We start from the raw sequence: 115,343 nt of genomic DNA, 5'->3' as shown, positions 1-115,343 counted from the left end.
AGGCTGAGGCCAAAAATAAGCAACAAAAAACTCAATGGGTTGATAAACAGAATAAATTCCTGTGTTAGATTGTCGATTTTAATATGAAAACTGGTTTTGTAAACAGCATACGTTTTCAGCCACATCAATAAAATGGCAATCAGCATAAATGAAATCTTCGAAAAAAACGTTTTTCGCATTTCAACCTCCTATGCAGCACGCTCAAAAAATCAGTCTATTCCCAACATTCTCATTAACACATCAAATTAAATCTTAACCTGAGCACAACAAAAAATCAATTTGATTTACACAATTTTAACAATTTTGATGTTTCAGCCATTCATTTTTAGCGATCCAAGCGCCTCCGATAACGCCGGCATCATTTCCAAGTGCTGCGATTGAAATATCAGCAGCTTGGGCAGCCCGCGGAAACGCGCATTTGCGGAATGTTTTCTCAACTTTTGATCTCAGCAGTTCTCCGGCTCTCGATACGCCGCCGCCAAGAACGATTTTGGATGGATTAAGCGAGCTTGCCAAATTTCCGAGCACCAAACCAAGGTGCTTGGCTACATAATCAACCACCTCAAGGGCAATTTCATCATTTTCACCCGCCGCTTCAAACACATCCCGCGCTGACAATTGTTCGGTTGCTTGTAAACGTGTCGTCTTTTTAGCATTTGCTATTTTTTCTTTTGCAATTCTTACAATTCCGGTTGCTGACGCAATTGTTTCGATACAGCCCGTTTTGCCGCAGTTGCAGGGCGCTCCGCCTTCAGGGATGCTGCAAATATGGCCGATTTCTCCGCCGGCGCCATTTATGCCATGTACAATTTCACCATTTGCAATGATGCCTCCGCCAACTCCTGTGCCAAGCGTCACGAGAATGACGTCTTTTGCGCCATCACCCGCTCCCTTCCACATTTCCCCGAGCGCAGCAATATTCGCGTCATTTTCTATAACAGCTGGGATGCCGGTTTCTGTCTCCAGATGGTTTTTCAAAGCATAATTTTTCCACCCTAGATTTACTGTTTCATAAACAACTCCTGACGAAATATCTACAGGGCCTGGTGCACCCATTCCGATGTATTTGATGATGTGCTTCGGTTTTTGCAGCTCATCCAGCTTGCTGTCGATTGTTTTTGCAATTGTGACAGTAATCGTGTCGCCAGTTTTATCAGTCGGAACTTCCCACTTATGCTGAATTTCACCATATTGATTAATAAAAGCGAGTTTAATCGTCGTTCCTCCCAGGTCAATGCCCGCAAACCATATCTCGTCCATTTTTATCACCTTAGCCTTTATAGAAATCTCTTCCGTTTTTTGTTTGTTCCAATTCTTTTCGAAGGACAGCTGCCGCTCTGGCCCACTGCTCCTTTTCAATCATGTGGTTCATGTATAATTCCTTTAATTCATCCAGCATAAACTCAATTTCAAGCTCTCTGTCTCCAAAATAAACAATGTGGCCAAACGTTTTTAACAGCTGTTGCACATCATAAAATGTATTCATTTTCCTCACCATTTCTTGAACTTAACTATCATAAGCGTATTCATAAGGAAGCGGTCAGTCAAGAAGAAAACGCTGACAAAAAAGCCAGCCTCCTTTCCATATTCCACCTTTATGATTCTTTATTGTTTTCAATTTGTTGCTGTAGCTCCTTGTAGCGCTGCTCCTTCGGCTCCAATTTTAAAGCCAGCCTGATGGCCTTTTCTGCTTGTGCAAGCTCATTTTTTTCCGCATACAATAAGGCTAAATTGTAATAGGGAGCATGGTCTTTAGGTTCTTTTTTCACTGCTCGTTCCAAAAGGGAAACCGCCTGATCATATTCGCCGATTTGAATATCAGATACAGCAAGAATTTTCAAAAGATCGGCAGAGGCATCTTTTTGCTCTGCTTCTCCGTTCAGCAATTCTGTTACTTCTTCATACTTTCCTTCCTGATACAGCTCGCTTGCCTGCTGAATCAGCGCTGACTCCTGGTGTGAAGGTGAAGGCGAATGCAATCCGTAATATAAAAAACCGGCAGCCAAAGCAATCAGCAAAACCGCTGACAACACTCTTTTTCCAAAGGCTCTGGCTTTGGGCAACCCCAATGCCGCTGCAGCGAAAAAGCCGCCAATCAAGCCGCCGATATGTCCTGAATTATCAATATTTGAAACTGCAAAACCAAAGCCCAGATTGATGATAATAATGACAATAATATTGGTTCCTATGGTTCTTAAAAACATTTTTCGATTAGATAAAGCAACATACAGTAATGCACCTAAGCATCCGAATATGGCTCCTGATGCCCCTGCCGAAGGATACGGGCTGAACACAAAACTCGCAATCGAACCCGTAATGCCAGCAGCCAGATAAATCAGCAAAAATCTCCCCGATCCATACATCCGCTCAACCGCTGTACCAACCGACCATAAAGCCAGCGTATTAAAAGCTAAATGCGCTATGCCGATGTGAAGCACGATCGGTGTCAGAAGCCGCCACCATTCTCCTTGTGCAATCAGGCTGTTTTCTTTTGCTCCAAAAGCGACCAGCGTCTCCGTATTTGTGCTGCCCCCGTTTATTTCGAGCAAGAAAAACATTAGGATCTGAAGCGCAATAAATAAATATGTAAAAATCGGTTTTCCATTTTGAAAAACCGCCGCTTCAGTTTTTCTCTGTTCTTCTTGTTTCAGCACTAGCGAAAGGAAGCGTTCTCGCGCCATTTGCACGTCTTCAAACGAAGCGTGTTCCTCTCTACAATTTTCTGTACGAAATGATGGAAAAACCGCTTGAAGATCATCTCGAAGCATCGTTCCTCTAACGATCGCCGGCTCAACTGACACAGTTCCCTTCTCAAACGTTTTTTTTGCAATCTCTTCCCAGTCATCAACAGGGGCTTCCGTTGAAAAAAACACATTCAGCAGCTTCATCCTTCGTCTGCCCAATTGATGTCTGACTCGTTCTACTCGTTCGGCCTGCTCTTCGATGTCTCTAACCATTTCTTGACGGAAATCAAGATCGTGCTTATAAAGACGAACTAGATCATGAGAGGACTTGTCCGGAGCTTCCAGCCATATCTCATCTGACTCACCGGCTTGTATGACGCCATACCCGCTATTCACCAGGTGCGCCGCAATTTTCCAATATGTATACTCCAGCAAAAACATGTTTACCGCTCCAATAGTTTTTTTTCATTATAACAGCTGGCGCTCCGAAACGCCTACTGAAAGCAAAAAATCCCGTTTTTCACGGGATTTTAGAAAGCTTGCTGTATAAACTTATTGCGGATAAATGGAATTCTTAAAAACAAATGGATAAAAGACCGCCTGATTCCTGGCTGGCTGAGTACAGTATTCATAAGACGGTAGCGATTTTGATAAAACATGACGGCAGAAACCGCGAAAATGGCATAAATCAAAAGTTTTTTCATGATATCCCTCCTGCCAATAGGGTTTGTTATTCTACCTTATTTATTCTCGAATAAGGGACAGGAAAGTTATGAAAAACAAGAAATAATCCGATCCTCTGTTATCAGCTTTTGTACCGGGATGTCATGTGGCAGACTGGGTACGTGCGCATACAACTGGCACTCCAAAAGCAATGAGACTGTCTTCCCTTCATATTCACTTAAATAGCGATCATAATAGCCGCCTCCAAAGCCGACCCTAAACCCGTTAACATCAAAACAAACACCTGGAACGATCATCAAGTCAATTTGTGATGGGTTTACTACTTTTGTTTTTTCAATTACCGGCTCGAGCAGTCCGGCGTAAACGGTTTCGAGCTGATCATCAGTCTGATATGTGCGAAATTGCATTTTCTTCGTGTCCGGATGGCATTTTGGGATGCAAACTTGTTTCCCTTCTTCCCAAGCCTGCTCAATGACAGGACGCGTCGGTATCTCTAATCCTCTGGAAATAGTGACGGCAATGGTGCCGGCATTTTGCCACTCCGGCAGAGAAAACAAGTACTTATACATACGTTCCGTTTTTTGAAGAATATCTTCATTTGATAAAGCAGACAGTGCCTCCAGCGTCTTTTTTCTTAATTGTGATTTCATCTCTCATCCCCCTCGGAATAGAAAAAAAGCCAGAACCTTTTTCAAAGCTCTGGCTTTTTTCTTACACCTCAAACAGCAAAGCTGTTATTTTGTTTCACGGTGTAACGTAGATTTTTTATCACGTGGGCAATATTTTTTAAATTCAACGCGGTCTGGATTGTTGCGTTTGTTCTTTTTAGAAATATAGTTACGCTCACCACATTCAGTGCAAGCCAAAGTAATATTAACGCGCATTATTTTCCCTCCAAACTAAAATCATTTACTTATTCAGACTTATATATAATACCACTATAATGGACGGAATGCTAGGCTGTTTTTCAATGAATTGCTGAATTATTGAAGATACGCTCATAAAGCTGCAAATATGATGACGTAATGAGTCGGGGGTGGTGGAGCTTGAACACTTGTTGTCTGCCAGCTTCTTTTATCCGGCGGGCTTTTCCCCGGTCTTTTAAAAAACTGTCCAGCAGATCAGCCGCTTCCTGTACGAGCGTAAAATTAGCGATGATTGCCGTTTTGTCATGAACGGCATAATCACAAAAACCACCCGACTGAGAAACGACAGTCAGCACACCTTGTTCCATGCTTTCTTGCGCGGCAAGCCCAAACGGTTCATAAGAACTAGGGAAAACAGCCATTTCACAGTGAGACAGTAACGTTCTGATGTCTTTCCTATTGAGAAACGGCAGAAACATGACACGATCCTTCAGGTTATATGCCGCAGCCAATTTCTCATAGGAGGACAGAGACGGCCCCTCCCCAGCCAGCACTAGATAGAGGTCAGGCTGACGCTGCTTCAAGATGGCAAATACCTTTAACAGCTGCGAAAATCCTTTTTCCGGAACGAACCTTCCATATGAAAAGAGGAATCTTCTATTTATGCTTCTTTGGATTTTCCCCTTCTCTTCCTCCATAGATGCAGGGCTTGGGATAACGGTTATTTTTTTATGTGCTGCCTTATTAAGAGACCGCTTCATAAATGTGCTTAATACGATCAATGCATCAGCGGATTCTATAAGGAGCCGTTCGGTCTTGAGCCTGTATGGGTGTGGGGCTTCTCGGCACACCTTCTTCCTTTCTCTTTCAAGACCGTGGATTGTCGCAGTAAGCGGAAGGCCAAGCCGTTGTTTCAAATACTGGGCGGCAGGGGCTGTTGTGTCATCATGAGCATGAATCAGATCAAAGCGTTCATTGTGTGATAACACATGGCGAACCATTGTAAAGTTAGCATCAGCTATGTAATCTTCAAACTTCGCATACGAAAACAACTGCCCGCTCGGAGTATAAACCGTAATGTTGATATGAGGCTTTAAATAGGAAATGAGGCGGTTTAAATGGTCACCGAGCCCGCTTTTCGGCTCATCGGGATGTTCGGGTGAAAGCATGAGAATGTTCACCGTTCTTTTTCCCCTCTCCCATAACAGGTGTATGCAGAAAATTGCGCCTCCCAACTGGTGTGCGCTTCTTCAATCTGAAAACTGTTTATATGACGAATCCCATTTTCATCAAGATAGATGTCGTCTGTACCGGCAAGCTTGAGAGAGACATTCATTGAATTCACAATTCTGTATTCAGCCCGATATACAGCATCACCAGCCGCCTGTCTAATCGTCCATTCGCCTTTATCATACGTTGTGCGTTTTGTCCTGACAGCTTCAATGTCTTTTCTTTTGATGACAATGCGCAATTCTTTTATCATATCCTGCGTTTTTTCGAAAAGGACCGCTTCAGCCAGCCGCATTGTTTCTTCTGAGATTTCCCAGCTTACGGTCAAGGTGTGGGCGTTTTGAATGATTATGTCGAATGTGTCCCTAAAAAAGGAAAGCTTATGTCGTATATTATAGGGAAATGGGTGTTTATCCATGGACTCCTAACATTCTCCTTTCCAATCGTTCACTTCGTGTTCCTATTAAACCATTACATAAAGAAGAAGCAAAGAAAGATTTCTCGACAAAATCTCGTTTTTTTCGCGAATTCCTTTAGAAACTATTGGTTTTATGGTATAAAAAAGAAGGATAAAAAAAGAATAGAAGGTGATGAAACGTGGAAATTGCTATTATTGCGTTGTTTATCGTCAGTATAGCGCTAATTGCATTCTCATATTCTCAAAGAGACCCGATGAAAGATGTAGAACAGGAGCTCGAAACACTGCAGCTTTCTGCGATGCAGGAAATTTACAAGCTCAAAAAGAAAATGACAGTGCTTGAGGAAGAATTACTGGAAACAAACCTTGTCATTCGCAAATCAAAGCAGAACGACATCAATCAAAAAATCGCTAAACAAATACTTTCTAAATATAATAACGGTATGTCAGCTGAAGCGATTGCTAAAGCTGAGCATGTATCAGTGGAAGACGTGAATACGATTATCAAAGATAATGAGAAGGTGCTCGTATGACAAAACGGGGCATTCAGGCATTTGCTGGCGGCATCATTTTAGCGACAGCCGTTCTTGCAGCTGTTTTTTATCTGACTGACGAAGACCAGGCCGCTGCTGTAAAAGATAATAAAACAGTAACTGAACAAGACGTGAACAATTACCTTGATTCTAAAAAAATGGTTTCTGTGAACCGTGATGAATATCAAAAACTTCTTGATTCAAAAGAGAAATCGTTGACCGATGACGGCAGCTCAGACACGAAAACAGACAAAGTCAAAACGTACAAGCTCAAAATTAAAGACGGCATGAGCACGGCGGATGTATCTGCTATTCTTGAAAAAGAGGGCATTATCTCCTCGGCTCAAGACTTTAATGACTACGTCATTGATGCCGGCTACCACAAAGAAATTCGTGCCGGCGAGTTTAAAGTAAAATCAGACATGAGTTTCAAAAAAATCGTAAAAACGTTAACACGATAAAAAAACAGGCTGACTCAGCCTGTTTTTTTCATCCAAACTTTCCTGAAATGTAATCGAGCGTTCTTTGGTCCTTCGGGTTAGAGAACATTTTATTCGTATTGTCGCATTCAACAAGCTCGCCCATGTAGAAAAAGGCGGTTTGATCAGAAACCCTTGCTGCCTGCTGCATGTTATGCGTGACAATGACAATTGTATATTTATTTTTCAGCTCTAGAATGAGTTCTTCAATTTTTCTCGTTGAGATTGGATCTAGTGCAGATGTCGGTTCATCCATCAGCAAAATATCAGGATTGGTCGCAAGTGCTCTGGCGATGCAAAGACGCTGCTGCTGGCCCCCTGACAGCGAAAGAGCGGACGTATGCAATCGATCCTTCACCTCATCCCATAACGCCACGTCTTTTAATGACTTTTCCACAATTTCCTGAAGCTTCTTCTTATTTTTGGTGCCGTGGACTCTCGGTCCGTAAGCCACATTATCAAAAATAGATTGCGGAAACGGATTCCCTTTTTGGAATACCATGCCGATATTTTTTCGCAAATCCACGATGTCCACTTTATCCTTTAAAATGTTGCTGCCATTATAGTTCAGCTCACCTGCAAGCTTTACATTCGGCGTCATTTGAATCATTAAATTCAATGTCTTGATAAAGGTCGATTTCCCGCATCCGGATGGTCCGATAATCGCCGTAACCTCATTTTCATAAATGCTCAAATTGATATTTTTTAAAGCATGATGCTGCCCATACCATAAGTTCATTCCATTGACTTGATATACTTCCTGTTTCATTACAGCTTCGGTAGCAATACTCATTGCCGCCCTCCTATCCGAATTTCCCGTTAATATAATCCTCTGTCTTTTGCTTTTTCGGACTCGTGAAAATCTGTTCGGTCTGTCCGTATTCTACAAGCTCGCCGTTTAAAAAGAATGCCGTCCGGTCAGAAACCCGCAGAGCCTGCTGCATATTGTGCGTGACAATAATAATTGAGTATTCTCTTTTCAATCCTGTAATTAATTCCTCTATTTTTGCATTTGAAATCGGATCAAGCGCTGAAGCTGGTTCATCAAGCAGAAGAACAGCCGGTTTCATCGCAAGCGTTCTCGCGATGCATAAACGCTGCTGCTGGCCGCCGGATAACGAGAGTGCGGATGAATGTAAACGATCCTTCACCTCATCCCAGAGGGCCGCTTTTGTTAAACTTTCTTCCACAATTTCATCTAAAACAGCTTTATTCCGCTCTCCGGCATATTTCAATGCATGTGTGATATTCGCATAGATCGATTTCGGAAATGGATTTGGTTTTTGAAAAACCATTCCGATTTCTCTTCTCAAGCTGACAACGTTAATATTGCCGCCCAATATATTTAATCCTTCATAAAGGATTTCACCTTCCGCTCTTGCAGATGGAATTAAATCGTTCATTCGGTTAATATTTCTCAAAAAAGTGGATTTTCCGCATCCCGACGGCCCAATTAAAGCAGTCACCGCATTTTTTTCAATATCCATGTTTACATGATGAACGGCTTGTTTATTTCCGTAAAAAATAGACAGATCTTTGACCTCAAGCACGTGGTTCTGCTTCGGAACAATAACAGCACGCTCAGGTTTTTCTTTTACCATTTGTTCAGACATGTTTTTCGCCTCTTTCCGTTCTAATTTGCCGTAAGCTTTTTGTAGATCATCGTGCCAAGCCATCTCGCCGCGAGATTAAACACAAGAACAGAAATCACCAGCACGGCAGAACCACCGTTGGCAATCGCTTCAGCATCCGGAATCATTCCTTGTGTATTGACGTTCCAAATGTGGACCGCAAGTGTTTCAGCGGGCCTGAAAATATTAAGCGGTGATGTTTCCGAAAACGGGTTCCACTCCGTAAAATTAAGACGCGGTGTTGTCAGGCCTGCCGTAAATAATAATGCGGCCGCTTCCCCGAACACCCTTCCTGACGCTAAAATTGCTCCTGTGATAATAGAAGGAATCGCACTTGGAATTAAAACCGTTTTTACGGTATGCCAGCGTGATACACCTAAAGCGAGAGAGGCTTCCTTCAGATCTTTAGGGACTGAACGGATCGCGTCTTCTGTCACACGCACCATGACAGGAAGGTTAAAAACAGTTAACGCAAGCGCCCCGCCTATGATCGTATATCCCCAGCCTGTTAAGTTGACAAACATCAATAATCCAAACATCCCAATGACAATAGACGGAAGAGATGAAAGCACCTCTATACATGTTCTGATGAAGTCAGTTACTTTGTTATTAGGCGCGTATTCAGCCATGAAGACTCCGCCGCCCACACCGAGCGGGATTGTAATCAGCATTGTAATAAACAAAATATAAAAGGAGTTAAACAGCTGATCTCGTATGCCTCCTCCAGCTGCAATGGCGCTCGACTTTGTTGTAATAAATTGAAAACTGAGCTGAGAAACACCGTTTATAATAATATAGGAAAACAAACCTACTAAAATGGCAGCGATAATGGCTGCACACAAACCAAACATTCCGGTCGCCAGTTTATCTGTTATTTTGCGGTTCATTACACTTTCCTCCTAGATGACAAGTAGCGAATAAGCAGGATGAACAAGAATGACATCACCAGAAGCACAAGCCCCATTGACCACAGCGTATTGTTTTCAACACTTCCGTATGTGGTGTGGCCCATATTCAGCGTGATGATCGTTGTCAGCGTTCCCGCAGTGTCAAACAGGCTTTCCGGCAATACTCTTGTATTTCCAATGACCATCTGAACAGCCAAAGCTTCACCGAACGCCCGAGCCATGCCTAACACAACAGCTGTCATCAATGTTGGAAAAGCAGCAGGCACAAGTACTTTTCTGATCGTCTGCCATCTTGTGGCACCAAGCGCGTAAGAACCCTCTCGTAAACTCTTCGGAAGAGAAGCCATTGCATCAGCAGAAATCGATGTGATCGTCGGCAGAATCATGACGGAAAGGACAATCGTTCCCGCCAATAAACTGTGCCCTGTTCCGCTCGATTTGAACTGGGCGATAAACGGCACCAATACTGTAAGACCTATGAATCCATAAACAACAGATGGAATACCGACTAAAAGCTCAATCACCGGCTGCAGCACTTTCTTTCCCCAATTCGGGGCAATCTCTGTCATAAAAATCGCACCTGCAATGCCAAGCGGCGCAGCGATTAGAGCAGAAAGAATCGTTACTGCAAATGAGCCAAAAATAAATGGCAGCACTCCGTATTTCGGATCACTATCTGTAGGATTCCAATTTAAGCTCGTTAAGAATTCAATTGGGCTTACACCATTTACAAGAAAAGATTGCAGCCCCTTCACGCCGAGGAAAATGGTAATCGCAACAGATGCCGCAATCATAATCAGTGCACAAGCTGTGACTATCATTCTTCCCCGAACTTCATCCAATTGCCGATTTTGCCTAGAGCTGATTAAGCGCTCGCTCACAGACATATTTTCTCTATTGTTTATCATTGTTTTACACTCCTATGAATGTGTTAAGAGGAGAAACGGTTGTCCCCGCACTCCTCTTTTTATTAAGATCAGCTTTGCTTCCCGTTGGCATCACGTGTCACTTTCATATCAGTAACTGGAATGTAGCCTTGGTCAGTAACAATGCTTTTTTGAATGTCTTCACTCTTTAGATAATCAAGAAATTCTTTAGCTAAACCTGTCGCTTCACCTTTTGTATAAGAATGCTGATAAGCCCAGATCGGATACTCGCCAGTTGTGACATTTTTCGCTTCAGGTTTTACACCATCAATTGATAGAGCAGTTACTTTGTCATCTGTTAAATATGAGAATGCAAGATATCCAATCGCTCCAGGAGTATCAGCAATAATTTTTTTCACCGTGTTGGAGGAATCTTCAGTAATGCCTTCTGCAGGTTCTTCTCCGTCAAGCGCATATTTCACAAATGTAGCACGTGTGCCAGAAGAATCAGGACGGTTTACAAGTGTAATCTTTTGGTCTTTGCCGCCGAGCTCTTTCCAGTTTTTAATTTTGCCAGTGAAGATTTTTTTCAATTCATCTTTTGAAATATCCTTCACACCAGCATCAGGGTTTACAGCTGCTGCCATACCAACTACAGCGACTTGATGATCGACAAGCGCTTTTGCATCGATGCCTTCTTTTTCTTCAGCAAAAACGTCTGAATTCCCGATCTGAACAGCTCCTTCAGAGACTTGAGAAAGCCCTGTTCCAGAACCGCCAGCTTGTACCTGTATATCAGCATCAGGGTTTTCTTCCATAAATTTTTCCGCGGCTGCAAGTACTAGTGGCTGCATTGCCGATGAACCAGAAATGGTTAAAGAACCTGATGCCTTTTCTTCTCCTTTTGCAGAATCGCTATTCGATTTTTTACTTTCTCCTGCATTTCCGCATGCAGCTGCAATCATCATAAATGCAGCCATCAGAAGCATAAGCACCAATTTGTTTTTTTTCATTTCCTGAATTCCCCCTGCGTATAATGTGTAATTTGTCCTACACGTATAGAGTAAAGGTTCTATGTAAAAAGGGTTTGAACCGAATGTTAAGGTTTTGTAAATCAGTGCGTTTTTTTGTATAAAAAAAAACGCCCACATCATGTGAGCGTTTCTTTTTAGTTATCAGAAGACGTTGTGTTTTCTGCATTTTCTTCAATTTTGTCTTTATTCTTTTGCTGAGTATCTTCTTTGTCCTGCTTCGATTTCAGCTCAAAATATTTATCCATTACTTCCCTGCCGATTTCGTTTGTAATGGTATATTTAGCGCTGTAATCAATATAAGCCCAAGGGACTACTACAGAGATCGCAATCTCAGGATTATCAGCCGGTGCATAGGCAACAAGTGTCGTATTATAAGTCGATGTTCCTGTTTTTGATTTATCAGGTCCATCATAGAACGATTGTGCTGTTCCTGTTTTACCGGCAGGCTGATATGACGCTGAAGCAAATTGGCTGGCAGCTGTCCCTTTTGTCATCACCCGTCTGAATCCGGCCTGAACCTCTTTAATATATTCACTCTTCATGTCGATTTTATTCAGCACTTCCGGCTGAACGGATTGTACGACAGCACCGATTCCTTTTTCAGGATTAGGATCCCTGACTTCTTTCACAAGCTGAGGTTTTAAGCGATACCCGCCGTTTGCAATCGTTGATACGTATTGCGCCAGTTCCAGCGGTGTATATGTGTCGTATTGGCCGATTGCATAGTCAAGCAAGAATCCCGTCAATCTGTCTGTTCCTTTATAGCCTGTCATTTCATTCGGAAGATCAATTCCAGTTTTGACACCTAATCCAAATTGGCTGAAATAATTACGGAACGTATCAAAGGCCGTCGTATCAATCGGTAAAGCTTGGTGCGGTTTATATTCACCTTTTCCGAGCGCGATCGCTGTTTTAAACATAAATACGTTAGAAGACTGCTCTAAGGCTCTTTGAATATTGACCGGTCCTAAATTAGTCCATGACTTTTTACCGCGTTTATCCTGACCAATATATAAAGGTTCATCTTGAAAAACAGTATTCAGATTGATAGCTCCGGTTTGAAGGCCTGTCAAGACTGTTGCGCCTTTGACTGCTGAACCCATGGCGTAAGATGACGTCATTGTACCTAAAGCGTAATCATCAATTTTATATTTCCCATTTTCTTGTTTAATCTGCTTGCCCGCCATTGAAAGCACTTCACCGTTTCTTGGGTCCATCATGACAACGAATGCCCGGTCTAACAATTGCGTGCTTGGTCTTGCTTTAGCAGATTTGAGGTTCTTCTCAATGATTTTTTCCACTTCTTTTTGCAAATCAATGTCAATCGTAAGGACGAGATCTTTACCGGCTTTGCCTTCAGATACCGTTTTTGTTCCCGTGACATTGCCGTTTGAATCTGTGATATTTTCGACTTTGGCTTTTTGGCCCTGCAGAAGGCTTTCGTATTGGTATTCCAGATAACTTTTTCCGACCCTGTCATTTCGGCTGTAGCCAAGCGACAGATAATGGTCGAGCAAGTTGGACGGCAATCCTTCATTAGAGCTGGACACACTTCCGAGCACTGAGCGAAGAAGGTTTTTATACGGATATTCACGTTCCCAATCGGACGTGACATCAACACCTGGCAGTTCGTCTAAATGTTCACTTACCACTGCCATTTCCTTCGCTGATACATCTTCGTTTTTGATATATTGAGGGGTCAATGCATAGCCCGAATCCATCTGTCTTTTGATAGCGAGGATCTGCATATCTTTATCCGTCAATTCATTCAGCTGCTTATCAGTAATCCGTTTTAGCTGAAGCTGGTATAAATCGTCATCGGATATTTTTTTGTCTTCAACCTGCTGTCTTTCTTTAGAGCTAATGAGCTTTTTCGCTTCTTTCGGTCTAGTCAAAATCCAATAATCTTTTTTATCCCGTTCTGTTACTTTTTTTGTATCGACTTTGATCATGTCAGACAGCTTTTTTGCGATCTTTAAGCGCTGTTCTTGCGTGGTCGATTTAGATCTCGTGTATGTGATTGCATTTAAAGCTTTATTTGTCACAATGGCATTAAAGTTTCGATCATAAATTTTCCCGCGCGGTACCGCTGAGCTGACTTCACTTTGTTCCTGCTTATTCGCTTGGTTTTTGTAATCATCGCCTTGCACGATCTGCTTGATGCCCAGTTCCACAATAATCCAGGTAAATATAACAAAGGCAGCTAAAAATAAAATATTCAGCCGGATCGGAAGCGACTTCTTTTTCTCTTTATGATTTTGCTTTTTTGGTTTATTTCTCCTCATAACATCACCTTTTCTATTTACAGAAAGAAAAGACACTCAAGTAAGAGTGCCAGTTTTCATTTTAAAGGTTTTTTCGACTTTTTTCTACAGATAACCCCTTTTTGGCAAAAAAATTATCTCTCGCCTTTTAACAGGGTCGGTTCTGTTACCCGTTTTTGGCCATCTTCTTCCATGGTTTCATTTTCCCCTTCTTTCTCCTTAAAACGGATATCCTTGACAAAGTAATAAATCAAAGGATGTCCTATACCCAATATCGCAAGTGACAAAGGAATTCCCACATCCTCTTTCAGAAGGGCCACAATCAGGAGAAAGCACAAAATGGAAACAATTCTGCCGGCGTTCAAGAACATTTCTCTAAGCACGATATATTCAATTCTTGCTTTTCTGGCATGCCTCGCCCGCCCTATCACATCATATGTAAGTGATACATATGGCACAAGCAACAGAGGATAGCCGATGGCAATAAAAACGCCGTACGTTAATAATGTCGAAAAGCTCATATGAAACAGAATCAAAAACAGCGCGCCATACAAAATAAGTCCGCCCAGCAAAATCGATTTTTTTCTCGCCTTTTTCTTAATCAGCCTGGATGCAAAGTAGTAGGCAAAGAAGGAAACAGCTGAATTGACAAGACCGAATGTACCGAGAGCAAGTTCGCTGTTTGTCTCAATAAATACAAACACACTGATTAAAAAGACAAAAATCCCTTCTCTCAAACCCTGAAAAAAATGCGCATTCGTGATTCTCCGCCAATTCATATTGCTATGGCGCTCTCCAAATACTTTGCTCAGCATAAAACGGCCCTTTGATTCTCTCCGTTTTAAGAAAAAGCTCATCACGACAGCCAGGGCAAATAAACTGAGGGAGAGACTGAAAATCACTGTATAACCCGTATTATTTTCAAGCCTTGAGATCACGAATCCGGCTACAATCGGGCCGATCATTCCTGCAGAGGAAGACAGAATGCCCATAAACCCGTTGAAAAAGTCTCGTGTATCCGGCTCTGTTATTTCAAAGGTCAGTACGTTAAACGCTAGCCAATAAAAGCCATAGCCAACTCCGAGCACCGCGCCGATTAGCACGAGACGGCTGGCCGCCGTTTCTCCGGCTAAAAGCACACTTAAATAAAAGGCAGCTAAAAAAATGACGCCGAACCTTAAAATGAATACCCTGTCTATTTTTTTGGCTAACCGTCCAGCCAAATAAAAGGTTATCGGCTGCATTGTCACAATGGATAAATTATATATCGCCAAATCAATAAATTTCCCTGACTGCTTCCAAAGATACACATTAACAAATGTATTGGACAGTGCAATTCCCAGCGAGTAAAGCCCGCCAATGGTCAGCAGAAAGAGTAACCCTTTGTTTACGTCTACATCGCCTATCACTTTTTTTAGTTTGCTCATTACTGACTCCCCTTTACTATCCCTTAGTCTGTCTCACTCAAACCGAGATATGTAAAAAGAAGACATAAAAAAACAAGGTCCCATAATGAGGACCTTGTTTGTGCCATTATTTTGCTTCGCTGTATAGACGAGCCACTTCGTCCCAGTTTACAACATTCCAGAAAGCTGAAATGTAATCAGGACGGCGGTTTTGATAGTTAAGGTAGTAAGCATGCTCCCAAACGTCAAGACCTAAGATAGGCGTTTTGCCTTCTGAAAGCGGAGAATCTTGGTTTGGCGTGCTTGTGATTTCAAGTTTACCGTTGTTCACAACAAGCCATGCCCAGCCAGAACCGAAGCGTCCAGCTGCTGCTGCTGCGAATTGCTCTTTGAATTTGTCAAAGCTTCCAAATACACTGTTGATCTCTTCAGCAAGCGCGCCAGTCGGTTCGCCTCCGCCGTTTGGAGATAAAAGTGTCCAGAATAATTTGTGGTTCGCGTGTCCGCCGCCGTTGTTGCGGACTGCAGTGCGGATGTTTTCAGGAACAGAATCAAGATCAGCAACAAGCTCTTCAACTGATTTGTTGGCAAGAGCAGTGTTTCCTTCAACCGCTTTGTTTAAATTTGTCACGTATGTGTTGTGGTGTTTCGTATGGTGAATAGTCATAGTTTCCTTGTCGATATGCGGTTCTAAAGCATCGTACGCATAAGGTAATTCTGGAAGTTCGTAAGCCATGATAATTCCTCCTTAGTATATATGTACTGAAATGCCGCTTCACAGCGAGCCTTTCTTCATTCAATGTAACAAAAGAATGCTTTGTAATCAATGAAAAAGCTCACGATTTGGCTCATTTCAGCGGACATATTTCACTTTAACCGATAATCGGTCCCATTAAACCTGCCGCCAGCATTTCTTATAGGACCGTCCATAAAAAGTATCCGATCATCAAAAGCTGTATGATGCCCTTTGCAATAACCCCTGTTAAAAAACCAATGAGTGAGCCGAGGCCAATTTTAAACGCTGACTTTAAGTCCTTCTGATGGACGATAAGTTCTGCGCAAACAGCCCCGATAAACGGCCCCAATATGATCCCTGCAACCGGAATGACAAAAGGCCCGATTAATAAACCGATCGTGCTTCCCCATATGGCAGCTTTGCTTCCTCCGAACCTTTTTACTCCAAGCAGATTCGACACGTAATCTGCTGCGAATAATACTGCGGCAAAAACTGCCTCAACAAGCCAGAACATATAAGAATACGGACTGAATGAAAATAAAAATCCGTACAATACAAATCCGGCAACAATAAATACTACGCTCGGAATAACAGGATACACCAGCCCGATAAAGGCAATGATAAAAACCGCTGCAATCAACAGCCAATACAACATATCCATAGCTTCCATCCTCCCATTTTACTCTGTCTTCTTCATGTCTTCCTTGTATTCACACGCATGCAACGATACAATAAGCAACATATATTAGTTTAGCTAGGAAGTGAAGATAGTGAATGTGTTTCAGCTTTTCATTAAAAGTACATACTCTCCCCGTGATATTGCAAAAACAAGATTTCAAGGAATCGGAAAAGCGATTCTTTATGTATTTTTGCTCTCTGTCCTGTTTGCAATCCCTACCGCTTATTATGTAAGTACAGGGACCGTAAAATCAATGAACGGCTTTAAAACTGTTTTAAACAAAGATTTCCCTGATTTCACAATTTCAAACGGCAAACTTCAAACGGATGAGAAAAAAGCCACGGAATCTCAAGCGAATGGTTTCGTTATCGTGTTCGATCCGACAGACTCCTATGGCACTGAACAAATTGAAGCAAAGCAAAACGCGATCGGCATCCTTCAGAACAAATTTGTTTTGGCCATTGACGGACAAGCCCAAGAAATGTCTTACTCAATGATGCCGTCAGAGTTACAGAAAAAAGATGTCATTGCAGGGTTAAACCAAAATAAAGCGATGATTGTAACTGTTCTCTCAGCTCTTATTTTTCTCGTAACAGCAGCGGGAAAATTTATTGAAGTATCGTTTTTAGCGCTTATCGGGTTAATCATTAAGAATTCGCAGAAAAAACATTTATCCTATCATCAGCTCTGGAAGCTTTCTGCTTATTCCATCACCCTTTCAACTGTATTCTTTACAATCATGCGGGCATTAGAAGCAACCGTACCAAGTGAATTTTTACTAAACTGGTTTGTCAATTTTGTCATCCTGTTTCTCGTTTTAAAAGAGATTCCGTCCAAAAAAGCTGCTGTATAAACCGAGGCTGCATTCGCAGTCTCTTTTCTTTTGTCATGAATCGAAATGGACAAGCATACTATGATATAAAATTTCGTATGCGGGAGGAAAAGCGATGAAGCGTCTCACCTTAGTATGCAGCATTGTTTTTATACTTTTTATTCTTTTTTATGACCTTAAAATTGGAACAATACCCATTCAGGACCTCCCTGTCTATAAAGCATCAGCAAAAACGGCTGCACAAGAACCGGCTTATAAAACGGTGAAGGTAAAGCCGGGTGATACGGTTATGTCGATAGTCGGATCAGCAGGTTCTCCGGATGACATTGTAAAGGATTTTGAAGCACTGAATCCAAATGTGAAAGCCAATGACATTCAAGCGGGAACAGCGTATAAATTCCCGGTCTACCCTTAATTTAACGTTAATTTCTTGTCAGTTCGGCGAAGACACTGTTACAATGTAATTTGTAAAATAAATTCACATAAACCATACTAGAATTGTTATATCTAGAAGCGGCAACTACAATTAAGGAGCGATTGCAAGTGAGTGAAATCACACATCGTACAAAAACGCGTCCCGTCAAAGTGGGACCTTTAACAATAGGCGGCAACAATGAAGTTGTCATCCAAAGCATGACAACAACAAAAACACATGATGTAGAAGCAACGGTTGCGGAAATTAACCGTTTGGCTGAAGCCGGATGCCAAATCGTTCGGGTAGCATGTCCGGATGAACGGGCAGCAAACGCCATTGCGGATATTAAAAAGCGCATTTCCATTCCTCTCGTTGTTGACATACATTTCGATTATAAACTTGCGTTGAAAGCCATTGAAGGCGGCGCAGATAAAATCCGAATCAACCCCGGCAACATCGGCCGGCGCGAAAAAGTTGAAGCGGTTGTTAAAGCGGCCAAAGACAAAGGCATTCCGATCAGAATCGGAGTAAACGCCGGTTCATTGGAAAAACGAATTTTAGAAAAATACGGTTATCCGACTGCCGATGGAATGGTAGAAAGCGCACTTCATCACATTAAAATTCTTGAGGATCTTGATTTTCACGATATTATTGTCAGCATGAAGGCCTCTGACGTGAACCTTGCAATCGAGGCTTATGAAAAAGCGGCGAAAGCGTTTGACTACCCGCTTCACCTCGGGATCACCGAGTCAGGAACGCTGTTTGCCGGCACAGTAAAGAGCGCAGCAGGACTCGGCGCCATTTTAAGCAAAGGCATCGGGAACACCATGCGCATTTCACTAAGCGCAGACCCTGTAGAAGAGGTAAAAGTAGCAAGGGAGCTTCTGAAATCTTTCGGCTTAGCCTCCAATGCTGCCACGCTCATCTCATGTCCGACTTGCGGCCGTATTGAGATTGATCTAATCAGCATTGCCAATGAAGTGGAAGAGTATATTTCTAAGATAAAAGCGCCGATTAAAGTTGCTGTTCTCGGCTGCGCTGTAAACGGACCTGGTGAAGCGAGAGAAGCTGATATCGGAATCGCCGGCGCACGCGGTGAAGGACTGCTGTTCCGGAAAGGGAAAATTGTCCGTAAGGTTCCAGAGGAAACGATGGTAGAAGAACTCAAAAAAGAAATTGACATTCTTGCTGAGGAACACTACGCAAAACTTGAAGCTGAAAAAGCAAAATTAAAAGAAGAAACACAAAAAGCTTGACGGGAACCCGTCAAGCTTTTTTGTGTTAGAAAAATGGAATAATAAATATTCCAAGCACTAATGAAACGACACCGATACCCATTGCCCAGGCTCCAAGGCCTTGAGCACCTCTTCTTCTTGCGATATAGCCGACAATAATACCGGCAGCTCCCAATAAAACAGGCAGTACAAACAATGAAATGATGGACAAGGCTAAAGCGATGTACCCTATTCCCCGTCCTTCATTGACATTGCCGCCGCTGCGATCATTGTCTTGGTCATTGCTGCGGTCAGCAGCACGATAAGGCTCTGCGATTTCAGCAGCTGTTTCCTCAAAAAAACCGTCATTGTCGCGGGTAATATTTGTTCCTTCAGATCCATGATCAACATAGTAACTGTTGTTATCACGCTTTTCGTAATCGTTTGCCACCTTCAATTCCCCCTTCTGTTTTATTAAAGGAGCTTTTATAGTTTGATCCATTTTGCCTGATTCATGTTTGCTAAACTTTTCTGTTAATGTCAATTGTTTATGTTACACTTGAAGGGATGAAACTGAAGGAGTGTGGGCATGTTACGCTTAGGAATAGATATTGACGGCACAATCACGGCTCAGGATACATTCGTCCCTTATTTGAACCGTTCGTTTAATCTTTCCATTTCATTAAACGATATGACGGATTATGATTTAACAAAGCTGTTAAACATTACCCAGGAAGAATTTTGGGATTGGATGAATCAAAATGAAGCGATCATATATAAGGAAGCATTGCTTGCACAGCATGCGAAACAGTCACTTGATCTTCTCAAAGAGGAGCACAAGCTTATTTATATTACAGCGAGACGGACTCATTTAACTGATATTACCTATGAATGGTTTGACAGACAAAACATTCATTATGACCACATCGAACTCGTTGGCGGTCATCACAAAGTTGAAGCGGTCAAGAATCATAACATCGACCTGTTTTTTGAGGATCATCACGGGAACGCCATGATGATTGCGAAAGAAGCCGGGATACCGGTGATTTTGTTCAATTCCCCTTATAATCAGCTTCCGATTGATTCAAACATCATCAGAGTAAACAACTGGCTAGAAGCCGTTCAATGGATGAACAACAACAAGCATCACTTAATACGCGTCAATAACTGAAAAAGGAGCCCAAACCGGGCCCCTTTTTCATATATACGCATTTTACGCAGTAGTGTTTTCTTGGTTTTCCGCTGTACAATCAGGGCATGTGCCATAAATCTCAAATTTATGCCCGCTGACCTGATAGCCATCCAAATCATCACAAAGCTTGTCCATCGGACATGATTCAATTTCCTTTGTTTTGCCGCAGGCAAGACAAATAAAATGATGGTGGTGATGGGTGAATGAACACTTAAATCGGAAGAGCTTTTCACCGGACAGCTCAGTTGTTTCCAAAATCCCAAGTTCTTCATATAAAGAAAGATTTCTGTAGATTGTATCAAAGCTTAAGCCTGGATAATCATCATTCAGTGCAGACAGTACGTTTTTAGCGGTAAGATATCTGTCTGAATCAGCAAAAAGCTGCAGCATATCCTCCCGTTTGTTTGTATATTTATATCCGTTTTCTTTTAGTAGGTTCAGCGCTTCTTGTACGTTCATGAAGGGTCCCCCTTTTCGCTTTGCTTAAGAACGTATCACATGTATGAAAAAGAAAATGGCAGCTGTCTGTCCAGCAAGCCATTTTCTTTACTGCAGATAAAATTATACCCATAAAATGAATAAAAGTAAATGAAAGCCTAGTGGATTGCGTTTTTGAATTTTCCGCCTCTCGTTTCATGAGTATTCATAATTGTTATGAATGCATTTTGATCAACTTCAAACACGATCGATTTGAGCTTTGTCACTTCCAGCCTTGTGACAACCGCGTAAATTACGTCTTTTTCTTCGTCCGTATATCCGCCTTTCCCCTTCAGCTTCGTTGTGCCCCGACCGAGACGGTGCAAAATCGCGTCGGAAATCTCATCATACTGCTCAGACACAATAATGACAGCTTTTGTTTCATCAAGCCCTTGGATCACGGCATCAATCGTTTTCATCGCAATATAATAAGTCATGAATGAGTACATCGCTTGCTCAGGACCGAACACAAAAACTGCCCAAATGAAAATGAACACATTGATGAACATAACGAACTCACCTACTGAAAACGGGAGTTTTTTGGTCAGCAAAATACCGAGAATTTCTGTACCATCCATTGAACCTCCGTTTCGAATAACAAGCCCGACGCCAAAGCCGAGTAAAAGACCTCCGAACACAGTAGCCAAAATAGGCTGGGTTGTAATGGCTTCTACATGGTGAAGTGAGGATTCAATAACGGCAAGCCCGACAATCCCTATAAACGTAGAGACTAGAAAGGTCTTACCGATATATTTATATCCGAAGATCATAAAAGGAATATTTAATATGACAACGAAAAAAGCGAAATTCAGAAAGGGGTTTGACATAAAGAGGTGGTCTAAAATAAGTGATACACCGATAATCCCGCCATCAATAAAATCATTGGGGATTAAAAATAATTCAATACTTACAGCCGCAGATGCAGCTCCTACCAGAATCATAAAGACCCTGAAAATAAAATGGGTAAATGTTTCTTTCTTATGTTGTTTTGTTGGGGTCATAAAATCTCCTTTCCTGCAATAACTATTTTAAATACATTATAAATCTATTTTACCATTAAACACTGACACATTTTACTGATTTGCCCATACATTAAGTCTGGAGGTGGATTGACCGATGATTTTATTTCAAAGAATTATTTTACAGCGGCTTAATCAGGCTACTGCTGATGATTTGCTGAAGTACTCAAAACAATACGGAATCAGCTTAACAAGATCGCAGGCCGTTGAAGTAGCGAACCTGTTATACGGGAAAAATGTAAACATCTTTAATGAGAGTGAACGAATGCGGCTGCTGAAACAAGTAGAGACGATTACATCGAAAGAAACAGCTCAAACAGTTAATGAACTATTCAAACAATTTACAAGCTAAAAAATGGGGGTGTTATCCCCCATTTTTTATTGCTGTAAAATCTTTTCGAGCAATGTATCATCAAATTGTTTTTCTTTCAGCATTTCAATCTCAAAACGGTATGGCGGTTTTTTGTTCTTTTTATCTTCACCGACGTATGGTGTTTCAAGAATTTTTGGAATGTCTTTTAACTGCTCATGGTGAACAACATATTGCAGTGCGTCAAAACCTATTTCACCAAAGCCAATATTTTCATGGCGGTCTTTTCTCGCACCTTTGACATTTTTGCTGTCATTGATATGAAGCACTTTAATACGGTCAATGCCAATGATTTTATCGAACTCATTTAGCACTCCGTCAAAGTCTTCGACAATGTTATACCCGGCATCATGTGTATGGCACGTGTCAAAGCACACTGACAACTGCTCATTGTGTGTAACGCCTTCGATAATCTGCGCAAGCTCCTCAAAGCTTCTGCCGCATTCTGATCCTTTTCCAGCCATTGTTTCTAATGCAATCTGGACATTTTGATTCGGATCAATCACTTCATTTAAGCCTTCAATAATTTTTTTGATGCCGGCTTCAGCTCCTGCCCCTACGTGAGCGCCAGGATGAAGGACAATTTGCTTCGCTCCGATGGCCGCTGTCCGTTCAATTTCTGAACGAAGAAAATCAACACCCAGCTCAAAAGTGGACGGATTTGTCGTGTTGCCAATATTAATAATATAAGGCGCGTGTACGATAATCTCGTCAATGCCATTTTCTTGCATATGTGCCCGGCCTGCTTCTATATTTAAGTCTTCAATTTTCTTTCGGCGCGTATTTTGCGGTGCGCCTGTATAGATCATAAACGTATTCGCCCCATAAGAGACTGCTTCCTGGCTTGCAGCCAGAAGCATATGTTTTCCGCTCATAGAGACGTGTGAGCCTATTCTCAGCAACAGGTTCCCCTACTTTCTTTTCTTAGATTGGTTTCTTCTCTGTTTTTTCTTGATTTTCTCCATCTCATAGCTCATTTTCTTTTTATACCCAGGCTTAACCTTCTTCGGCTTTTTCACGAGACGATGAGCAATTTCATCCGCTTCATTCGGCGTTTTTTTACGCTTTTTGCGGCGCTGACGGTCATCGCCTTTTTTCCATTCGCCCTTTTCAAGCTCTAAGTAATCAAATTCGATGCCCATTTTTTCAAGTCTTACTAATGCATCCTCATCAGTAAGCTCATAAATGGTCATCGCTTGTCCTGATGAGCCGGCACGAGCCGTTCTGCCCACACGGTGAACATAGAAATCGAGATCATCCGGCAGCTCATAGTTGATAACATGGCTGACACCTTTAATATCAATACCTCTTGCGGCAAGGTCAGTTGCAATGATATATGTGAATTCCAAATCATTGATCTGCTTCATGACTTTTTTCCGCTCACGTGGTGTTAATCCGCCGTGCAGCAAGCCGATTTTCATGCCTTTGCCAGTCAGATACTGGGCAATATGATCAGCCGTATTTTTCGTGTTGGCAAACACAATCCCCAGGTATGGATTCAGATGCGACATGATGTCAAAAAGGAGCTTGTCCTTGTCACGATGTTTCGAAGGAATGAGGATATGCTCGATTTTCGCAGCAGTCACCTGTTTTGGCTCCACATGGGCGTATTTCGGATTTTCCATGTATTTCTTCAAGAATGGTTTCAGCTTTTCCGGTATGGTCGCTGAGAACACAAGCATTTGCAGATCCTCAGGCATGCGGGAACCGATGTAATCTACATCTGCAAGAAATCCCATGTCCAGCATTAAATCCGCTTCATCAATAACAAGAGATTCCGCTTTATGAACACTTAACGCCTGTTCTTTGATTAAGTCAGCAATCCGTCCGGGTGTACCGACAACTAGATGCGGCTGTATTTTCAATTTATCAATTGATTTTTGTTTATCAGTGCCTCCGATAAAACATTTCGAGCGAATCTGACTGCCTTCCTCACCCTGCGTGATTTTAAGCGCTTCCTGATAAATCTGGTTGGCTAGCTCTCTTGTCGGAGCCGTAATGACTACCTGAACGACATCCTTAGCAGGATCGATTTTGTTTAATAAAGGCAGTAAATAAGCGTGAGTCTTTCCGGTACCCGTCTGAGACTGGCCGATGACGCTTTCTTTTTTTAACACTGCAGGAATCAGCCTTTTCTGGATATCAGTCGGTTCGTAAAAACCAAGGCGATGTACTGCATCTATAATAAATGGTTTCAATTCATAAAGTTCAAATTTCGTTTCTTTCATTTTTCCCAGCTCCTTAAAGCGGCACATTATGTGTCCATCATCACATTATACCCGATTTTGCTTAAAAACACCACGTTTGCAAGGCGTTTGTTTTATTCAGTTATGTAAAGCAAATACCGCAGCCCATGCATATTCTAATAGCAGAGAGAGCTGAAAGGAGGTACAAGTATGTTTTCACCGCAGCAGCCAATGAGAAATTACCCACAGCCCGGACCGCCCCGCCCCATGCCAAATCAGCGAATGATGGGCAGAAGACCGCCTAATATGCGAGGACCTTCATTTGGAGCACAGCAGCAAGGTTTTCAGCAAGCCGGACAATTTCTTCCTCAGGCAAATGCCGGAGCGAGAAATGGTGCAGGTGCAGGCGGAGGCTTAAAAGGAATGCTGTCAAGGTTCCTACCCGGCGGAGGAGGCGCTGGCAGTGCCGGAGTTCCAGGAGTTCCAGGAGCAGGTGCCGCAGCGAGCGGAGGTGCTGGCCTGCAAGGCATTCAAAATATCGCCAATCCTGCATCATTATCCAGTATGCTTGGAAATGTGCAAAAAGTACTCGGCATGGCGCAGCAAGTCACCCCTATGATCCAGCAGTACGGCCCATTAGTCCGAAATCTGCCAGCAATGATGAAGCTGTACAGCCAATTAAGTAAAAGTGATGATACTGAAACAGAGGCCAATGAGGAAAGTGAAAAACAATCCGTTTCAGAAGAATCATCAGAAAAAGAAAAAGAGACTGAAACAAAAACCTCAGATGGGAACAAAAAATCAAAACCAAAAAGTTCTTCTCTCCCAAAAAAATCTAAAACAACTGACAATAAAGAACAAGAATCAAAAACATCTGCCTCGAAGAAAAAGGAAGCTGCCTCTCCTGCTCCGAAAAGAACATCAGGCAGTTCAAAACCGAGATTATATATTTAACATTCTTTGATATCTGAAGTGAGATTGGCTATAATGAGATCAGAAGAATGCAAGAATAGAGCCGTTTGATTACGGCTTTTTATATTGCCTTTACTCACTTCAGTATTGGAGGACAACCGAAAATGGACGTAATTAAAATTTCACCGCGCGGCTATTGCTATGGTGTTGTTGATGCTATGGTCATTGCCAAAAATGCGTCACTAGATAAAAGCTTGCCAAGACCCATCTATATACTCGGGATGATTGTTCATAATAAACACGTCACTGATGCGTTTGAAGAGGAAGGGATTTTTACATTGGACGGCTCTAACCGTCTGGACATCTTAAAGCAGGTTGACAAAGGAACTGTCATTTTCACTGCGCACGGTGTTTCTCCCGAAGTCAGAAGAATCGCAGAAGAAAAAGGGTTAGTCGCAATTGATGCTACATGTCCGGATGTGACGAAAACTCATAATCTAATCTTAGAGATGAAAGAAAAAGGATATCACGTAATCTATATCGGCAAAAAAGGGCATCCAGAGCCTGAGGGAGCCGTTGGCGTAGCGCCGGAGATCGTTCACTTAGTTGAAACAGAAGAAGATGTAAAGAACCTTGATATCCAAGCAGAGAAGTTAATCGTGACGAATCAAACAACAATGTCTCAATGGGATGTCCACGACATTATGGAGCTTGTCAAAGAAAAATACCCTCATGTCGAATATCACCAAGAGATTTGCCTCGCTACTCAAGTGCGGCAGGAAGCTGTATCAGAGCAGGCAAAAAAAGCGGACTTAACAATCGTTGTCGGAGACCCGAAAAGCAACAATTCAAATAGGCTTGCTCAAGTGTCAGAGGAAATAGCCGGGACAAAAGCATACCGGATCGGCGACTTAAGCGAATTGAAGCTCGAATGGCTGAAAGGCGTTAATACCGTTGCAGTTACAGCGGGAGCTTCAACACCGACGCCGATCACAAAAGAAGTCATTCGCTTTTTAGAGCAGTTTGATCACGAAGATCCATCAACTTGGACAACTGAACATAATATACCGCTCAAAAAAATACTTCCAAAAGTAAAAGCAAAAAACTGAGGCTGTAAAAGCCTCAGTTTTTTTATAGAAATGTAAATGGATTTGTATCTGTTTCAGAAACAAAGATATTCACGTCAAACTTTTTATCATTACACATTGATGTCAGCTTTCTCGTGACGCCTTCTTTCATGATTTTTTCCGCATAGTGTCCCGGATCAACCACATTTAGGCCAAGCATCATCGCATCATGGGCCACATGGAAGTATAAATCTCCTGTGACGTAAACATCGGCTCCCTTTCGTTTTGCATGATGAATATACTTGTTTCCATCTCCCCCAAGAACAGCTACCTTTTTCACCATGCTGTCAGCATCCCCCACCATTCTGACACCATTGACGTCAAGCTTGTCTTTCACAAATAAAGCGAATTCCTTGAGCGTCATCTCATTTTTAAGGGTTCCGACACGGCCGAGTCCTTTTTCGGCGGGAGTCTGTTCAACAGGATAGATATCGTAAGCAACTTCTTCATATGGATGGCTTTTTATCATTGCATTGATAACAGCCTTTTCGACGCTTTTAGGAAATACAGTCTCAAGCCTTACTTCATGAACAAGCTCAAGCTCTCCCACTTCACCGATAAAAGGCTTAGCTCCGTCTAATGGCTTAAAGCTGCCGATTCCTTCAGATGAAAACGCGCAATGGCTGTATTCACCGATATGGCCGGCCCCCGCATTTCCGAGCGCGGCTCTGACCTGCTCTTCATATTCCTTCGGCACGTAAACTGCCAGCTTTTTCAGAGGATCCGTATAAGTAGGTGCCAGCACTTCCGTCTCACTCAGCTCTAATGCTTCAGCAAGCAAATCATTCACGCCGCCGTCCGCAACGTCTAAATTTGTATGAGCTGCATAAACAGCAATATCATGCTTCAAACACTTTTCAATTAACCTTCCGGCAGGCTGATCTGTTGAAATATGCTTTAGCGGCCGGAAAATAGGAGGATGGTGTGCAATAATCAAGTCAACCTCTTTTTCAATCGCTTCATCGATAACGCTCTCTAACACATCAAGTGTAACCATCACATTTTTAATTGGTTTGTTTAAAGTGCCGATTTGCAGGCCGATTTTATCTCCTTCAACCGCATAGGCTTTCGGGGAAAATTGTTCAAACAGCTGGATGATCTGCTGCCCATTTACACTTTTAGCCATGATCGATTACCTCCTTTAACAGCTCCATTCGATCGGCGAGCTCCTTTAATTTTTGTTTGTTTTGCTCTGTATCTGCCGCTTGGCTGATCTGTTCATAGATGCTTTGAGTGTGCTGAAGCTCTTGTGTCCACTTTTTCAAAAAGACAGCATTTTTTTCTTTTGCCAAGAAAGGGCCGACGAGCATCCCGGCTGATAAAGAAATACCGTCATAAGCCGCATCCCTGTCTCCCTCTTCTGCTACCAGCACCTCATAGCACTTTCCGTCCTCTTCAAGGATTACCTCATCTATCAGCGCATATCCTTCTTTATAAAGCCACTCCCTGATATGAACAGCATGAATATTCGGCTGTAAAATGAGCCGTTCCTTCCCCGTTAATTTGTCTTTGCCCGCTTCTAAAATGTGAGCGATCAAAGCCCCGCCCATTCCGGCAATCGTAATGGCATCAGCTTCACCTTTTTTAATCACTTCCAGTCCGTCTCCCTGCCTTACAGAAATGTGCGAGTTTAAGCCTGATTTTTCAACCTGCCGCTTTGCAGACAAAAACGGGCCGTCTGTTATTTCTCCGGCAATCGCTCCGCTGGCTTTATGATTCAGCACCGCATAACAAGGAAGGTATGCGTGATCAGAGCCGATATCGGCCATCACCGCTCCATTCGGTATGTACTCCGCTACTGTTTGCAATCGTTTAGATAATTTTAATTCGTTCACTTGTCATCACAACTTTTCTCAATCATTTTTTCCTTTACTATCATATAAAAAATCAGCCCGGAATCCAAGCTGAAGCAAATGATTTTGAAATTATTTCTTTTGATGCGGGTCTGCACGCGGCAGTCAAAAATAAAAGGCTGTCGAGAACATCTCGGCGGCCTGTGAATGTATAAAGAGAAAAATAGTTCTTTTATTTAATTTTTGATACCCACTCTGCCATATCATCCAGCTTATCGGCCGGAACAAGACCGGAAGGCATTCCATTACCGCCTTTTTCGATCTTTGTTTTAATTTCAGCGACATCTTTCTTATCCCCTACACCTTTTAAGCTAGGACCCGAAACACCTTCATAATTTTCACCGTGGCATGCGATGCAGTTTGCCTTGTAAATTTCTTCTGGTGAAGCGTTTGCATCTTTCTTTTCAGCAGATTTGCTTTCTCCTCCGCTCGCAATCTCCCGAGAGTCATCAAGTCCTTTTACTGATAAAAAGAAAGTTAGACCAATTCCTAAAACAGCGATCAGCAAAAATGGAATAAGCGGGTTCCATTTCATTTCCCTTCCCCCTTTTTGATCCTTCCCCCTATGTAAACACTTCTAATTCTAACTTATTTTTACAAAAAGTAAATGGATTGCTATACAAAAGTTTTTTATTCACACTTTATACAAAATTGAATAGAAACATGCCTAAATCTCTAATATCCTTTTTATTCTATTGTATAATGTATTGTATACGCTTACAATAGAAAATATGGAATTAGATTTTGAAATTTTTCACCACAATGTTCATTTGCAAATGACATCATTTTTCAGTAAAATAAAGGCATATTATCCATATATCTTTTTAAAAAAAGAAGAACGGATCTTCAAGACCCGTTCCATCTTATTCGAGGAAATCTTTCAAACGTTTACTTCTGCTAGGATGTCTTAGTTTCCGCAACGCTTTGGCTTCGATTTGTCGAATACGCTCTCTCGTTACTCCAAATACTTTGCCGACCTCTTCTAATGTTCTTGTACGGCCGTCATCAAGACCGAATCGAAGACGCAATACATTTTCTTCACGATCAGTTAACGTATCAAGCACATCTTCCAGCTGCTCTTTCAATAGCTCGTATGCAGCGTGGTCAGAAGGTGAAGTTGCTTCTTGATCTTCAATGAAATCACCAAGGTGCGAGTCATCCTCTTCACCGATCGGTGTTTCCAGAGATACCGGCTCTTGAGCAATCTTTAAGATTTCGCGTACTTTTTCAGGCGTTAAATCCATATCTTCCGCAATTTCTTCAGGTGTTGGTTCTCTGCCTAAGTCTTGCAGTAATTGACGCTGCACACGGATTAATTTATTAATGGTTTCAACCATATGAACGGGAATCCGGATCGTTCTCGCCTGATCGGCAATGGCGCGTGTAATCGCCTGTCTGATCCACCACGTAGCATACGTACTGAATTTATAACCTTTGCGATAATCAAATTTTTCAACGGCTTTCATCAGGCCCATGTTTCCTTCCTGGATCAGATCAAGGAACAGCATACCGCGTCCGACATAACGTTTTGCGATACTGACAACAAGCCGCAGGTTCGCTTCAGCCAATCTGCGTTTAGATTCTTCGTCACCTTCTTCAATCTTTTGAGCGTAGGCGATTTCTTCTTTTGCAGAAAGAAGGTTAACCCGACCGATTTCCTTTAAATACATACGAACTGGGTCATTGATTTTAACGCCAGGCGGTACACTTAGGTCATTAAGGTCAAATTCTTCTTCGGCTTTGGCAAGCTGCTGAATATTAGGATCTTCTGTTTCTTCATTCTCACTAATTAATTCAACACCTTGTTCACCTAAAAATTCATAATACTCATCCATTTGGTCTGATTCAATTTCAAAGCTGGACATACGCTCAGCAATTTCTTCATATGTCAAAACGCCACGTTTTTTACCAGACTCTGTTAATTGCTCTTTTACTTGGTCGAATGTTAATTCTGTCTCGTGGGTTTGTTTATCAGCCATTATGGATCCCTCCTTCCAAAGCTTGCAACGAATTCTATAAGCGGTATGATTCTTATTCGGTCCATTCAGGCGTTTTCTATGTGAACTGCCTTTAACAATGTGCGAATAATGAAATGACAATTCATGATGAGGTTAAGCGATCTATTTGCTCCTCCGCAAGGAATCATTGCCAATAAATGCTCCTCATCAGTTCTCCAGTTATTTTAAAGATCGGTTCAATGTAACGATTTCTTGAGCCAGAGAAGCAGCTCTTAAAAAATCTTTTTGCCTTTCGGCTTCGGCTCTTTCCGCCTCTTTTTCTTTTATCATTGACCAATTTCTTTGATTCAACACTTTTTTTACATAATCTGATAACTCGGCTTCGCTAAGCTCTTGATTAACCTGAAGCATTAATATATCAGACAAGAGCTGGCTTATATGATCATCCGTCACCCTGGCCATCAGATGCTGAGGCGTCAGCTCGGCTCCCTCTTCATAAAAAGCATAAAGATAGGCGGCTAATGCCCGGTGCTCATCAATATTAAATTGAAACCCTACCCGGTCAATCACTTTTTTGATGACGCTCCGATCTCGAAGCATGTGAGCGAGTAACAGCCTTTCTGCATTTTCATATGCCGGACGCAAACGTTTTTGCCTTGCTTTTGTCGTCAGATGCGCTCGCCGCGTTTTTGTTTCACCGCTATTGTCAGCAGGTTTGTTTTGCTTGCTGAAAACAGACAGCTGCTCAGTTAAAGACTCCTGTGAAAGCGAAAACTCTGAAGCAAGCTGCTTTACATAGACTTCCTGCTCTAGAGACCCTGAAAGCGTGCTGATTTCTTTCAGTACGTCTTTAATGTAAGCCAGGCGGTCGCCTTCATCGGACAGGTTCTTTCCTTTTCGGAAATATTGCATTTTGAACGCCATTACGGTGACACTGGCGTCAATAATGTCGTTTTTAAATTTTTCCCCGCCGAATTTTTTGATGTAATCATCAGGGTCCAATCCGTCAGGAATCATTGCAACTCTGACTTTGCAGCCTTTTTTTTGCAGAAGCTCCGAAGCTTTTAGGGTGGCTTCATAACCGGCTTTATCAGAGTCATAGCAAAGAATGATTTCTTCGACGTTTCTTCTCAGGATCTTGACATGATCATCTGTAAGAGACGTTCCCATCGTGGCTATGCTTTCTTTTACACCCGAGCTTACAGCCGATATGACATCAGCAAACCCTTCAAATAAGACTGCTCTTTCCTGCTTTCTGATATGAAGGCGGGCCTTATAAAAATTGTAAAGCAGTTTACTTTTATGAAAGAGCGGGGTTTCAGGACTGTTCATATACTTAGGCTGCTGACTGCCAAGAGCCCTGCCCGAGAAAGCAACAACAGCCCCGTGATGATCATGGATCGGAAACATGACACGGTTTCTGAAGCGGTCGAAATATCCGCTTCCGTCTTCGCGTCTGATCAGGAGACCCGCTTTTTCCATTTGTGCCTCACTAAATCCCCTCTTTACAAGGAATTTCGTGATAAAGTCCCAAGAATCAAGAGCATAGCCAATCTGAAATTCATCAATCAGCTCTTTCGTAAAGCCCCTAGAAAGCAGATAATCCAGTGCCTCTTGACCTTCTTTTGTATTTATTAACAAATGATGGTAAAATTTCTTCAGGAGCTCATGTGCCTCAGCCATTTTTTGTTCTCCAGAAGACTCTGGCCGGGCTCCGGAATGGACTGTTATATCATCTGGAAAATCAATTTGGTATTTGTCAGCAAGGTGAGAAACCGACTCGGCAAATGAGTAGCCTTCCATCTGCCTTAAAAAAGAGAAAACATTGCCGCCCGCTCCGCAGCCAAAGCAATGAAAAATCTGTTTGTCGGGCGATACGGAAAACGAAGGTGTGCTTTCTCCATGAAAAGGACAGAGTCCAAAGTAGTTTCGGCCTTGCTTCTTTAATTGAACATAATCACCTATGACTTCAACGATATCTGCCGACTTTTGCACCTGATCCACAATTTCATCTGGTATCCGATTTCCCATCTTATAACACTCCGTCGTACATTATTCGATGCTTTAGTGCAAAATCCCTTCATCGTTCGACAGGATTTTTTGCAGCAGTGTAATAAATCGTTCTCGATCTTCTTTATTCAATTTTTTAGGCCCTTTGGCATATACGCCTTTTCTTCTTTGTTTGCCGGAAAAATGACGGCCCTCTAGAGCAAAATCAATCGTGTCTTCTTTGTAAAGACGACCTCTTTCCGACATAACGGAGACATTTCTGTTCAACAGCAGAGATGCTAATCCGATGTCCTGCGTCACAACAATATCTCCCGGTTTCACGTGATTTGCGATATATAAATCAGCAGCTTCTTTATGAGGATCAACATACTTCCATTTTTCTTCATTGCTTCTGGAAAGCTGATAATGTTCAAATGAAGCGACAAAAAGAACTTGAACTTCATACTCGGATGCTGTTTGTAAAATTTCATCTTTTACCGGACAAGCATCAGCATCGACAAAAATCGTCTTTTCTTGTTCATTAAGAAGAGTAATTCTCCATCCCTCCATTAAACTCCTGCATAAAAGCAAGCAAAATCGCACATCCTTTATTATTGTGGATGTATATGAATTTGTCGAAAAATTTCCGGGAGAAATTCTTGACATCTTACCCATAATAGTTTATTCGTATCACACGATCCTTAAACCTAAAATTAATCATTTTATCACAATTTTTTATTATAATACAAACTTCACAAAGATGCTATTGTTTTTCATTATTCCCTTTTGGCACAGCCAAAAACCCAGGATAGAGCGTCCTGAGTTATATGTTTTTTGTTTTGAGATGATGGATAATATTTGCTGTTTCCTCAACCGCTTTATTTGAAACATCAACAACCTGGCAGCCGATCCGATCCACAATCTTTTCGAAATACTCGAGTTCCTCTTTGATTCTGTTGATATTTGCATAAATCGCTTTATCATTAAGCCCGAGTGATTTTAAACGTTCTTTTCTGATATGATTCAGTTTATCAGGGCTAATCTTTAAACCGATGCATTTTTTCGGATCAACGTTAAAGAGTTCTTCCGGCGGATCAACCTCCGGTACAATCGGAACATTGGCAACCTTCAGGCGTTTGTGTGCGAGATATTGAGACAGCGGTGTTTTAGACGTTCTTGACACGCCGATCAAAACGATATCAGCTTTTAAAATTCCTCTTGGATCACGTCCATCATCGTATTTAACTGCAAACTCGATGGCCTCCACTTTTTTGAAATAATCTTCATCAAGCTGGCGCACCCGCCCCGGTTCGTATTTCGCTGTTAAACCGTAGGCTGTTTCCATTTTATCAATCAACGGGCCGATAATATCATAATATAAAACATTTGCTTTTTCCGCTTCGGCTATCAAATATTCTCTGATTTCCGGCACCACGAGTGTAAAACAGATAATGCCGCCGTCTGCCTTTGCAAGTGAAATCACTTCATTGATAGTGCCTATATCTTCAACATAAGGAATTCTTCTTACATGAGTATCATCCGCTGATCCGTTAAATTGGCTGAGTGCTGCTTTTACTACCAATTCAGCCGTTTCACCGACGGAATCCGATACAACATAGATGATGCGGTTATTCATATTATCCCCCCGTTAGTTTGCAATCTTATAGGATTTCATTTTCAGATAAACTGACAAGTATTTTGGTCATATTTGTTTTTGTCACTCTGCCGATCACTTCAAAGCCTTTATCGGTGTCTTTGATGACAGGAAGTGCATCAATTTGTTTTTCTATTAAGTGCTTTGCAATGTCCATCACATAATCCTCGCGTCTGCACACCGTAATGTTCGGCATCCTTGTCATGATGATGTGAACAGGGACCGATGTAAGCTCCTGCTGGCCAATGCTCGCTCTGAGCAAGTCTTTTCGTGAAAGCACCCCGACTAAAACAGCATCGCGGTCCACCACAAACAGAGTACCTACATCTTCTAAAAACATGGTGCAAATCGCATCGTACACAGAAACGTTTTCGTGAATCACTACGGGGATAGATTGAAAGTCTTTCACCTGAAGCTTTTTGAGTTTATCCGCCAAAAGCTGCGTGCCGGTTTTTCCCGTATAGAAATAACCGACTCTCGGGCGCGCCTCGAGGAATCCTGACATGGTGAGTATGGCTAAATCCGGGCGCAATGTCGCCCTGGTTAGGTTCAGCTTTTCTGCAATATGCTCCCCTGTAATCGGCCCGTTTTCTTTTACAATCTGCAAAATATGTTCTTGCCGTTTATTTAGTTCGATCGTACTCACCACCTTTTCACTTCATAGCTATGTAAAGAAATAATAATCCATATTATAACGTAAATATCTTGTAATCAAACAAAAAACTTATAAATGGGGAAAAGACGATTACCGATCACACAGCAACCGCCTTTTCTCTCTTTATTTTACAATAAGGGCATTCATATTCGCAAAGGACTTGATCTCATCCGCCAAGCTTACCATTTGCGCTAAACGATTTGCCTTTAATGACTCATTATCCGCTATAACCATTGTATGATCGAAGTAAGCATCGATCGGTTCTTTTAAGGCTGCAAGTGAAGCAAGCGCCGCCTCATAATCTTTTTTGCTGAAGTTTTCCTGCAGATTTTGCTTCGCTGTTTGGTAGGCATCAAACAGTTTTGCTTCGTATTCATTTTCAAACAGATCAGGCTGAATGTCTCCGCGGACTCCTTTTTTGCTGATAGAGATCACTCGGCCTAACGCTTCGGCTGTTTCCTTAAAGCCAGGTGCACCAAGCTTTTGCTCCAGTACTTGTGCTTTATGCAGCGCAGAGTACGGCTCAAGCTCAGAGCTTTCCAGCACGGCGTCAATGACGTCATGTCTGATTTGTTCAGCATTCAAGACATATTTCAAGCGCTGAGTGAAGAAATCCAGCAGTTCATTTTCTTTATCGGTTTGAACGAAAGTAAGCAGCTCTTCAAATGAAATTCCCCAGTTGCGGTCAAGAAGAATCGCAACAATACCGCTTGCTTGGCGGCGCAGTCCGTAAGGGTCCTGGGAACCGGTCGGAATTACGCCGATAGAGAAGAATGAAGCGATTGTGTCAAGCTTATCCGCCATTGCTACAACAGCTCCGGTGAAAGTAGAAGGCGTTTCTCCGCCCGCTGATCTAGGCATATAATGTTCATTAACTGCCGCCGCCACAGCTTCATCTTCGCCAAGCATTCTCGCATACTTTTCGCCCATAATTCCTTGAAGTTCAGGGAATTCATATATCATATGCGTCACAAGGTCGAATTTAGAAATTTCAGCAGCCCGCTTCACATGTTTTAATGTATCTTCATCAGCCTGAAGACGAACGGCAAGTTTCTCTGCGATTGATGTGACTCTTCTAACCTTATCAGCAAGAGAACCAAGCTCTTCATGGAAAACGATATTTTCAAGCTTCTTCACATTTGCATCAATGTTTAGTTTCTGATCTTCTTTGTAGAAGAATGAAGCATCAGATAAACGTGCGCGCAGCACTTTTTCATTGCCTCGGGCCACATTTTCAATCGCGTGGCTGTTGCCGTTTCGGACTGTGATAAAGTGAGGCAGCAGGTCACCGTTTTTGTCTTTGACAGGGAAGTAGCGCTGATGCTCTTTCATTGTCGTGACAAGCACTTCTTCAGGAATTGACAGAAACTCGGATTCAAATGAACCGTAAAGAGCTGTCGGGTATTCTACCAAATGATTCACTTCATCAAGAAGGTCTTCGTCAACTGGAATGCTCCAATTGTTTTCAGCAGCCATTGCTTCCAGCTGAGATTGAATCATTTGCTTTCGGACGCTAGGATCAGCAATAACATGCTGTCCTTTGAGCTGCTCTTCATAAGCTGAAGGTGATTCAATTGACACTTCATGTCCGAGGAAACGATGTCCCTGTGTTGTCCGTCCAGACTCAACGTTTGTGATCGAAAATGGAATGACATCCTGTCCAAATAATGCGACAATCCATTTGATCGGTCGGATATAACGCAAATCTTCATTTCCCCAGCGCATGTTTTTCGGGAAATGCAAGCTTGTAATTAAACCGCTCAGTTCCGGCAGAAGCGACTTCGTTTCTTGGCCGGCTTGGAATTTTTGCACGAATACATACTCTATGCCTTTTACTTCTTTAATGTACAGGTCTTCCACATTCGCGCCTTGGCCTTTTGAAAAGCCGATTGCCGCTTTTGTCCAGTTCCCGTCCGCATCAAGGGCAATTTTTTTCGCAGGCCCTTTTGCTTCTTCTTTTATATCATCCTGCTTTTCTGCGACATCCTTAACGAACACAGCAAGACGTCTCGGTGTATTGAAGAGTTTCACTTCACCGTGAGTAATATTTTTTTCTTTAAGCCAGCCTGTCAGCTTGTCGCCAAGCTGAACCATGCTTTCATTCAAAAAGCGCGCCGGCATTTCCTCTAATCCGATCTCTAAAAGTAAATCCTGTTTACTCATGAGAAGAACCCTCCCCTTTAAGCATTGGGAACCCTAGTTTTTCTCGTTCCTCATAGTAGGTTTTTGCTACTTTTCTAGCTAAATTCCGCACTCTTGCGATATAGCCCGTCCGCTCGGTAACAGAGATCGCACCTTTGGCATCAAGCAGGTTGAAAGTGTGCGAGCATTTCAGCACATAGTCATATGCTGGATGAACAAGTCCGTTGTCCATTTGCTTGATCGCTTCTTTTTCATATGTGCTGAACAATTGGAACAGCATATCGACGTCTGATGTTTCAAACGTATAAACAGAATGCTCATATTCAGCCATCATGAATAAATCTTTTACTGTAAACCCTGACGTCCATTCCAAGTCAAACACGTTTTCTTTATCCTGGATATAAGACGCGAGACGCTCAATTCCATACGTAATCTCTACAGAAACGGGTTTACACTCTAATCCCCCGACCTGCTGGAAATACGTAAATTGTGTGATTTCCATTCCGTCAAGCCAAACTTCCCAGCCTAGACCCGCGCAGCCTAAAGACGGATTCTCCCAGTTGTCTTCAACAAAGCGAATATCGTGCTCAAGCGGATCAATTCCAAGAGCACGCAAGGAATCCAAATACAGCTCTTGAATGTTATCAGGTGACGGTTTAATAATGACCTGGAACTGATGATGCTGATACAGTCTGTTCGGGTTCTCCCCGTAGCGGCCGTCTGCAGGACGTCTGGAAGGCTCTACATAAGCCACTTTCCACGGCTCAGGGCCGATACTGCGCAAAAATGTATACGGGCTCATCGTGCCGGCTCCTTTTTCTACATCGTAAGCCTGCATAAGCACACAGCCCTGACTGGACCAATGCTTTTGCAAGGTTAGAATCATGTCTTGAATATTCATTTCAAGCACCTCCACTTTTCTTTCATAAGTTGACTGCGGCAGCAACCAAAAAACTCCCGTCTCTATGCTTGCCAGCCGCAAACATAGGGACGAGAGTTCTCCCGCGGTTCCACCCTAGTTGCTGAGAACCAAATCCCAGCCTCTTTTTTTAAAATTGCTCAAGAATGCCTTTCGTTGCGTGCTCATCCTTAGCTTACACCGCCCTAAGGTCGCTTTCATGAGGTAAACGCAAGTACTTCTTTCTCTCACTGCAACATATTTTATAATAAATGATCATATAAAAAGATGGACCAAATGTCAACTTTTGTTTTCACCCATAAGATGTTTCATACTTTCCATTTGATCTAAAAAGCGCTTTGATTTTAAATACAATCCCGAATATTCTTCGTAATATAAATCAATCACTTGCTTTAATTCAGCTTTTGTTTCCTCTTTTAAGGACACATTGCCGAGCCTCGACAGATCAAAATAGTAAAAGAGTCTTAACAGCCTTGCCGTTTGCGGTTTAATCGGTATCCTGTAAGGATCTTTTTCAAAACAGCGGTGGCATATAAAACCATTATCACGAACAGAGAAATGAAAGGTTCCGTCTTGGCTTTTACAATGAACACAATGATTTAGCTCAGGATACAGGCCCATGACACCGAGCATCTTCATTTGAACAATGAAGGTGATAACATCCGGATCTGTTCCTTCATTCAGCTGTTTTAATGATTCTAATATGAATTCAAATAAATAAGGGTTTGGCTTTTTTTCTTCAGTACCTCTGTCGACTAACTCAGCAATATAGGCAGCATATGCTGTTAAAAACAAGTCTTCCCTGATGCCTCTCATGCTGAGGATCATTTCCCCCTGCTGAAGCGTTCCGAGGCCCGATGTTTTTTGCATTAAGAAAGAACCATACAAAAAGGGCTGGCTGACTGCTGATAAACGGCTGTTCGGTTTTTTGGCGCCTCGTGCCATAACACCTATTTTTCCGTGTTCTCTTGTCAGTAATGTTACGATTTTATTCGTCTCTCCGTAATCATTTGTGCGAAGAACGATTCCTTCACATTTTGTCAGCATTTCCGCACCTTCCTCAAGCAGGAGCGGCCAAGAGGTTTATAAAATTGGATAATCAAATCGGGCTAGCTCATCTTCTAGTTCTTCGGGTCTTTCCATGTTCTCTTTTTCCAGTTCTTTAAAAAGAAGATACGTATCAACATTTCCTGTTTGAGAAAATACGTTCCAGGTAAAATTCAACACAAGAAACCCACCTTTCTGTAGTTAAACTAGCTTACCTAAACTCCAAATTCTTACCTTTATCTTGACCAGATGTCCTCCATTTCATGTTAAACAAAATTTGCTAATGTATCCCTGTTCCTGTGAGATAATGACACACACGGGAAGAGATTAATATTCGTCCTCTTTAAAGCCAAAATCGCGAAGCTGGGACATTTTATTACGCCAGTCCTTCTGCACTTTCACCCACAATTCAAGGTAGACACGGGAGCCCAATAGTGCTTCAATATCTGCTCTCGCTCTTTTTCCAACCTCTTTTAGAAGGCTTCCTTTTTTACCGATCACGATGCCTTTCTGAGAATCCCGCTCGACCACAATCGTTGCCGCTACGTGCACAGAACCGTTGTCCTGCCCTTTGATGGATTCGATGGCCACCGCAATGCTGTGCGGGATTTCTTCTCTCGTCAAATGCAGCACCTTTTCCCTGATTAATTCAGAAATGATAAATCGCTCAGGGTGGTCAGTTACCTGGTCACTCGGATAGAATTGCGGCCCTTCCGGCAAATACGCTTCAATCTGAGCGAGCAAGGTTTCGATGTTATTTCCTTCTAAAGCAGAAATCGGAACAATTTCCTTAAAAGGATAACGTTTGCGGTATTCGTCAATTAGCAGAAGCAATTGGTCGGGATGAATTTTATCGATTTTGTTTACGATTAAGAATACAGGCGTAGACATCGTCTGCAATTTCTCAATGATGAATTCGTCGCCCTTCCCGTAGCCTTCCTCAGCATTGATCATAAACAAGATCAAATCGACTTCTTTTAATGTATTTTGCGCCACTTTCATCATAAAGTCCCCAAGCTTATGCTTAGGTTTATGAATCCCTGGTGTGTCAATAAAAATGGTTTGTGATGTGCCTGTCGTCAGTACTCCTTGCACCTTGTTTCTCGTCGTTTGGGGCTTATCGCTCATGATCGCGATTTTTTGTCCAATGACTCTGTTCAAAAATGTAGATTTTCCTACGTTTGGTCTTCCAATAATGGATACAAATCCTGATTTAAAGCTTTCGTTCGTCATGTAAATCCTCCGATGAAAATGCGCCTGGCAATAATTCTTCCACAGTCATTTCTTTTATTTGTCCTTGTAAATTAGTCAGTACGACAATAACGTCTTTTGTGCAAAGCTCAGAAATCACCTGGCGGCAGGCTCCGCACGGAGATACTGGTCCAGGGGTGTCAGCCGCAACGGCCAGCATCTGAAACTCTGTATCCCCTTCAGAAACAGCTTTAAATAAAGCGGTACGCTCGGCGCAATTGCACATGCTGTATGCCGCGTTCTCAATATTGCAGCCTCTGTACACTTTTCCATCCTTGGTAAGAAGAGCGGCTCCTACTTGGAATTTGGAATACGGCGCATATGCCATATCACGCGCTTTTAAAGCTTCTGTTATTAATTCTTGTCTGTTCATGTGTACATTCCTCTCTTACCTATAATGGTACCGCTATCACTTTATATTTTACATAATCGCGCGCTTTTTTTCACGCCCATTTCTAAAAATGTAAAATAAATGTAAGAATTTTCAGCCATTACAGCTTTGGCAAAAAAATAAGTAAACCAATGATACACGAAATCACGGCAAAAACGCAAACAGCCCCGGCGGCAGCGTCCTTAGCCGCTTTAGCAAGAGGGTGATGTTTGTCAGTTATTAAATCAACCGTATGTTCAATGGCTGTATTTAAAAGCTCAAGCGAAAACATACCGCCAATCAAAAGGAATATAATCATCCACTCAATCATGCTGAGCTCTACAAGGAAGCCGCAAATGAGAACAGCGCAGGCGGCTGCGGCATGAAATTGGAAATTCCGCTCCGTCCGCGCTGTTTCCCATATGCCCCGGCCTGCATGCACGAAGCTTTTGAAGAACCGCTTCAGCTCATTTCTATGATCTTTTGAGTCCATAAGCGTCCAGCAATTCCTTTTGCTTAGTAAACATCTCCTCTTCTTCCTCTTTCGTCATATGGTCATATCCTAAAAGGTGCAGAAATCCGTGTACAGCTAGAAATCCGAGCTCTCTTTTAAAAGAATGATTATACTCCTCTGCCTGCTCTCTTGTGCGATCGGCACTGATGATAATATCGCCTAAAACCGGAGGCATTTCGGCGCCCACGATTTCGATCTCGCCTTCTCCCTCTTCTTCAAGAGCAAATGAGATGACATCTGTCGGAGCATCCTTTCCCCGGTATTCTTTGTTAATCTGATGTATGTCATCATTGGAAACAATCGTGACAGAAACTTCAGCCTGATCCTGAACGCCTTCACGCTCAGCGGCAAATTGAAGCAGATTTTCTACTTCTTTGAGCATCTCTTCTGAGACGCTTCCCGTTTCATCAACGATATCAATCAGTAAACTCATCTATTTCACCTTCTTAGTAGCCTCCGGATATTCAATCCGGGAGTGGAAAATTCCTTTTAATGTTGCACAGAGCGTTTTTGCGATTGTATCCAGCTCTTTAAATGTCAAATCGCATTCACTGAACTGTCCGTCCTGAAGCTTATCGGATATAATACCCCGGACAAGCTTTTCAATTCGTTCAGGATTTGGATTGTGCATGGATCTGACGGCCGCTTCAACACTGTCGGCCACTGATATAATTGCGGCTTCCTTTGACTGCGGCTTCGGCCCCGGATAACGGAACTCTTCCTCTGTAATCTGGTCGCCTTTTTCCTTCGCTTTATAGTAAAAAAACTTTAAAAGCGAGGTTCCATGATGCTGCTCAGCAATATCGACAAGCTCTTTCGGAAATTTATAGCTTCTCAGCATATTCGCACCGTCTGTCGTATGCGAGATAATAATATTTTTACTCAACTGAGGTGACAGCTTGTCATGCGGATTGTCAATATTCATTTGGTTTTCAATAAAATATTGCGGGCGCTTTGTTTTTCCGAGATCGTGATAATATGCGCCGACTCTTGCAAGCAAACCATTAGCCCCAACCGCTTCACAGGCTGCCTCTGATAAATTGGCAACCATTACACTGTGATGATATGTACCTGGTGTTTCTGTCAGTATTTTGCGCAAAAGCGGATGGTTAGGATTAGACAGCTCAAGCAGCCTCATTGTGGATAAAATGCCAAAGCCCGTCTCAAAAAACGGCATCAAGCCGATGATCAGTACAGACGAAGCAAATCCTGACACAACCCCCATCAGCATTAATGTTCCGATTTCAAGACCCGACAGTGCAGTGTTTTGGATCAATAATAAAGAAAGAACGACAACCATATTGATAAACGCTACGAAAAGCCCGGTCTGCAAAATCTTTGATCTGGCATTGTGCTTTCCTAAAAATAATACACCTGAAATGCCGCTGATCAAATAATAAATCCCTATGACATAATTGAATGTTCCTGTCACACCCTGATTAAACATCATACTTCCGCAAATCGCAAGAATGATACTTCCCAAAATGGCAATGCGTTCATTCATCAGCAGTTTGATTAAGATGGCGCCGGCCGCAATGGGGACCAGATAGCCGATATTATTATACTCCATCTTCTGAAACAAACTGACAACCTCCATGATCACAAGCAAAAGTGTTGTGATAATCGAGAATAACAGAATGGATTGATTTTTAAACTTCAGATTTTGTTTCTGTTTTTCAAAATAATATACAAGTGTTGCAATGAAAAGTCCGATCATAATCAATAGCCCGCTGATCGGTTTAAAGAGATTTGAGTTATTTAATAACCCGGTCAGCTCAAGTTTCCTGTACACTTCCCGATCAATGAGGTCATTTTCTTCCACGAGCACTTGCCCCTGTTTGATTTGAACCTGCTGGACATTATCTGAGGCTTCCTGCCGTTTTGCCTCTGTTGCTTTCGGATCGAAGACGTAATTCGGAATAATAGCAAAACGTCCGATTTCTGTCGCGGCTCCCAAGTATTTAGACGGAATAGAATTGCTCTTTAGCTCTTTTTCTACCTTATCCTTTGCATCAGATAGTTTATCCGAAGGGATTTCACTGCTCATCACCGTATTTACTGCGGTAATGACCGTATCTCTGACAAAAGAAAAGTCTTCACTGTCTGCTTTCAGCAATGTCTTGATGGAATCCTCCGATATAGAATCATTCACATCTGATGTCAATTTGTCCTTTACAGATTTGACCATTGATTTTTCCGATGGTGATTTACTGCCTTCTTCCGATGATTTTTTCACTTCACTAATACTGTCGAATATTGATGACACAAGGTCAATCCGATTATCTGTGTATTCTTTTTTTAATGTATATTGATCTTCAACCGCGTCTTCAGCGGCTTGCTTTTTTTCCTCTGTGGCTTTTTGATCTTCCACGGTTGCCGGAGCGTAAATGGTCTTGTCGCTGACTGAAAACAGGTCTAAATCAAGTGTTTCCGGCTTAACATGTACAAAGAGCAAAGCAAACATAATGGCAGCCAGCAGAAGATACAGCAGTACATGCATGGAGCGGGCATTTTTAAAATTGCTCCATTTTTTTGAGCTGCTTTTGGTCTTAGCCTTCTTTTTCAACACAAGAACCTCCTCTTGAAACATCAAGCCCACAAGCAATCATAAAAATGACCCGATAACGCGCGATCGGGTCATTCAGCATTAATTTTGCTTATCGTATGCTTCAATAATTTTCGCAACAAGCGGATGTCTGACCACGTCTGTCTGGTCCAGCTCAATCATAGAAATGCCGTCTATTCCTTTTAGCATCTCCTTCGCTACTGCAAGTCCCGATTTGACGCCTTTCGGCAGATCAATTTGGCTAACGTCACCTGTAATGATCATTTTAGAGCCAAAACCCAGTCTCGTCAAAAACATTTTCATTTGAGCAGGCGTGGTATTCTGTGCTTCATCAAGTATAACATAAGCATCATCGAGCGTCCGTCCCCTCATATATGCGAGCGGAGCAATTTCAATGATGCCTCTTTCCATCAGACGTTCTGTATGATCTGCCCCAAGCACATCATGGAGAGCGTCATACAGCGGGCGCAAATAAGGATCTACTTTTTCTTTTAGGTCACCTGGGAGAAAACCGAGGCTTTCACCGGCTTCCACAGCAGGTCTTGTTAAAATGATTTTTTTGATATGTCCGTTTTTTAAAGCATGGACTGCTTTTACGACAGCCAGGTACGTTTTCCCGGTTCCCGCCGGACCAATGCCGAATACAAGGTCATTCCGCTTCATAGCGGCCACGTATTCCCGCTGTCCCATTGTTTTTACACGGATTGATTTGCCTTTTGCGTTTTTTGTAATTTCTTCTTCATACATGCTTTCAAAGTATTCAAGTTCATTCTTCTTTGCCATTTTGATGGCGTAAATCACATCACGTTCAGAGATCTCTATCCCCTTGCGAATTAAAGCGAGGAGCGATCCCAGCAGCCTGTCTGCAATCTGAAACGATTCATCATCGCCTGAAACATAAATCGTCTCGCCGCGCGTAATGATATTTACATTCAGATCTTTCTCCATCAATTTCAAAAAAGAATCTTGGTTCCCGAAGAGTGAAAGCGCCTCGTCCGGGTTTTTCAGTTTTTGATTCATCGCAAGTAAATGTTCTGTCATTCTTCAGTCTCCCTGACAATAGGTGTGGTTTGAACGATATCTTCTATAACTTGGTAGAGAATAATCAACTTTACTTTACCATTCTCAACAGTCTGGTGCAAAACTTTTTCACTTTTCACCTCGCCGTTTTCGCCTATTTTATCCTCTACATCCTGTTTACCCAATTTAATGCCTTCTTGAACTGCTTCTTCTTTCGTATATTTTCGCAAAGCCTCTTCACTTTCTCTCGTTTGCTCTTTGACATAGGATACAGGGAGCTTAAATCCGAGAAAATGAAGCGAATGCTTTTCTTGTTCTGTTTTTGGATGCTTCAATTCCTCTTTTTTAAACGTCATCCCCCAGATCGGGATTGCCAAAGAACCAAAAGAAAGCTTGTGCTTTGTCCTTACTTTGCCCGTATAGACGTTAAATAATGTTTCAAGCGGGACTGTCACTTCTGATCTATACCAGGTTTCTCCGTAAATTTCTGCTTTTGAGGCGACTTCCTGCTGATGGTCTTCGCTGCCGATCAGTCCCGAAACAAGCAGCTGCCCCTTTTCAACATGATCGTGTATGGCGGCCATGGGCTGTCCTTTTTGCACAAACATTCTCGTAATGGTTGCTTTCTTTTTGGCGACAATATTGCGCGGGCTAACATACTTTTCTTTTTCGGGCTCATTTTTCTCCACAACTTTCATGTGAATGGTCGTCCCCTTCAGATCAACTCCGACCCAAGTGATATTGTCTATTCCATTGGTTAATGATTTCTGTATTTTTTCGGGCGACATCATTAAAAACTGCAGACGGCCCTTTTTGACGCCGATTTCATTAAGATGCTGCCTCATTTGATGTTCTGTTTCAGGCTTAGCGCCTGTCACATCAATTTTCCACACCATATTGGACAGCAAAAACAAGAGGATGAAAAAAATCGCAAAACCGATCGTAAACCCTATATTCAGCTTTGATTTCAGCAACAGGAAGGGAAATCCCTTCCGATTGATAAATCGGGCTTTACATTTAAATTTACTTCTCACCCGCCGAAAGGCATGTACATCCTGAAGCTGTATATATAACGATACGGCTTCTTTCTTTTTTTTGACATGAAAGACCGGAATCCCCTGTCTTGTGCATTCATTAAGGAGCCGCTCAATCCCTCTTCCCGTCAATTCAAGCTGGACCTTACCCGAAAAAAAAGACAGCCATTTATTTTTCACAACATTTCCCCCTCGGCTTTATGACTCAACATATCGAACGACATCAATCGTACCCTCCAAAAGTATCTCTTCCGGAAGAATCGCCTTGATGACAAAATTTTTACCAGATATGATGCACTGGCCCTGCTTCAGCATCAGCCTCACTTCATTCTCACTGAAAAGCAAAAGGCCTCTGTGGTTTTCTATGTAGATATGAAGTCTGCCAACCATTGTAATCCTCGGCAGATCCATCATAACGTCCGGGGGAATTTCCAATGCTCTTGTCAGCCAAGCTTTCATACGATTCTTTCTTTGCCCCATACAAAAAGAACCCCCTTTCATCTCATATGTATGATTTGAAAGGAGGTTCTAACACTTTAATTTTTACGGGCCGAGCGCATCGTGCGGTGAGGTTTTTTCGCCCGTGGAGGCCCGAACACCTCTCCTAGAACGATCCCCTGTACGACGGTGTCTTTATTCACCTGAAGCATTTTTTGTTTTGTGTATACTGTTTTTTGTTTGGCAGCAGCAAGATCTCGTTCCAGCCCTTTCAGGTTTCTTGCTGTTTCCCTGCGTCTTTCTTCCGCTTCCCGTCTTGCCTGTTCCATACGGTTAGGGATAGGTGCAGGGGCATCTTCTTTTGACTGCTTCTTTTGAGGAGAAGCAGATTGCACGTGTTGAGGTTTTTTTCTTTTTTGGCTGTTTTGCTTTTCTTCTTTGCTCTTTTTGCCGAAAATCGCAGAAATGATTCCGATGATCGCTGCAATAATAAGCGGATTGGTCAGTAAATCTTCCATCAGCGTTCTCCCTTCTTAGAGAGATTATGATTTGCGGTCTTCATCCGAAGGGTCTTTCGTCAGCTTGCCGAATGAATCACGCATTTCTGTGTCAGCATCGATGTTCTTGATATTCATGTAATCCATGACGCCAATATTCCCTTCACGCAAAGCTTCTGCCATCGCAAGCGGCACTTCCGCCTCGGCTTCTACCACTTTCGCGCGCATTTCTTCTACGCGGGCACGCATTTCCTGTTCTTGAGCGACAGCCATCGCACGTCGTTCTTCCGCTTTTGCCTGCGCGATATTTTTATCAGCCTCGGCCTGATCGGTTTGTAAAATTGCACCGATGTTTTTGCCGATATCTACATCTGCAATATCAATTGAGAGAATTTCAAACGCAGTTCCTGAGTCCAATCCTTTTCCAAGGACTGTCTGAGAAATCATGTCAGGGTTTTCAAGCACTTTTTTATGATTATCAGATGAACCGATTGTAGAAACGATCCCCTCACCTACACGAGCTACAATGGTTTCTTCCCCTGCTCCCCCGACGAGGCGCTCGATATTCGCTCTTACTGTGATTCTTGCTTTCGCTTTGACTTCAATCCCGTCCATTGCGACACCTGCAATGAACGGTGTTTCAATCACCTTAGGATTAACGCTCATTTGAACAGCTTCCAACACGTCCCGGCCTGCAAGATCAATGGCAGCACAGCGCTCGAATGTGAGTTCAATGTTAGCTCGCTGAGCGGCGATAAGCGCGTTGACGACTCTGTCAACATTACCTCCAGCCAGATAGTGGCTTTCAAGCTGGTTTGTTCCAACATTAAGTCCCGCTTTATGCGCTTTAATCAGCGGGTTAACAACCCGATTCGGAATGACGCGGCGAAGCCTCATCCCAACTAGAGTGAAAATGCTGATTTTCACTCCGGCTGCCAAAGCTGAAATCCAAAGCATTACAGGCACAAATGTAAAAAATACTGCCAAAACAATGATCGCTACTGCGACAATTGCCAGAATCATAAGTGTTGACGGATCCATATAACTTCTCCTCGTTTCTATTTAAATTTCTCTCACGACAATGCGTGAGCCTTCTACTTTAATCACTTTTACTTTTTTATCTTTTTCTGTAAACGATCCCTCCGAAACAACGTCAAGGCGTTCATCATCAATAATTACGGTACCGGAAGGACGCAGCGGTGTAAAGGTTATACCCACTTTTCCCATTAAGTCCGTTCGCGTTTGATTTGAAACGTAGCCGCTCTCCGTATTTGTAGAATCATTTAATATCAATTTCTTAAAGAATTTCATACGTTTTCCCAACACCCTTGTCAGTAAAATAAACGCTGTAATCGAAACAGCTGAGGCGATCAAGAGAGAAACCGCCATGACAGTGAAGCTCCCCGCAGCTAAAAACAGGCTCGCAATAATCGCTCCCAAGCCCAGTAATCCAATGATTCCTCCGGGAAGAAAAATCTCAAGCAGAATGAGAATCACCCCTGCTATAAAGAGGAGAACCGTCTCATACCCGGCAAGACCGGCTGCAAGATGCCCGTAAAAGAACAGCAATAACGCAATGAGTCCAGCCGTTCCAGGGAGGCCGACACCCGGGGAAAAAAGCTCCACCGTCAGACCTAAAAAAGCGATTGTCAGCAGAATAGGGACAATGACCGGATTCGTCAGCCATCTTGCTGTCTTTTCCGCAAAGCTCTCCTTTGCGTAGCTGATCTGCGCCTTTTCGAGCCCAAGCTTCTTTACGAGCGTGGACAAATTGTCAGCAGTGCCTTCTGAATAGCCTACCTCAATTGCCTTGTCTGCGTTAAGTGTCAACAGATCTCCCTTAGGCGCGCCGACTTCCTTGGCATCTATATCCGGGTCAGCCATTGCGAGCGCATATTTTGGATCGCGGTTATTTTTCACTGCGGCATCTTCCATCTCTGCCAGCCAAAGTGATTGAGCTTTTTGGTCAGCGGCATTGCCTTGGCCATCAACAATCGCGGCGGCTCCCATTTTTCCGCCAGGCGCCATATAAATGTGATCTGCTTGAAGTGCAATATATGCACCAGCAGACAACGCGCGTTTGTTGACATATGCAGTTACGGGGATCTCGCTATCGGTTATCAAATCGGCCATATCAATAGCAGATTTGACCAATCCCCCCGGGGTATTGATATCAAGAATAATATGGTCTGCATGTGCATCCTTTGCGTCTTGTAACGAACGGGACAAAAACGAGACGAGACCCTGTTCGACATTTTTTTCAACCGGAATCACATAAACAGTTTGTTTTTCTGCTTTAGCGTTCAGCTGTACGCCTAATAAAGAAAGCAAAAATATACCCAAAAGAGCAGCACGGAATCCTTTGATTTGAAGCAAGGGCGGTGTATCCCTCCTTCCTTTTATAATAAGTGCCTTCTCTTCATACGTAACAAATGTATCAAAGGTTTCATTTTTTTATGTATAAAAAAAGACATCTCTCTTAGAAAGATGTCCTTTTCTTTGCCATTTAAGACAGTTGACTGCTCACAAGCTTATTAATTAAACTTCCGTCAGCTTTACCTTTTACTTTAGGCATAATTGCCCCCATCACTTTGCCCATGTCCGCTTTTGAGCTCGCACCGACCTCCGCGATGGTTTCATTTACGATTGTACGCAGCTCTTCTTCTGACAGCTGCTCAGGTAAATAAACTTCTAAAATGTCCAGCTCTTTTTGAACTTTATCTACTAAATCTAAACGATTAGCGTTTGAAAATTCCTGGAGGGAGTCTTTACGTTGCTTAAGTTCACGAGAAAGGACAGTGAGTTCCTCATCCTCGGTCAAACTGTCTTTCTTAAGCTTAATTGCTTCATTTTGAAGTGAAGCCTTAACCATTCGAACGACAGTCAGTTTGTCTTTCTCACGGTTTTTCATATACAGCTTCATATCCTGGTTGAGACGCTCAAGAAGACTCATAAATCCACCCTCTTTTAGAATTTGCGTTTTCTAGCAGCTTCAGACTTTTTCTTGCGCTTTACGCTAGGTTTTTCATAAAATTCACGCTTTCTTGCTTCTTGCAAAGTACCTGTCTTTGATACACTGCGTTTGAAGCGACGAAGAGCATCTTCAAGCGATTCGTTTTTTCTAACGACCGTTTTTGACATTCTCTTTCCCTCCCTCCGAATACACCAATCGACTACCTTTAAGTTACACATATAAACATGTACTTTGACATTATAATATAAGCCATCAGTCAGGTCAACTAAGTGAGTTCACTTTTCCGTCATGAGTGCGACTGCCTGTCTATATAATGATAGAAAGGGGTTGGTGAATAGGATGTTAATTCTGATTAGCTTTACTGCTCTTATATTATTCTTTCTCACAGGCATGAACATGCTTCGAAAAGGCTTAATTTCTATGGCGTACTCAAAAATTGAAGATCGTTTGCTTTTATTTACAGACCATCCATTAAAAGCGTTTCTTATCAGCATTGTATTTACGGGGATACTTCAGAGCAGTTCAGCCTTTATGGTCATTGTCATCGGCTTTGTTAGTGCGGGTGTGCTTTCTTTTAAGCGGACGATACCGATGATTCTCGGAACAAACGTTGGGTCTACCTTTACAACTGAATTTATTGCTATCAAAATGGATATTTTGATTTGGGTTCTTTTAATAGGAGGTTTATTGTTTTTTCTGACTGGCAGGTATCCTTTGAAACAGCTGGGAACAAGCTTCCTCGGACTGGGCATCATCTTCTTTTGCATCAGCGGATTCAGCCACCTTGCCGGGCCGCTGACGAAGCTGAAAACGGGAGCCGACGTTCTATACCATGTTAACGATTCAAACTGGTCCGCTTTGCTCATCGGCATGGTGTTAACTGCCATCATTCACTCCAGTTCTGTCTGTATCGGCATTTTGATGAGTTTTATGAATGAAGGGATTATCGGACTGACACAGGCGATGAGCGTCGTACTCGGATCCAATATCGGGACATGCATTACAGCTGTCATGGCTGCTGTATCCGGTGGATATGCGGCGAAACAGACAGCGTATGCGCATGTGGTATTTAACGTGCTAGGGGTGGCTCTAGTATTGCCTTTTCTGACCGCAGCGACCGGCTTTGTAGAGCAGTTATCACCCGATCCTGCCCAAAGGATTGCTCATTTCAGCCTTTTATTTAATGTAGTAACAGCTCTTTTATTTCTTCCGCTTACAAACTTGTTTTACCGCTTGATTCACCTTCTTATCCCGGCTAAATAAAAAACCGGTACATTTTAATGCACCGATTTTTTAGGTTAAGAAGACAAACGCATGTGTTCAGTTATTTCATCCTCAACCACACGGACAAACTGTCCTTCGTTGTAAGGATAACCTGCTTTTAGGATTTTGACTTTTACGATTTTGCCGATCATATCTTCCGTACCTTTGAAAACAACCTTCATATAATTGTCTGTGTAACCGACAAACATATTTTCTTCTTCTGTTTCCTTAAACGCTTCCTCAGGGATAATCTCAAGCACTTCATTTTCATACTGAGAAGCGTATTCTTTTGCAAGCTGGTCAGAAAGAGCAATCAGGCGGTGCACACGTTCGTTTTTCACGTTTTCATCCACTTGGTCTTCCATTCGCGCAGCTGGTGTTCCTGTACGTTTACTGTAAGGGAAAACATGCAGTTCAGAGAATTTATGTTCTTTAATAAAGTTATAGGTTTCCATAAATTCTTCTTCTGTTTCTCCAGGGAATCCGACGATGACATCAGAAGTAACAGCTAAGCCTGGCAGTGCTTTTTTCAATTTATTTAAACGGTCTGCAAAGAATTCCATTGTATATTTGCGTCTCATTCGTTTAAGCACTGTGTTTGATCCGGATTGGATAGGAATATGCAAATGATTCACTATCTTATCTGAGCGGTCTAAGACCTCGATCACTTCGTCAGTGATTTGGCTGGCTTCGATTGAAGAAATTCTGATCCGTTTCACGCCTTCCACACGGGTGTCTAATTCGCTCAAAAGCTTCGCGAAGTTGTAATCTTTCATATCTTCGCCATAGCCGCCTGTATGAATACCCGTAAGAACAATTTCCTTATATCCGGCATCAACAAGCTGCTGCGCTTGTTTAATGACTTCTTCAGGATCGCGGGAGCGGAGCAGGCCGCGCGCCCACGGAATGATACAGAATGTGCAGAAATTATTGCAGCCCTCCTGTATTTTTAATGACGCTCTTGTGCGATCCGTGAAAGCAGGCACATCAAGCTCTTCATATACTCTTGCTTTCATGATGTTGCTGACGCCATTAATCGGCTGGCGTTCTTCTCGGTATTGGTCAATGTAGCCAAGCATTTTTTCACGGTCCTGTGTTCCAACTACAATGTCGACACCGGGGATCGCCATAATCTCAGCAGGTGAGGTTTGCGCGTAGCAGCCTGTGACACAGATGACACCGTCAGGATTTTGACGAATGGCGCGTCTGATCACTTGGCGGCTTTTTTTATCTCCCGTATTTGTAACCGTACATGTATTAATGACATATACATCAGCTGTTTGTTCAAAGTCTCTTCTTTCATAGCCCGCTTCTTTGAAAAGCTGCCAGATTGCTTCTGTTTCATAATGGTTGACTTTACAGCCAAGCGTATGGAAAGCAACAGTTGCCATTACTGATCACCTCTTAATAACTCTGTTTGATAAGAAATCGCGCTCAACGCGTATAGCGGAGCGGTTTCTGTCCTTAAAATTCTCGGTCCAAGGCCGCACGTCACACCGTCTTGCTTTGTGAGCCGTTCAACCTCCGCTTCTGTTAAACCGCCTTCTGGACCAAATACGATCAATAGAGATGATCCTTTCGGAAGGCTGCTTACAATCGCGCTGAATGCGCTTATTTCCCCTTGCTTCGATGACTCCTCGTATGCAACGACACATTTATCGAAATCCTGCATCCTTTGAAGAAGCTGCTGAAAAGAATGGACATCCATCACTCGCGGCACTTCGTTACGGTACGATTGCTCAGCCGCTTCCTTTGCAATTTTCGTCCATCTTTCCCGCTTTTTCTTTGCCTTTTTGTCATCCAGCTTGACAACAGAACGCGCGGCTTGGAAAGGAATAAAGGCATGAGCTCCGAGCTCAGTCCCCTTTTGGATAATCCATTCAAGCTTATCTCCTTTCGGAAGGCCGCTCGCAATATAGACCTTTATCGGAAGCTCTCTGTTTTCATTCGTCCATTCTATCACAAGGCAGGACACTTTATCTTTGGAAACAGATTGAAGTTCACATTTTGCCTCGAAGCCGTCTTGAGAGCAGCAGATAATCTGATCTCCCTCATTCATTCTCATCACGTTCACAATATGATGAACATCTTCGCCGGTAATCGAAAAAGCCGGCGCTTCCTCTATTTGCTGCTTCGTGAGCTCGATAAAATATCGTTGCATACGCTGTGACACCTACTAACTGTTATTTTTTCGCAATAATGCTGACCCAATCTTCCATTGAAAGGATTTCTACAATGGTAAAGCCAGCTTGTTCCAGTGCTTCTTTTACTTCTTGTTTTTTATGCCCGATGATTCCTGACGTAATAAAGTGGCCGCCTTCTTTTAACAGGCTGTACGCTTGTGAAGTAAAGCGAAGAATGACTTCAGCCAAAATGTTGGCCACAATCACATCATGTTCCCCTTCAATCCCGTCTAACAAATTGTTTTGCTTCACTTGAGCAATATCGCTGACTTTGTTCAGCTTGAGATTAAGGCGTGCACTTTCTACAGCCACGGGATCAAGATCGTAGGCATGAACCGATTCAGCCTCAAGCATTGCAGCCGCAATACTTAAAATTCCTGAACCAGTGCCGACATCAATCACCTTATCACCCTTTTGCACAAAGCGTTCAAGCGCCTGAATGCAGAGTACGGTTGTCGGATGTGTCCCTGTGCCGAAAGCCATTCCCGGGTCCATTTCAATAATCAGTTCATCAGTATGGACCGGCGTATATTCCTCCCACGTCGGCACAATTGTAAACTTTTCAGAAATTTTCACAGGATGATAATACTTTTTCCAGGCAGTCGCCCACTCTTCTTCATTTACTTCAGAAATAGTGATCTGGTTTCTACCCAAATCAATATTGTAAAGAAGGAGATTATTAATCGTTTCTTTAATGCCGTCTACAGTTTCGCCCAGAAAACTGTTAACCGGCAGATATGCTTTGACAATGACACCCTCATCTGGGTAATCATTGGGGTCGAGCTGGTAGATTTCCCCGTACACATTCTCACGTTCTTTAATTAAATCAAGCGGGTCCTCTATCACAACCCCACTTGCACCAGCTTCATGCAATATATTTGAGATAGGTTCGACCGCTTCATGTGTTGTGTGAATGCTTAATTCGGACCATTTCAAAACTACCAACTCCTCATCCAATAATTAATCGCCTTTAAACGCGCGTTTTACCTTGTCAAAGAAACTCATTTCCTGTTCGTCAGGCAGGTTTCCGCTGACTTCGGCAAATTCGCGGATAATGTCTTTTTGTTTATCAGTCAGATTTGTCGGCGTAACGACGCGGACGACGATATGCTGGTCACCCTGTCCATAGCCTCTGACATTTTGAACGCCTTTGCCTCTTAATCTAAATTTCGTTCCTGTTTGTGTACCGGCCGGAATTTTCAATTTCACTTTTCCATGCAGCGTCGGCACTTCTACCTCATCTCCAAGAGCAGCCTGAGCAAACGTTAACGGCATTTCACAGTAAATATCATCGCCGTCACGCTCGAAGAACTCGTGTGCGCGTACATGGAACACGACAAATAAATCCCCGGCAGGGCCGCCGTTTATTCCTGGTTCACCCTGTCCCGAGAGACGAAGCTGCTGCCCGTCATCTACACCGGCTGGAATTGTCACATTGATTTTCTTGCGTTTTTTGATTTTTCCTTTGCCGCCGCAGTCCGCACATTTGTTTTTAATGATTTTGCCTGTACCTTCACAGTGGTGGCAGACCCGTCTGTTAACGACTTTTCCAAACGGTGTATTTTGCTCTACGTTTAACTGGCCGGAGCCTCCGCAGTGGGAGCATGTTTCTGGATTTGTTCCAGGTTTCGCACCTGAGCCTTTACATGTCTCGCACGTTTCCTCGCGGGGAATTTCGATGGTTGTTTCTTTACCGAAAGCCGCATCCTCAAACGACAGGGTCATCGTATACTGTAAATCAGCACCCTGGCGCGGAGCATTTGGATCTCTCCGTCTTGTGCCTCCGCCGAAAATACTTGAGAAAATATCATCGAAACCAAAACCGCCGAAATCGCCGCCGCCAAAACCTCCGCCGCCGAAGCCTTGGTTAGGGTCAGTGTGACCAAATTGATCGTAATGCGCACGTTTTTGGTCATCTGACAGCGTTTCGTACGCTTCTTTTACCTCTTTAAATTTTTCATCTGATCCGGCTTCTTTGTTAATATCAGGATGATATTTTTTTGACAGCTTCCGATAAGCTTTTTTAATTTCATCCTTTGAAGCGCTCTTACTTACTCCCAGCACTTCATAGTAATCACGCTTACTCATCTCGCTTCACTCTCCCGAATTTCTCACATAAATTAGATTGTATCATTTTGAATTATGATTTTTCAATTCCTTTTATCCCGGGCAAGAAAAAAAGTCAAAGCCAAGAGATGCCTGACTTTGACTTTCTAATCATTGAATCAGATTATGAAATGTGTTCTTTCGGTCAGCTCCGGAAGCGGGGCTGACACTAAAAAGAACTTATTTTTTGTTTTGGTCGTCGTTTACTTCTTCGTATTCAGCGTCGACAACGTTGTCATCCGCTTTGCCTTCAGCGTTTGCTCCGCCTTGAGCTTGCTGTGCTTTAGCAGCTTCTTCATAAAGCTTCATAGAAAGCTCTTGAACGATTGTTTGAAGCTCATCTTTTTTCGCTTTGATCTCTTCAAATTCGTTTTTCTCAATTGCTGCTTTTAAAGCGTCTTTGGCATCGTTGGCTTTTTTCACTTGTTCTTCATCCACTTTGCCTTCAAGATCTTTTAATGTTTTCTCAGTTTGGAAAACAAGCTGATCTGCTTCGTTGCGGACTTCGATTTCTTCTTTTTTCTTCGCATCAGCGTCAGCATTTTCTTCCGCTTCTTTAACCATGCGTTCGATCTCTTCATCTGAAAGACCTGAAGAAGATTTAATTGTAATGTTTTGTTCTTTCCCTGTGCCTAAGTCTTTTGCTCTTACGTTTACGATACCGTTTTTGTCAATATCGAAAGAAACTTCGATTTGAGGCACGCCGCGCGGTGCTGGCGGGATATCAGTAAGCTGGAAGCGGCCGAGTGTTTTGTTGTCGGCAGACATTGGGCGCTCACCTTGAAGAACATGGATATCAACAGCTGTTTGGTTATCAGCAGCAGTTGAGAACACTTGAGATTTGCTTGTCGGGATCGTCGTGTTGCGGTCGATCAGTTTTGTAAACACGCCGCCCATTGTTTCGATACCGAGAGAAAGCGGTGTAACGTCAAGAAGAACAACATCTTTTACGTCACCTGTGATAACGCCGCCCTGAATCGCAGCACCAAGCGCTACAACTTCATCCGGGTTTACGCCTTTATGCGCTTCTTTTCCAGTTTCTTTTTTGATTGCTTCTTGTACGGCAGGGATACGAGTTGATCCGCCGACAAGGATGACTTTGTCGATTTCGCTTGCAGAAAGTCCTGCATCTTGAAGCGCTTGACGGACAGGACCCATTGTGCGCTCTACTAAATGAGAAGAAAGCTCTTCGAATTTAGCGCGAGTTAATGTAAGTTCAAGGTGAAGCGGTCCTGCTTCTCCAGCTGTGATAAACGGTAAAGAAATTTGCGTAGAAGATACGCCGGAAAGATCTTTTTTCGCTTTTTCAGCTGCGTCTTTCAAACGCTGAAGCGCCATTTTGTCTTTTGATAAATCAATGCCGTTTTCTTTTTTGAATTCAGACACAAGATGATCGATGATAACTTGGTCAAAATCGTCCCCGCCCAGACGGTTGTCGCCGGCAGTTGAACGAACTTCGAATACACCGTCGCCAAGCTCAAGGATGGAAACGTCGAATGTACCGCCGCCAAGGTCGTATACTAGGATCGTTTGATCTTCATCTGTTTTATCAAGTCCGTATGCAAGCGCTGCTGCAGTTGGCTCGTTGATGATACGTTCTACTTCAAGACCTGCAATTTTACCAGCGTCTTTTGTTGCTTGACGCTCAGCATCGTTAAAGTATGCAGGAACTGTGATAACTGCTTTTGATACTGTTTCGCCAAGATAGCTTTCAGCGTATGATTTAAGGTGTTGAAGGATGATAGCAGACACTTCTTGTGGAGTGTAATCCTTTCCTTCAATTTCAACTTTATAATCAGTACCCATATGACGTTTGACTGACATAATTGTGTTAGGGTTTGTAATAGATTGGCGTTTAGCCACTTCCCCTACTTGACGTTCGCCGTTTTTAAACGCAACAACTGATGGCGTTGTGCGGTTTCCTTCAGCGTTAGCAATCACTTTAGGCTCGCCGCCTTCAAGCACTGCCACACATGAGTTTGTTGTTCCTAAGTCGATTCCGATAACTTTACTCACTTGAATAACCTCCTGCTATGTAATTATTGATTCACTTTGACCATGGAAGGGCGAATGACGCGATCCTTCAGCTTATAGCCTTTTTGCATTTCCTCAACAACAATGTTGGAGCCGTAGTTTTCGTCTTCAGCCTGCATAACAGCTTGGTGCAGATTAGGATCAAATTCCTGCCCTACAGCTTCGATGGCTTCGACGCCTTCTTTTTTTAAGGCTTCTACGAGCTGACGGTGGACCATTTCCATTCCCTGGAGCAAACTTTTCGTCTGTTCATTGTCGGCTTCAACCTGAAGCGCTCGTTCAAAGCTGTCAAGAGCCGGCAGCAAATCAGTCACGATATTTTGAGAACGGTATTTTTGGGACGCTTCCATCTCTAAACGGCTGCGTCGTTTATAGTTTTCAAAGTCTGCTTGAACACGCAAAAGTTTGTTTTCTTTTTCCTCAAGCAAACCTTGCAATTCGTTAATTTGGTTTTGAAGAAGTTCGCTTTCATTTGTTTCTTCCTGCTGTTCATCAGCGGCAGCTTGTTCTTCAATGATTTCTTGCTCTTCTGTTTCGTTTTGTTCAACGGTTTGTTTTTCTTCTGACATTGCGTTCACCTCCCTCAAAGTGTAAGGAGAAGGACAGGTGCTGCCCTTCGATAAAATTTGCCAAAATTCCCTTATTCATCATACAGACTTGTTAATGCTTTTGACAAGTCCGAAGTCACATGCTGAAGCAGGCTGACAACCCTGGAATAATTCATGCGGGTCGGGCCGATAATCGCAATTGAGCCGATCTGCTTCTGGTCTACGGAATAAGAAGCCGTAATCAGACTGCAATTTTCCATCTCTTCATAGTCGTTTTCTTTTCCGATTTTAATCGAAATTCCCGTGTGCGGGGATTGAACCAGCTTTAAAACATCCTGTTCTTTCTCAATTAATGAAAGGAGCGACCGAACTCGGGTGATATCATGGAACTCAGGCTGGTTCAGCATATTGATTTTCCCGCCAAAAAACAACTTTTCAACATGATTTGTGGAATGAAAGGTTGAACGAAGCGCGTCGAGTATATTGTCATAGTTCTTAATGTGCTGTCTTAGGTACATGACAACTTCTTTAAATATGCGCTCATTCAGTTCATCCATTGGAACGCCGCTTAAACGGTCGTTCAGTATATTGACCAGTTTTTCAATATCAGACAGATCCATTTTGGTCGGAAAGTTAATCGTTTTGTTTTCCACATGCCCCGTATTGGTAACGAGAATCGCTACCGCCATATCAGGCTGAATCGGAATGATTTGAATCTGTTTAAGGTAATTCTCACTCAGCTTCGGCCCGAGTACGATGGATGTGTAATTCGTCAGATCGGACAAAATTTGCGCTGATTTTTGAACTGTCTTCTCCAGCTCGAAAATTTTCTCTTTGAAGATCGAGTGGATTTGGTCCAGGTCGCTTTTCGTCAGTTTGACGGGTGACAGCAAATGGTCAACATAGTACCGATACCCTTTTTCTGACGGAACACGCCCTGAGGATGAATGGGTTTTTTCAATAAAGCCCAATTCCTCCAAGTCAGCCATCTCGTTTCTTATTGTTGCAGAGCTAAATGTGATTTCATCTTTTTTCGAAAGAGTTCTTGATCCCACCGGCTGTGCCGATTTAATAAAATCGTTGATTATAACCTGTAGGATCAGCAGCTGACGATTTGTTAACATCATCATCACCTCTGTTAGCACTCTCAATAAGCGAGTGCTAATTCTATAACAAAAGTATCAAACCACAAGAAAAATGTCAATTATAACTCACCCAAAAAAGCGCCAAAAACTTCATTGCCTAATAATTTCCCTTGATGAGTCAAATAAACGGCAGACTCCGAATTGTGAATCAGCCCTTTTTCAGCGAGGTCTTTTAACACGCTTGGGAAAAGTCCATCCAGGGAGCGGCCGTATTTTTCTGCGAATCGTTTTTTGCTGACACCGGCTGTTTTTCTCAAACCTAAAAACATTTCTTCCTCAATCTGTTCTTCTGTTGTCACTTCATGTGTATCTCTGTACGGAAAACCCTTTTCAGCTATCAGGTCAATGTAATGCTTAACAGGTCCGACGTTCACTGTTCGTGTGCCGCCAATATATCCGTGAGCGCCGGCTCCGAAACCGAAATATTGTTCGTTGCTCCAATACGTTAGATTGTGCTTAGATTCCATGCCTGCCTTAGCAAAGTTGCTGATTTCATATTGATGAATGCCGTGAGCTTCCATCTGGCTCATCACCATTTCATACATTTCAGCTTCCTGCTCCTGCGGCGGAAGATGAAGCCGCCCTTTTTGCATCAAATTATAAAATACCGTTTTCGGTTCTACAATAAGGGAGTAAACGGAATAATGCTCGGCGTCCAATGATAAAGCAGTGTTTATGGAATGTTCCAGATGCTTGAGGGTTTGCCCCGGAAGCCCGAACATTAGATCAAGACTGATATTCTCAAAACCGATTTCCCGCGCTCTTTCAAAAGAGGTGAATACATCTTTTTGCTTGTGCACTCGGCCGATTTTTTTTAACAGATCGTCTTCGAACGTTTGCACACCAAAGCTGAGGCGATTTACGCCTGCTTCTTTTAATATTTTTAATTTCTCTGCGGACAAGTCGTCCGGATTCGCTTCAACCGCAAATTCCGATAAGTCGCTTGAGGGCTTCAGCACACGGTTGATCATATCCATCAGCTTTTTGAGCTGTTCCTCAGACAGGGAGGTTGGCGTGCCTCCTCCGATAAAGATTGTTTTGAGATCAGGCTGCCCAGTTTTTGCTATTGTATTTATCATTTCCTGTTCGAGTGCGTTTAAATACCCGTCGACTGGCTGACTTTGAATAAAATATTTATTGAAATCGCAGTAGTGGCAAATATGCTCACAAAATGGGATATGGATATAAGCTGATTTCAAATGGATTCACCTTCTTTACAGAAAGAAGCCGCAGTACAAGACTGCGGCGGCTTCTATTGTTTTTTCGGACTGTCGTCCATTTTCAGAACTGCCATAAATGCTTCTTGCGGCACTTCAACTGAGCCGACCTGCTTCATACGGCGTTTTCCTTCTTTTTGTTTTTCAAGAAGTTTCCGTTTACGCGAGATGTCCCCTCCGTAACATTTAGCCAATACGTTTTTACGCATTGCTTTTATGGTGGAGCGGGCCACGATTTTCTGGCCGATTGCGGCTTGTACCGGAACTTCAAACTGCTGGCGCGGAATGAGTTCTTTCAGTTTTTCAACGATCACTTTTCCGCGTTCATATGCGTAATCACGATGCACGATAAAGGAAAGGGCATCGATTTTTTCACCATTCAGCATAATGTCCATTTTCACAAGCTTGGACGGTTTGTAGCCGATCAGTTCATAATCAAAGGACGCATAGCCTTTAGTGCTTGATTTCAGCTGGTCAAAAAACTCATATACGATTTCCGCTAATGGCATATCATAAATGATGCTGACACGGTTTGCGTCTAAATACTGCATGTCAATAAAATTGCCGCGTTTTCCTTGGCAAAGCTCCATTACAGCGCCGACATAGTCATTCGGCACCATCATCGTCGCTTTTACGTATGGCTCCTCAACCCTTTCGATCTTTTGAGGATCCGGCATGTTGGACGGGTTGTCGACAACGACCTTTTCGCCGTCTGTCATATACACGTCATAGATAACGCTTGGCGCTGTCGTAATCAGGTCGATGTTGAACTCACGCTCAATTCGCTCCTGAATGATCTCCATGTGAAGCATGCCTAAAAATCCGCAGCGGAACCCGAATCCAAGCGCTTGCGAAGTTTCCGCTTCATATTGAAGGGAGGAATCATTCAGCTCAAGCTTTTCAAGAGCTTCCCTTAAATCATTATACTTCGCTGTATCAATCGGATACAAACCACAGTACACCATCGGGTTTAGCTTGCGGTATCCCGGCAGCGCTTCTTCTGCAGGATTGGCAGCGCTCGTTATTGTATCACCGACACGTGTGTCACCGACATTTTTGATTGAGGCAGTCAGGAAGCCTACATCACCGACCGTCAGTTCATTTGTCGGAGTTGCTTTCGGCGTGAACACGCCCACCTCTGTTACTTCGAATTCTTTGCCGGTTGCCATCATTTTGATTTTTTGTCCCGGCTTTACCGTTCCTTCAACGACTCTGATATAAGCCACGACACCGCGGTAGGCGTCATAAAGCGAGTCGAAGATCAGCGCTTTGAGCGGCGCCTCCGGATCTCCGGTCGGAGCTGGCACCTTTTCTACGATTTGTTCTAAAATCTCCTCAATCCCGATACCGGCTTTTGCTGAAGCAAGCACGGCTTCTGATGCGTCAAGGCCGATAACGTCTTCTACCTCTTGGCGCACACGTTCGGGCTCGGCGCTCGGAAGGTCGATTTTATTGATGACCGGAAGGATTTCAAGATCGTTGTCAAGCGCTAAGTAGACATTGGCGAGCGTCTGCGCTTCAATCCCCTGGGCTGCATCCACGACAAGAATCGCTCCCTCGCAGGCAGCAAGGCTTCGGGATACTTCATACGTGAAGTCGACGTGTCCCGGCGTATCGATTAGATGAAAGATATATTCTTCTCCGTCTTTTGCTTTATATTTAAGCTGAACAGAGTTTAATTTAATGGTTATGCCCCGCTCACGTTCAAGATCCATAGAATCGAGCAATTGTTCTTTCATTTCTCGTTGAGTGATTGCCGACGTTTTTTCTAAAATACGATCCGCTAAGGTCGATTTTCCGTGGTCAATATGGGCAATGATAGAGAAATTCCGTATTCTCGATTGCCTCTCTAAACGCTTTTCTTTATCTGTCACAATCTATCACTCCTACTATTAAACGCAAAATACACTAGCTTAGATTATATCAATAGGATTGTAAAGATTCAATGTAAAACAAGAAAGAGAAAAGTTCCCTGTCATATCTGGGCTGCTTTTCTCTTTCACGTACTTTATTGATTCATATCCCGTATCCATTCATACATTGACTGGGCAGTATTGGTTATGGTGTTCGAAAGCGCTTGTCCGGCTTTTGAAAACATATTGAATGTCTCCACCTTTTCCAGCTCTTTTTGTTTTTCTTCTAAATCTTTTGCCGTGACTGTTTCTCCTAGGATTGAGGCTTCTTTTTCATTATCTTTTCCGTCGGTGAGCGTAAACGCCCCCTTCAGTGAAGGGTCATGATAGCCTTTCATACTCAGCATCCCGTTGTTTGCCTGCTGCATGCCGAACAGAACGCCTAAAAACATGATCGTGACAAGCAGTAAGCATTTTCCAAAGTATGCAATCAAATCAACCACCTATTTCTTATTGTTTTTTCGTCTCCCCGCTCGCTGCGTTGACCTTTTCAGCATCCCAGTACATTTCGCTGAATACGTCCGCGGCCGCGTTAGCCGCACGCTGCAGCTCTTCGAGATTATTATCTACTCCGCCAAACTCGAGCAAAAGCGCTCTATCTGTTAAATCCTGATTGTAAACACCATTATCGCCTGGCGAGCCTTTGGAAAAGACACCTGTGCTAAGTCCGGGGTATTTTTTCTCCATCAGTTTATGAAGCTCACTCGCAATTTTATAGTTTTCTTCGAAGTTTTTGCTTTTTTTCCCGACGACAAAGGCTACCCTCGCATAGCTTTTTCCTTTAATCGTTGCGGTTGTGTCTTTTTTGCGCCGTGAGTCTCTGTGGATGTCAATGATATATTGCAGATTTTTGTTTGAAGCGAGGGCGTCTTTCACGACCGGCCTTGATTCATCATAGGACCTGGCATAGTTTAAGCCTTTTTTATTCAATTTTGACTGTATATCGGTTTTATTCACTGTGGCTCCGATTCCCTGGGATTCAAGCGCTTGTCCGAACATATCTCCTACAAGCGTGACGTTGGCTTTAGAATGGCGCGCCATGTCAGGATCGGTCTCGCCTTTTAATAGAGGGAGATATGATTCGGTATTGTGCGTGTGATAGATAAACACGACCTTTTTATCACCTGTTGTTTGTTTGGGCGGATCTTTTTGTGCATTATCTGATTGCGTTTGCTGTTTTTCAATCTCTGCCAAATTCGCTTCCCTTTCTTCCTCCATCACCTTAGACGGCGGCGGCGATTCCGCAGGCATATTCGTATAATCGGTTCCTTGTCCAGCTAACAAAATCTCGGTATCAAATTGTGCAAACCCTGGCAGCTCCCGACCGAGAAAGCTCCGCGGATCTTCGAGGTTAATGCTCGTCGCCAGCTTTAAAGAAAGACGAGAAAGATGAAATGAGCTGTCGGTTTGAGAGAGGTCAGAAGCGAAATAATGGTTTTCCATCCGCAGCAAATGTGCAAATACGTCACCCGGCAATTCTTCAGCAATCCCATAAAAAGAGTCAGACGACGGCCTAAGTTCCGGCCGGAGAGACGTCAGCACACCGGATAGAACAAAAATCACGATAAGGCTTACGATAAATAGAAAAATGGCTTTTACCGCTTTCCCTCCATTTACCGCAACAACAATCTGTCTGTTTCTGCGTTTATTTCTCATTGAATCCCTCCAGCGCTTGTCTAGTAATTACTCTATGAACAAGCTAGAGGAAGTAGAACTGTTTAGTGATTGTAGGAGCCTTTGTTTTCTTGTGACACTTTTTCATGAAGCGCTGTGTTTAATCCGTTCGCTAAAACATTTGCCATATCGTCGATAAATGAATCGACTTCCTTCGGCGTAACCATTAAGTTGTGCCCTAAAGGCGAAAGCACCTCGTGAATGAGCTGCCGTTTTTCATCTTCTTGAAGGGTTCCGACAATCCCTAGGAACGATTGGCGCTGCTTTTGATCGGGAAGATCTTCTTCAGTGAGCACTTTCTTTTTCCCAAACGTCATGCCTGCCGGAACAAGCGATCTTGATGGCCTGTTATCCTTCATTTCTCTGCCAAAATGTTTTAATATGTAGTCCACCGTGTCGCTGGCAATTGTCACGGCATCAACTACTGTCGGAACACCGATAGCAATCACCGGAACACCAAGCGTGTCTTTGCTTAAATCTTTTCGTTTATTCCCCACTCCAGATCCCGGGTGAATGCCTGTATCCGATATTTGAATGGTTGTGTTGACCCTTTCCACCGCCCGCGCCGCCAACGCATCAATGGCTATGACAAAATCAGGCTTCGATTGCTCAATCACACCTTTAATAATGTCACTTGTTTCGATTCCTGTTATCCCCATTACACCCGGTGCAAATGCACTGACAGGCCTGTAACCCTCCTGTACGTTTTCCGGCTGAAGCTTAAACAAGTGCCTTGTTACCAACAGATTTTCTACTGCCATCGGTCCAAGCGCATCAGGTGTCACGTTCCAGTTGCCGAGCCCAACGATCAAACAGCTCGCATCTTTTGAGATATTAAGGTTTTCAAGAAAAGCTGAGAATTCCTCCGCAAAGACAGCAGAGACCTTCTCCTGCATTTCCGAATCATTCTCCCTGATTCCCTGTGCTTCAAGCGTTAAATAGCGCCCTTCTTTTTTTCCCGAAAGCTCTGCGCCTTCCTTTGTAACATCAACTGTGCGGATTTTAATGCCGCCGTGATCACGCTCTTTTTCAATGAAGCCTTTAATTTCTTTTGTCGGCACAGCCTGCTGATTGGCCATTGCTTCCTTCGTTTCCACTGCCAAATCGGTCCGTATCAAATACTGATTCACATCCAGCTCACTCTTTTTCATACAGGGGCCTCCTTCACATTAAGTACCTATATTGTTGCCATTTGCTGAATGAATCATGCTAAAAAGAGAACCTTCAATGAAAAATACTTTACATTTATATTGCAATCTAAAGGTGTGTTTGATAGAATACAATTTGTTCTATTGTGAAGAAGATTTAACCTTAAGACACTGTGCTACAGGTTGTATCTTAGGAGGTGAAACACATGCCAAACATTAAATCAGCGATTAAACGTACAAAAACAAACAACGAACGCCGCGTTCATAACGCGACAATCAAATCTGCTATGCGTACTGCAATCAAACAAGTTGAAGCTTCTGTTGCCAACAACGAAGCTGACAAAGCGAAAACTGCTCTTACTGAAGCAGCTAAACGTATTGATAAAGCAGTGAAAACAGGTCTTGTACACAAAAATACCGCAGCTCGATACAAATCAAGACTAGCGAAAAAAGTGAACGGACTTTCTGCATAATATAAAAACGATCCTCAATAATGGGGATCGTTTTTTTCATTTCTTTTTAACAGCTGTAAAAGGAACAGTTCGAGCAGAAGCTGCTTGTCCTTTTTCCCGGTTTTCATCTCATAGTCCATGACGGCAAGCTGTTCAATAATTGAATGGAGCTCCTCCTCTGAAAAAAGCCTTGCTTGATCCATCGCCAGCTTTACCCGAAATGGGTGAACTTTTAGATTAGAAGCGATTTGTTTTTGTCCGTATCCCTGTTCCGCGAAGTACTTTGTCTGCAGAATCAGCCGGAACTGGTTCGAAATAAGCGCCATAATTTTAATCGGTTCTTCATTTTGTTTAAGCAAATCATAAAAAATTTGCAGACTCTCAGTTCGTTTTCGGTTGACGATTTTATTGATCAGCTCAAAAATATTTTGTTCAAGGCTTCTAGCAACAAGCATTTTCACATCATCCAGCGTAATTTCTTCACGATCTCCAATAAACGTGCAGAGCTTTTGAATCTCCTGAAAAATCGATGACAGATGTCCATTCACAAGCAGAACCAAATGCTCCGCCGCTTCCGTGCCGATTGTTTTCTGCTCTGTTTTTGCAAGGTTGACAGTAAAGTCCGTCGTTTCCTTTGCGTTTAATTCCTTCGCCTCCATCATAAACGCGTGCTTCTTTAACGCTTTCGTCAGCTTTTTCCGCTCATCAAGCTTTTCATACGGAGCAAGCAGGACAAAGACTGTGTAAGGCGCAGGTGATTGTATATATGATTCAAGCGCACTGACGTTGTGCTCAATTTTTTCTTTTTTCTTTTCACCTGTTAAAAAATATGGATTTTTCACAATGACAAGACGCCGCTCTCCCATAAACGGAAACGTTTCAGCATCTGCAATCGCTTGATCCAGCGGGTCCTCTTCCAGATCAAAAACGGATAGATTGAAATCCTTTGTCTCCTGATCAACGACCGTCTGTCTGATCCTGCTGACGGTTTCTTGCAGCAGATATGTCTCTTTTCCGTATAAACAATAAACTGGATGGACATCTCCTTTTTTCAGGCTTTTCCACACATCAAATACCATTGTTGTACGACTTCCTCTCTTTCATCATCCCCTTCTATCCTAAATTGAGTTTGCAAAATAGTAAAGAGGAAGCCTGACTGCTGCTTCCCCATTTATATTAAACGCCTGTTCGCAAGCCCCCGGGACAGCTTGTAAAAAGGCGATAATCACCAGAACAGAAAACGTTACCTTAGCTTCTAGATTTTTCAAAACAATTCCATTATACTTAAGTCAGTCAGGAGGGATAAAGTTGAATGATTTTGAAAAAAACGTTCAAAGCAAACGAAATGATGCTGTAGATTCAGCTGTTGGTTTTGTTGTGTCCTTCGGATTTTTCGCCTTCTTGTTTGTCATGGCAACGGTTATTCACCTAGTTGGTTCATAACAGCGACTGCCCGGGCTGCTGATTTCTCGGCAGTCTTTTTTAGTTCGTCTCTGTTATATCTGATGTATCATATGGAGGATAGACAGAAAAGGTTCCAACTCTGTTTTTGTATCTATATTGGATCGTTCCGTTTTGATCTGTTCGCAGCACGCGGATAGAATGTCTCTGTAATAGTTGCAGAACTTCTTGATGAGGATGATGGTACCGATTGTTTTTCCCGGCTGAGATAATGGCCGTTTTCGGCTGAAGCTGTTTGATGAATTCTTCACCGGTAGAGCCTTTGCTCCCATGGTGCCCCACCTTTAACACATCTGCTTTTATATTCGGAAACACGTTCATCACCTCTTGTTCCCCTTCTTTCTCCAGATCACCCGTCAAGATCCAGCTCATATCGCCCGTCTCCATCCAAAGAACGAGAGATGAATTATTTTGGCTTGCCGGATCAGGTGCTTCAGGTGACAGTACATGGAACTGCAAATCCTTTATTTGCAATACATCGCCTCGCTTCACCTCTTCAATTGTCACTCCCTCTTCTCTGGCTGTCTGCAGCACTTTCTCATCTTTAGGTTCAGAAACGAACCCTTTCGGAATCACGAGGCGCTTTACTTTATGATGCTTCAGCAGAATCTCCGCCTCTCCGATATGATCTTGGTCAGCGTGCGTCAGAATTAAAGCGTCAAGCTGCTTGATTCCCTTAGCAGTTAAAAACGGAATCAGCACCTTTTCCCCCAGTGAAAACGGATGCTGTTTTTCGCGCCAAGGCTCTGACGAGTAAGACAAAGTGCCGCCGGTATCAATTAAGACACGACCCCGCTGATGCGGAGCACCTACAAACATGCTGTCACCCTGTCCAATATCTATCATATCCACTTCTCCTTCGGAACTAAGACACGGATATATAAAGAGCAGAAACATCACCGTGCAGCAAATGCCTCCGGTTACCATCAACTGCGACAAGGAGCGTTTTTCAATCGCCATAAGCAATAGGATGATCGTGACCGTGAATAAAAAAAGCAAAACAGGTGCAGGATGTGCGATCATAATCGTGAACACTTCAACATCTGCAATGTTTGTGATTAGCCTATTGGTCCAGCTTATCAATAAATCAAACCAGCTGAAAAACAATCTCCCAAACGAAGCGGAAAGACTTAATAGAAGAACACCTGCTACAGCTCCCGGCAAAATACAGAAGGTATAAAATGGTACCATCAACATATTCATCGGTACGCTGATGATAGAAAACTGATGAAAATGATATAGGAGAATCGGAAGCGAGCCCAGCTGAGCGATGAGTGATACAATTGTCAGCTGCCCCAAGGAGGTTTTAACCTGATGAAAAATAGAAGAGGATAGAATTAAAGAAAAACTGACGGCGAACGATAGCTGAAAACCGGCTTCAAAGAGATGATAAGGATTGAAGAGCAGAAGGACGATGTATGAAAGACAAATTGCAGTTGCAGAGTGGACACGCCATTTGACAAGGCTTCCAGCTAAGTAAACACCCGACATGAGAGCGGCGCGTAGCACTGAAGGAGCAGCGCCGGTCAACATCACATAGAGCGGCAGAAATAACAGCAACAGAATTGACGCCTTTTCTCTAGTTATACCAAGACGGATTATGATATAAAACAAACCTGCTGTCAAAATCCCCACGTGGAGTCCTGATATCGCCAAGAGATGGACAACACCAAGCTTTTGATACGCGGTAAGCACTTCGTCCTCCACATAAAATCTGTCACCGACTGTAAGTGCCTGTACAATTCCTGCCGAATCAGGAGGCAGAAGGCTGTTTGTGAATGATATGATATGTTTTCTCAAGCTGAGCACCTTGTACTTAAAATTTTCAGGTTCGCTGCAGTTTTGGATAGACGTGACAGAGTAGTTCCAATGAATATGCTGCCGATAAAGATACTCGTTATAATCAAATGCACCCGGCACAGTTGCGTGATTCGGTTCTTCCAATGTACCAGTCAACTCACATGACATTCCTGGTTCTATGTATAACAGCTGTTCTTTTTCACCAGCAGACTGAATGCGATACGCAGCAGCCCATTTTTCCTTATCAGGTGTCTTAACCATCATAGACATACGGTCGCCGTCAATTTTGGGAATAGTGTCAATCACTGCCTTGAATTGATAGGTTCCCTGCCGATAGGAAGAGACATTCTGAGAATCTGTGACTGCATACAGTACAAAAAACAATATAAAAGAGAAGAAACAAACAATAATAAGAAAAGCGTGCCTCGTTTTGATTAACATGATGAGGAGAAAGAGGATGAAAAGAAAAATAGCGGGGAAATAAGCGGCGGCAGTAATTCCAACCGTTGCCGAAGCTGCCGCCATAGGCAATAACAAACGCGAATTACGCATTCATCACACGTAGCTCGTGAAAAGTATATTCGCCTGTTCATGTATCTTTTTCAATTCTTCCTCCGCTAAACCGGCATCGGCCAATTTCCCTATAAGACCCGCTACAAATGAAAGCTTTTCTCTGTTTTTCAGATCAACGATCATTTCATCGAGTTCAACCTGTTCAACAGTTACACCCGCCTGTTCAAATAATTCCTGCGCATACGGATGTGTTTTGTAATCCTCAGCATAATAAACCGTTTTGATACCAGCTTGAATAATAGATTTGCAGCATTGAATGCACGGATAATGCGTCACATAAATCTCCGCTCCATCAGTCGGCACCCCAAACTTAGAGCATTGAAGAATCGCATTCATTTCAGCGTGAATCGTTCTTGCGCAATGATCATCTATCATTAAGCATCCTTCATCTGCACAATGTACACCGCCCGCGATTGACCCGTTGTAGCCTCCTGCTATCATGCGTTTGTCTCTGACTATAGTAGCGCCGACAGATAATCTCGGACATGTGCTGCGCAGCGCCAATAAATGGCTTTGAGCCATAAAGTATTGATTCCATGAAATTCGTTCCACGTTGTTCCCTCCAAATGTTGTGTTGCCTGACCTATAGTTTACCTATCATAATGCATGACCGTCAAATCACTTTACTGTAATGGAAGACTTTATTTTCTCAAATGACTTTTCACCTATTCCTGAAACCTTAGTGATTTCTTCAATTGTTTGGAAACGCCCGTTTTCTTCCCGGTATGCAATAATAGCTTCAGCTTTGGATGGCCCCACCCCTGAGATGCCTTGTAACTCCTCTAAGGTTGCTGTATTGATATTCACCAGCGCTCCCTTCCCTCCATCGCTTTGGACAGACCCTCCGTCGCCTTGCTGTACTGCTGTTTCCTCTCCCTTTTTCGGGATGTACACCACTGTCCCGTCCTGCAGAATCTCCGCCAAATTTACTTGCGCTTCGTCTGCTTGTTCTTTGGTCCCGCCTGCTTTCTCAATTGCCTGAGATACTCTGTCCCCTGTACGCATTTCATAAACGCCTGGATGCTGAACAGCACCTTTGATGTCTATCACAATTGTTTCGCTTGACTCGTCGTTGTTTGCTTCCTGCTTTACCACTGTATTTTCTGCCTCTGTTGGTACAGCTTGCTTCACCGGCTCTTTATTTTTCCCTGTGGCCAGAAAGATCATAATCGCTGTGAAAACAGCCGCAGAAGCCGCTAAAACAATTGCTTTCTTATGCTGATTCAACCAATTCATCGTGCATGTTCCCCGCTTTCGTCATATTTTATTTTCATAACACATATGGTTTAGAGGATAATAGCTCAAAGGAGGGGAAACCATTGAAGATAGGCTTTATCGGCACAGGAAATATGGGTACGATCCTTATCGAATCATTTATTGAATCAAAAGCGGCCGATCCCTCAAACATGACAATCACAAACCGCACAATTGAAAAAGCGTTGCACATAAAAAACCGCTACAACAGCATCAACGTTACCGAAAGTCTCGAAAAGCTCGTTTCTGAAAACGAGATGATTTTTATTTGTGTTAAGCCGCTGGATATATATCCTTTACTGGCAAGAGCGCTACCTTATTTAAGAAAAGATCATATTCTCATTTCAATTACAAGCCCCGTTCAAACCGAACAGCTCGAACAATATGTGCCGTGTCAAGTGGCGCGAGTGATCCCAAGTATTACGAACAGAGCGCTGGCAGGTGTTTCTCTCGTCACGTTCGGCACAAGCTGCGGCGAATCTGCAAAAGCGAAAATCAATGAGCTGATGCAGCATATCTCTCATCCGCTGCAAATTGAAAGTGACATCACAAGGGTTGCATCAGACATCGTAAGCTGCGGCCCCGCTTTTATGAGCTATCTGATTCAGCGGTTTATAGATGCAGCTGTCACGGAAACATCAGTATCTAAACAGGACGCGATTTTGATGTGTAAGGAAATGCTTGTCGGAATGGGAAAACTGTTAGAAACCGAATTGTATACCCTGCCTGCATTACAGGAAAAGGTTTGCGTTAAAGGCGGTGTAACAGGAGAAGGCATTAAAGCGCTGGAAAGCGGTGTGCAGGATATGTTTCACCGGGTATTTCAAAATACTCATATGAAGTACGAGGAGGATATTTCTGCAGTGAAAAAGCAGTTTCATGTGTAGACGAGTATGTCATATTTTCGTCTGTACTGCAAAAGCATAAAAAAGCATTTTAAAAAACCATCGTTTTAAGAAACGATGGTTTTTGATTTCTGCGCCTTGAAAAAGAGGCGTTCTGATTGTGCTGATGGCTCGGTATCCGTAAAATCAGCTGTCACGCGATGGAGCTGAAAGCCGCAGCTCTTAAGCATTTCTTCGTATTCTTCCACCGGGAACGTTCTTTGCTCGTGTGTCTCATCAAAACGATCATACGCTTCTCCGTTCCACACAAAAAACGACATATCATGAATGACAGAAAGCTCGTCACTTCCGGCAAAGCTCTGCCAAATATAGCTGATATCTTCGTCCTGGTCAGCAAATGTGCTATCCGGAAAGACTTCCGCAATTTTAAAAGATGAATGAACATCAAACAGCAGAATGCCTTCAGGCTTTAATACCCGAAAAACACTGTTAAAGGTTTCGATCACATCATTTTTTGTTTTTAAATAATTTAATGAGTCACAGCATATCACAACAGCGTCAAACTGACCGTCAAAGCCGGTAATCTCTCTCATATCCTGCTGAAGAAATAAAATAGGCTGGCTACTCGATACCTTTTGCTGGGCGAAAGAAAGCATCTCTTCGCTGAGATCGATGCCTGTAACCTCGAAGCCTTTTTCGGCAAGCCGGATGGAGATTTCCCCCGTGCCGCATGCCAGATCGAGAATACGGCCTTTTTCCGGGAGAGATGCTTCAATCCATTTTGTCCATTGATCGTAAGGCGCGTGTGACATTAACTCGTCATACACGCTTGCAAAGCCTTGATAAATCATTGATTCATTCCAAAGTCAAGATCTGCGAGCGGAGCGTCTCCCCACAGCTTTTCAAGGTTGTAGTAGCTTCTTTCATCCTTGTGGAAGACATGGACAATTACATCGCCTAGATCAACGAGAACCCATCTTGCTTCATCAAAGCCTTCCATCTTTTTGACTTGAATGCCGTTTTCATCAGCTTGATCCTTGATTTCACGGGCAATCGCCTGTACCTGTTTATCTGAATTTCCGTGACAGATCAGAAAATAATCAGCAACCAGAGAAATACCTTCCATATCCAGTGCTAAAATATCCTCTGCCCGTTTATCGTCGCAAGCCGCAGCTGCGATCTTTAAAATGGACTTTTGGTTCATTCACAAATTCCTCCTGTTCAGCTGCCAGACACAAGCCAGTTATATGTTAAAAATGTGTCTGGAAAAACCGGTTGATTTTTTTTCATAAGAAAAACCATTGTATTTTTAATGGACTGAATCAGCGCTTGATTCAAATCTGTCTCAGCAAGATTACGCACCTCATCGACACCGGGAAATGCCCGATTTGGCTCAATGTAATCGGCAACGTAAATGACTTTTTCTAAAAGTGTCATGCCGGGGCGCCCTGAGGTATGATACCTAATGGCGTCAAGAATGTCTTCATCTTGAACCCCTGCCTCTCTTTGGACCAAATAAGCGCCGACCGGAGCGTGCCAGAGCTCCGGATTATGATCCAATAAATGCGCAGGCATTTTTTCTCGCGCAATAATTTGTTTCATTTCTTCTTTCGGGCGGAATTTGGCGTAATCATGAAAGATTGCCGCTGTTTCCGCTTTTTTAGAATCGGCTCCAAAACGCTCCGCAAGTTCGATCGCCGTGTTCATCACGCCAACCGTATGGATATATCGGTGTTCGGTCAATTGCTGCTTCACGCATGCAAGTGCCTCCTCACGATTCATATAAACCATTCTCCTCTACATACTTCTTCACTTTATCAGGGATTAAGTAGTCAGTGGGCTTCTTGCTTTTAAACCGTTCCCTTATCATAGTTGATGATACCTCAAATTCCGGAACGTCTGCAAAGAGAAGCGGATAAGGGGTTTCAACATGAAAACCGGGGCGCTTTACTCCAATAAATTGAATGAGGTTCAGCAGCTCGTCCAGCTTATACCATTTCGGCAAATATTCAATCATATCAGCGCCGATAATAAAGAACAGCTGATCATTTGGATAACGCTGCTTCAGTAAAGAAACGGTATCAAAGGTATATGACGGTCCTTCTCTTTCCATTTCAACAAGCTCCAGCTTAAAGGACGGATTAGATTGAATTGCAAGCTTTAGCATTTCCACGCGATGAAAGCTGTCGGTATAGTCTTCGTTCTGTTTATGCGGCGGAATTTGATTAGGCATAAACCAAATTTCATCAAGCCCCGCCTGGTACAGCACCTCATTCGCCATTAAGAGGTGACCATTATGCGGAGGGTCAAACGTGCCTCCGAAAATTCCGATTTTCTTCATTTCAACCACCTTTAAGGAAGCTCGATTTGTTTATTTTCCTTTGATTCCTTATATAACACAATCGTATTGCCGATTGTCTGCACCAATTGAGAGCGGCTTCCTTTTACAAGAGCTTCCGCTACATCGTTTTTATCCTCTTCGCAATTCTGAAGCACGCTGACTTTAATCAGCTCTCTCGCTTCAAGCGCCTCAGCAATTTGTTTAATCATGTTGTCGTTTACTCCGCCTTTACCTACTTGAAAAATCGGCGTTAAATGATGCGCTTTAGAACGCAAAAAACGTTTTTGTTTACCTGTTAACATTCTGTTCCTCCTAATTTTCCTATTACAATGGATCTCATTTTTTCAATATCAGGCTCTTGTCCAGTCCACAATTGGAAAGACAATGCTGCCTGTTCAACAAACATGCCCACACCGTCGAGTGTTTTCAAGCCTTTTTGGCTTGCTTCCTTTAAAAGGGCCGTCTGTATTGGATTATACACGATATCACATACGACGGCACTGCTCGCGGCACGCTGTAATGAAAGCGGCACATCATCCACGTTCGGATACATGCCCACAGACGTTGTATGGATGATAACATCATACTGCTCAAGACGTTCTTCTGCTTCTTTTATGCTTAATACTTCTTTATTGTGAAACGAGGGAGTAGCTTCTGTAAGCCGCTTTGCTTTTTCTAACGTCCGGTTGCAAATGTCAAATTTTTTCGGGGTATTTCGGACAATTGTTGTAAAAATGGCTCTCGCCGCTCCGCCAGCGCCGATCATTAAGAATGACAGTTCAGAGATGGGCTTGTCTAATACCTTCATTAATGACTTCACGAAGCCTTCCCCATCGGTATTGTATCCGACAAGCTTATCTCCCTCTATTCTGACCGTGTTTACGGCACCGATCACTTTTGCACTCTCATCAATATGATCCAGATAATCCATAATGGAAACCTTGTGCGGAACAGTCACATTGATTCCTTGTACGCCTAGAGCTCTTATTCCTTTTACCGCATCCTCCAGATCATCCTCTTCTACCTTGAAGGCATGATAATGTCCGTCAAGCCCGAGGTCTTTCAATGATGCGTTATGAATATCAGGTGACATAGAATGGCCAATCGGATTTCCGATAACCCCGTACAGCTTTTTCATACTCCTCTCCCCTTTTCTTAAATTAATGAACGCCGAACAAATACATGAACGCCTTTTGGCGCGTATGCAGTTACCTTTTTATCGGCGTCATGGACAGTAACCCAGCCTAACCCAGAGAAAACGATATCTGTCTTTTTGTCTTTTATCGTAAACGTATGGGCGACCAATTCCGGAAACTCATCCATTTCATCTTTACCCGGAGGTGTGAGCAATTCCCCTGCATGCTTTTCATAAAGCGCGTCTGCATTTTCAAGTTTTGTTCTATGAATCATCAGCTCATTCGGCATATAGCAAATAAAAGGAGATCTTTCCCCAGACACATAATCAAACCTTGCAAGTCCGCCAAAATACAGTGTTTGCTGATCATTAAGCTGGAATGTGCGAGGCTTCAGCTCCTTTTTAGGAGATAATATTTTCAGATCCTTTTTATTGACATAATGCGCCATTTGATGGTTGTTGATAATTCCCGGTGTATCATAAAGCGATGAACCGTCATCCAGCGGGATTTCAATCGCATCAAGGGTTGTGCCAGGAAATTGGGATGTTGTAATAATATCTTCTTCACCTGACACTTCTTTAATAATCCGGTTAATAAAGGTTGACTTTCCTACATTTGTACATCCGACAACATAGACGTCTTTTCCGTTGCGGTAATGCTCAATCGCGTCAATTACTTCTCTTATTCCCTGGCCGCGTCCCGCACTGACCAAAAATACGTCAACCGGTTTTAAGCCAAGCTCTTTCGCTTCACGCTTCATCCATTGGATCAGACGCTCTCTTTTCAGTGACTTAGGCAAAATATCCGCTTTATTGCCAACTAATAAGATAGGGTTTCCCCCCACCAAGCGCTGCAGCCCATTAATCCAGCTGCCGTTAAAATCAAAAATATCAACAATTTTTACGACAAGAGAGTCCGTTTCTCCAATACCGTGAAGAATGTTCAAAAAATCATCATCAGTTAAGGAGACATCTTGTATTTCATTATAGTTTTTCAGTCTGAAGCAACGCTGGCAAATCACATTTTCTTTCGTAAGCGATGCAGGCGGCGCGTACCCCAAACCTGTTTTGTCCTCGGTTTGGATCGTAACTCCGCACCCGATACAAACAACCTTTTCCATTTCTTACTCCTCCCACTGAATGTGCCCTTTTCGTTTGAGAGCACTCAGTATTCTGCGTTCGACCTGGCGGTTAAAGCGCGTAATGAATCCGTCAGAGGAAGCGACTGGCACGACCAAAATCGTATGGTAGCCGTTTCGGTTTCCCCCGAGTACATCGGTCAGCAGCTGGTCTCCGATGACAACGCAGTCCTCTTTTTTCAGCTCCATATTGCGCACCGCTCTATTAAAGGCTTTACCCATCGGTTTTCTTGCTTTATAGATGAATGGGATTCCAAGCGGTTCTGAGAAAAGTTTCACTCTTCTTTCGTTATTATTAGAGACAATTGTCACTTTAATGCCGTGTTCCTTCATTTCTTCAAACCACTCGATCAATCGCGGCGTCGCATTCGGTCTGTCCCATTCAACAAGCGTATTATCCAGGTCAGTAATAATCCCTTTTACATTTCGTTCCTTTAATTTCTCAGGTGTAATATGAAAAATATTTTTTACAAACTCGTCAGGTAAAAAAAACTTTTTTAACAAAACCCGCACCCTTCCCTTTTTCTATCTTTCAAAATGATTGTCGAAAAAAATCGAACTTGCGCCTAAAGAAAAACTGAGCAAAAAAATTTCGACAAAAATTGGGTTTCTTCACCAGGTGTGGATAAATTTACACACACTATCCACTCTTATTACATCACTCTTTAGACAAATTATAAACACGATACTCACAAGTTATCCACTTTTTGGTGTGGATAACAGAACGATTGTTCTTATATGCATTTCATGGTAGATTAAAGATAACTTCAACCTCAGATGAACGCAACTTATCATTGTATGCGTTAAAATCATGAATGATTCCAACTTTTAAGGAGGTGCCTCTCCCATTAATTGGGTTCCTAGCATGAGAAAACTGTCTGATGAATTACTAATAGAATCTTATTTCAAAGCCACCGAAATGAATTTAAACCGTGACTTTATCGAGTTAATTGAAAACGAAATAAAAAGAAGATCGCTCGGACATATTATTTCCGTATCTTCTTAATAGGAATTTGTCTATTTTTTCCGGGCGTATTTCCTTTTTTTACTCAGATGACTGATATTATATCACTTTGGCTGCGCGCTTTACTACTATTTTCAGCAAAAAACACCCCTAAAAAGAGGTGTTTTAAAGGGCCGGTTATTATGCTAACCAGTATATCCCGCCCACAACCAGGAGAACAACAACTAAAACAACAATAAAAGCGTATCCATATGCTCTGCCTGCGCCATACATGTGAAGCGCCTCCTTAATAAGGTTTTATAACAGCCTATGTAGGAGAAATAAATCGGACTAGGCGGTTGTCCGGCTCAACGCTGCAGGATCTGCCCATCTTGTATTCCTTCATATACGATCCTTGCCCCTTTAGGTGTCATATGATTTCCAGAAGGATCTATTAAACCAGATTGGATAAGCGCTTCATCAGTTGCTTTTCCGCCGTCTGCTTCTATAAAATGCTTCCAGTTATCTACAAGAGGGACATCCAGGCGCTTCGACACATCTCTTGTAATATCGTTATATGAGTTGTGCCATTTCCTTGCTCCGCCTTTTGGTTCAAAAGCAGCTGCTTGGTATCTGGAATAGTAAAACAGATGATGCTTCCCATTACCTTCTATAATTGGGATACACGTCATTAAGATAGGCTTGATCCCGTGTTTTCTGCTTTCTTCAATAAAATAAACCAGATTTTCTCTAAAACGCTGCTTCGACACTCTCGGTTTCCCTTCAGTCAGTATGGCAGCGTCATTGGTGCCGAACATAATAAACAAATACTTCGGTTTTTGATCCAGCACATCTGTCTGAAATCGGAGACGGGCATCCTCTGTCGTCTGTCCGCCGATTCCCGCATTGAGTATATCAAGGTTACCGCGCTCAGCTGTTTTTAATATATTGACCCACTGCTGTGCTTTTGGATAATCGCGATAATCCCAATTTGAGCCACGCGTATTACTGTCACCAAATGCTACAACGTCTTCGTATCCCCTTCCCTCGCATCCTGCTGTAACGAACAGCAGAAGGAAAAGGATGATAAAATGTTTCATCTTTACACCCCCAAAAGCCTCACTTTAATGTTATACCTCTGTTTCTCTTCGTTCAATGAAGAGTTTTTCGCTATCACTGTTTTTTCCTATAGTTAACGTGTCCCCCTCAGTGAATATCATTCTGCTTTCATTGCGGCGCAGCTGATGATTTTTTAAAATTCCCTTCTTTCCAATCTGAAAAACACACAAACCAAAGAAAAGAAAATAACCTGAATCCGCACTGGAAACAGGTTATCCGTTAAATCCTGCATTTACTTTAACTTCGATTTAAGCTTGGCCTTTGTTTTTGGCCCATAAATCCCGTCTGCAGTTAATCCGTTCATGAGTTGAAAACGCTTGACGGCATTCGCTGTTTTCGGTCCGTAAACTCCATCTATGCCATTGTTTTTGGCTCCCTTATCAGGGTAAAAGTGAAGTGCAGCTAAAGCCTTTTGCAGCTGGAGAATGTTTGTGCCCTTTCGATAAGGCGAAGTGAGCTTTATAACCCCAGACGGCAGAGGATATGATGGTGAAGTTTCTTTTGGAGGTGTATCCGAGGAAGAAATTCCGTTTAGAAAAGAGTTCCAGTGGTCCAAGAGTTTCCGCGGACATTCTTTCCCGGACCATTTTTTGTGGGGAACAACACGATTTAACGGAATATTGTTTTCCTTCATCAGCTTTCTGATCAGCCACTGGGCATTTGATGTTGCTTTTTCAAAATCGCCGTCAGCATTTTCACAGATTTCAATCCCGATCGATTTGCGGTTTCCTGTCCCGTTTGTACCGTCTCCCGCATGCCAGCCGTTTTCATCTATCGGGAGATGCTGATAAATGACTGAATCGTCAACTGTAAAATGCCAGCTTTCGGATGTGTTCGGGTTTTTCACAAAATTGGAGTGCATTTTCGCATCAGCGCCTTTTGCTGTATTCGCTGTATTATGCACCGTAATATAAGCAGGCGTCATCGCATAGCCAGGACGATTATCATTTGATACCGGTATAAAATCCTTTTTTATGGTTACCATTTCTATCCCTCCCTATTATTAAGAATGCAGAAAACAGAGAGATGGACAGCCTTTTTTATGAAGTAAAAAAGAATTGTGTTCTCAACCTGGTTTTCAGTTGAACCGCTGAAATGGCACCAGTTATACTAATTTAGATGACGGAGGTTTTGGCTCCTGACATCACCTAAGTTGGGAGTGACCATAGACATGTTAAAAAAAGTAATAGGTATACTTGTGATTATCGCTATCATTGCAGTCGGTTTTTTTCAGAAAGAAGCTTGGCTTGATGCAATCAAAGCAGGAGGGATGTTTTCCGTTTTATTTAGTATGCTGCTGATTGCTGCCGATGTTTTTTTCCCAATAGTGCCGTTTGCTTTGGTTGCTGCTTTAAATGGCGCAGTGTTCGGGACTACAAATGGAATTTGGATTACACTGACCGGCTCAATGCTTGGTACTATATTGCTGTTTTTTCTCGCCAGGTACAGTTTTAGAGATTGGGCCAGAAAAAAAGTTCAGGCCTATCCTGCCATACAGAGCTACGAGGCTTCCTTCAACAAAAACGCTTTTACCGCTGTTTTATTAGGAAGGCTGATACCTGTCATACCTTCACTTGTAATGAACGTGATCTGCGGGCTGAGCCAAGTTCGCTGGCATGTTTTTTTCTTTGCGTCTTTAATAGGGAAAATCCCCAATATTGTTGTTGTCACTATTGCAGGTGCCAATTTCACCAGCAATAAATTATTGTCTATCAGCATTTACGGTACATATATTCTGATCATCATGGTGGTCATTTATAAAAAGTTCCCTCATCTTCTGAAGGTGCCAAAAAAATAAGGAGGCTTGTTTGGCCCCCTTACTTTTTTTCTGTCTCATGGCCTCCAAATTCATTTCGAAGCGCAGCGACCACCTTTCCTGTAAACGTATCGTCTGTTAAAGAACGGTATCTCATCATCAGTGACATGGCGATGACCGGAGTTGCCGTCTGCAGATCAAGCGCGGTTTCCACCGTCCATTTTCCTTCACCTGAGGAATGCATAATGCCCTTGATCTGATCCAGTTTCGCATCCTTAGAGAAAGCTCGCTCAGTCAGTCCCATAAGCCAAGAACGAATGACAGAACCATGATTCCACACTCTGGCAACCTTCTCATAGTCAAAATCAAATTGGCTGTTTTCAAGCACTTCAAATCCTTCACCAATCGCGGCCATCATTCCATACTCAATTCCATTATGGATCATTTTTAAAAAATGTCCGCTTCCCGCTTCACCAGCGTATAGATAACCATTTTCGACGGCGGTATCACGAAAAAGCGGTTCCACAATCTCCCATGCTTCATGGTCGCCCCCCACCATAAAACAGGCTCCAAGCCGTGCGCCTTCCATTCCGCCTGACGTTCCGGCATCGAGATAATGGATACCCGCTTCTTTCATTTGATTGTAGCGGCGAATTGATTCTTTATAATGAGAGTTTCCAGCTTCGATAATCATATCGCCTTTACTTAATAAAGGTGATACATCACGCAAAACAGCATCGACAATGCTATGCGGTACCATAACCCATAGGATACGCGGCGGGTCTAATAAAGAAATTAACTCTTTAAGATTCGTTGTCCCCTCAGCCCCGTATGCTTTCAGTTCATCAACAGCCGCTTGATTTACATCATATCCTACCGCTTGATGATTGCGGTCAATGAATTGCTTTCCTATGTTTATGCCCATTTTCCCTAAGCCGATTAATCCGATTTTCATATCTGTTCCTCCTGATTGTCTAAAAAGCCTTTACTCTTTATGTTCCCTTTGGATTGTATTGTGATACGCAGAAAACAAATGGGGCTTACATCGTCTGCGCATGTAAATTTTATTTTTCATGACCGACGGCGCCTGCCAGTTCTATTACTGAATCTCTTTATATCCATAATTATCGCTTTATCCTTGATTTACCATCAGTTTAAGTTAAAATATGGGAAGGAATTCGATTTTTTCAGTAAAAAGAAGGTGACATGTTGCAGAATCAATCTCATACTCTTATTGGAGTTACGAAAACCGCTGTATTCTTTTTATACGCTGCACTTGCAATCATCGGTTTTGCAATCGGGTATTTTATCCCGCAGATTGCGAAATGGGCATTATCCCTCCCCTGGATCCCTCTTGAAGGACCGCTTCGGCTCATTACCTCTTTTCAGGGATCTACAGCTGCATTTATCACTGCTCTTCTCGGTATGTGTGCGGGGATTTGGTTCGCTCATTCTGTTATTGCAATGCTGCTGTCTGTCAAAATTACAGATCACACAGTGGAATTCATCAAAGGAAAAAAAGTGCAAACAATTCATTCCGATGACATCGCTCTTGTATTTATGGATCACAAACGGCTTGTCCTCCTGGGAACAGCCGGATATGAATTGGTACGGGAAGAAATTGATGAAAAACCAGTAAACGTTGAGAAGGCCTTTAGACAGCATCATTACGAATGGGCAACAGATGGTGATCCGTTTAAAGATCAATTTCGCCGATGGATTCCTGATGCACCAGACCTATCGCAAGGCGCCCATGCCTTATTAAAAGCTCGTCATAAAGCGCTGCAGGACGAAGAAAAAGACGATATTGAAGAATTCCGTCTCGAACTGGCACAGCTGGGCATCGTTGTACGGGACGAAGGCACACGCCAATATTGGCGAAAAGCAGAAACCTATCCCCCGAAAATTCAGCACGGCGAAGGATTGTAACAACAGAGGCTCAAGAAAGAGCCTCTTCTTTACTACTGCACAATAAACAGCACTCTGGTACCGTCAGGATAGCTGCTCATTTGATTCCCTACCCACGAGCCGGCGCCGCGATTATCAGAAGGCGTCACATATCGGACATCAGCCCCTGCGCCGCCTTCCTCGCAGACCGCCATCGGCCACTCATCCCGGTCATAGCCCGGCTTGGTCGGGATTCCCTTTAAAGATTCCTCCCGCCTTTTGTCTGCTCCATCTCTGTCAATGGTACAAATATCTGGATGTCCCTCTGCAATTGCATCTCTAATATGACTGCCGGTTTCCGGATAACGAGACAGCGGAAAATATAACACTTTGTCATACGAAGATGCGCCTTGGATCTGTTGCGGAACCATTAAACAAAGAAGAACTGCTGCAGCAAGAAACAGGCCTGCCATCCATTTTTTCATTCCCATCCCCCCATACCTTTGTTCATTTCAATGTATGGGCGCTTGATAAAGATTATTTTTAACATTTGAAGTTAGTATGCTGCTTACAAAAGCCGGACTCCCCCGCGAGAAATTTCCCGGTACAGACACAGACAGCCTCCAGGTCACATACATTTACATATAGGCTTTTGCCTACATACTTTTGTGGAGGTGACGATGGTGACAGGTGTTTTCGCAGCGCTCGGCTTTGTTGTTAAAGAGCTTGTCTTTTTAGTATCTTACGTGAAAAACAATGCCTTTCCACAACCGCTCTCAAGCAGCGAAGAAAAAAAATACTTAGAGCTCATGGCTAAAGGGGATGAACATGCCAGAAACATGCTGATTGAGCATAATCTTCGCTTGGTCGCCCATATTGTGAAAAAGTTCGAAAATACAGGTGAGGATGCAGAGGACTTAATCTCCATCGGAACGATCGGGCTGATAAAAGGAATTGAAAGCTATTCCGCTGGTAAAGGGACAAAGCTGGCGACGTATGCTGCGAGGTGTATTGAAAATGAGATTGTAATTACAAAAGGGGGGTGCATACCCCCCTCTTTAATAAGTTTCAATATATACGGTGTCAGAATCCACAACGGTAACTTCTTTCACGATAAAGTTAACAATTGTTTTTTTATCTTCAAGAGTTAAGTTATCTGCACCGATTGATTGAAAATAGTCGATGGCTCTTTTTAGAGCATTTTCACTTGAGCTCGTATCATCCAGGACTTTCATTTTTGATTGAATTTCGCTACACTTTTCAGTAAGCTGGTTTTGCTTTTTTTGCAGCTCAATAATTTGCGCTTTGATTTCATCTATGTCTAAATCATCGTCATCGCTTAGGCTGATTAGCGTTAAAAGACGCTTGCGGCCTTTTTTTGTTTTCTCTATCTCTTTTTGAATAAGTTCTAATTCATCAGACAGGTGATTTGATTGTTCAATCTCTTTGAAAGAAGCATACTTTTGAGGATTTGTGATGAATTTAAAAATTTCACCCCATACATGCCGGTTCAATTTATTCTCAGACATTTCCTTTCCGCAGCCGCGGTCCTTTGCGCCAGAATAATTTTTCCGGCAAGTATATACATAGTAGTCTTTACCATGTGATTTTCTTTTCTTCCCTGTCATGGTATTTCCGCATTTCCCGCATCTAACCAAACCCGATAACAAGTAATTGTGAGGGCTAATACTTAAGTGTTTTCTTTTACTTTGACCTAAGAGTTCTTGAGCATAATCCCATTGTTCAGCTGGAACAATTGCTGGAATTGCCACAGTGATTTGCTCCTCTTCAGGCCTTATTTTGATTATAGATTTGTTCCCTGCCTGTTTTGAAACATAGGAACCCTCTGTATCATATTTATACTGTTTATGTTCACCCTTATAAGAAGAGTTCATTAATATCTGTCGAACAACCTGCCTGTGCCATACTTTGGCACCTTTTTTTGTTTTAACCCCCATCTGAGTTAAATGTAGAGCAATACCATTTACTCTGCCGAAAAAAGGGCTTTTATGATCGGTGAAATAGTTAAAAATCATCCTAATGATTTTTGCTTCCTCTTCAAAAATCTCAAGAGTTCTTTTCTCTTTAACAAATTTATAGCCATATAGTTTGGAATCTTTAATAATCATGCCTTTTTTCATTTTTTGAAGTCGGCCGCTTGATGTCCGTTCTTTGATTTTGGCTTTTTCAAATTCTGAGATTGCTCCACGCATTGCGAAAAATAATTGACCTTCTGGAGAATTGGCGTATTCACCATTTACAAATACCAAGGGGATATTTCGCTTTCGCAATTCGTCATCAATGATAAGCTGATTCATTAATTTCCGAGAAAGACGGTCAGGATCATAACAAATGACTTGACTTATAAGTCCCTTGCTTGCATCCTCCCTCAAGCGATTCAAAGCCGGACGTTCTAAAAGCTCCCCAGAAAATCCTTCATCGGCATACTTCAGCACATCCTTAGTCCCTGCTTTCTTTATACAGGCCTCGATCTGGCTGTCGATGCTCGATCCCTTGATCGCTTGTTCCTCGGTCGATACCCTTACATATATTGCTATCACCCTGGATCTCCTTCCTATAAAGTTTTATTAAATAATGATAGCAATCGTTAATGCATTTGTCAGCTTGCGGTCCCTCGATGATTATCACCTTCATAAAATGCATCACCCCTTGGGTAATGCTATGTAAAGGCGGTTTGTCCTAATGAAATCATTTTCAATGAGTGTGAAAAAAGCACTTAAAAAACCGATAGTTAAAACGATCGGTTTTTCGACATCGCCTAGGCCCTCAACATAGTAAATTCATATCATTAGTTATGAAAGCTTATTTTCACTACACTCCTTATATTTATTTGCCATCATTTCTATACGATTTATATGAAATATGGTAAAAAATGGTTATCTAAAACGATAAAGATACCAACCTGTTCATTTGGTATCCCCATTCTTCAAGTACCTCAATAAATGTAAACCACTGAATATTTTTATGACATTGCACGTGTCAATGATGCCAATTCATGAACTCATAAAGGAGATTTAATAAAACTCCCAAAACAAAAGGGATATCAATATAGTTGGTATCTTCTTTATTAGTTTGAATCCCTCAATAAAGTGGATGCTTATCATAATTACAAAAAACTTTATTCGAAGCACTGAAGTCATTCATTATATTGTTGTAAAGATAACACTATAGTCCCCTTCTTACTTCATAAACGGTTGTTATATTTAACTTCTTAATTAAGGGACTTTTCTGTTTTTAGATTCGTTATGTCTTTTTCTGTTACGTAAAGAATGGAGATAAACCAATAGAATTAAGTGAGCTTTAAATGCTTCAAAAAGCTCTGATAACAAATCTCTTTATAATATTCATGTGAATTTATATCTTCACTCATTAGCCATTGAATGAGCAATCCATCTACAATAGATCGCATTGCTTTTGAAGCTTTTTCAACATCTATACTTTGGTCAAATACGCCTGTTTCCTGTCCGAAAATAATAATGTTAGATGTGGTGCCCCAGCACTGTTGATAAAAGCTATGGTTAATTTTCCTGTACGTTTCATTTCGGGTTGCCTGAGACAAGAAATCTAAATAAACCTTATAAAACTTTTCATTTTCCTCGGGAGAGACAAATATTGAATTTACATAAGCTTTCAACTTATCTAGTGGCGTAGATTCCGAATCCACTGCTTCCAATTCATGTTTATAAATTTTATTTGTAAGCCACTCAAGTAGTTGAGAAAGGGTATCTTCCTTATTATCAAAGTAATAATGCACGACGCCCTTACTAACTCCTGCGTGATCTGCAATACTTTGTAGTGTAACTGAATTATAACCTTGTGTTGACACAGCTTGGAAAGCTGCCCTTAATATCTGATTCTTTCTTTCTTCTGCTTTTTTCTTCATAATAAACCTCCAGAAAGCTAAACCTTCAAATAGTATACAACAGTTCATGAAATCCACACAAAATTATTCCGACCAGACAAAATAGTTTGACCGGTCAGAATAATTTAGTATACTAAAAGTGGTTTCACATCAAGATAGCATATAGGAGGATTTATAAAATGAAAGACGAATTCAAGGCTCTAGTTGTAAACAAAGTTGATGATGAATTTTCAATTAAAGTAAAGAATGTTTCTCCAGCGTTTTTACCAGAAAGTGATGTCCACATCCAAGTACACTACTCTGGAATTAATTACAAAGATGGACTGGCAGGGATCCCCGATGGGAAAATCGTAAGAAAGTACCCATTTATACCGGGTATAGACTTAGCAGGTATAGTCATTTCTTCTAATGATCCTCGCTTTAAAGAGGGGGATAAGGTGATTGCCACAAGTTATGATATAGGTGTTTCTCATTTTGGCGGTTTTAGCGAATATGCAAGTCTCCCTGGAGACTGGATTGTACCTTTACCTGATAATTTGACCCTCAAAGAAGCAATGATAGTAGGAACAGCTGGCTTCACAGCGGCACTATCTATTCAACGTCTAGAAGAAAATAACCTATCTCCCGAAAAAGGAAAAGTTCTGGTAACAGGAGCAACAGGTGGCGTTGGTAGTTTTGCTGTTTCATTCCTTAACTCTCTCGGTTATCAAGTAGAAGCTAGTACAGGTAAAGAATCAGAATATGATTACTTACGAAAACTTGGAGCTAGTACAATTATTTCACGGGATATGACCTATGGAGGGAAGGTTAAAGCCTTAGGATCACAAAAATGGGCGGCAGCTGTTGATCCTGTAGGCGGGGAACCTCTTGCCTCTATCTTAAGCCAAATTCAATATGGAGGTTCCGTTGCTGTTAGTGGATTAACAGCTGGAACAAAACTGCCAACTACTGTTTTTCCATTCATCTTAAGAGGTGTTAATTTACTTGGAATTGATTCTGTATATTGTCCAATGGAAACACGGTTAAAAACATGGGATCGTGTAGCAACAGATTTTAAACCATCTAATTTAAAGGAATTTATATCACAAGAAATTACTTTAGATCAACTTCCTAACGTTCTTCCTGAAATATTGGAAGGACAAGTAAGAGGGAGAACGATTGTAAATATCGTATGATTATTCATCAGAACTCATCCAGTTGCTAAAGATGAAACAATGTCTTAAAGGTCTAGTAAAGGGATTCTCAACAGGAATTCCTTTACTTATTATAGCTTACTTTATGTTAATGCAAAAATATAAGGAGTGATCCTCCCCATTCAGCTTACACAGTCTTAATGATATGAAAACGCTTATTCATCGTACATTATAAATGTGGCTCCTAGTCTGGAGTTTCGTTATGGGCAAACAAAACTCAAATAAATAGGAACCCACCTTGTCACAATAAACTCAATAGACTAATGCTGAGAAGTCTCCTTACTTACTTCAACATGCTCAAAACCCTGTAAACAGGTTCCCTTGGGGAGAAGAAACATTTGAAAAAGCGAAACGCGAAAACAAACCTGTTCTCGTATCTATTGGGTATAGCTAGCTCGGGTAGCTATACGCACATGTCATTGGTGCCATGTTTCTTAAAATAACCACAAAAGGCAACCAGTTTCGGCTGCCTTTTAATAATTTTATTGCAAATTTTTAGAAAGCTAGATTCAAAAACTTTTTCTCTTCTAATTTAAATACTGTTGTTTTTTCTTTTGATTCATTCCATTTTATCTTGCCCTCTAATTTGTGTCCCTTAATATCTTCCTCGGGCATATAATCAAAAGTTGAAACGTGATTGGTTTTTTTCCCACCGTCTACAAACCGCGAGTTCTGCTGATTAAGAAATGGAAAGATAAAAAGCTAGATCAAATCATAGAAACACCTTATTATTGCCTTTCAAAATCCTCTGCATAAATGAACTCAACTTTTTGACTGCTCTCTTCGTATTCCCCTTAAAATTTAATAATCACTTTCCCTTTTGGCCGTCCATTTGCGACTAGTTCTAGCGCTTCATTTACGTTTTCTATGGTAAATAGTGTTGGATGAATTGCTGGAACAATGTTGTTTTCTTCAATGATTTTAGTAATCTCTTTAAGTTGTGCACCGTCAGAACGAACGAAGATAAAATGGTATCCTACGTTTTGTTTCTTGGCTTTGCGATCATACTTTGCGCCCGCAAGGGAAAATAGCATTTGTTTCCACAATGGAAAATTTCGGTCTTTTCCGAAGCGTTTATTTGGTCCTGTACGGAGAGAGAGCAATCTTCCGCCCGATTTGATGATACTCAATTCACTGTCAAATTCTTTAGGTCCCAGTGTATCAATCACGTAATCCACATTCGACAACAAGTCAACATAGTTTTCTGTTGTATAATCCAAATATTGGTCTGCACCCATTTCCAAAGTGCGTTTGCGCGCTTCTGAGCTGCCGCTAACAATGACATTTAGGCCCATTGCCTTTGCGATTGGTACAGCCATTTGACCAAAGCTGCCTGATCCACCTGGAATGAAGACAGATTTACCTGACTGTGCCTCAAGTTCTTCATGCAGGCCTTGATACGCTGTGAGTCCAGCCAGTGGTGCAGCAGCGGCTTCCACGTAAGACAAATTTTTTGGCATGGGTGCAATTGCGGCAGCGTCAATTGCGGCATATTCCGCAAAAGCACCAATTTTTTCGAGGGGGAGACGTGTATAGATGGCATCTCCTACGTGAAATTCCGTCACATTTTTTCCGACTTTTTCGATAACTCCTGTCAATTCATTACCAAGCGTTAATGGGAATTCATAATCTTGAATCAGTTTCACGTTGCCTGTAATAATTAACATTTCGAGTGGATTGACTGCCGCAGCTTTGACCTTTACCAAGACTTCGTTTTCATCGATTTCTGGAATTGGAATGTCGTTGACTTTGGCATGGATATTTTTTGAATACTTGGTGATCTGAGCTGCTTTCATGAGTGTTTTCATTTTTTCATTAGCATCCTTCCTTGAGATTATTACAGCCGGTGTTCCCACACTCAATCGGTGGAACAGATGTTAGAGTTCATCAGCCCATAGCGTCCGAATGCAGTATACGTCTGCCAGTGTTGCGCAATTCATGCTTCAAGCATTTTTCAGTTGTATGCCATTTTTAAGCATTACTGTCCATTTTGTAGGTTCAATTTAAAAACTACTTTTTATGCCCTCTTTTTCGTTACAAAAATAGAGAGTCACTTCCCAGTCCCAAACTGTTTGTGGAACCTTGATATTTGCCATAAGTTATACTTATCCTTTCTGAGATTCTAATTCTTTCACGTAGGATAATCCGTATAACCCTTGATTCCGGCACCAAAGAATATTGTAGGGTCTGCTTCGTTCAATGGAGCACCTTCTTTAAGCCGTTCTACTAAATCTGAATTAGCTAATGACCATGCACCGACTGGTACCATCAGGAGGTTGTGTACCTTCACTAATAAGTAATCCCATAGACGCTCTTTGAGCATAATAAAGGGAACTTAGTTCTCCTGATGTACCATCTTCTTGCGCTCTGCTACGTGTCATTGGTGCCATCGCCAAACGATTATGTTACCATACTAGTATTGGATAGATCGGCTTTCTCAAATTGAATTCATAGTTTTCATCTACAACCCCCACCACTTCATCTTTGTCATAAACCTCCATCATAAAACCTGCCATTTGCTTAGCTGTGTGGTACATAGGGAGATTTGCTTTGTAATCAAACTCTTTCATATCATTTGCATGTTTTGCGAATTCTGTTTCCGTCATTGCTGGTGCTAAAACTTTTGCCTTCATTTTCGCACCTTTCAGTTCAAGTTCTTTTGCAAGCCCTTCGGTGAAGGCACTAACATAATATTTAGAAGCAGAATAAGCAACACTGCCAACAGCAATTGCATATCCAAGTGCTGAGGATACGTTAATTAATTGAGTTCCCTCTACATCAGCATAATCTCTTACAAATAGTGTAGAAAGGATTGTCAAGGATTCTATGTTAACGCGTAACATGGTTTCTACTTTATCTAAATTCTGATCTATGACAGAAGAGGTTTCACCAAGACCAGCATTATTAATCCAAGTCTCAATTTGATAATCCTTTAAACTGTTATACAATGTATATGCCTGATCTGTGACAGATAGGTCACTTGTACGAATAATAACATCTAAATCAGGATTTAGATTCTGAATGGTTGATTTAAGTTCTTCTAATTTATCTAATCTTCTAGCTACAATAATTAAGTTTTTGCCACGAGCAGCAAATGCTAATGCTGTCTCATATCCTATACCTGAACTTGCTCCTGTAATAACTGTGTACTTCATATTATTCTCTCCTTAAAAATATTTCAGATTGGGTTGACAAAGTCAAACCGATAATGGTTTCTAATTCTTTTTTATCATTTGTTGTTTTTGCTAATACTCGTATTCCTATGAGTAAATTATGAATAAATTGAGAAAGCCCTTTGATATCATAGTGTTTAGAAATTTCTCCTTGTTCTTGACCATGTTTCAGTAGATCAAATAAGAAGGTTTCTGTCTTTATAAAAGTCTCTGTAACTTTTTTAGTAAACGATTTATTCCATTACGAGATCTTGGCTAGATGACAGATCATAATCAACTGCCACTACACTCCTGGTCACCCTCAATTAGGTCAATGCCCTGTTCTTTGCTGTGTGGATCTGACCATACGGGTCACCATTTTGCGCGGCATCAACCGTGGAAGGAATGCCATGAATCGGTTTCGAGCCCCGGGCATTATTAACGTCTTGCCACGTAAGAAGCCTCGGTACCCTTCCTCAGCCACCTGCCCGGCCTCCATGATAGCACCACTTTGGAACAACTTCGATTCACCAATACCCGAACGATCAACGAAGCCGGTTGACGTCAGTCCCGGACATAGAGCCGTCACAGTCACCCCTGTACCGCTCAGTTCGTTCTCCAAAGCCTCGGTGAACGACAGCACGTACGCCTTCGTTGCGTAGTAAACCGACATCATAGGTCCCGGGAAGAAAGCCACCAACGAAGCCACATTCATCACGCCTCCTTGGCCCCGTTTGACCATATCCGGCAAGAACAGTTTCGTCATAACAGTCAGAGCCTTGATATTGACGTCAATCATATTCGTCTCTTGTTCTAACTGCGTCTCCAAGAACGTCCCGTACAAACCGAAGCCGGCATTATTGACAAGATAGTCGACGACGATCCCCTTCTCCTTGAGCTCCGCAAAAATCTCCTCCGGCACACCGGGTGACGCCACATCCTTGGCAATGACCGTCGCTTGACTGCCATATCTTTTCCGATATTCCTTCGCGAGCTCCAAAAGCTTACCCTCGCTACGCGCCACCAGCACCAAATTATATCCTCCCTTGGCGAAACGATCCGCCAACTCTTTGCCAATCCCACCCGATACCCGGGTGATAAGAACAGTTTTTTTCATTTTACAGATCACCTCTATTTTTAGTTTAGACCATTAAAACGTTTTACAGCGTTTCTTACGCGAGTTGTTGCTATGGATAGGTTATCCATAATTCGAATTTTTGTATCAAGAGGATTTATACTTGCCGCATATATCTCAACTAAGACCTCGCCATTATTTATTTTGGGCCTAGGGAAGTAAAAATTTGGTTTTTCGCCGTAGTTTTCAATCGCTAAAGCTTTCGTTACAATCCTCCACATTTTTATTTAACGCACATGTATCTTTTCCTAACGAACCTAAGAAAAAAGAATATGAATATCCCTTCCCTAGATGGGATATTCATATTAAATAAATTATTTTAAGAAAGGATAATCTGTATAACCTTCTTTTCCTCCTGCATAGAGCGTGTTTTGATCAGGTTCGTTTAGGGGAGCACCTGATTTAATCCGTTCTGCAAAGTCTGGATTAGCTAGTACCCAAGTGCCTACTGTGACAACATCTGCAAGATTATTATCTACATCAGACGAAAGTTGATCTAGAGGACGACCTGGACGGTTAACAAGAAGTGCTTGATCCCAAAGTTGACGCACATCTTTTAGGAATTGCTCGTTTCCAAAGTGCATTAAATGCAGATATACAAGGTTAAGCTTATTTAATTCACTTATTAAATAGCGATACATCTCAAGGCTATTTTCCCCTTCATCAATGCCTTGCAGTGTTCCTTGAGGAGAAAAACGGATGCCTGTTCTTTCTGCTCCTATTTCATCAACAACTGCTTTAGCTACTTCAATTGCGAATCGAGAACGCCCCTCAATCGTACCACCGTATGCATCTTGACGATGATTGGAGTTTTCACTAAGGAATTGTTGGATCAGATAACCATTCGCTCCGTGAATTTCAACTCCGTCTGCACCAGCTTCAATTGCTGAACGTGCTGCTAAACGAAACTCATTGATAACATCTTTTATCTCAAGCTCACTCAGTTCTCTTGGTGTTGGGACTTCTTTCATTCCTTCTGCCGTGAAAATTTCTACACCAGGTGCAATAGCTGACGGTGCAACTGCTTGGCGGTGGTGAGGTGTGTTATCAGGGTGTGATATACGTCCCACATGCATAAGCTGAATAAAAATATGACCGCCTTCACTATGAACTTTAGAAGTTACTTTTTTCCACCCTCTAATATGATTTTCTGTATAAATACCAGGTGTATTAGTGTAACCTTGCCCATCATCTGAAGGTTGGGTTCCTTCGCTTATAATTAAACCGACTGAAGCACGCTGACCATAGTACTCTGCTACTAAATCGCTCGGCGTACCATCTGGTAAAGCTCTATTTCTAGTCATCGGAGCCATACCTATACGATTTTTCAAGTCAATGTTTCCAATACGAACTTTTTCAAATAATCTGCTCATATGAATACTCCTTTTTAATAAAAATTAGAATCAAGAAATAAATTTACGTGTTCTGCAAATAGTTCTGGAAATTGAAACAGATGCCCGTGACCAGAATCAGGATATATAATCAGCTGTGCTTTGGGTAATTTCTCTGCTAAGATGTAACTGTTTTTAGTTGGTACCATTACATCATTAACACCATTAGTAACAAGTACAGGGTGTTTGATGTTTTGTAACCATTCATAATCATGATTAGATTTTTGTTTAGCCCATTTTGCAATGGCTTGTAATTGTGCCTCTTTTACTTGTTCTGAACTGTTTACTTTTTTCTGATTAAAAATTCTTTGTAGTGAAGCCATTCCTGCAGATTTACTTGTTTCGGTTTGTGCGTAGAAAAAGAACATAAAATCATTTATTCCATCTTCTTCCGTTCCGCCGTGACGATTCATTCTTTCAAAAATCTCTGGATTTGGATTAATACCAGATTCAGGCGAAGTACCTGCCATAATAATTTTTCTTACTAAATCTCCTTCTTGTAAAGCTAGCTCTTGTGCAACCATACCACCAATGGAAAAACCAAGAATGTCAACTTGTTCTAATCCAAGAGCTTTTATAAATGTTGCTGTATCTTTTGCCATATCAGTAATTGTAGTAGGCGTTATTCCATCTGTCTCACCAACCCCTTTATTGTCAAATAAGATTACTGGGCGTTTATTTGCAATCGGTTCAAGCATGTCTGGATCCCAGTTTTCCATCGTTCCTCTAAAGTGAACAAGAAATACTAGCGGTATACCATCTTGTGTACCAAATTTTCTATATGCGTAACGAGTTCCATCTGCTTCAATAAATTCTGATTCTGATGGTATTTTAAAGTTTGTCATTTTTGTGTTCCTCCTTAGAAATTAAAAAACGATTTTATAAGTATGCATTATGATGGTTTGTTTCATGCTAATTTTAGAATGAACGTTCTAAATAGGGTAAAAAAAAGAAAGCTAGTCCAACACTGAAAGTGCTAGAGTAATGATGCCTTCTAATTCTTTTTTACTGTAATTAGTTTTTATTAGTACTCTTATACCTACCAAATTGTTGTGTAAGAAACGAGATATGTTATCAGAATCGATTTCTTTTGATATCTCTCCACTAGTTTGGCCCCGTTTTATAAGGTTATTAAACATATCTTCAGTACGGTTAAACATTTTTGTAACTATGCGTCCAATTTCTTTGTCCAACAAAGATAATTCAATGGCTGCATTTACTGATAGACAACCTTTTGGGTATTGTTCAATGGAATTCAGTACGAAAATAAAAACATCACGTATCGCCTGTTTAATGGATGAAGTTCTGCTAATTATGCTTTCCATCTCATTGACGACGAGCTCTTCATAGTGATTAAGGGAAGCTAAAAACAATGAACGCTTGTCACCAAATGTGTCATATATACTCCTGCGGTGTATCCCCATATGATTTACCAAATCTTGCATGGATGTTTTTTCATAACCCTGTTCCCAGAAAAGCTCCATTGCTTTTCTTAATACTGCTTTTTCGTCAAACTCTTTACTTCTAGCCATTTTTTTCTCCTTAAAAAAATCAATGAACCAATACTAACAAAAACAAAAGTCATAATCCATTGTAGAATGAACATTCTAAAATGAACTCATGAATTTCAAACCATGATTAAATAATATCCTTTTTAGAACGATAAGTAAAGAATTATAAATTTAATTATCAATAATCTCTGGAACAATGTGCATTCTCATTTGAGTAGCAAAACAGTTAGATCTAACGTGTTTCAAGTATAGCAAATTTGAGAACGATCGGTAAAGAATTTATAATTAATCATGTGTTTTATATGGCTATGCGTAGCCTGAATTTTTATGAATATCGTTCCATTTTATCTCTACTCAAATCAGTTCTGCAATGTCACTGGTGGCATAGGATCTTTTTTATATTAGATGCACACAACAACTTCATCCAAATACAAAAAACGAATGGGAACTATATACTAGTTGTTTTTTTATTTACAGTCTAAACAAAGTAAAGGAAGTATTACTTGAATAACTTCTTTTCTCCAAACGATAGCTAGCCTTGGCCTATTCTAAAGAACATTGTCATTTATGCAAATTAGGAAACTAATTTATCATAGCTAGCCTTCAATTAAACGTTTTAACTTAAACTCAGTTTCAGTATCCTCAACTGGAGTATAGACGCTGCATCTTAAATCAGTATCCCCATGCACTTGTAATGAAGTAAGATTAAACAACATTTTACCTACCTTAGCATGACGAAACTCAATTAATACTTCAGGAGCAGAGCTTATCTCATTTTCATTCCAAATTTTACGAAACTCAGGATATGCCTGTTCCATTTCTCGTATAAATTGCTCATACCAATCATCAGCCACATACTGTCCATAATACGTTCTAAATATTGCGATATATCCTCTAACAAAGTGCTCCCAATTCACTGCTAAACTTTTAAATTCCTTTCTTGCGAATAGTAAGCGTATTATATTCCTTTCTGCCGGGATGATTTGGTCAAAGTCCAAAAATACATTAGCTGCTGCTTGATTCCACCCAACAATCTGACTTCTTCTATCTGAAATAATCGTTGGACAATAACGAAGTTCCTGTAAAATTTTCACTAAAGCCGGACTGATTTCCTTCTCTTTCTCACTTATAAAGGGTTGTTTCACTCCTTCCTCCAACGCTAGAGCATACAAATATCTCCTTTCATCGTTATTTAATTGTAATGCTCGAGAAATAGCATCTAATACCGAAGTAGATACTTTTATATCTCTACCTTGTTCCAACCATGTATACCATGTAAGACTTACACCTGCTAATTGAGCCACTTCTTCTCTTCTTAGTCCTGGTGTTCTTCTGCGGGTTCCTACAGGTAAACCAACCATTTGAGGAGTAATTTTCGAACGTTGGGTCTTTAGAAATTCTGATAAAGCTTGAAGTCTTGTTTCAGGTTTCATTAAGATCTCCCTTTAAAATAGTATTAATTATACTAGGATAAACAACAACTTGTAATAGGATAACACAATAGCTAAAGTTAATAAAAACAAGGAGGGAATTATCATGAAAAGAGTTGTAATTACTGGAATGGGAGTTATTTCTCCACTAGGAAATGATGTAAATAGCTTTTGGAATCAACTAGTTAAAGGACACTCGGGAATATCTCTAATTGATTCTTTTGATACTGCTTTTTATAAAACAAAGATAGCTGGAATCGTTCGTGATTTCGATGCAGATGAAATATTGGGGAGAAAAGAAGCAAAACGATTAGATCGTTTTAGTCAGTTTGCCTTAGCAGCAGCCGAACAAGCATTAGAACATTCACAATTACAGTTAGATAAGGTTGATCTTGAACGTTTAGGGGTATATGTTGGTTCAGGAATCGGAGGCATACAATCGCTTGTTGATAATGTGAATGTATTGAATAAACGAGGTCCCGCGAGAGTAAGCCCTAGCCTTGTACCAATGATGATTTCAAATGCAGCTGCGGCCCAAATAAGCATAAAATTAGGAGCACAAGGACCATCATTATCACCAGTCACAGCCTGTTCAATCGGGAACACCTCTATTGGTGAAGCTTTCAATGCTATCCGAAATGATGAAGCAGATATTATATTTGCCGGTGGAGCAGAAGCTGCAATCACACAGATTTCTTTGGCTAGTTTTGGAAACGCCCATGCACTATCTACAAGAAACCAAGATCCAAGTCGGGCCAGCCGTCCGTTCGATACAGATAGAGATGGCTTTGTTATGAGTGAAGGCGCAGGTATCTTAGTATTAGAATCATTAGAAAACGCTATTCTTAGAGATGCGCCGATATTATGTGAAGTAGTGGGGTACGGAGCTAGTTCAGATGCTCATCATATGGTAGCATCACACCCAGAAGGTAAGGGTGCCTACTTAGCCATGAAAAAGGCATTGAGAAGTGCAAATATATCAACAGGTAAAATTGATGTTATTAGTGCTCATGCAACAAGTACACAAGTAGGTGATCGTTCAGAAGTTCTAGCTATTAAGAAATTATTTGGTGAACATTCACGTGAAATTCCAACAACTGCAAACAAGTCAATGACTGGGCACATGCTTGGTGCTGCTGGCGGAGTAGAAGCAATTGCTTTAGTGGAAAGTTTGAGACGAGGAATTATTCCGCCAACTATTAATGTAGAGAAGCAAGATCCAGATTGCAACTTAGATGTTGTATCAGAAGCAAGACACCTTCCATTGAAATATGGGCTATCAAATTCTTTTGGTTTCGGAGGACATAATTCAGCAATCTTGTTAAAGCATTACGATTGAAGACCCATCTTTATAGTTCAAAGGTGAAATAATGAATCTATCAAGGGTTTATAGCCCTTGATTTTCATTATGGAATACCTCACAGACAAATGTTGACGGGCCTCAGCTATCTGGTATATTAAATAGAGGAAAGAGAATACTTAAAAAAACATTTAGAAAGAAGGTGATCCCATGCCAAATAAAAGTAACCCCAATAGATTAATCAATGAGAAATCACCATACTTACTCCAACATGCCCAAAACCCCGTAGACTGGTATCCCTGGGGAAAAGAAGCCTTCGAAAAAGCAAAACGTGAAAACAAGCCGGTTCTTGTCAGCATCGGCTATTCAACCTGTCATTGGTGTCAAGTTCGTATAGCTACACATTATTTAAAAAAGGACACATATAAATATGCATCCTTACCTTTTTATTAACAGCAAGAGTTCGTTGTACTATCACTTGGTGGTGTTACACAACAAGAGGAGGAATCTTGTTTTTGATTCTCGCTGTTCGATTTGGTATAGAAAAATTCCCATTCATTCCTATTTGGGTCAGTAATCCAAAATTTATCTTGGACTGCATAACAACAAGTTGTATCCATTTCTTCACGTGCAAAAACCCCTCTTTTTCAAGCCTTTCCTTGTGTTTCAAAACTTCTTCCAAACTATCTACTTGGAATCCAAAATGATTCACTTGATTTCCCGTCACCTCGTCTACGACATTTAAAGTGAAGTTCAATCCAGGAGTCTCTAATAGAAACTTAGCATAGTCTGTTTTTACTTTCACAGCCTTTACTCCAAATACTTTTTCTTAAAAATCGATCGATTTCTCCAAACTGACAACGTTAACCCCTACATGAACATATTTCATTTTAATTCCCCCTCTAATATATTAATCAAAAAAATTTGATTTAATGACTAAAAATTTTTTAGCAACAATCTCCTTCACCTTTTTTTCTAAATACACAACAAAGCTCTTCTGATAATAAACTATTTACTTCCTCATCATTTAAATCATAATAGCTCCATGTTCCCTTTGTCTCTTTCGTTATTAAGTTGGCATCTAATAAAATTTTAAGATGATAAGAAAGTTTAGATTGTGTTACCTCAAAAATCTCAGTCAGATCACAAACACAGGTTTTTCCCCTTTGACAAAGTTCATACATGATCTCTAATCGTTTCTGATCAGCAAGAGCCTTAAATTTTTGTTCATATTTCCGAAGTAGTTCTGATTTCGTCTCATCCATTCATATCGCCTTCTTTAATCAATTTTTTTTGATTAATTATGAAACCCACTAAAAGCTAGTGTAACCAGATAGAGGTTTTCTATTTTTAATATTTTCCTCCATCGCTACTACAACAAGGTTACAACTTGCTTTTGGTGGCAAGTCATGAACACCTAAAGGAGAGGAGATTTAATTAATCTAAAGCAAAAAATACACCAATATGATTTGGTATCTTCATCTAAATCGAGTCCCTCAACATAGTAAATCTTCATCTACAAAATACTTTCATTACTTAACATATATTTAAGTTCCTTAATACGCAAAAAAGTTATTGCGGTCTCACCGAAAATTTAAATTGCGGTGCCCTATTGCCTTTTTCTGCGAAAGAAAACTTGTTAATATTTACATTACTAGTAGAGTTAAGGGAAGGGTGAATATCTTGATATCAATCACATCAGCTGAAGTGGGAATGAAGATTAATGAATGGCATAGGCATATTCAAAAATTCAATGTTACGGATGCTGAAATGTTAAAGGCTGAAATAGAACGTGATATAGAGGTTATGGAAGAAGATCAAGACTTGCTTATTTATTATCAACTAATGGCCTTTCGACATAAAATCATGCTGGAGTATACTCTGCCATCTGATGAAAATCGAATTGAACTTTCAGAATATTTAAAGAAAATCGAAGGGCATAAGAAGAAGCTAGACAATATGCGAGCGTATTATTATAACTTCTTCCGCGGGATGTATGAGTTTAGAAACGGTGAATACACAAAGGCCATTACATATTACAAAAAAGCTGAACGCAAAATTCCAACGATCTCCGACAAGATTGAAAAAGCTGAGTTTTATTTTAAGTTATCCGAAGTCTATTATCATATGAAAATGACTCACATCTCAATGCACTACGCTGAACTTTCATACAACATCTATAAAAAACATGAACTTTATTCTGTTCGGCGTATTCAGTGCCATTTTGTTATTGCTGGCAACTACGATGACCTTGAAAATCATGAAAAAGCTCTCCCCCACCTTCAAGAAGCTTTAAAAGGTGCCGAGCTGCTTAAAAGTAAAAATACTCACATCTACGCCACAGCATTTTTCAATCTCGGTAACTGCTATCACAAAATGGACAACTTAAATAAAGCTGCACGTTATATCGAGCAGGCCTTGGTTCAATACAGAAAAATAAACTCTGACGTACTTCCGCAAGCTTATCACGACCTAGCGTTGATTTATTTTAAACAAGGCAAAAAAGAACAAGCAATGGATTGCTTCCGCAAAGGAATCAGAAGTGCTGTAGATTTTAAAGACGAACTTTTTATGAACTTATTTGAAGCATTAGACGTTCTTTATATAAGAAATGGCGATACACCTAAACTCCTCAACATTTTTTCTCGTTTAGAGAACGGCAAAGGATACCCTTATCTGGAAGAGCTGGCATTGTTAGGAGGCAACCTTTTCGATTATAATGGAAAAATAGAGGATAGTATCATCTGTTTCAAGAAGATGGTATATGCTCAAAAGCAAATATCGAAAGGGGAATGCATGTATGAAATCTAAATTGTTTATCAGTTTATCCGCCGTTTTAATTGGACTTGCCTTTTTCGGATCTATGTCTAATGGCGAAATGAAGGAAGCATCCCGGAATGTAACTCTAGCACCTACTCATGAATTCCTTGTTTGATTCGATAAACAACATTAGTTCTGATTCCCTTTAGCCGTTTCATAACGGCTTTTTCTTATTTTAGACATGAAAAGCATTTCACAAAAGCTGGTCAAACCCAAAAACTAGAACTAGATCAAAAGACACAGATCGAATGATTCATTTCCACCCTTTGATCCACATAATACTTAGTTTCATCATTCTTCCATGGTAATATTTTGTTATATAATTAAATGAGAGGGTATGAATATGAAAGTCTTTGAAGCTAAAACACTTATGTCTGAAGCTACAGACCGCGCCAAAGAATATAAAGAACTAAGGACGCAAATGGTCAACTTGAGAAAAGCTTTACAAAGCGTCGCTGAACTGGACGACAGCGAGTTCTCAGGTAAAGGCGCTAATAACATTAAAGCATTCTATCACGATCATGTTGGTGTCACTGATCAATGGATCGATTACATTGATATGAAGATCGCATTTTTTAACAGCATTGCCGGAGCTGTCGAGGACAAAGGCCTCTCTGATGCTTATATTGAAGAATCTTTTTTAGAACATGAACTGGCTAACGCCCATAAAAAATCAAAATCCATCATGTCTGAACAGAAAAAAGCCATGAAAGATATCCTAAACGACATTGACGACATCCTTCCGCTCGACCTATTTTCAACAGAAACCTTCAAGGATGAGCTTGCAGATGCCAATGACAAACGCAAAAAAACAATTGAAAAACTAGGTGACCTTGACGAAGATTTACTGACAGAATATGCCCTATCAGAACCTAATGAACAATTCATCAAGTCAGACTTCCAAAAGCTCCAAGAAGCAACAGGCAAAGGCAAAAACGCTACGCCCATCCACTACAACGCCAAGGCGTACCGTGAGAGTGACATACATAAGAAAAAAGGCGATATTGAAAAGCGAACGGAAGCTTATTTGACGATTAAAAAGAAAGAAGAAAAAGAACGGGAAATCGAAAATTTGAAAGAAAGACTGAAAAATTACGACTATGCTGATGCAGATGAATTCTATTCAATGGCTAAAACAATTGGGTATGAAAATCTAACAGCAGATCAACAAAGATATTTCACACAGATTGAAAACACACGGGAACTAATGGCTGGAGCCAAAGGTACTGTTACCGCCCTTTATGATATGACAGCTGAAACATTAGACTATATGGCACACAATCACCCTGTCGACATGTTTATTAATTCTGCAGTTGCAGTTTATCACTATGATTCCACGTTTAACTCAATAAAAGATGCAATAATAACCTCTTATGTTAGAGATGTAAAGAATGGAGACGCAGAATCAACGGCTCACTGGATTACATGTGCAGCAGTAAACATCTTTGCTTTAAAAGGTGCTGGTTCAGTTGCTAAAATAGGAGTGAAAACAGCCGGAAAAGCTGCAGTCAAAAAAGTGTCTAAAAAACTGGATGAAACTCCTGATCCACTAACAGTAATTAAACCGTTTGCCATGCGAGAAGATGTTGTTGTAGCAGGTGGCATGCCTTATAATGTCATCAACGATGTGAGCGCAAAAGACAGGCTGCTCCAGCTTGCTAAAAAATTAGATGAAACAAGAAAACCATTTACAGGTAAGGAAATAAATCTCCCTTGGTTAAATAAAGAAAAGTATCGTGCTGTTGAAATAGACGGCAAAGTAAAAGTTAAAGGACAACCTAGAGATGTAAGCCGAAGAGTATACACAATGAAAGACATTGATATTAACAGAGTAGACCCAGATACAGGGAAAACGAATCTTCAGATAATGAAAAAAGGAGATGCTCCTTACGCTAATGATGGAACTAAAGTTAATTTGCATCACCTTATCCAAGAAGAGAGTGGTACAATGCTTGAAATACCTGAAAGCTGGCATAACAAATATAGTAAAGTGCTGCATGGCTTGAAGGGAAATGGACAGAGCTTTAGAAATGATCCAATACTTGAAAAACAGTACAATAATTTTAGAAAGAGATATTGGAAATGGAGAGCTAGACAATTCGAGAATCAAAAGTAAGAGGTGATTTTAATGAACTATTCACAAGTTGAGCAATTCATTAAAGAGAATGCAGAAGATGACGATTTTACGGGTGGAATTAGCATTGATAAAATTAATGCTATAGAGGAAAAACTAAACATTAAGTTACCCAACAGTTATAAATGGTTTCTTGAGAAATATGGATCTGGTGGAGTTTATGGAGTAAATATACTAGGTCATGGTAAAGCTACTGCAAGAGTGGTTACAGTGACTGAAGAATACAGGAAGTACTATGATTTAATTGATGGAATTGTGGTTATCGAATATATAGATGAATTTTCTTATTGCCTTGATACAAACAGAATGGATGATGATGGAGAATGTCCGGTTATCCTTTGGGACAATCAAGAGGGTTACGGTCGAACTGTGGCCCGTAACTTTTTAGAGTTTTTAATGGAGGATCTTGAGGAATCTAAAGAAAACTGGGAAGAAGATGAAGACTGGGACGATTAAATCAGAAGGATTGCAATTTAGAGCCCCTTGCAAATGAGGGGCTTTTTTTAAATTGATTGGTGTTTTTCTTTGCAAAGCTAACAAGATATTTATAATAGCCCATCCAGTCTTTTTTGTTTTCTGTCCGTAACTGCCGTCTTGAAGTATGCAGAAAAAAGAGCCCTTCTTTAAGTAAGGACTCTTCTCAATTTAGAATTATGAATTTTTATTTAAACCAAGCTTTCTTTAAATTGTTGGTGAAATTACTATCATTAAAAGGAACATTTGCTTTACCGAAATCTGCTGTATTTAATGCATTCCTTGCGGCAGGAGTTAAATCATCCCAACCGATTAACGGTTGAGTTCCACCTACAACACGATCGCTCATCATCAATTCGTGATTAAGTGGCCACGTGCTATCATAGGCAATCAAAGGATGAGTACCATCTTTCATGTTGGTTCCGCTTGGTGCTACATTTGTGAATTTTCCATGTCCAGAATATGCAATTGATAAAACCTTTGGATTTTGATTTGCTGGATTATCAATCCATACAACGATTCCTTCCCAGTCATGTCTGTGACCTAAGCTTGGAGAGGCTTCATCTTTAGGAAAATACCAAGAATACATGATTGCCCAAACCCCATTGTACCATGCAGAACGTGAATATACTTGTCCAGTATTTTTGCTGCAATGTCCTTCAGGCGCTCCAGTAGGCTCTAAACCGCCACTTGTATTCCCCTGCGCATCTACTGCAGGAAAAGGCACACAGCCGCTGTAAACCTTTAGATATGGTTGAAAACGTTTCGCCGCTTTTTGAGTAACAGTGGTAGGCACCACCTCTCTAAAACCCACAACTTTATCGTGATCGATTACAGCTGCATTTGCTGTTGAAACCATGCTAACAGAAGTGATTACAGATAAAAAGAGAGCCAAGAGAAATTTATTCATTATTCCAACTCCTTTTAAGAATATTGACAACAATTAAATACCACAGAGTTGGAATAAATATCAATATCTTTTTTTAGAGCTAACTGAATATCCATACTAGAGTACTATTTTATTTTTCTTAGGTCTTTAAATTCAGTAAATAATACACCCTTCAAAAATACATAAAATGTCCTCTCTTTAAAAAAGAGGGTTGTTATTTCAATAATGCTTCAAGTTTAGCTTTCGTATCCGGTCCATAAATACCGTCTTGGGTAAGACCATACATAGATTGGAACCTTTTGACCGCGTTGGCTGTTTTCGGTCCATACACACCGTCAATACCGTTATTCTTCGCACCTTTGTCCGGATAGAAATAAAGAGCAGCAAGAGCTTTTTGAATCTGCCTTACGTCATCCCCTTTTCGCATAGGGCTTGTGACTTTATAGATGCCGGAAGGTAGCGCATATGACGTTTTTTTGCTACTTGAGTTTGTTGTTTTCTTTTTAGTTGCACTTGTTTTGTCTGAGCTTGTTTTGCCACCTAGCGACTTTAATTCTTTTTCAATGGCAGCCTTAACTTGATTCCATCTTCCCTCTGACAAAATACGATGCGGACAATACTTACCGTTCCAGTCTTGATGCTTGCGGACACGATCAATGCCCCAGCCGCGTTCTTTAAGTAGCTGCGCCACAAACTTAATAGCAAGCTTTTCCGCTGCCTTATATCGTGACCCTCCTGACTTGCTATAACAAATTTCAACACCGATCGACTTACGATTTCCTGGACCGTTTGTTCCATCTCCTGTGTGCCAAGCGTTACGGTTTGTTGGAATTCCTTGAATAACTTGTTTATCGTCTACTGCAAAGTGAAAACTCGTTGAGCTAGAGTTATTCTTCATGTAAGAAATCTCATTGGCTGCTGAAGCATCATTCGCAGTGTTATGAATAGTGATATATTCAGCTTTCATTGGATTAGGACATTTCAATCCATATTTCGATTTAGAGACTAGGTTCTTAACAACTTTGATGGCCATATATCCTCTCTCCTTCTGTCTGCATAATAAAAAAGCCACTGGCTTAGCCAGCAGCTTAGCCAGCAGCTTTGTCTGCGTTATTCTTACTCTGTTCTTTTTCGTTCTCTATTGTTTGTAATCGATCTGTTATTGTTGAAGGGATTTTAACACCAATCTGTGCTAAGTTTTCAGTTATTGACAATCCTTCATTAGCGATATAAAAAAGAACGGTACCAAAGGTTAGGACACCGTTCAAATTTAGGACTGTATCAATAACGTTTGCTAAAATGACTGCAAAGAAATTGAGCAGCTTACGGACATAACCAAACCATGCGCTCCGGCTTCGCAGCTTCTTGAATTTCCATGCCTTGATTACTCCTGTTAAAACGTCAATTATGCTAAGTACTAGAAGTAAATCAAGGTACTTCACCCCTCCAAATAAATATACTCTTGCTAAATCTAATGTTTCAAAATTGATAAACAAACTTGTCTCCTCCATTTCTAATCACCTCCTCCGAGGCAAATAAAAATAGGACAGCCGGATCTTATGAGACGGCCGTCCCTCTAACTGAAAAGTTTCCATTTGTTAAAGCTGTAAGCTCCATAACAATTTCTTTAAAACCGGTAATGTTAAAAGACCAGGCTTCAGATTTTCCTTTTGTGCTAGTGGCAAATGTTCCGTCATCCACTTTTTGCCCTCTCAAGGCTCTTTTTGTTCCCGATAAGGATTTACCCCAGAACTTCAATTCACTTGTCTCAGCCGTCCCATAAACCTCAATGAGTAACGTTTTGAATGATCCAACGGTAAATGGGTTACCCTCACCTATGGTTTCTGTTTTATCGTGAAAGACAATATCCATTGTTTTTGCTTGAGTGTCTAATGAGCTAAGGTTCAAGCCTTCAGTTTGAACTTTTAAACGACCATCATTAGTTAACCCGCTTTTATCTAACTGGACTGAGAACGGAGCAACTGCTGTAATAGGAACAGCTTGGTTTATGTTTATATCCTCTTCACCTGCGCCCAGTGACTGGTACAGTAAAAATTCAGATTGCTGCAGGTTACCATTTGCGTACCTGAAACGGAAATAGCGTTTAGTTAAATGAATCCATTCAGTCTCGCCTAGCGTATTTGCTTTAACGACCAATGAAGAGACTGTGGTCCATGAATTCATATCGTTACTTTCTTCAATGAATAAGGTGCCTTCACGATCAGAATAAGCATGACCTTTCACTTTTGATATTAAAACCTGACCTAATCGATCTTGACCATATTGCGTGTATACTTCAGTGGCTTTTAAAACTGCGTTCGTTAGCAGCTCCGCATTACCTGAAATAGCAGCCACGGGTACTACAAAATCCCTGTTCCCTTCTCGATAAGGTTTAGCCGCTCCTGGCTTACCGGTTGCATCTGTTGGAAATTGAAAACTATATGATGCCATAATAATCCTCCTTGCTATAGTAGATCATTAGTGGTGAGCATGGGTTTACAACGGAACCACCCCCTTTAAGGCAAAATAAAAAAGCCCTAAATGGCTTCTCCTGTGATCTCTTTATACTGCTCAGCTGTAATGAGTTTTTTCTCTACCCCTTTTTGTAAATCCTCAGGCGAGCAATCTTTATAATGAATTGCCTGTTTCACCATTTCAAAAGAAGCCCAGTTATAATGCAAAGCCAGCACCCAATAATTCATGAATCTTTCCCTCCTTGTAGAGTAAGCAGTTGCAACTTTATTTTTGAGAGCTCGCTTCCCAAAGTTTGGTTTAATTCTTCAAGCTGTTTACGAGCTAGCTTCTCCTGAGATAACTCTTTCGCGAGTAGATCCACTTGAACTGGTGGTTCATATGCAGATATACTCTGAAGCTCTTCCCACCAAGTTTTTAACTCTGCTTCCGTGGGTATAGGTGCCCTAATGTTCCACTCTGCTATATATGAGGGAGTTCCATCACCATTATTCTGGACAATAAAATCCTTTGTGGGATCAGCTGTTGGGTATTTAAAAAGAATAGCTTCACCTATATTCATCGTTACCTCCTAAAATCTTGGATAGTTCCGGCCTCCAAGTTCTTGTATATCAAAAAAGTTAAATACGCCATTTTTATCATCTACTGCCCTTTTCAGTGTTTCGTCTCCTCCATAATTGCAATAGCACCAGATTTCAACGTAATCTCCTTTATTCATGGGTACAGTCGCATTGCCGTTTAAACCAAGATTCATCCCATTATCCTTTTCCTGAAAGTCTCCTCTTACATGGTGCAGTGTTTTATATGCTTTTCCATTTAGGTAAACCTTCAAATGAAAGTTTATATAAGATGTATAATTTAAGGTATATATACTTGCCCCGATTAAGTACATTCCATCGTTCGGAGCAATAAATCGATTGTTTTTAGTATCAAAAGCATTATGGCTATCCTTGATGACCCTGTTAAATGCAATTTTAGTGTGATCAATCTTTTTCAAATACTGAACACCTGTAGTTCCAATATTCGCATGAGCAAAACCTGATATCTTTTGCCACGGAGTCCAGCCTGAACCACTCCACCAGTGTCTAACCCAAACTCCTGTACTGTCATAGTAAGTCCCAGACTCATTCCCTATTCCGTAAAAGTATTGAGTGAAACGGTAATTATTATATTTTTCATTTTTGACAATGCCATAACCCAAGGGGTAGCCTGTAGTATTTCCCTGCCCAATGTCCATTAAGGTCAGTCCTAAAGGATATTCTTCCCCTCCTGTTCTTGCATCTTGAATAGCATTTTCTCCAGTAATTAACGTCAGATTGTTATTTTTATAGTTGGTATCCACGTAATATTTTGCATCCGATAAAGCCTTATCCGCTTTTTCCTGAGCTCCGACAATTGTTTCTTTTGCATTCCAATTCTCCCGTTCCACTGGTGTAATGTGCCGTTGTAAATCATTACGATGCTCTTCAAATTCTTTTTTCGAAGCTTGCTGTACATTATCAACGTTCCCTAGCCCGATTTGCGCCTTTGTTGTATTGTGAGGGTTGTTCATGTCATTTTTATGTACAGCTAAATCTTTATGCGCATCTTGAATGCCTTTCTCCCAACGGTTCACATCATCTTCATTAATCGGATCGTCCGGGAGCCAATCTGTTTTTGCATCATAAGCCATTGTTACACCACCTCAAAAGTAATCCTAAAATCTAGCGTTCTATTATTACTAACGTCTAAATCTGTTGTTCTTTCCGTAATCACGTTGTTTTGATCATCAAGTATCTGAACACTCTTAATATGTTTGATGTCTTCCTCTCGTTGAGTAAGCACCGTGACAACGGCACCCTGAATGGTGAGTTCCGCAATTTTTGTTTCATTTCCATTCAGCAGCACTTTCGATATTCTATTTTTCAAATCTGCAGCTGTTCGCTCTCTATAAAGCTGTGTAATCATACAAGGACCACCTCGTTATTATTGAGCGTGACGGAATAACCTACCCTTAGCTCACTTGCTTTTCGATACCTTCTGTTATTCAAAATGACAGTATCTTTTATCTTGAGTGGCTCATTCAAAGCAGCTCGCAAGGTATATGCCAAATGAGCTGGCTTCATATTCTCCAATGTTTCTATGAGCTCGCTCATATGCTGCATATCATCTATATCAATATCAACATTGAAACGATACTCTCTAGGAAGTAGCCGAACCTGAGCTGACGGATTTTTCAGGAACCGGTTCAATGCCTGTTCAATGGCCTTATATGTTGCGGGAGGTATATTGGACATTTTAGAGATTAACCGCAATCGGTGGATCTCATCGGTGTCACCTGATTCCCGCGGTACGTTCAAAATCTTTTCCCATCGTTCAAGCCCCCAGGTTGCCGTAGTAACAAACAGCTGATCTGTCAGATCAAAGATGCTGTGATTTTGCTTCTCAAATTCCGGAGCTTCCGCTTTAAGAAGTTCAGCCATTTCCTTTAACTTAGTAAGGAACGGCGGCAGGTAAGCAGTCATTTCATCGAGTTTGCTCAATGATGTTCACCTGCCCCAATTTAGGGATTTCGACGTCACTCAGAACCAAATTTTCGGCCACGCCGTTGATTTTAATATTTGCGTAATCACTTACTGAAGGTGAATTGTAGACGATGTTATTAATCTGCGATAAGCGGATGACGTTATCTTCAAAAGCCATCTTTTTAAAAAGATTTAAAACACCTGATTCGATTTCTTGCTTTACCTGATCGATAGAGCTAGTGACTTCGGGAAGCACCTCAGCTGAAATCTCAACCTCTTTCCATACCGCACTCTCCACTGTGACAAAGGCACCTATTGGCGCTTGTCCCTCACCTTGTCCGGGTTCAGGATCAATATAGTTTTTCACCTTTGATATTAAAATATCGGAAGCAGGTTCCAAGTTAGCATTGGTCACGACAATTTTGACTGTGCCCTCCCCGTTCCAAAGCGGAAAGATCTTTGCCTTCCCTACTCCGTCTACTTCCTCAGCCCATTGTTTATAGTGTGCTTTATTGGCACTGACAGCTTCCCGACGCACGCGGGTAAAATATCTAGCTCTTAAACTGTCATCATCCTCTTCTTCACGTCCAGGAATCAGAATCTCTTTCACAATCGCTTTTTGAAGCCCAGGTATAGTGTCTAATGACAATAGATTCTGACCGGATATGTTTGCGTTCCCTGCTTCCCCCGCTGTTTCACACTCCAACGTCCCGTCAGCTGTGTATTGAAAATAAAGATTATCAACATAAAAGCGAGACCCTACAGGAATGGTCACGCCTTCAGTAAACTCCCCTGCCCTGACTGCTTTTGTGGCAGCAGTCCGCTCAATGCCTGCTTCAGTAGCCCGTCGATCTAAAAATTCCCCTTGCGCTGTGTCTGAGAAGACAAGTTCCAGCACAGTATCGAGCCAAATATAAGACTTGGCCAATTCTGCGGCTGCAGGAGCTAACGCGTTATAAATCACGCTGCCTTCCCTTGTATCAATGTCCGCTGAAATGCTGTTCAACATTCGATCCATAATCGCTTCATAAGTTTGATCTTCAAACATCCTCGCCAAGCACCTCCTCGATCTCCAATGTTCCTTCGTCAGTCTCGACTGTAAAGGAGGCACGGAACGATTCGCCTTGTTTTTCTATTTCAAAATCTGTAACAGCAGAAATTCGGTCGTCATAGATCAGTGCTTCCTCTATCAGCCGAGGGATCTCCATTTTCTTATATGCGTCTGTTGTTTCGTTATCTGCCAGCACGTCTTGAAGCTCATTTCCAATGTCATGACTGTAAACAGAATATGCATATCGCTCAGTATGGAGAGACAGATATACAAACTGCTTAATCGCTTCAAGGCCTGTGATAATTTCATTTGTGATACAGCCATTTTCAAAATCTATTTTGTAGGTTTGCGAGGTCTCTATGACCTCGCTGTCATCCTCTATATCCTCAAACTCGATTTCCGGAGACAAAGCCATTCCAAACACCTCCTATATTTTGTCGAGAATAAAAAATGATTGCCCGCCTTTTAAGGAGACAATCATCACACGCTCACCTGTATTCAATGCTTCTTCTTCACCGGCCCGCAGCCGCTTTGGAACAATAATCAAATCGGCAGGTATTATTAATTTGTCACTTTCATTAAGCTTTATTTCAATAGGTGAAACGGAAACCACTTCAGCCGGCATAATATCCACTGGTGACTCAGAATCAACTGCACCGACAGCCAAATGTTTGATTGCTTCACTTAATCTCATGAGGAAACACCATCAGGGATAGAATTTTTCTCAACCACATCAATGGTCATCGTGTGTGTCGATCCTTTAAATTCGTGTTTATCTGTATCAATCCAGTATGTTTTCTTAACCCTGACTTCCGGAATTGAAATATAGACGGGCAAACCGCTCTGAAGATCTGGAATCCCAATTGCTTGAATACTTTTGAGTTCTTTTTTGACGCCTTTCTTCTGTGCCTGTTTAACTTTCGCACGCTGCTGAAGCTGTGCTTGGTTAATGTTATCTGATATTGTTTCAACATACTGAAGCACGCCGTATTTGCTGATACCCGTGTTGTCACTTATGGTAGCCGTATAAGTTTTATTGTCTTTCTGACGCCGCAGCTTTACTCTTGTGGCTGTGTCATTAATGGAAGTGCTGTATTGATAACCAGTAATGTTCACACCCGATTCTAGCACCCATACTTCTGACGGATCAGGCCAAGCGCGAAGGCCGAGCTTCCCCTTCGCCGAATATAATTGATAATTCCTTCCGGTTTGGCTCTTCGTTTGTTTCAAGGCTTTCAGAATCATGTCATAAAGGCTCGTATCATCTTTAAACACTAATGATTTAATGGTGTAACCTGTATTTGCAATGGATGTCGTTGGAATTTGAAAATCTCTTGCCAGGCGCTTAATAATCTCGTCTGCACGCTTATTGGAGAACACATAAACATCTTTGTTCTTAACCAGATATTGCAGCATGTCATAAGCCGTAAAGGTCAGCCCATGTTCTTCCGGATTGCGAGAAAACACAATACCTCGAAACAGCTCTTTCCCTTTCCACTTAAACAGAACCGTATCCCCTTCTGATACGCTGTAATATGAATGGGTTCCTTGTTTCGTTATGATCTTTGCTGTGATTGATCGCGGCGCCTGATAGCGTTGTCCCTCAAGAGAAACACTTTCTGTTACAAGCTCAAGCCATTCCGTTTCTTTAATGACGAAAAGTTCTATCATGTCATCACCTGCTTACTGCGGTATCTTTAATTTTTGCCCAGGAAAGATCCAGTGTCCTGGCTGTCTGATATTCCGTTTGCTTCGTTTGATCATAGCCTTTTTATTGACGTTCCAGATCTTGCGCCATTTTGTGCTGTCTCCATAAAATTTGGCGGCAAGGTCCCACAGTGTATCACCTTTCTTAACGGTGTATGTTTTAGGAGCTGATTTAGATGGCCGTTTCTTCTTCGTCTTTTTCTTCTGCTTGATCTTCCGCGGCGAAGCAGTTTTGTATTCCTTCAGCTTTATTTCATAATCACGATCACCTATATCTTTTTGGCCCTCGCTATAAGAAAAAAAATCGATACTGCAAGTAAAATTAATTTTCGTTCCAGTAATCAAGAATTGAACCGGCTTTTTAGATTTCACCCATTTCTCGATCTTTGCAATAGCATTTTCAGGAGAAGGAAATCCCTTATACTCAGCAAGTGGACTGTGTTTCTTTGGAAAAAAAGAAGAGAACGAAATCTCTTTCGCTCCCGGTTTATCTATAAAAGTGATTTCCCCAAAACTGGCCACTTTTACTGATTCATTTTGAATTGTGTTGGATATATCAATTTGTTCAGGAAGAACAGGAAGCCGCAGCTTGTCCTTCCCTTGTGAAAACCAGAATTCATATACGGATTTAGTCAAAAGCAACGACTCCCTTCGTTCCAATGTTGATATCCTGTTCAAGCTCATCGACAAGGGCCTGCTTAATCTTAGCTACAAGACTGTTCATGTCTTGGTCATTGTGAAAATGCTGATCGCCATTAAACTGAATAATAACCTCTTTACCTCCCGATGCTGTAACAGTTGTTTGCTGACTGCCTGTTGTGGCTGCTGTTACCTGACCGGAAGATAGTTCAGTTTGACGTTTTTGAGATGGGTCTGTGACTTCCATTCCGAGTGCCTTAGCTGCTTGGGCTAATAGATAACGTCCACGGATGCCTCTCTCCTCTGGAATGATCCATTCCCGCTTGTTTCCTTCACCGACACGGGCAATTTGTTCTTTTGTAATCAGTCCGCCGTTAGCGTAGCCAACATATGGACCTCCGTGTCTCATGCTTCTAATGCCTGGTACATTATTAATTGATCCATATCTGCTTTTGATATAGCCAATCGCAGCAGCAGCGTTGTGAATCGGGTTAAGAATGTTATTCATGCCCGGCAATTTGTGTGCGTTGAAGGTACTTGGGATTGTCTGCATGAGCCCCTGAGATGGATGTCCTGCTTTCGCATTACTATCCCATAAGTTGATTGCCTTCGGATTACCCCCTGACTCATGCTGAGCAATTGTCATTAGCCCTGGAAGCCAGCTCATTGGTGTCTTTGTGGCCATGATAGCGGCCATAAGCCATTGCTTCACATTTCCGCTTACTGCCCCCATTCCGGAATAAGCAGCAGCTAGTGCACCTGCTTGTTTTTCAGCAAACTTTTTCACATCAACTGAATCCAGACCTTTTACAATACCAATAGAGGCAAAACGACCGAGACTCATCATGACACGGGAAGGTGAATGAATATCAAGCTCTTCACGAAATGCCTTCTCAACTTTTTTCGCCAGTTCCTTGGCAGCTTCATGGACTTCACTTGCCTTAGAAGTCATACCAGAAACAAAATTACCGACCATACCGCTTCCCCAGCCGTTTGATGATTCTTTAGAGCGGATAAACGGCTTGTTAATATGAGTGCTGACGTATTGATCAGTACCAGTTTGTGAACTATTTTGTCCAGAAGCAAAACCTTTGACCGTTCCGCTTCCCCATGATGAAGATTTATTAACAGTGTTCTGAAATGGCGTTTTAACCTTCGTCTGCAAGAAGCCATCTGTACCGGTCGAAGTGCTGTTCTGACCTTTAGCATATCCATTGACCACTTGCTTTCCGTAATTCGGAGAATAAGAGATTAAATTGTTCATTGGCTGTCCAACGTTTTTCTGTTTCCAAGATTCCATAGAAACAACATTATCTCCAATTCCTTGATCAAAGCCTTTAGTGAACTGTTGACCAAATGAAGTCGCTTGTTCATCAAGACTGGATGTGTCAATTATAGGAGATACAGAAGCAGTCACCGCCGCTCTACGGATTAGCGGGGAAGTTGCTGGTTCACCTCCTGCAGATGAAGCAGACGCTATATCATCAACTACACTCATCCCTAATTTCGAAGCAGCTTGAGAAAGGAGCATTTTGCCGCGACCTTTATTATTCTCAACGGGAATAACAAACTCTTTACCTGCTTCACCAATCCAAGATATTGTTGGCTTCGTAATGTAACCACCAGTAGCATGTTTCTTTGGCTTTTCTTTTCCCGTACCAAATAAATAATTTACGCCACTCTTCACATATCCCCACGCTTTACCAGCAGTTTTTTTCGCACTTGAAGCTACTTTCCCACCGACTTCTTTTACTCCGCCCAAAATACTGCTTCCCAATTCCTTTACACTTTGCCACTTTTCAGACCACCACTTCTTACTAAAAAGGGTTTCTGAGATGGAACTCTTAACACTTTTCCATATTGATTTAGCATTGTCCCATTTATTTTTGGACCAGCTTTTTACACTTTCCCATTTTCCTGACCACCACTTCTCGCTAAATAAAGTGGATTTCAGTTTTCCTTTAACAGATTGCCAAACAGAAGACGCGCTGTCCCATTTACTTTGAGCCCAACCTTTTACGCCTTCCCACTTTCCTGACCACCACTTCTCACTAAATAAAGTGGATTTTATTTTTCGCTTTACGGACTCCCAAACAGATGATGCACTATTCCATTTGTCTTGTGCCCAGCTTTTAACACCAGACCACTTCTCAGACCACCATTCACTATTAAATAAAGTAGACTTCACCTTTTCTTTTACATGAGACCATGTATCACTTAACCCATTGAGAGAAGTCTTCGCATTACTCTTAATGCCGGACCATTTTTCAGACCACCATTTTTGATCAAATAATGTACTGTTTAGTTTCTTCTTTACTTCTGAACCATCAAACGCTTTACCTAAACTTGAACCACCCATGGTGCCTGCTATACCACCAACTATTCCACCAATGGCTGTTCCCACTCCTGGAATAACACTGCCAATAGCTGCTCCTGTAGCCGCTCCAGCAAGACCACCGCCAGCTGATCCAATCTTTTCACCAACATTATCTTTATTCATCCCAATTAAATCGGTTGCCGCTAACGCTGTTCCTAATAGAGGGACTCCTTTTGCAAACTTGCCAACACTTTTCAGAGGACTTAAGACTTTCCCGAACTTCGATGTACCGCCTGCAGCTCTACCAGCTGAGTATAGCTCCGATCTCGTAGTGGTTATTGCTGGTCTTGATCCTCCGGTTGGATTAGTACCTACAGTTCTACCGGAACGCCTTCTCTCCAACCGTTCAGATGACACAACAATTGAACTGTCAGAAGGGTTCATTCGGTTTAGATTACCCCGTCGTCCTAAAACTCTTTTCCCTCGTCTTCTACGAATGCGATCATTTTTACCTCCATCGCTACAACAGCAACATGTTAAGCTGCCGCTTCGAGGTAAACTCGTTGGACTTGTGGCAGTTTTGGATTCTCTGCTCCTTGTGCTGGCATTACGATTACTGTTTCTGTTCCTCCTTTCACTTTGCGTATTAGTGACAGCTTTAGGAGTACGTTTTGGAATTAACTTTCGGATTACGCCTGCTGCATCACTTCCGACAGTACCTATCCCTTTTAACAGCGGACGTAGTATTTTCAAATAACCAATCAACCCAATTAAAGAAGGGATCACAACTTTAATCGCTGTTTTCAAATCATCCCAATGGTTGACGCTCCACTCAATGGCTACGTTTAACTTATCACCTATCTCCTCACCAAGATCAGCAATATCTTTTTTGATCTCTTTAAGTTTTTCCTGACCTTCTTTACTGTTAATGAACGAGCTGATTTTATCAAAGGCTGGCCCTAATCCAGTTAGCAGAGAAGTTCCCATATCCTTAGATATGCTTTCAAAATCTCTCATGGCATCATTAACCGGTGTCATCGGATTATTATCCCGAAGTTTCGTAAAGCTTCGTTCTAATTCACCGCTTGTTTTGGCACTTGTACCAATACCCTCAGCCATATCTAAAATCGGCTGCTTAAGGTCTTCATATTGTGTTCCAATAAGCTCAGTCGCAATAGCAGCCCGCTTTGTTTTGTCTTTCACTTTAGAAAGTGCTTTTGCCACCCTAAATAAACTTTCCTCTCCGCTTATTGAACCATCTTTGAAGCCCTTGAACATTTTCTTAGTTTCCTTGGCTCCGAACAGCGTTTTAAATGCGTCCACTTGGCTATCAGACATTTCGGTTCGGCGGATGTTAAACTCACGCATACTATCGGCTAGGTTATCGAAGTTTCTGGCGCCACCCTTTGTTCCTTTTATCATGGCGTTTGCAATCTGGCCGCCTGTGAGCTTCAAGTCTTTAAAGGTGGAACTGTATTCATTCATCGTATCCAATAAATCGTCGGCTTGGTCACCGGCATTCCGATATACATAAGCAATTAAGTCTCCGCTTTGTTTCCCGGACAATTTCAAGTTGTTATACATTGAACTGAAAGCACGATCTACCTCTGCCTGATCAGCATTCATAAGCTGGGCAATCTTACTTGACGACTCAGTCAATTCAGCAAGAGCTTTTTTAGAAGCCCCTGTCTGTTGCGATAAGTTTCTCAAAGATAAACTGACTTCTTCCCGAGAACTGCCCGCTTTATTGTTGAAATAGATCTGATCCGTCATTCTTGCAACATCTTTCTTATTAACGTTTGAAGTTGCTGACACATAAGCATCCTGAGACATTGTACTTTTACCTGAACCCATAATTGAACCTGCAGAAAAACCACCTGCAACTGCCAGAGTAATGGTAGCATCCTTTAAGCTGTCTATTTTCGCTTCAATTGCATCTAGAGCCGCTGAAGCTCTATCCTTAATAGAAACAGTTGGCTCTGCATGTTCGCTATCTACATCGGACACATGACGACGGATCTCATCTAATTGGTTTGAAGCATGATCACGAACTGAAACAGTTGGCTCAGCGTGCGTGCGATTCAAATCAGTGAGACCTCCACGGATCAAACGAAAACGTGGTGTAGCTTGATCATTTACAGAAACCGTCACCTCATGACTGCCTTCGGTAAGATCCTCTGCTTGCTGACGTATAGAATGTAAGCCATTCGAAGCTCGATCATCTAAATCCACTTCAAGCGATCGAGCCCGTCCGGTCAAACGGTTGGCCGATCGGTCAATCCGCCGCATAACTCTCTCAGTCCGGTCTTCAGCCTCAAAAATAAGAGGGCCATTAGCGGCCCTCTTAAGTCTTTCAGCATTG

At 41.7% G+C, this 115,343-nt stretch carries 127 protein-coding genes, 4 pseudogenes and 1 other annotated feature (2 of these 132 running past the window's edge); of the genes and pseudogenes, 25 read left to right on the top strand and 106 right to left on the bottom strand.

Annotated features, from left to right (window positions below):
- From FB592_RS13960 to FB592_RS13920, 9 genes are all read right to left on the bottom strand, one after another.
- Positions 1-179 carry the beginning of an LTA synthase family protein gene (locus FB592_RS13960; protein ID WP_049141213.1) on the bottom strand. It extends 1,738 nt beyond the left edge of the window, so only the first 179 of its 1,917 coding nucleotides appear in the window; it begins with the start codon at positions 177-179; its stop codon lies off the left edge, out of view.
- A 115-nt stretch (positions 180-294) separates the two neighbouring features.
- Positions 295-1,260 carry a glucose kinase GlcK gene (gene glcK / locus FB592_RS13955; RefSeq protein WP_049141212.1) on the bottom strand — a complete coding sequence of 322 codons (966 nt, stop codon included), beginning with the start codon at positions 1,258-1,260 and terminating at the stop codon, positions 295-297.
- Between the two features lie 10 nt (positions 1,261-1,270).
- The gene (locus FB592_RS13950; RefSeq protein WP_004399107.1) at positions 1,271-1,486 is read right to left on the bottom strand and encodes a YqgQ family protein; all 216 of its coding nucleotides are present in this window, start codon (positions 1,484-1,486) and stop codon (positions 1,271-1,273) included.
- A gap of 109 nt (positions 1,487-1,595) precedes the next feature.
- Entirely contained in the window at positions 1,596-3,125 is a 1,530-nt protein-coding gene (gene yqgP / locus FB592_RS13945) for a rhomboid protease YqgP (protein ID WP_141949673.1), read from the bottom strand.
- An 89-nt stretch (positions 3,126-3,214) separates the two neighbouring features.
- On the bottom strand, positions 3,215-3,388 hold the full coding sequence (locus FB592_RS13940; RefSeq protein WP_003230126.1) for a hypothetical protein: 174 nt from the start codon (positions 3,386-3,388) through the stop codon (positions 3,215-3,217).
- Between the two features lie 66 nt (positions 3,389-3,454).
- On the bottom strand, positions 3,455-4,018 hold the full coding sequence (locus FB592_RS13935; RefSeq protein WP_038829725.1) for a 5-formyltetrahydrofolate cyclo-ligase: 564 nt from the start codon (positions 4,016-4,018) through the stop codon (positions 3,455-3,457).
- Positions 4,019-4,102: 84 nt separating this feature from the next.
- On the bottom strand, positions 4,103-4,252 hold the full coding sequence (rpmG, locus tag FB592_RS13930; protein ID WP_003153056.1) for a 50S ribosomal protein L33: 150 nt from the start codon (positions 4,250-4,252) through the stop codon (positions 4,103-4,105).
- A gap of 83 nt (positions 4,253-4,335) precedes the next feature.
- On the bottom strand, positions 4,336-5,415 hold the full coding sequence (locus FB592_RS13925; protein ID WP_141949670.1) for a glycosyltransferase family 4 protein: 1,080 nt from the start codon (positions 5,413-5,415) through the stop codon (positions 4,336-4,338).
- Positions 5,412-5,882 carry a hypothetical protein gene (locus FB592_RS13920; RefSeq protein ID WP_038829723.1) on the bottom strand — a complete coding sequence of 157 codons (471 nt, stop codon included), beginning with the start codon at positions 5,880-5,882 and terminating at the stop codon, positions 5,412-5,414. Before FB592_RS13920 ends, FB592_RS13925 begins: the two co-directional genes overlap by 4 nt.
- A 179-nt stretch (positions 5,883-6,061) precedes the next feature.
- Between FB592_RS13920 and FB592_RS13915 the strand changes: the two genes are divergently transcribed.
- Positions 6,062-6,415, top strand: a complete 354-nt coding sequence (locus FB592_RS13915) for a hypothetical protein (RefSeq protein ID WP_003245993.1) — start codon at positions 6,062-6,064, stop codon at positions 6,413-6,415.
- A complete protein-coding gene (locus FB592_RS13910) occupies positions 6,412-6,876 on the top strand; it encodes an endolytic transglycosylase MltG (protein ID WP_038829722.1) in 465 nt (154 codons plus the stop codon). The genes FB592_RS13915 and FB592_RS13910 overlap by 4 nt, the downstream gene beginning before the upstream one ends.
- Before the next feature lie 28 nt (positions 6,877-6,904).
- On the opposite strand, the gene pstB (FB592_RS13905) is transcribed toward FB592_RS13910, so the two are convergent.
- The 9 genes from pstB (FB592_RS13905) to FB592_RS13865 all read right to left on the bottom strand — a co-directional run bounded on the left by pstB (FB592_RS13905) (position 6,905) and on the right by FB592_RS13865 (position 16,400).
- On the bottom strand, positions 6,905-7,687 hold the full coding sequence (pstB, locus tag FB592_RS13905; RefSeq protein WP_014480273.1) for a phosphate ABC transporter ATP-binding protein PstB: 783 nt from the start codon (positions 7,685-7,687) through the stop codon (positions 6,905-6,907).
- Between the two features lie 10 nt (positions 7,688-7,697).
- A complete protein-coding gene (pstB, locus tag FB592_RS13900; RefSeq protein WP_015384102.1) occupies positions 7,698-8,507 on the bottom strand; it encodes a phosphate ABC transporter ATP-binding protein PstB in 810 nt (269 codons plus the stop codon).
- Positions 8,508-8,527: 20 nt separating this feature from the next.
- Complete coding sequence (pstA, locus tag FB592_RS13895; protein WP_003230103.1) at positions 8,528-9,412, bottom strand: phosphate ABC transporter permease PstA; 885 nt, start codon at positions 9,410-9,412, stop codon at positions 8,528-8,530.
- Complete coding sequence (gene pstC / locus FB592_RS13890) at positions 9,412-10,341, bottom strand: phosphate ABC transporter permease subunit PstC (RefSeq protein ID WP_014477352.1); 930 nt, start codon at positions 10,339-10,341, stop codon at positions 9,412-9,414. Before pstC ends, pstA begins: the two co-directional genes overlap by 1 nt.
- 68 nt (positions 10,342-10,409) lie before the next feature.
- Entirely contained in the window at positions 10,410-11,312 is a 903-nt protein-coding gene (locus FB592_RS13885; RefSeq protein WP_077671441.1) for a phosphate ABC transporter substrate-binding protein, read from the bottom strand.
- A 155-nt stretch (positions 11,313-11,467) separates the two neighbouring features.
- Positions 11,468-13,618 carry a penicillin-binding protein 2A gene (pbpA, locus tag FB592_RS13880; RefSeq protein ID WP_014477354.1) on the bottom strand — a complete coding sequence of 717 codons (2,151 nt, stop codon included), beginning with the start codon at positions 13,616-13,618 and terminating at the stop codon, positions 11,468-11,470.
- Between the two features lie 113 nt (positions 13,619-13,731).
- Positions 13,732-15,024: an MFS transporter gene (locus tag FB592_RS13875; RefSeq protein ID WP_003230095.1), complete on the bottom strand. Its 1,293-nt coding sequence runs from the start codon at positions 15,022-15,024 to the stop codon at positions 13,732-13,734.
- 106 nt (positions 15,025-15,130) lie between these two features.
- Positions 15,131-15,739, bottom strand: coding sequence for a superoxide dismutase SodA (gene sodA / locus FB592_RS13870; RefSeq protein ID WP_004398583.1), 609 nt, complete (start codon positions 15,737-15,739; stop codon positions 15,131-15,133).
- Positions 15,740-15,917: 178 nt separating this feature from the next.
- The gene (locus tag FB592_RS13865; RefSeq protein ID WP_004398518.1) at positions 15,918-16,400 is read right to left on the bottom strand and encodes a DUF456 domain-containing protein; all 483 of its coding nucleotides are present in this window, start codon (positions 16,398-16,400) and stop codon (positions 15,918-15,920) included.
- A gap of 109 nt (positions 16,401-16,509) precedes the next feature.
- Here FB592_RS13865 and FB592_RS13860 point away from each other — a divergent pair, with 109 nt between their 5' ends.
- The 3 genes from FB592_RS13860 to ispG all read left to right on the top strand — a co-directional run bounded on the left by FB592_RS13860 (position 16,510) and on the right by ispG (position 18,921).
- On the top strand, positions 16,510-17,271 hold the full coding sequence (locus tag FB592_RS13860; RefSeq protein ID WP_015384107.1) for a DUF1189 domain-containing protein: 762 nt from the start codon (positions 16,510-16,512) through the stop codon (positions 17,269-17,271).
- A 94-nt stretch (positions 17,272-17,365) separates the two neighbouring features.
- Positions 17,366-17,665, top strand: coding sequence for a LysM peptidoglycan-binding domain-containing protein (locus tag FB592_RS13855; RefSeq protein WP_141949668.1), 300 nt, complete (start codon positions 17,366-17,368; stop codon positions 17,663-17,665).
- A gap of 122 nt (positions 17,666-17,787) precedes the next feature.
- Positions 17,788-18,921, top strand: coding sequence for a flavodoxin-dependent (E)-4-hydroxy-3-methylbut-2-enyl-diphosphate synthase (ispG, locus tag FB592_RS13850; protein ID WP_010886567.1), 1,134 nt, complete (start codon positions 17,788-17,790; stop codon positions 18,919-18,921).
- Between the two features lie 25 nt (positions 18,922-18,946).
- Here the strand turns inward: ispG and FB592_RS13845 are convergent, their stop codons facing one another.
- On the bottom strand, positions 18,947-19,336 hold the full coding sequence (locus FB592_RS13845; RefSeq protein ID WP_010886568.1) for a DUF308 domain-containing protein: 390 nt from the start codon (positions 19,334-19,336) through the stop codon (positions 18,947-18,949).
- A 132-nt stretch (positions 19,337-19,468) separates the two neighbouring features.
- Here FB592_RS13845 and FB592_RS13840 point away from each other — a divergent pair, with 132 nt between their 5' ends.
- Positions 19,469-20,050 carry a nucleotidase gene (locus FB592_RS13840; RefSeq protein WP_003246215.1) on the top strand — a complete coding sequence of 194 codons (582 nt, stop codon included), beginning with the start codon at positions 19,469-19,471 and terminating at the stop codon, positions 20,048-20,050.
- A 42-nt stretch (positions 20,051-20,092) separates the two neighbouring features.
- Here the strand turns inward: FB592_RS13840 and zur are convergent, their stop codons facing one another.
- Complete coding sequence (zur, locus tag FB592_RS13835) at positions 20,093-20,530, bottom strand: zinc uptake transcriptional repressor Zur (RefSeq protein WP_004398578.1); 438 nt, start codon at positions 20,528-20,530, stop codon at positions 20,093-20,095.
- A 137-nt stretch (positions 20,531-20,667) separates the two neighbouring features.
- Complete coding sequence (locus FB592_RS13830; protein WP_003230077.1) at positions 20,668-21,549, bottom strand: YitT family protein; 882 nt, start codon at positions 21,547-21,549, stop codon at positions 20,668-20,670.
- Between the two features lie 115 nt (positions 21,550-21,664).
- Between FB592_RS13830 and FB592_RS13825 the strand changes: the two genes are divergently transcribed.
- Entirely contained in the window at positions 21,665-21,919 is a 255-nt protein-coding gene (locus FB592_RS13825; protein WP_003230076.1) for a DUF2624 domain-containing protein, read from the top strand.
- 26 nt (positions 21,920-21,945) lie between these two features.
- Here FB592_RS13825 and FB592_RS13820 read toward each other — a convergent pair whose 3' ends face one another.
- Together FB592_RS13820 and cshB are read right to left on the bottom strand one after the other, a co-directional pair.
- Positions 21,946-22,839 carry a deoxyribonuclease IV gene (locus FB592_RS13820; protein WP_009967756.1) on the bottom strand — a complete coding sequence of 298 codons (894 nt, stop codon included), beginning with the start codon at positions 22,837-22,839 and terminating at the stop codon, positions 21,946-21,948.
- 9 nt (positions 22,840-22,848) lie between these two features.
- Positions 22,849-24,165: a DEAD-box ATP-dependent RNA helicase CshB gene (gene cshB, locus FB592_RS13815; protein ID WP_021480044.1), complete on the bottom strand. Its 1,317-nt coding sequence runs from the start codon at positions 24,163-24,165 to the stop codon at positions 22,849-22,851.
- Between the two features lie 168 nt (positions 24,166-24,333).
- On the opposite strand from cshB, the gene vrrA reads away from it, so the two are divergent.
- Together vrrA and FB592_RS13805 are read left to right on the top strand one after the other, a co-directional pair.
- Positions 24,334-25,077 carry a VrrA/YqfQ family protein gene (vrrA, locus tag FB592_RS13810; RefSeq protein ID WP_141949666.1) on the top strand — a complete coding sequence of 248 codons (744 nt, stop codon included), beginning with the start codon at positions 24,334-24,336 and terminating at the stop codon, positions 25,075-25,077.
- A 122-nt stretch (positions 25,078-25,199) separates the two neighbouring features.
- On the top strand, positions 25,200-26,144 hold the full coding sequence (locus tag FB592_RS13805; RefSeq protein ID WP_014477361.1) for a 4-hydroxy-3-methylbut-2-enyl diphosphate reductase: 945 nt from the start codon (positions 25,200-25,202) through the stop codon (positions 26,142-26,144).
- A 22-nt stretch (positions 26,145-26,166) separates the two neighbouring features.
- Here the strand turns inward: FB592_RS13805 and FB592_RS13800 are convergent, their stop codons facing one another.
- From FB592_RS13800 to rpsU, 25 genes are all read right to left on the bottom strand, one after another.
- A complete protein-coding gene (locus FB592_RS13800) occupies positions 26,167-27,288 on the bottom strand; it encodes a Nif3-like dinuclear metal center hexameric protein (protein ID WP_038829714.1) in 1,122 nt (373 codons plus the stop codon).
- The gene (gene trmK, locus FB592_RS13795) at positions 27,281-27,931 is read right to left on the bottom strand and encodes a tRNA (adenine(22)-N(1))-methyltransferase TrmK (RefSeq protein ID WP_038829713.1); all 651 of its coding nucleotides are present in this window, start codon (positions 27,929-27,931) and stop codon (positions 27,281-27,283) included. The genes FB592_RS13800 and trmK overlap by 8 nt, the downstream gene beginning before the upstream one ends.
- A gap of 256 nt (positions 27,932-28,187) precedes the next feature.
- Complete coding sequence (cccA, locus tag FB592_RS13790) at positions 28,188-28,550, bottom strand: cytochrome c550 (protein ID WP_003230068.1); 363 nt, start codon at positions 28,548-28,550, stop codon at positions 28,188-28,190.
- 328 nt (positions 28,551-28,878) lie between these two features.
- Positions 28,879-29,994: an RNA polymerase sigma factor RpoD gene (gene rpoD / locus FB592_RS13780; protein ID WP_003226225.1), complete on the bottom strand. Its 1,116-nt coding sequence runs from the start codon at positions 29,992-29,994 to the stop codon at positions 28,879-28,881.
- A 198-nt stretch (positions 29,995-30,192) separates the two neighbouring features.
- The gene (gene dnaG / locus FB592_RS13775; protein ID WP_014480290.1) at positions 30,193-32,004 is read right to left on the bottom strand and encodes a DNA primase; all 1,812 of its coding nucleotides are present in this window, start codon (positions 32,002-32,004) and stop codon (positions 30,193-30,195) included.
- A 33-nt stretch (positions 32,005-32,037) separates the two neighbouring features.
- Positions 32,038-32,532: a YaiI/YqxD family protein gene (locus FB592_RS13770; protein WP_003230065.1), complete on the bottom strand. Its 495-nt coding sequence runs from the start codon at positions 32,530-32,532 to the stop codon at positions 32,038-32,040.
- Positions 32,533-32,785: 253 nt separating this feature from the next.
- Positions 32,786-33,598, bottom strand: coding sequence for a pyruvate, water dikinase regulatory protein (locus tag FB592_RS13765; RefSeq protein WP_003230064.1), 813 nt, complete (start codon positions 33,596-33,598; stop codon positions 32,786-32,788).
- A 25-nt stretch (positions 33,599-33,623) separates the two neighbouring features.
- Complete coding sequence (gene ccpN / locus FB592_RS13760) at positions 33,624-34,262, bottom strand: transcriptional regulator CcpN (RefSeq protein WP_003237058.1); 639 nt, start codon at positions 34,260-34,262, stop codon at positions 33,624-33,626.
- 132 nt (positions 34,263-34,394) lie between these two features.
- Positions 34,395-36,434 carry a glycine--tRNA ligase subunit beta gene (gene glyS, locus FB592_RS13755; protein ID WP_038829712.1) on the bottom strand — a complete coding sequence of 680 codons (2,040 nt, stop codon included), beginning with the start codon at positions 36,432-36,434 and terminating at the stop codon, positions 34,395-34,397.
- Positions 36,427-37,314, bottom strand: a complete 888-nt coding sequence (glyQ, locus tag FB592_RS13750) for a glycine--tRNA ligase subunit alpha (RefSeq protein ID WP_003226213.1) — start codon at positions 37,312-37,314, stop codon at positions 36,427-36,429. The genes glyS and glyQ overlap by 8 nt, the downstream gene beginning before the upstream one ends.
- An 82-nt stretch (positions 37,315-37,396) precedes the next feature.
- Positions 37,397-37,572 (bottom strand) — a binding site (T-box leader).
- Positions 37,573-37,611: 39 nt separating this feature from the next.
- Positions 37,612-38,379, bottom strand: coding sequence for a DNA repair protein RecO (recO, locus tag FB592_RS13745; protein WP_014477369.1), 768 nt, complete (start codon positions 38,377-38,379; stop codon positions 37,612-37,614).
- Between the two features lie 36 nt (positions 38,380-38,415).
- A complete protein-coding gene (locus FB592_RS13740; RefSeq protein WP_003230053.1) occupies positions 38,416-38,559 on the bottom strand; it encodes a YqzL family protein in 144 nt (47 codons plus the stop codon).
- A 147-nt stretch (positions 38,560-38,706) separates the two neighbouring features.
- The gene (gene era, locus FB592_RS13735; protein ID WP_003230051.1) at positions 38,707-39,612 is read right to left on the bottom strand and encodes a GTPase Era; all 906 of its coding nucleotides are present in this window, start codon (positions 39,610-39,612) and stop codon (positions 38,707-38,709) included.
- Positions 39,593-40,003 carry a cytidine deaminase gene (locus FB592_RS13730; protein WP_003230049.1) on the bottom strand — a complete coding sequence of 137 codons (411 nt, stop codon included), beginning with the start codon at positions 40,001-40,003 and terminating at the stop codon, positions 39,593-39,595. The genes era and FB592_RS13730 overlap by 20 nt, the downstream gene beginning before the upstream one ends.
- Positions 40,004-40,121: 118 nt before the next feature.
- Positions 40,122-40,493 (bottom strand): diacylglycerol kinase family protein, encoded by a 372-nt coding sequence (locus FB592_RS13725; RefSeq protein ID WP_015384119.1) that lies wholly within the window; start codon positions 40,491-40,493, stop codon positions 40,122-40,124.
- A complete protein-coding gene (gene ybeY / locus FB592_RS13720; protein ID WP_003230039.1) occupies positions 40,474-40,947 on the bottom strand; it encodes an rRNA maturation RNase YbeY in 474 nt (157 codons plus the stop codon). Before ybeY ends, FB592_RS13725 begins: the two co-directional genes overlap by 20 nt.
- On the bottom strand, positions 40,948-43,083 hold the full coding sequence (pgpH, locus tag FB592_RS13715; RefSeq protein WP_014664649.1) for a cyclic-di-AMP phosphodiesterase PgpH: 2,136 nt from the start codon (positions 43,081-43,083) through the stop codon (positions 40,948-40,950).
- 78 nt (positions 43,084-43,161) lie between these two features.
- The gene (locus FB592_RS13710; protein ID WP_014477373.1) at positions 43,162-44,121 is read right to left on the bottom strand and encodes a PhoH family protein; all 960 of its coding nucleotides are present in this window, start codon (positions 44,119-44,121) and stop codon (positions 43,162-43,164) included.
- Complete coding sequence (gene yqfD, locus FB592_RS13705; RefSeq protein WP_003230033.1) at positions 44,118-45,314, bottom strand: sporulation protein YqfD; 1,197 nt, start codon at positions 45,312-45,314, stop codon at positions 44,118-44,120. The genes FB592_RS13710 and yqfD overlap by 4 nt, the downstream gene beginning before the upstream one ends.
- Before the next feature lie 18 nt (positions 45,315-45,332).
- On the bottom strand, positions 45,333-45,614 hold the full coding sequence (gene yqfC, locus FB592_RS13700) for a sporulation protein YqfC (protein ID WP_003226191.1): 282 nt from the start codon (positions 45,612-45,614) through the stop codon (positions 45,333-45,335).
- A 56-nt stretch (positions 45,615-45,670) separates the two neighbouring features.
- Positions 45,671-46,090, bottom strand: a complete 420-nt coding sequence (locus tag FB592_RS13695) for a hypothetical protein (RefSeq protein ID WP_024573276.1) — start codon at positions 46,088-46,090, stop codon at positions 45,671-45,673.
- A 24-nt stretch (positions 46,091-46,114) separates the two neighbouring features.
- Positions 46,115-47,110: a flotillin-like protein FloA gene (floA, locus tag FB592_RS13690; protein WP_003230026.1), complete on the bottom strand. Its 996-nt coding sequence runs from the start codon at positions 47,108-47,110 to the stop codon at positions 46,115-46,117.
- A 21-nt stretch (positions 47,111-47,131) separates the two neighbouring features.
- Complete coding sequence (locus FB592_RS13685; RefSeq protein ID WP_038829709.1) at positions 47,132-48,445, bottom strand: NfeD family protein; 1,314 nt, start codon at positions 48,443-48,445, stop codon at positions 47,132-47,134.
- 130 nt (positions 48,446-48,575) lie between these two features.
- Positions 48,576-49,022 carry a GatB/YqeY domain-containing protein gene (locus FB592_RS13680; protein WP_003230022.1) on the bottom strand — a complete coding sequence of 149 codons (447 nt, stop codon included), beginning with the start codon at positions 49,020-49,022 and terminating at the stop codon, positions 48,576-48,578.
- Between the two features lie 14 nt (positions 49,023-49,036).
- Entirely contained in the window at positions 49,037-49,210 is a 174-nt protein-coding gene (rpsU, locus tag FB592_RS13675; protein WP_003152957.1) for a 30S ribosomal protein S21, read from the bottom strand.
- Positions 49,211-49,382: 172 nt separating this feature from the next.
- On the opposite strand from rpsU, the gene FB592_RS13670 reads away from it, so the two are divergent.
- Positions 49,383-50,306: a Na/Pi symporter gene (locus tag FB592_RS13670; RefSeq protein ID WP_014480301.1), complete on the top strand. Its 924-nt coding sequence runs from the start codon at positions 49,383-49,385 to the stop codon at positions 50,304-50,306.
- A gap of 35 nt (positions 50,307-50,341) precedes the next feature.
- Here FB592_RS13670 and mtaB read toward each other — a convergent pair whose 3' ends face one another.
- The 12 genes from mtaB to gpr form a co-directional block, all read right to left on the bottom strand.
- Positions 50,342-51,697, bottom strand: a complete 1,356-nt coding sequence (gene mtaB, locus FB592_RS13665; protein WP_003230017.1) for a tRNA (N(6)-L-threonylcarbamoyladenosine(37)-C(2))-methylthiotransferase MtaB — start codon at positions 51,695-51,697, stop codon at positions 50,342-50,344.
- On the bottom strand, positions 51,697-52,467 hold the full coding sequence (locus FB592_RS13660) for a 16S rRNA (uracil(1498)-N(3))-methyltransferase (RefSeq protein WP_038829708.1): 771 nt from the start codon (positions 52,465-52,467) through the stop codon (positions 51,697-51,699). Before FB592_RS13660 ends, mtaB begins: the two co-directional genes overlap by 1 nt.
- Before the next feature lie 22 nt (positions 52,468-52,489).
- A complete protein-coding gene (gene prmA, locus FB592_RS13655) occupies positions 52,490-53,425 on the bottom strand; it encodes a 50S ribosomal protein L11 methyltransferase (RefSeq protein WP_032726187.1) in 936 nt (311 codons plus the stop codon).
- Positions 53,426-53,449: 24 nt separating this feature from the next.
- Positions 53,450-54,577 carry a molecular chaperone DnaJ gene (gene dnaJ / locus FB592_RS13650; protein WP_003230010.1) on the bottom strand — a complete coding sequence of 376 codons (1,128 nt, stop codon included), beginning with the start codon at positions 54,575-54,577 and terminating at the stop codon, positions 53,450-53,452.
- A gap of 198 nt (positions 54,578-54,775) precedes the next feature.
- Complete coding sequence (gene dnaK / locus FB592_RS13645) at positions 54,776-56,611, bottom strand: molecular chaperone DnaK (protein ID WP_014477380.1); 1,836 nt, start codon at positions 56,609-56,611, stop codon at positions 54,776-54,778.
- Positions 56,612-56,634: 23 nt separating this feature from the next.
- A complete protein-coding gene (gene grpE / locus FB592_RS13640) occupies positions 56,635-57,198 on the bottom strand; it encodes a nucleotide exchange factor GrpE (protein ID WP_003230005.1) in 564 nt (187 codons plus the stop codon).
- Positions 57,199-57,269: 71 nt separating this feature from the next.
- Entirely contained in the window at positions 57,270-58,301 is a 1,032-nt protein-coding gene (gene hrcA, locus FB592_RS13635) for a heat-inducible transcriptional repressor HrcA (RefSeq protein ID WP_003246126.1), read from the bottom strand.
- Positions 58,302-58,381: 80 nt separating this feature from the next.
- A complete protein-coding gene (hemW, locus tag FB592_RS13630) occupies positions 58,382-59,521 on the bottom strand; it encodes a radical SAM family heme chaperone HemW (RefSeq protein WP_141949663.1) in 1,140 nt (379 codons plus the stop codon).
- Positions 59,522-59,574: 53 nt separating this feature from the next.
- On the bottom strand, positions 59,575-61,413 hold the full coding sequence (gene lepA, locus FB592_RS13625) for a translation elongation factor 4 (RefSeq protein WP_003229999.1): 1,839 nt from the start codon (positions 61,411-61,413) through the stop codon (positions 59,575-59,577).
- Between the two features lie 134 nt (positions 61,414-61,547).
- Positions 61,548-61,886 (bottom strand): YqxA family protein, encoded by a 339-nt coding sequence (locus tag FB592_RS13620; protein WP_038829705.1) that lies wholly within the window; start codon positions 61,884-61,886, stop codon positions 61,548-61,550.
- Positions 61,887-61,902: 16 nt separating this feature from the next.
- Positions 61,903-63,108 (bottom strand): spore autolysin SpoIIP, encoded by a 1,206-nt coding sequence (gene spoIIP / locus FB592_RS13615; RefSeq protein WP_014477383.1) that lies wholly within the window; start codon positions 63,106-63,108, stop codon positions 61,903-61,905.
- A gap of 62 nt (positions 63,109-63,170) precedes the next feature.
- Positions 63,171-64,277 (bottom strand): GPR endopeptidase, encoded by a 1,107-nt coding sequence (gene gpr / locus FB592_RS13610; RefSeq protein WP_014480309.1) that lies wholly within the window; start codon positions 64,275-64,277, stop codon positions 63,171-63,173.
- A gap of 203 nt (positions 64,278-64,480) precedes the next feature.
- Between gpr and rpsT the strand changes: the two genes are divergently transcribed.
- On the top strand, positions 64,481-64,747 hold the full coding sequence (gene rpsT / locus FB592_RS13605; RefSeq protein WP_003229989.1) for a 30S ribosomal protein S20: 267 nt from the start codon (positions 64,481-64,483) through the stop codon (positions 64,745-64,747).
- 14 nt (positions 64,748-64,761) lie between these two features.
- Here the strand turns inward: rpsT and holA are convergent, their stop codons facing one another.
- Positions 64,762-65,805: a DNA polymerase III subunit delta gene (gene holA, locus FB592_RS13600; protein WP_141949661.1), complete on the bottom strand. Its 1,044-nt coding sequence runs from the start codon at positions 65,803-65,805 to the stop codon at positions 64,762-64,764.
- A 39-nt stretch (positions 65,806-65,844) separates the two neighbouring features.
- Positions 65,845-65,994 (bottom strand): hypothetical protein, encoded by a 150-nt coding sequence (locus FB592_RS13595; protein ID WP_003229985.1) that lies wholly within the window; start codon positions 65,992-65,994, stop codon positions 65,845-65,847.
- A gap of 40 nt (positions 65,995-66,034) precedes the next feature.
- On the opposite strand from FB592_RS13595, the gene FB592_RS13590 reads away from it, so the two are divergent.
- Positions 66,035-66,169: a YqzM family protein gene (locus tag FB592_RS13590; RefSeq protein WP_003229983.1), complete on the top strand. Its 135-nt coding sequence runs from the start codon at positions 66,035-66,037 to the stop codon at positions 66,167-66,169.
- Between the two features lie 39 nt (positions 66,170-66,208).
- Here the strand turns inward: FB592_RS13590 and FB592_RS13585 are convergent, their stop codons facing one another.
- The 3 genes from FB592_RS13585 to comEA form a co-directional block, all read right to left on the bottom strand.
- The gene (locus FB592_RS13585; protein ID WP_141949659.1) at positions 66,209-68,539 is read right to left on the bottom strand and encodes a DNA internalization-related competence protein ComEC/Rec2; all 2,331 of its coding nucleotides are present in this window, start codon (positions 68,537-68,539) and stop codon (positions 66,209-66,211) included.
- 3 nt (positions 68,540-68,542) lie between these two features.
- Complete coding sequence (locus FB592_RS13580; RefSeq protein WP_072174291.1) at positions 68,543-69,112, bottom strand: ComE operon protein 2; 570 nt, start codon at positions 69,110-69,112, stop codon at positions 68,543-68,545.
- A gap of 66 nt (positions 69,113-69,178) precedes the next feature.
- Positions 69,179-69,796 (bottom strand): competence protein ComEA, encoded by a 618-nt coding sequence (comEA, locus tag FB592_RS13575; RefSeq protein ID WP_141949657.1) that lies wholly within the window; start codon positions 69,794-69,796, stop codon positions 69,179-69,181.
- Between the two features lie 83 nt (positions 69,797-69,879).
- On the opposite strand from comEA, the gene comER reads away from it, so the two are divergent.
- Entirely contained in the window at positions 69,880-70,701 is an 822-nt protein-coding gene (gene comER, locus FB592_RS13570) for a late competence protein ComER (RefSeq protein WP_014477389.1), read from the top strand.
- A gap of 65 nt (positions 70,702-70,766) precedes the next feature.
- On the opposite strand, the gene FB592_RS13565 is transcribed toward comER, so the two are convergent.
- Genes FB592_RS13565 through FB592_RS13530 form a run of 8 tightly spaced genes read right to left on the bottom strand, consistent with a single transcriptional unit; the run spans position 70,767 to position 75,778 of the window.
- On the bottom strand, positions 70,767-71,510 hold the full coding sequence (locus FB592_RS13565; RefSeq protein ID WP_072174289.1) for a class I SAM-dependent DNA methyltransferase: 744 nt from the start codon (positions 71,508-71,510) through the stop codon (positions 70,767-70,769).
- Entirely contained in the window at positions 71,507-71,863 is a 357-nt protein-coding gene (rsfS, locus tag FB592_RS13560) for a ribosome silencing factor (protein ID WP_014477391.1), read from the bottom strand. Before rsfS ends, FB592_RS13565 begins: the two co-directional genes overlap by 4 nt.
- Positions 71,864-71,880: 17 nt before the next feature.
- Positions 71,881-72,441, bottom strand: a complete 561-nt coding sequence (yqeK, locus tag FB592_RS13555; protein ID WP_141949655.1) for a bis(5'-nucleosyl)-tetraphosphatase (symmetrical) YqeK — start codon at positions 72,439-72,441, stop codon at positions 71,881-71,883.
- Complete coding sequence (locus FB592_RS13550) at positions 72,431-73,000, bottom strand: nicotinate-nucleotide adenylyltransferase (protein ID WP_004398676.1); 570 nt, start codon at positions 72,998-73,000, stop codon at positions 72,431-72,433. Before FB592_RS13550 ends, yqeK begins: the two co-directional genes overlap by 11 nt.
- An 11-nt stretch (positions 73,001-73,011) precedes the next feature.
- Complete coding sequence (gene yhbY / locus FB592_RS13545) at positions 73,012-73,302, bottom strand: ribosome assembly RNA-binding protein YhbY (protein WP_003226133.1); 291 nt, start codon at positions 73,300-73,302, stop codon at positions 73,012-73,014.
- Positions 73,296-74,138 (bottom strand): shikimate dehydrogenase, encoded by an 843-nt coding sequence (gene aroE / locus FB592_RS13540; RefSeq protein WP_141949653.1) that lies wholly within the window; start codon positions 74,136-74,138, stop codon positions 73,296-73,298. The genes yhbY and aroE overlap by 7 nt, the downstream gene beginning before the upstream one ends.
- A gap of 17 nt (positions 74,139-74,155) precedes the next feature.
- Positions 74,156-75,256 (bottom strand): ribosome biogenesis GTPase YqeH, encoded by a 1,101-nt coding sequence (gene yqeH, locus FB592_RS13535; protein WP_003229966.1) that lies wholly within the window; start codon positions 75,254-75,256, stop codon positions 74,156-74,158.
- A 3-nt stretch (positions 75,257-75,259) separates the two neighbouring features.
- Complete coding sequence (locus tag FB592_RS13530; RefSeq protein WP_003226126.1) at positions 75,260-75,778, bottom strand: YqeG family HAD IIIA-type phosphatase; 519 nt, start codon at positions 75,776-75,778, stop codon at positions 75,260-75,262.
- Positions 75,779-76,139: 361 nt separating this feature from the next.
- On the opposite strand from FB592_RS13530, the gene sda reads away from it, so the two are divergent.
- Positions 76,140-76,280 carry a sporulation histidine kinase inhibitor Sda gene (gene sda / locus FB592_RS13525; protein ID WP_003226124.1) on the top strand — a complete coding sequence of 47 codons (141 nt, stop codon included), beginning with the start codon at positions 76,140-76,142 and terminating at the stop codon, positions 76,278-76,280.
- Between the two features lie 305 nt (positions 76,281-76,585).
- Here sda and FB592_RS13520 read toward each other — a convergent pair whose 3' ends face one another.
- Complete coding sequence (locus FB592_RS13520) at positions 76,586-77,317, bottom strand: SGNH/GDSL hydrolase family protein (protein WP_003229964.1); 732 nt, start codon at positions 77,315-77,317, stop codon at positions 76,586-76,588.
- 251 nt (positions 77,318-77,568) lie between these two features.
- Positions 77,569-78,321, bottom strand: coding sequence for an N-acetylmuramoyl-L-alanine amidase CwlH (gene cwlH / locus FB592_RS13515; RefSeq protein WP_141949650.1), 753 nt, complete (start codon positions 78,319-78,321; stop codon positions 77,569-77,571).
- 186 nt (positions 78,322-78,507) lie between these two features.
- Between cwlH and FB592_RS13510 the strand changes: the two genes are divergently transcribed.
- A complete protein-coding gene (locus tag FB592_RS13510; protein ID WP_141949648.1) occupies positions 78,508-79,134 on the top strand; it encodes a TVP38/TMEM64 family protein in 627 nt (208 codons plus the stop codon).
- A gap of 19 nt (positions 79,135-79,153) precedes the next feature.
- Here FB592_RS13510 and gnd read toward each other — a convergent pair whose 3' ends face one another.
- Positions 79,154-80,047 (bottom strand): phosphogluconate dehydrogenase (NAD(+)-dependent, decarboxylating), encoded by an 894-nt coding sequence (gene gnd / locus FB592_RS13505; protein WP_141949646.1) that lies wholly within the window; start codon positions 80,045-80,047, stop codon positions 79,154-79,156.
- A gap of 251 nt (positions 80,048-80,298) precedes the next feature.
- Here gnd and FB592_RS13500 point away from each other — a divergent pair, with 251 nt between their 5' ends.
- Positions 80,299-81,021 (top strand): YqeB family protein, encoded by a 723-nt coding sequence (locus FB592_RS13500; protein WP_032726205.1) that lies wholly within the window; start codon positions 80,299-80,301, stop codon positions 81,019-81,021.
- A gap of 32 nt (positions 81,022-81,053) precedes the next feature.
- Here the strand turns inward: FB592_RS13500 and nucB are convergent, their stop codons facing one another.
- Positions 81,054-81,464, bottom strand: coding sequence for a sporulation-specific Dnase NucB (nucB, locus tag FB592_RS13495; RefSeq protein ID WP_009967785.1), 411 nt, complete (start codon positions 81,462-81,464; stop codon positions 81,054-81,056).
- Between the two features lie 195 nt (positions 81,465-81,659).
- Between nucB and FB592_RS13490 the strand changes: the two are divergent.
- Positions 81,660-82,010 (top strand): annotated as a pseudogene (locus FB592_RS13490) (sigma-70 family RNA polymerase sigma factor); the annotation flags it as partial.
- Positions 82,011-82,037: 27 nt separating this feature from the next.
- Here FB592_RS13490 and spoIVCA read toward each other — a convergent pair.
- The 3 genes and pseudogenes from spoIVCA to FB592_RS13475 all read right to left on the bottom strand — a co-directional run bounded on the left by spoIVCA (position 82,038) and on the right by FB592_RS13475 (position 84,883).
- Positions 82,038-83,498, bottom strand: a complete 1,461-nt coding sequence (spoIVCA, locus tag FB592_RS13485; protein ID WP_260438898.1) for a site-specific DNA recombinase SpoIVCA — start codon at positions 83,496-83,498, stop codon at positions 82,038-82,040.
- A pseudogene (locus FB592_RS21150) lies at positions 83,456-83,634 on the bottom strand (hypothetical protein). The gene spoIVCA and the pseudogene FB592_RS21150 overlap by 43 nt, the downstream one beginning before the upstream one ends.
- Before the next feature lie 655 nt (positions 83,635-84,289).
- Positions 84,290-84,883, bottom strand: coding sequence for a TetR/AcrR family transcriptional regulator (locus FB592_RS13475; RefSeq protein ID WP_141949641.1), 594 nt, complete (start codon positions 84,881-84,883; stop codon positions 84,290-84,292).
- A 158-nt stretch (positions 84,884-85,041) separates the two neighbouring features.
- On the opposite strand from FB592_RS13475, the gene FB592_RS13470 reads away from it, so the two are divergent.
- Both FB592_RS13470 and FB592_RS13465 read left to right on the top strand, forming a co-directional pair.
- A complete protein-coding gene (locus tag FB592_RS13470; RefSeq protein WP_141949639.1) occupies positions 85,042-86,037 on the top strand; it encodes an NADPH:quinone oxidoreductase family protein in 996 nt (331 codons plus the stop codon).
- A gap of 239 nt (positions 86,038-86,276) precedes the next feature.
- Positions 86,277-86,446: pseudogene (locus FB592_RS13465) on the top strand (DUF255 domain-containing protein); the annotation flags it as partial.
- Positions 86,447-86,550: 104 nt separating this feature from the next.
- On the opposite strand, the gene FB592_RS21295 reads toward FB592_RS13465, so the two are convergent.
- From FB592_RS21295 to FB592_RS13410, 9 genes are all read right to left on the bottom strand, one after another.
- On the bottom strand, positions 86,551-86,751 hold the full coding sequence (locus FB592_RS21295) for a DUF4944 domain-containing protein (protein WP_103803383.1): 201 nt from the start codon (positions 86,749-86,751) through the stop codon (positions 86,551-86,553).
- A gap of 98 nt (positions 86,752-86,849) precedes the next feature.
- On the bottom strand, positions 86,850-87,863 hold the full coding sequence (locus FB592_RS13455; RefSeq protein WP_141949637.1) for an NADP-dependent oxidoreductase: 1,014 nt from the start codon (positions 87,861-87,863) through the stop codon (positions 86,850-86,852).
- 429 nt (positions 87,864-88,292) lie between these two features.
- Positions 88,293-88,445: a hypothetical protein gene (locus FB592_RS13445; RefSeq protein ID WP_260438897.1), complete on the bottom strand. Its 153-nt coding sequence runs from the start codon at positions 88,443-88,445 to the stop codon at positions 88,293-88,295.
- A 15-nt stretch (positions 88,446-88,460) separates the two neighbouring features.
- Positions 88,461-89,210, bottom strand: a complete 750-nt coding sequence (locus tag FB592_RS13440) for an SDR family NAD(P)-dependent oxidoreductase (protein WP_141949635.1) — start codon at positions 89,208-89,210, stop codon at positions 88,461-88,463.
- Positions 89,211-89,538: 328 nt separating this feature from the next.
- A complete protein-coding gene (locus tag FB592_RS13430; RefSeq protein ID WP_141949633.1) occupies positions 89,539-90,324 on the bottom strand; it encodes an SDR family NAD(P)-dependent oxidoreductase in 786 nt (261 codons plus the stop codon).
- Between the two features lie 332 nt (positions 90,325-90,656).
- Complete coding sequence (locus FB592_RS13425; RefSeq protein ID WP_141949631.1) at positions 90,657-91,715, bottom strand: alkene reductase; 1,059 nt, start codon at positions 91,713-91,715, stop codon at positions 90,657-90,659.
- A 14-nt stretch (positions 91,716-91,729) separates the two neighbouring features.
- Entirely contained in the window at positions 91,730-92,578 is an 849-nt protein-coding gene (locus tag FB592_RS13420) for an alpha/beta fold hydrolase (RefSeq protein ID WP_141949629.1), read from the bottom strand.
- Between the two features lie 111 nt (positions 92,579-92,689).
- On the bottom strand, positions 92,690-93,265 hold the full coding sequence (locus FB592_RS13415) for a TetR/AcrR family transcriptional regulator (protein WP_141949627.1): 576 nt from the start codon (positions 93,263-93,265) through the stop codon (positions 92,690-92,692).
- Between the two features lie 575 nt (positions 93,266-93,840).
- Positions 93,841-94,677: a helix-turn-helix transcriptional regulator gene (locus tag FB592_RS13410; protein ID WP_141949624.1), complete on the bottom strand. Its 837-nt coding sequence runs from the start codon at positions 94,675-94,677 to the stop codon at positions 93,841-93,843.
- Positions 94,678-94,780: 103 nt separating this feature from the next.
- Between FB592_RS13410 and fabF the strand changes: the two genes are divergently transcribed.
- Both fabF and FB592_RS13400 read left to right on the top strand, forming a co-directional pair.
- Positions 94,781-96,013, top strand: coding sequence for a beta-ketoacyl-ACP synthase II (gene fabF, locus FB592_RS13405; protein WP_141949622.1), 1,233 nt, complete (start codon positions 94,781-94,783; stop codon positions 96,011-96,013).
- A gap of 171 nt (positions 96,014-96,184) precedes the next feature.
- Positions 96,185-96,427, top strand: coding sequence for a DUF255 domain-containing protein (locus FB592_RS13400; RefSeq protein WP_141949620.1), 243 nt, complete (start codon positions 96,185-96,187; stop codon positions 96,425-96,427).
- Here the strand turns inward: FB592_RS13400 and FB592_RS13395 are convergent.
- Both FB592_RS13395 and arsR read right to left on the bottom strand, forming a co-directional pair.
- Positions 96,424-96,863, bottom strand: a pseudogene (locus tag FB592_RS13395) (ArsI/CadI family heavy metal resistance metalloenzyme). The gene FB592_RS13400 and the pseudogene FB592_RS13395 overlap by 4 nt on opposite strands.
- Before the next feature lie 58 nt (positions 96,864-96,921).
- On the bottom strand, positions 96,922-97,239 hold the full coding sequence (gene arsR / locus FB592_RS13390) for an arsenical resistance operon transcriptional regulator ArsR (RefSeq protein WP_141949618.1): 318 nt from the start codon (positions 97,237-97,239) through the stop codon (positions 96,922-96,924).
- Between the two features lie 418 nt (positions 97,240-97,657).
- On the opposite strand from arsR, the gene rapE reads away from it, so the two are divergent.
- The 4 genes from rapE (at position 97,658) to FB592_RS13370 (ending at position 101,384) form a co-directional block, all read left to right on the top strand.
- Positions 97,658-98,785 (top strand): response regulator aspartate phosphatase RapE, encoded by a 1,128-nt coding sequence (rapE, locus tag FB592_RS13385; RefSeq protein ID WP_141949616.1) that lies wholly within the window; start codon positions 97,658-97,660, stop codon positions 98,783-98,785.
- On the top strand, positions 98,775-98,909 hold the full coding sequence (phrE, locus tag FB592_RS13380) for a phosphatase RapE inhibitor PhrE (protein WP_014114495.1): 135 nt from the start codon (positions 98,775-98,777) through the stop codon (positions 98,907-98,909). The genes rapE and phrE overlap by 11 nt, the downstream gene beginning before the upstream one ends.
- Before the next feature lie 228 nt (positions 98,910-99,137).
- Entirely contained in the window at positions 99,138-100,910 is a 1,773-nt protein-coding gene (locus FB592_RS13375; protein ID WP_141949614.1) for a T7SS effector LXG polymorphic toxin, read from the top strand.
- Positions 100,911-100,922: 12 nt separating this feature from the next.
- A complete protein-coding gene (locus FB592_RS13370; RefSeq protein WP_029318109.1) occupies positions 100,923-101,384 on the top strand; it encodes an SMI1/KNR4 family protein in 462 nt (153 codons plus the stop codon).
- A gap of 205 nt (positions 101,385-101,589) precedes the next feature.
- Here FB592_RS13370 and FB592_RS13365 read toward each other — a convergent pair whose 3' ends face one another.
- From FB592_RS13365 to FB592_RS13295, 15 genes are all read right to left on the bottom strand, one after another.
- The gene (locus FB592_RS13365; protein ID WP_015251658.1) at positions 101,590-102,312 is read right to left on the bottom strand and encodes an NPP1 family protein; all 723 of its coding nucleotides are present in this window, start codon (positions 102,310-102,312) and stop codon (positions 101,590-101,592) included.
- 193 nt (positions 102,313-102,505) lie between these two features.
- Positions 102,506-103,324, bottom strand: coding sequence for a peptidoglycan recognition protein family protein (locus FB592_RS13360; RefSeq protein WP_141949611.1), 819 nt, complete (start codon positions 103,322-103,324; stop codon positions 102,506-102,508).
- Positions 103,325-103,379: 55 nt separating this feature from the next.
- On the bottom strand, positions 103,380-103,802 hold the full coding sequence (locus tag FB592_RS13355; protein ID WP_069703863.1) for a phage holin family protein: 423 nt from the start codon (positions 103,800-103,802) through the stop codon (positions 103,380-103,382).
- A 46-nt stretch (positions 103,803-103,848) separates the two neighbouring features.
- Positions 103,849-104,742, bottom strand: coding sequence for a phage-like element PBSX protein XepA (gene xepA, locus FB592_RS13350; RefSeq protein ID WP_103750556.1), 894 nt, complete (start codon positions 104,740-104,742; stop codon positions 103,849-103,851).
- Between the two features lie 86 nt (positions 104,743-104,828).
- Positions 104,829-104,993 carry an XkdX family protein gene (locus tag FB592_RS13345; protein ID WP_103750555.1) on the bottom strand — a complete coding sequence of 55 codons (165 nt, stop codon included), beginning with the start codon at positions 104,991-104,993 and terminating at the stop codon, positions 104,829-104,831.
- A complete protein-coding gene (locus FB592_RS13340; protein ID WP_141949609.1) occupies positions 104,990-105,325 on the bottom strand; it encodes an XkdW family protein in 336 nt (111 codons plus the stop codon). Before FB592_RS13340 ends, FB592_RS13345 begins: the two co-directional genes overlap by 4 nt.
- Before the next feature lie 9 nt (positions 105,326-105,334).
- Complete coding sequence (locus FB592_RS13335) at positions 105,335-106,435, bottom strand: pyocin knob domain-containing protein (protein WP_141949607.1); 1,101 nt, start codon at positions 106,433-106,435, stop codon at positions 105,335-105,337.
- A 2-nt stretch (positions 106,436-106,437) separates the two neighbouring features.
- Positions 106,438-106,710, bottom strand: a complete 273-nt coding sequence (locus FB592_RS13330) for a hypothetical protein (protein WP_141949605.1) — start codon at positions 106,708-106,710, stop codon at positions 106,438-106,440.
- Complete coding sequence (locus FB592_RS13325; RefSeq protein ID WP_141949603.1) at positions 106,707-107,285, bottom strand: putative phage tail protein; 579 nt, start codon at positions 107,283-107,285, stop codon at positions 106,707-106,709. The genes FB592_RS13330 and FB592_RS13325 overlap by 4 nt, the downstream gene beginning before the upstream one ends.
- Positions 107,269-108,315 (bottom strand): baseplate J/gp47 family protein, encoded by a 1,047-nt coding sequence (locus FB592_RS13320; protein WP_141949601.1) that lies wholly within the window; start codon positions 108,313-108,315, stop codon positions 107,269-107,271. The genes FB592_RS13325 and FB592_RS13320 overlap by 17 nt, the downstream gene beginning before the upstream one ends.
- Positions 108,308-108,733 (bottom strand): DUF2634 domain-containing protein, encoded by a 426-nt coding sequence (locus tag FB592_RS13315; protein ID WP_103750552.1) that lies wholly within the window; start codon positions 108,731-108,733, stop codon positions 108,308-108,310. Before FB592_RS13315 ends, FB592_RS13320 begins: the two co-directional genes overlap by 8 nt.
- Positions 108,734-108,745: 12 nt before the next feature.
- A complete protein-coding gene (locus FB592_RS13310) occupies positions 108,746-109,012 on the bottom strand; it encodes a DUF2577 family protein (RefSeq protein ID WP_024122153.1) in 267 nt (88 codons plus the stop codon).
- A complete protein-coding gene (locus FB592_RS13305; protein WP_141949599.1) occupies positions 109,009-109,989 on the bottom strand; it encodes an XkdQ/YqbQ family protein in 981 nt (326 codons plus the stop codon). The genes FB592_RS13310 and FB592_RS13305 overlap by 4 nt, the downstream gene beginning before the upstream one ends.
- A 12-nt stretch (positions 109,990-110,001) precedes the next feature.
- A complete protein-coding gene (locus FB592_RS13300) occupies positions 110,002-110,661 on the bottom strand; it encodes a LysM peptidoglycan-binding domain-containing protein (RefSeq protein ID WP_141949596.1) in 660 nt (219 codons plus the stop codon).
- Positions 110,654-115,343, bottom strand: the 3' portion of a protein-coding gene (locus FB592_RS13295) for a phage tail tape measure protein (protein ID WP_141949594.1). 68 nt of this gene lie beyond the right edge of the window; the window shows 4,690 of its 4,758 coding nt (coding positions 69-4,758); its start codon lies off the right edge, out of view; its stop codon occupies positions 110,654-110,656. Before FB592_RS13295 ends, FB592_RS13300 begins: the two co-directional genes overlap by 8 nt.

This window comes from Bacillus sp. SJZ110 (assembly GCF_006715455.1).
GTDB classification, from domain to species: domain Bacteria; phylum Bacillota; class Bacilli; order Bacillales; family Bacillaceae; genus Bacillus; species Bacillus subtilis.
The sequence above is the reverse complement of the archived record's forward strand: the minus strand, read 5'-3'. Positions and strand labels throughout refer to the sequence as shown.

Coding starts and splice junctions, on each gene's coding strand:
- FB592_RS13910 (WP_038829722.1), top strand. CDS start 6,412: ATGACAAAACGGGGCATTCAGGCATTTGCTGGCGGCATCATTTTAGCG.
- FB592_RS13470 (WP_141949639.1), top strand. CDS start 85,042: ATGAAAGACGAATTCAAGGCTCTAGTTGTAAACAAAGTTGATGATGAA.
- pbpA (WP_014477354.1), bottom strand. CDS start 13,618: ATGAGGAGAAATAAACCAAAAAAGCAAAATCATAAAGAGAAAAAGAAG.
- dnaG (WP_014480290.1), bottom strand. CDS start 32,004: ATGGGAAATCGGATACCAGATGAAATTGTGGATCAGGTGCAAAAGTCG.
- sda (WP_003226124.1), top strand. CDS start 76,140: ATGAGAAAACTGTCTGATGAATTACTAATAGAATCTTATTTCAAAGCC.
- era (WP_003230051.1), bottom strand. CDS start 39,612: ATGACGAACGAAAGCTTTAAATCAGGATTTGTATCCATTATTGGAAGA.
- FB592_RS13765 (WP_003230064.1), bottom strand. CDS start 33,598: ATGAATAACCGCATCATCTATGTTGTATCGGATTCCGTCGGTGAAACG.
- nucB (WP_009967785.1), bottom strand. CDS start 81,464: ATGAAAAAATGGATGGCAGGCCTGTTTCTTGCTGCAGCAGTTCTTCTT.
- FB592_RS13805 (WP_014477361.1), top strand. CDS start 25,200: ATGGACGTAATTAAAATTTCACCGCGCGGCTATTGCTATGGTGTTGTT.
- FB592_RS13315 (WP_103750552.1), bottom strand. CDS start 108,733: ATGGCTTTGTCTCCGGAAATCGAGTTTGAGGATATAGAGGATGACAGC.
- FB592_RS13935 (WP_038829725.1), bottom strand. CDS start 4,018: ATGAAATCACAATTAAGAAAAAAGACGCTGGAGGCACTGTCTGCTTTA.
- FB592_RS13825 (WP_003230076.1), top strand. CDS start 21,665: ATGATTTTATTTCAAAGAATTATTTTACAGCGGCTTAATCAGGCTACT.
- FB592_RS13360 (WP_141949611.1), bottom strand. CDS start 103,324: ATGGCCATCAAAGTTGTTAAGAACCTAGTCTCTAAATCGAAATATGGA.
- rpoD (WP_003226225.1), bottom strand. CDS start 29,994: ATGGCTGATAAACAAACCCACGAGACAGAATTAACATTCGACCAAGTA.
- cwlH (WP_141949650.1), bottom strand. CDS start 78,321: ATGGTAACCATAAAAAAGGATTTTATACCGGTATCAAATGATAATCGT.
- gpr (WP_014480309.1), bottom strand. CDS start 64,277: ATGAAAAAGAGTGAGCTGGATGTGAATCAGTATTTGATACGGACCGAT.
- rpsT (WP_003229989.1), top strand. CDS start 64,481: ATGCCAAACATTAAATCAGCGATTAAACGTACAAAAACAAACAACGAA.
- glyQ (WP_003226213.1), bottom strand. CDS start 37,314: ATGAATATTCAAGACATGATTCTAACCTTGCAAAAGCATTGGTCCAGT.
- FB592_RS13840 (WP_003246215.1), top strand. CDS start 19,469: ATGTTACGCTTAGGAATAGATATTGACGGCACAATCACGGCTCAGGAT.
- FB592_RS13695 (WP_024573276.1), bottom strand. CDS start 46,090: ATGGAAGATTTACTGACCAATCCGCTTATTATTGCAGCGATCATCGGA.
- FB592_RS13430 (WP_141949633.1), bottom strand. CDS start 90,324: ATGAAAAAAACTGTTCTTATCACCCGGGTATCGGGTGGGATTGGCAAA.
- yqfC (WP_003226191.1), bottom strand. CDS start 45,614: ATGGGGCAAAGAAAGAATCGTATGAAAGCTTGGCTGACAAGAGCATTG.
- FB592_RS13375 (WP_141949614.1), top strand. CDS start 99,138: ATGAAAGTCTTTGAAGCTAAAACACTTATGTCTGAAGCTACAGACCGC.
- FB592_RS13830 (WP_003230077.1), bottom strand. CDS start 21,549: ATGACCCCAACAAAACAACATAAGAAAGAAACATTTACCCATTTTATT.
- FB592_RS13345 (WP_103750555.1), bottom strand. CDS start 104,993: ATGAATTATTGGGTGCTGGCTTTGCATTATAACTGGGCTTCTTTTGAA.
- FB592_RS13885 (WP_077671441.1), bottom strand. CDS start 11,312: ATGAAAAAAAACAAATTGGTGCTTATGCTTCTGATGGCTGCATTTATG.
- holA (WP_141949661.1), bottom strand. CDS start 65,805: ATGGTATTTGATGTGTGGAAAAGCCTGAAAAAAGGAGATGTCCATCCA.
- recO (WP_014477369.1), bottom strand. CDS start 38,379: ATGCTGACAAAATGTGAAGGAATCGTTCTTCGCACAAATGATTACGGA.
- yqgP (WP_141949673.1), bottom strand. CDS start 3,125: ATGTTTTTGCTGGAGTATACATATTGGAAAATTGCGGCGCACCTGGTG.
- FB592_RS13940 (WP_003230126.1), bottom strand. CDS start 3,388: ATGAAAAAACTTTTGATTTATGCCATTTTCGCGGTTTCTGCCGTCATG.
- yqeK (WP_141949655.1), bottom strand. CDS start 72,441: ATGAATCGTGAGGAGGCACTTGCATGCGTGAAGCAGCAATTGACCGAA.
- FB592_RS13365 (WP_015251658.1), bottom strand. CDS start 102,312: ATGAATAAATTTCTCTTGGCTCTCTTTTTATCTGTAATCACTTCTGTT.
- pstB (WP_014480273.1), bottom strand. CDS start 7,687: ATGAGTATTGCTACCGAAGCTGTAATGAAACAGGAAGTATATCAAGTC.
- cshB (WP_021480044.1), bottom strand. CDS start 24,165: ATGAAAGAAACGAAATTTGAACTTTATGAATTGAAACCATTTATTATA.
- FB592_RS13770 (WP_003230065.1), bottom strand. CDS start 32,532: ATGGAGGGATGGAGAATTACTCTTCTTAATGAACAAGAAAAGACGATT.
- xepA (WP_103750556.1), bottom strand. CDS start 104,742: ATGGCATCATATAGTTTTCAATTTCCAACAGATGCAACCGGTAAGCCA.
- sodA (WP_004398583.1), bottom strand. CDS start 15,739: ATGGCTTACGAACTTCCAGAATTACCTTATGCGTACGATGCTTTAGAA.
- rpmG (WP_003153056.1), bottom strand. CDS start 4,252: ATGCGCGTTAATATTACTTTGGCTTGCACTGAATGTGGTGAGCGTAAC.
- FB592_RS13340 (WP_141949609.1), bottom strand. CDS start 105,325: ATGAATATAGGTGAAGCTATTCTTTTTAAATACCCAACAGCTGATCCC.
- glyS (WP_038829712.1), bottom strand. CDS start 36,434: ATGAGTAAACAGGATTTACTTTTAGAGATCGGATTAGAGGAAATGCCG.
- FB592_RS13725 (WP_015384119.1), bottom strand. CDS start 40,493: ATGGACTCAAAAGATCATAGAAATGAGCTGAAGCGGTTCTTCAAAAGC.
- rsfS (WP_014477391.1), bottom strand. CDS start 71,863: ATGAACCAAAAGTCCATTTTAAAGATCGCAGCTGCGGCTTGCGACGAT.
- FB592_RS13565 (WP_072174289.1), bottom strand. CDS start 71,510: ATGATTTATCAAGGCTTTGCAAGCGTGTATGACGAGTTAATGTCACAC.
- trmK (WP_038829713.1), bottom strand. CDS start 27,931: ATGGCCGATATCGGCTCTGATCACGCATACCTTCCTTGTTATGCGGTG.
- glcK (WP_049141212.1), bottom strand. CDS start 1,260: ATGGACGAGATATGGTTTGCGGGCATTGACCTGGGAGGAACGACGATT.
- aroE (WP_141949653.1), bottom strand. CDS start 74,138: ATGAAAAAGCTGTACGGGGTTATCGGAAATCCGATTGGCCATTCTATG.
- ybeY (WP_003230039.1), bottom strand. CDS start 40,947: ATGAGTTTACTGATTGATATCGTTGATGAAACGGGAAGCGTCTCAGAA.
- dnaJ (WP_003230010.1), bottom strand. CDS start 54,577: ATGAGTAAGCGTGATTACTATGAAGTGCTGGGAGTAAGTAAGAGCGCT.
- phrE (WP_014114495.1), top strand. CDS start 98,775: ATGAAATCTAAATTGTTTATCAGTTTATCCGCCGTTTTAATTGGACTT.
- FB592_RS13400 (WP_141949620.1), top strand. CDS start 96,185: ATGCCAAATAAAAGTAACCCCAATAGATTAATCAATGAGAAATCACCA.
- FB592_RS13875 (WP_003230095.1), bottom strand. CDS start 15,024: ATGAGCAAACTAAAAAAAGTGATAGGCGATGTAGACGTAAACAAAGGG.
- FB592_RS13710 (WP_014477373.1), bottom strand. CDS start 44,121: ATGACAGAACATTTACTTGCGATGAATCAAAAACTGAAAAACCCGGAC.
- FB592_RS13425 (WP_141949631.1), bottom strand. CDS start 91,715: ATGAGCAGATTATTTGAAAAAGTTCGTATTGGAAACATTGACTTGAAA.
- FB592_RS13920 (WP_038829723.1), bottom strand. CDS start 5,882: ATGGATAAACACCCATTTCCCTATAATATACGACATAAGCTTTCCTTT.
- yhbY (WP_003226133.1), bottom strand. CDS start 73,302: ATGTTAACAGGTAAACAAAAACGTTTTTTGCGTTCTAAAGCGCATCAT.
- gnd (WP_141949646.1), bottom strand. CDS start 80,047: ATGAAAATCGGATTAATCGGCTTAGGGAAAATGGGCATAAACATAGGA.
- yqeH (WP_003229966.1), bottom strand. CDS start 75,256: ATGGAAAAGGTTGTTTGTATCGGGTGCGGAGTTACGATCCAAACCGAG.
- FB592_RS13330 (WP_141949605.1), bottom strand. CDS start 106,710: ATGATTACACAGCTTTATAGAGAGCGAACAGCTGCAGATTTGAAAAAT.
- FB592_RS13455 (WP_141949637.1), bottom strand. CDS start 87,863: ATGAAAACACTCATGAAAGCAGCTCAGATCACCAAGTATTCAAAAAAT.
- FB592_RS13660 (WP_038829708.1), bottom strand. CDS start 52,467: ATGCAACGATATTTTATCGAGCTCACGAAGCAGCAAATAGAGGAAGCG.
- FB592_RS13445 (WP_260438897.1), bottom strand. CDS start 88,445: ATGGCACCAATGACACGTAGCAGAGCGCAAGAAGATGGTACATCAGGA.
- FB592_RS13475 (WP_141949641.1), bottom strand. CDS start 84,883: ATGAAGAAAAAAGCAGAAGAAAGAAAGAATCAGATATTAAGGGCAGCT.
- FB592_RS13950 (WP_004399107.1), bottom strand. CDS start 1,486: ATGAATACATTTTATGATGTGCAACAGCTGTTAAAAACGTTTGGCCAC.
- hrcA (WP_003246126.1), bottom strand. CDS start 58,301: ATGTTAACAAATCGTCAGCTGCTGATCCTACAGGTTATAATCAACGAT.
- FB592_RS13865 (WP_004398518.1), bottom strand. CDS start 16,400: ATGGATATGTTGTATTGGCTGTTGATTGCAGCGGTTTTTATCATTGCC.
- pstC (WP_014477352.1), bottom strand. CDS start 10,341: ATGATAAACAATAGAGAAAATATGTCTGTGAGCGAGCGCTTAATCAGC.
- pstA (WP_003230103.1), bottom strand. CDS start 9,412: ATGAACCGCAAAATAACAGATAAACTGGCGACCGGAATGTTTGGTTTG.
- FB592_RS13520 (WP_003229964.1), bottom strand. CDS start 77,317: ATGAAACATTTTATCATCCTTTTCCTTCTGCTGTTCGTTACAGCAGGA.
- vrrA (WP_141949666.1), top strand. CDS start 24,334: ATGTTTTCACCGCAGCAGCCAATGAGAAATTACCCACAGCCCGGACCG.
- FB592_RS13670 (WP_014480301.1), top strand. CDS start 49,383: ATGTTAATTCTGATTAGCTTTACTGCTCTTATATTATTCTTTCTCACA.
- FB592_RS13550 (WP_004398676.1), bottom strand. CDS start 73,000: ATGAAGAAAATCGGAATTTTCGGAGGCACGTTTGACCCTCCGCATAAT.
- fabF (WP_141949622.1), top strand. CDS start 94,781: ATGAAAAGAGTTGTAATTACTGGAATGGGAGTTATTTCTCCACTAGGA.
- rpsU (WP_003152957.1), bottom strand. CDS start 49,210: ATGTCAAAAACGGTCGTTAGAAAAAACGAATCGCTTGAAGATGCTCTT.
- spoIIP (WP_014477383.1), bottom strand. CDS start 63,108: ATGAGAAATAAACGCAGAAACAGACAGATTGTTGTTGCGGTAAATGGA.
- cccA (WP_003230068.1), bottom strand. CDS start 28,550: ATGAAATGGAACCCGCTTATTCCATTTTTGCTGATCGCTGTTTTAGGA.
- grpE (WP_003230005.1), bottom strand. CDS start 57,198: ATGTCAGAAGAAAAACAAACCGTTGAACAAAACGAAACAGAAGAGCAA.
- FB592_RS13730 (WP_003230049.1), bottom strand. CDS start 40,003: ATGAACAGACAAGAATTAATAACAGAAGCTTTAAAAGCGCGTGATATG.
- FB592_RS13500 (WP_032726205.1), top strand. CDS start 80,299: ATGTTGCAGAATCAATCTCATACTCTTATTGGAGTTACGAAAACCGCT.
- FB592_RS13305 (WP_141949599.1), bottom strand. CDS start 109,989: ATGATAGAACTTTTCGTCATTAAAGAAACGGAATGGCTTGAGCTTGTA.
- FB592_RS13415 (WP_141949627.1), bottom strand. CDS start 93,265: ATGGCTAGAAGTAAAGAGTTTGACGAAAAAGCAGTATTAAGAAAAGCA.
- FB592_RS13510 (WP_141949648.1), top strand. CDS start 78,508: ATGTTAAAAAAAGTAATAGGTATACTTGTGATTATCGCTATCATTGCA.
- FB592_RS13585 (WP_141949659.1), bottom strand. CDS start 68,539: ATGCGTAATTCGCGTTTGTTATTGCCTATGGCGGCAGCTTCGGCAACG.
- FB592_RS13335 (WP_141949607.1), bottom strand. CDS start 106,435: ATGGCTTATGATGCAAAAACAGATTGGCTCCCGGACGATCCGATTAAT.
- FB592_RS13680 (WP_003230022.1), bottom strand. CDS start 49,022: ATGAGTCTTCTTGAGCGTCTCAACCAGGATATGAAGCTGTATATGAAA.
- FB592_RS13855 (WP_141949668.1), top strand. CDS start 17,366: ATGAAGCGTCTCACCTTAGTATGCAGCATTGTTTTTATACTTTTTATT.
- FB592_RS13410 (WP_141949624.1), bottom strand. CDS start 94,677: ATGAAACCTGAAACAAGACTTCAAGCTTTATCAGAATTTCTAAAGACC.
- FB592_RS13420 (WP_141949629.1), bottom strand. CDS start 92,578: ATGACAAACTTTAAAATACCATCAGAATCAGAATTTATTGAAGCAGAT.
- pstB (WP_015384102.1), bottom strand. CDS start 8,507: ATGTCTGAACAAATGGTAAAAGAAAAACCTGAGCGTGCTGTTATTGTT.
- mtaB (WP_003230017.1), bottom strand. CDS start 51,697: ATGGCAACTGTTGCTTTCCATACGCTTGGCTGTAAAGTCAACCATTAT.
- FB592_RS13355 (WP_069703863.1), bottom strand. CDS start 103,802: ATGGAGGAGACAAGTTTGTTTATCAATTTTGAAACATTAGATTTAGCA.
- comEA (WP_141949657.1), bottom strand. CDS start 69,796: ATGAATTGGTTGAATCAGCATAAGAAAGCAATTGTTTTAGCGGCTTCT.
- FB592_RS13800 (WP_038829714.1), bottom strand. CDS start 27,288: ATGGCTAAAAGTGTAAATGGGCAGCAGATCATCCAGCTGTTTGAACAA.
- zur (WP_004398578.1), bottom strand. CDS start 20,530: ATGAACGTACAAGAAGCGCTGAACCTACTAAAAGAAAACGGATATAAA.
- FB592_RS13370 (WP_029318109.1), top strand. CDS start 100,923: ATGAACTATTCACAAGTTGAGCAATTCATTAAAGAGAATGCAGAAGAT.
- FB592_RS13320 (WP_141949601.1), bottom strand. CDS start 108,315: ATGTTTGAAGATCAAACTTATGAAGCGATTATGGATCGAATGTTGAAC.
- FB592_RS13440 (WP_141949635.1), bottom strand. CDS start 89,210: ATGAAGTACACAGTTATTACAGGAGCAAGTTCAGGTATAGGATATGAG.
- FB592_RS13310 (WP_024122153.1), bottom strand. CDS start 109,012: ATGAGATTAAGTGAAGCAATCAAACATTTGGCTGTCGGTGCAGTTGAT.
- arsR (WP_141949618.1), bottom strand. CDS start 97,239: ATGGATGAGACGAAATCAGAACTACTTCGGAAATATGAACAAAAATTT.
- floA (WP_003230026.1), bottom strand. CDS start 47,110: ATGGATCCGTCAACACTTATGATTCTGGCAATTGTCGCAGTAGCGATC.